Origin of the sequence: Rhodococcus sp. DN22 (assembly GCF_036669995.1) — a bacterium.
Lineage (GTDB): Bacteria > Actinomycetota > Actinomycetes > Mycobacteriales > Mycobacteriaceae > Rhodococcus_F > Rhodococcus_F erythropolis.
Genome location: NZ_CP133326.1, coordinates 3,653,381 through 3,768,723, shown reverse-complemented (window position 1 = coordinate 3,768,723; position 115,343 = coordinate 3,653,381). Strand labels below are relative to the sequence as shown.

General features: G+C 63.0%; 104 protein-coding genes and 1 pseudogene (2 of these 105 running past the window's edge). 65 read left to right on the top strand and 40 right to left on the bottom strand.

What is annotated here, in order from left to right:
- The 3 genes from RA302_RS17085 to RA302_RS17075 form a co-directional block, all read right to left on the bottom strand.
- Positions 1-344: the 5' portion of an alpha-(1->6)-mannopyranosyltransferase A gene (locus RA302_RS17085; protein WP_003941737.1), read on the bottom strand. Its footprint begins 1,234 nt before the window's first position; only the first 344 of its 1,578 coding nucleotides appear in the window; it begins with the start codon at positions 342-344; the stop codon falls past the left edge of the window.
- 98 nt (positions 345-442) lie between these two features.
- The gene (gene crtI, locus RA302_RS17080; protein WP_070160813.1) at positions 443-2,035 is read right to left on the bottom strand and encodes a phytoene desaturase family protein; all 1,593 of its coding nucleotides are present in this window, start codon (positions 2,033-2,035) and stop codon (positions 443-445) included.
- Between the two features lie 2 nt (positions 2,036-2,037).
- On the bottom strand, positions 2,038-3,177 hold the full coding sequence (locus RA302_RS17075) for a polyprenyl synthetase family protein (RefSeq protein WP_083291516.1): 1,140 nt from the start codon (positions 3,175-3,177) through the stop codon (positions 2,038-2,040).
- A 170-nt stretch (positions 3,178-3,347) separates the two neighbouring features.
- Here RA302_RS17075 and RA302_RS17070 point away from each other — a divergent pair, with 170 nt between their 5' ends.
- Entirely contained in the window at positions 3,348-4,337 is a 990-nt protein-coding gene (locus tag RA302_RS17070; protein ID WP_003941803.1) for a methylenetetrahydrofolate reductase, read from the top strand.
- Positions 4,338-4,385: 48 nt separating this feature from the next.
- Here the strand turns inward: RA302_RS17070 and RA302_RS17065 are convergent, their stop codons facing one another.
- The 3 genes from RA302_RS17065 to RA302_RS17055 form a co-directional block, all read right to left on the bottom strand.
- Entirely contained in the window at positions 4,386-5,180 is a 795-nt protein-coding gene (locus RA302_RS17065) for a hypothetical protein (RefSeq protein ID WP_063892119.1), read from the bottom strand.
- 70 nt (positions 5,181-5,250) lie between these two features.
- Entirely contained in the window at positions 5,251-6,849 is a 1,599-nt protein-coding gene (locus RA302_RS17060) for an NAD(P)/FAD-dependent oxidoreductase (RefSeq protein WP_003941731.1), read from the bottom strand.
- Entirely contained in the window at positions 6,846-7,451 is a 606-nt protein-coding gene (locus RA302_RS17055; RefSeq protein ID WP_054827542.1) for an N-acetyltransferase, read from the bottom strand. Before RA302_RS17055 ends, RA302_RS17060 begins: the two co-directional genes overlap by 4 nt.
- A gap of 147 nt (positions 7,452-7,598) precedes the next feature.
- On the opposite strand from RA302_RS17055, the gene RA302_RS17050 reads away from it, so the two are divergent.
- The 25 genes from RA302_RS17050 (at position 7,599) to RA302_RS16930 (ending at position 35,938) form a co-directional block, all read left to right on the top strand.
- Positions 7,599-8,150, top strand: coding sequence for an SAV_6107 family HEPN domain-containing protein (locus RA302_RS17050; RefSeq protein WP_256261698.1), 552 nt, complete (start codon positions 7,599-7,601; stop codon positions 8,148-8,150).
- Between the two features lie 237 nt (positions 8,151-8,387).
- Complete coding sequence (locus RA302_RS17045; protein WP_003941660.1) at positions 8,388-8,834, top strand: DUF3040 domain-containing protein; 447 nt, start codon at positions 8,388-8,390, stop codon at positions 8,832-8,834.
- Positions 8,835-9,428: 594 nt separating this feature from the next.
- The gene (mraZ, locus tag RA302_RS17040; RefSeq protein WP_003941779.1) at positions 9,429-9,860 is read left to right on the top strand and encodes a division/cell wall cluster transcriptional repressor MraZ; all 432 of its coding nucleotides are present in this window, start codon (positions 9,429-9,431) and stop codon (positions 9,858-9,860) included.
- Positions 9,861-10,050: 190 nt separating this feature from the next.
- Positions 10,051-11,064, top strand: a complete 1,014-nt coding sequence (gene rsmH / locus RA302_RS17035) for a 16S rRNA (cytosine(1402)-N(4))-methyltransferase RsmH (RefSeq protein WP_007730079.1) — start codon at positions 10,051-10,053, stop codon at positions 11,062-11,064.
- Positions 11,061-11,705 carry a hypothetical protein gene (locus tag RA302_RS17030; protein WP_003941715.1) on the top strand — a complete coding sequence of 215 codons (645 nt, stop codon included), beginning with the start codon at positions 11,061-11,063 and terminating at the stop codon, positions 11,703-11,705. The genes rsmH and RA302_RS17030 overlap by 4 nt, the downstream gene beginning before the upstream one ends.
- The gene (locus RA302_RS17025; protein WP_003941764.1) at positions 11,702-13,576 is read left to right on the top strand and encodes a penicillin-binding protein 2; all 1,875 of its coding nucleotides are present in this window, start codon (positions 11,702-11,704) and stop codon (positions 13,574-13,576) included. Before RA302_RS17030 ends, RA302_RS17025 begins: the two co-directional genes overlap by 4 nt.
- 183 nt (positions 13,577-13,759) lie before the next feature.
- Positions 13,760-15,394: a UDP-N-acetylmuramoyl-L-alanyl-D-glutamate--2,6-diaminopimelate ligase gene (locus RA302_RS17020; protein WP_042921840.1), complete on the top strand. Its 1,635-nt coding sequence runs from the start codon at positions 13,760-13,762 to the stop codon at positions 15,392-15,394.
- A complete protein-coding gene (gene murF, locus RA302_RS17015) occupies positions 15,391-16,959 on the top strand; it encodes a UDP-N-acetylmuramoyl-tripeptide--D-alanyl-D-alanine ligase (protein WP_054827537.1) in 1,569 nt (522 codons plus the stop codon). The genes RA302_RS17020 and murF overlap by 4 nt, the downstream gene beginning before the upstream one ends.
- Positions 16,956-18,038 carry a phospho-N-acetylmuramoyl-pentapeptide-transferase gene (gene mraY, locus RA302_RS17010; RefSeq protein ID WP_003941699.1) on the top strand — a complete coding sequence of 361 codons (1,083 nt, stop codon included), beginning with the start codon at positions 16,956-16,958 and terminating at the stop codon, positions 18,036-18,038. The genes murF and mraY overlap by 4 nt, the downstream gene beginning before the upstream one ends.
- A 5-nt stretch (positions 18,039-18,043) precedes the next feature.
- Positions 18,044-19,567 (top strand): UDP-N-acetylmuramoyl-L-alanine--D-glutamate ligase, encoded by a 1,524-nt coding sequence (gene murD, locus RA302_RS17005; RefSeq protein ID WP_030537034.1) that lies wholly within the window; start codon positions 18,044-18,046, stop codon positions 19,565-19,567.
- Entirely contained in the window at positions 19,564-21,042 is a 1,479-nt protein-coding gene (gene ftsW, locus RA302_RS17000) for a putative lipid II flippase FtsW (protein WP_338477327.1), read from the top strand. Before murD ends, ftsW begins: the two co-directional genes overlap by 4 nt.
- Positions 21,039-22,208: an undecaprenyldiphospho-muramoylpentapeptide beta-N-acetylglucosaminyltransferase gene (gene murG, locus RA302_RS16995; RefSeq protein ID WP_338477326.1), complete on the top strand. Its 1,170-nt coding sequence runs from the start codon at positions 21,039-21,041 to the stop codon at positions 22,206-22,208. The genes ftsW and murG overlap by 4 nt, the downstream gene beginning before the upstream one ends.
- Positions 22,205-23,713 (top strand): UDP-N-acetylmuramate--L-alanine ligase, encoded by a 1,509-nt coding sequence (gene murC / locus RA302_RS16990; protein WP_030537033.1) that lies wholly within the window; start codon positions 22,205-22,207, stop codon positions 23,711-23,713. The genes murG and murC overlap by 4 nt, the downstream gene beginning before the upstream one ends.
- Complete coding sequence (locus tag RA302_RS16985) at positions 23,710-24,516, top strand: FtsQ-type POTRA domain-containing protein (protein WP_003941781.1); 807 nt, start codon at positions 23,710-23,712, stop codon at positions 24,514-24,516. Before murC ends, RA302_RS16985 begins: the two co-directional genes overlap by 4 nt.
- Positions 24,517-24,755: 239 nt before the next feature.
- On the top strand, positions 24,756-25,943 hold the full coding sequence (ftsZ, locus tag RA302_RS16980; RefSeq protein ID WP_003941788.1) for a cell division protein FtsZ: 1,188 nt from the start codon (positions 24,756-24,758) through the stop codon (positions 25,941-25,943).
- Between the two features lie 108 nt (positions 25,944-26,051).
- Entirely contained in the window at positions 26,052-26,819 is a 768-nt protein-coding gene (gene pgeF / locus RA302_RS16975) for a peptidoglycan editing factor PgeF (RefSeq protein WP_007733207.1), read from the top strand.
- Positions 26,820-26,825: 6 nt separating this feature from the next.
- A complete protein-coding gene (locus tag RA302_RS16970; protein WP_007733204.1) occupies positions 26,826-27,575 on the top strand; it encodes a YggS family pyridoxal phosphate-dependent enzyme in 750 nt (249 codons plus the stop codon).
- A gap of 85 nt (positions 27,576-27,660) precedes the next feature.
- A complete protein-coding gene (locus tag RA302_RS16965; protein WP_003941752.1) occupies positions 27,661-28,311 on the top strand; it encodes a cell division protein SepF in 651 nt (216 codons plus the stop codon).
- Between the two features lie 189 nt (positions 28,312-28,500).
- Positions 28,501-28,779 (top strand): YggT family protein, encoded by a 279-nt coding sequence (locus tag RA302_RS16960; RefSeq protein WP_003941780.1) that lies wholly within the window; start codon positions 28,501-28,503, stop codon positions 28,777-28,779.
- 141 nt (positions 28,780-28,920) lie between these two features.
- Positions 28,921-29,748, top strand: coding sequence for a DivIVA domain-containing protein (locus RA302_RS16955; RefSeq protein ID WP_003941722.1), 828 nt, complete (start codon positions 28,921-28,923; stop codon positions 29,746-29,748).
- Between the two features lie 49 nt (positions 29,749-29,797).
- Positions 29,798-30,112 carry a hypothetical protein gene (locus tag RA302_RS16950; protein WP_007733197.1) on the top strand — a complete coding sequence of 105 codons (315 nt, stop codon included), beginning with the start codon at positions 29,798-29,800 and terminating at the stop codon, positions 30,110-30,112.
- Between the two features lie 281 nt (positions 30,113-30,393).
- A complete protein-coding gene (gene ileS / locus RA302_RS16945; protein ID WP_070160658.1) occupies positions 30,394-33,507 on the top strand; it encodes an isoleucine--tRNA ligase in 3,114 nt (1,037 codons plus the stop codon).
- A 68-nt stretch (positions 33,508-33,575) separates the two neighbouring features.
- A complete protein-coding gene (locus tag RA302_RS16940) occupies positions 33,576-33,914 on the top strand; it encodes a TfoX/Sxy family protein (protein WP_003941748.1) in 339 nt (112 codons plus the stop codon).
- 36 nt (positions 33,915-33,950) lie between these two features.
- Entirely contained in the window at positions 33,951-35,315 is a 1,365-nt protein-coding gene (locus RA302_RS16935; protein WP_042452844.1) for a DNA polymerase IV, read from the top strand.
- Positions 35,316-35,446: 131 nt separating this feature from the next.
- Positions 35,447-35,938, top strand: a complete 492-nt coding sequence (locus RA302_RS16930; RefSeq protein ID WP_256261690.1) for a hypothetical protein — start codon at positions 35,447-35,449, stop codon at positions 35,936-35,938.
- Positions 35,939-36,021: 83 nt separating this feature from the next.
- Here RA302_RS16930 and RA302_RS16925 read toward each other — a convergent pair whose 3' ends face one another.
- The 3 genes from RA302_RS16925 to RA302_RS16915 form a co-directional block, all read right to left on the bottom strand.
- Positions 36,022-37,413 carry a glutamate decarboxylase gene (locus RA302_RS16925; RefSeq protein ID WP_070160650.1) on the bottom strand — a complete coding sequence of 464 codons (1,392 nt, stop codon included), beginning with the start codon at positions 37,411-37,413 and terminating at the stop codon, positions 36,022-36,024.
- A gap of 142 nt (positions 37,414-37,555) precedes the next feature.
- On the bottom strand, positions 37,556-38,323 hold the full coding sequence (locus RA302_RS16920; protein WP_235808431.1) for a sensor domain-containing protein: 768 nt from the start codon (positions 38,321-38,323) through the stop codon (positions 37,556-37,558).
- Positions 38,320-39,246, bottom strand: a complete 927-nt coding sequence (locus RA302_RS16915; protein WP_058226941.1) for a hypothetical protein — start codon at positions 39,244-39,246, stop codon at positions 38,320-38,322. The genes RA302_RS16920 and RA302_RS16915 overlap by 4 nt, the downstream gene beginning before the upstream one ends.
- 167 nt (positions 39,247-39,413) lie before the next feature.
- Here RA302_RS16915 and lspA point away from each other — a divergent pair, with 167 nt between their 5' ends.
- The 5 genes from lspA to dnaE all read left to right on the top strand — a co-directional run bounded on the left by lspA (position 39,414) and on the right by dnaE (position 46,190).
- Positions 39,414-40,001, top strand: a complete 588-nt coding sequence (lspA, locus tag RA302_RS16910) for a signal peptidase II (RefSeq protein ID WP_228402286.1) — start codon at positions 39,414-39,416, stop codon at positions 39,999-40,001.
- Positions 39,998-40,924: an RluA family pseudouridine synthase gene (locus RA302_RS16905; RefSeq protein ID WP_007733161.1), complete on the top strand. Its 927-nt coding sequence runs from the start codon at positions 39,998-40,000 to the stop codon at positions 40,922-40,924. Before lspA ends, RA302_RS16905 begins: the two co-directional genes overlap by 4 nt.
- Entirely contained in the window at positions 40,921-41,604 is a 684-nt protein-coding gene (locus tag RA302_RS16900) for a hypothetical protein (protein ID WP_007733159.1), read from the top strand. Before RA302_RS16905 ends, RA302_RS16900 begins: the two co-directional genes overlap by 4 nt.
- Before the next feature lie 11 nt (positions 41,605-41,615).
- Positions 41,616-42,554 carry an EamA family transporter RarD gene (gene rarD, locus RA302_RS16895; protein WP_070160654.1) on the top strand — a complete coding sequence of 313 codons (939 nt, stop codon included), beginning with the start codon at positions 41,616-41,618 and terminating at the stop codon, positions 42,552-42,554.
- A 99-nt stretch (positions 42,555-42,653) separates the two neighbouring features.
- Positions 42,654-46,190: a DNA polymerase III subunit alpha gene (gene dnaE / locus RA302_RS16890; RefSeq protein ID WP_003941755.1), complete on the top strand. Its 3,537-nt coding sequence runs from the start codon at positions 42,654-42,656 to the stop codon at positions 46,188-46,190.
- 92 nt (positions 46,191-46,282) lie between these two features.
- On the opposite strand, the gene RA302_RS16885 is transcribed toward dnaE, so the two are convergent.
- The gene (locus RA302_RS16885; RefSeq protein WP_003941759.1) at positions 46,283-46,516 is read right to left on the bottom strand and encodes a hypothetical protein; all 234 of its coding nucleotides are present in this window, start codon (positions 46,514-46,516) and stop codon (positions 46,283-46,285) included.
- Positions 46,517-46,702: 186 nt separating this feature from the next.
- On the opposite strand from RA302_RS16885, the gene RA302_RS16880 reads away from it, so the two are divergent.
- The 3 genes from RA302_RS16880 (at position 46,703) to ilvA (ending at position 50,444) form a co-directional block, all read left to right on the top strand.
- Positions 46,703-47,137: a nitroreductase family deazaflavin-dependent oxidoreductase gene (locus tag RA302_RS16880; protein WP_003941666.1), complete on the top strand. Its 435-nt coding sequence runs from the start codon at positions 46,703-46,705 to the stop codon at positions 47,135-47,137.
- Positions 47,138-47,234: 97 nt separating this feature from the next.
- Entirely contained in the window at positions 47,235-49,010 is a 1,776-nt protein-coding gene (locus RA302_RS16875; RefSeq protein ID WP_030537021.1) for a pyruvate dehydrogenase, read from the top strand.
- 78 nt (positions 49,011-49,088) lie between these two features.
- A complete protein-coding gene (gene ilvA, locus RA302_RS16870) occupies positions 49,089-50,444 on the top strand; it encodes a threonine ammonia-lyase IlvA (RefSeq protein WP_007733150.1) in 1,356 nt (451 codons plus the stop codon).
- Between the two features lie 13 nt (positions 50,445-50,457).
- Here ilvA and RA302_RS16865 read toward each other — a convergent pair whose 3' ends face one another.
- Positions 50,458-50,979, bottom strand: a complete 522-nt coding sequence (locus RA302_RS16865; protein WP_003941685.1) for a TetR/AcrR family transcriptional regulator — start codon at positions 50,977-50,979, stop codon at positions 50,458-50,460.
- Positions 50,980-51,107: 128 nt separating this feature from the next.
- Here RA302_RS16865 and RA302_RS16860 point away from each other — a divergent pair, with 128 nt between their 5' ends.
- Positions 51,108-52,652, top strand: a complete 1,545-nt coding sequence (locus RA302_RS16860) for an MFS transporter (RefSeq protein WP_030537020.1) — start codon at positions 51,108-51,110, stop codon at positions 52,650-52,652.
- Positions 52,653-52,673: 21 nt separating this feature from the next.
- Here RA302_RS16860 and treZ read toward each other — a convergent pair whose 3' ends face one another.
- On the bottom strand, positions 52,674-54,395 hold the full coding sequence (gene treZ, locus RA302_RS16855; protein ID WP_030537019.1) for a malto-oligosyltrehalose trehalohydrolase: 1,722 nt from the start codon (positions 54,393-54,395) through the stop codon (positions 52,674-52,676).
- 69 nt (positions 54,396-54,464) lie between these two features.
- Complete coding sequence (locus RA302_RS16850; RefSeq protein ID WP_338477325.1) at positions 54,465-55,826, bottom strand: NAD(P)-binding domain-containing protein; 1,362 nt, start codon at positions 55,824-55,826, stop codon at positions 54,465-54,467.
- A gap of 96 nt (positions 55,827-55,922) precedes the next feature.
- Here RA302_RS16850 and RA302_RS16845 point away from each other — a divergent pair, with 96 nt between their 5' ends.
- From RA302_RS16845 to RA302_RS16830, 4 genes and pseudogenes are all read left to right on the top strand, one after another.
- The gene (locus RA302_RS16845) at positions 55,923-56,807 is read left to right on the top strand and encodes a metalloregulator ArsR/SmtB family transcription factor (protein WP_030537017.1); all 885 of its coding nucleotides are present in this window, start codon (positions 55,923-55,925) and stop codon (positions 56,805-56,807) included.
- Between the two features lie 64 nt (positions 56,808-56,871).
- Positions 56,872-57,258 (top strand): metalloregulator ArsR/SmtB family transcription factor, encoded by a 387-nt coding sequence (locus tag RA302_RS16840; protein ID WP_030537016.1) that lies wholly within the window; start codon positions 56,872-56,874, stop codon positions 57,256-57,258.
- The gene (arsB, locus tag RA302_RS16835; RefSeq protein ID WP_003941673.1) at positions 57,255-58,358 is read left to right on the top strand and encodes an ACR3 family arsenite efflux transporter; all 1,104 of its coding nucleotides are present in this window, start codon (positions 57,255-57,257) and stop codon (positions 58,356-58,358) included. Before RA302_RS16840 ends, arsB begins: the two co-directional genes overlap by 4 nt.
- Positions 58,355-58,744: pseudogene (locus RA302_RS16830) on the top strand (arsenate reductase ArsC); the annotation flags it as partial. The gene arsB and the pseudogene RA302_RS16830, both read left to right, overlap by 4 nt.
- Here the strand turns inward: RA302_RS16830 and RA302_RS16825 are convergent.
- The 4 genes from RA302_RS16825 to RA302_RS16810 form a co-directional block, all read right to left on the bottom strand.
- A complete protein-coding gene (locus RA302_RS16825; protein ID WP_230587617.1) occupies positions 58,743-59,069 on the bottom strand; it encodes a VOC family protein in 327 nt (108 codons plus the stop codon). The pseudogene RA302_RS16830 and the gene RA302_RS16825 overlap by 2 nt on opposite strands.
- Positions 59,070-59,192: 123 nt before the next feature.
- A complete protein-coding gene (locus RA302_RS16820) occupies positions 59,193-59,324 on the bottom strand; it encodes a hypothetical protein (RefSeq protein ID WP_256082667.1) in 132 nt (43 codons plus the stop codon).
- Positions 59,321-59,791, bottom strand: a complete 471-nt coding sequence (locus RA302_RS16815) for a TetR/AcrR family transcriptional regulator (protein ID WP_338477324.1) — start codon at positions 59,789-59,791, stop codon at positions 59,321-59,323. The genes RA302_RS16820 and RA302_RS16815 overlap by 4 nt, the downstream gene beginning before the upstream one ends.
- Positions 59,792-59,969: 178 nt before the next feature.
- Positions 59,970-61,982: an MFS transporter gene (locus RA302_RS16810; RefSeq protein WP_030537115.1), complete on the bottom strand. Its 2,013-nt coding sequence runs from the start codon at positions 61,980-61,982 to the stop codon at positions 59,970-59,972.
- Positions 61,983-62,161: 179 nt separating this feature from the next.
- Here RA302_RS16810 and RA302_RS16805 point away from each other — a divergent pair, with 179 nt between their 5' ends.
- From RA302_RS16805 to RA302_RS16795, 3 genes are read left to right on the top strand one after another with little or no spacing between them, the layout of a single operon-like run.
- A complete protein-coding gene (locus RA302_RS16805; protein WP_003941743.1) occupies positions 62,162-62,356 on the top strand; it encodes a DUF1918 domain-containing protein in 195 nt (64 codons plus the stop codon).
- A 57-nt stretch (positions 62,357-62,413) separates the two neighbouring features.
- Positions 62,414-63,037, top strand: a complete 624-nt coding sequence (locus RA302_RS16800; protein WP_030537114.1) for a TetR/AcrR family transcriptional regulator — start codon at positions 62,414-62,416, stop codon at positions 63,035-63,037.
- A gap of 57 nt (positions 63,038-63,094) precedes the next feature.
- On the top strand, positions 63,095-63,451 hold the full coding sequence (locus RA302_RS16795) for a PLD nuclease N-terminal domain-containing protein (RefSeq protein WP_003941757.1): 357 nt from the start codon (positions 63,095-63,097) through the stop codon (positions 63,449-63,451).
- Position 63,452: 1 nt separating this feature from the next.
- Here RA302_RS16795 and RA302_RS16790 read toward each other — a convergent pair whose 3' ends face one another.
- On the bottom strand, positions 63,453-64,343 hold the full coding sequence (locus tag RA302_RS16790) for a LysR family transcriptional regulator (RefSeq protein ID WP_030537113.1): 891 nt from the start codon (positions 64,341-64,343) through the stop codon (positions 63,453-63,455).
- Between the two features lie 83 nt (positions 64,344-64,426).
- Between RA302_RS16790 and RA302_RS16785 the strand changes: the two genes are divergently transcribed.
- On the top strand, positions 64,427-65,335 hold the full coding sequence (locus RA302_RS16785; protein ID WP_030537112.1) for an EamA family transporter: 909 nt from the start codon (positions 64,427-64,429) through the stop codon (positions 65,333-65,335).
- 34 nt (positions 65,336-65,369) lie between these two features.
- Here the strand turns inward: RA302_RS16785 and RA302_RS16780 are convergent, their stop codons facing one another.
- The gene (locus tag RA302_RS16780) at positions 65,370-65,963 is read right to left on the bottom strand and encodes a TetR/AcrR family transcriptional regulator (RefSeq protein ID WP_003941729.1); all 594 of its coding nucleotides are present in this window, start codon (positions 65,961-65,963) and stop codon (positions 65,370-65,372) included.
- 55 nt (positions 65,964-66,018) lie between these two features.
- On the opposite strand from RA302_RS16780, the gene RA302_RS16775 reads away from it, so the two are divergent.
- A complete protein-coding gene (locus RA302_RS16775) occupies positions 66,019-66,438 on the top strand; it encodes a PaaI family thioesterase (protein WP_230587613.1) in 420 nt (139 codons plus the stop codon).
- Between the two features lie 18 nt (positions 66,439-66,456).
- Here the strand turns inward: RA302_RS16775 and RA302_RS16770 are convergent, their stop codons facing one another.
- The 5 genes from RA302_RS16770 to RA302_RS16750 all read right to left on the bottom strand — a co-directional run bounded on the left by RA302_RS16770 (position 66,457) and on the right by RA302_RS16750 (position 74,429).
- Positions 66,457-67,386, bottom strand: a complete 930-nt coding sequence (locus tag RA302_RS16770; protein ID WP_338477323.1) for an NADP-dependent oxidoreductase — start codon at positions 67,384-67,386, stop codon at positions 66,457-66,459.
- Between the two features lie 66 nt (positions 67,387-67,452).
- Complete coding sequence (locus RA302_RS16765; RefSeq protein ID WP_007733124.1) at positions 67,453-68,265, bottom strand: mycofactocin-coupled SDR family oxidoreductase; 813 nt, start codon at positions 68,263-68,265, stop codon at positions 67,453-67,455.
- Between the two features lie 94 nt (positions 68,266-68,359).
- The gene (gene treY, locus RA302_RS16760) at positions 68,360-70,726 is read right to left on the bottom strand and encodes a malto-oligosyltrehalose synthase (protein ID WP_070160573.1); all 2,367 of its coding nucleotides are present in this window, start codon (positions 70,724-70,726) and stop codon (positions 68,360-68,362) included.
- Positions 70,727-70,739: 13 nt separating this feature from the next.
- Positions 70,740-73,079 (bottom strand): glycogen debranching protein GlgX, encoded by a 2,340-nt coding sequence (glgX, locus tag RA302_RS16755; protein ID WP_030537109.1) that lies wholly within the window; start codon positions 73,077-73,079, stop codon positions 70,740-70,742.
- 57 nt (positions 73,080-73,136) lie between these two features.
- Entirely contained in the window at positions 73,137-74,429 is a 1,293-nt protein-coding gene (locus tag RA302_RS16750; RefSeq protein WP_030537108.1) for an adenosylmethionine--8-amino-7-oxononanoate transaminase, read from the bottom strand.
- A 38-nt stretch (positions 74,430-74,467) separates the two neighbouring features.
- Between RA302_RS16750 and RA302_RS16745 the strand changes: the two genes are divergently transcribed.
- From RA302_RS16745 to RA302_RS16735, 3 genes are all read left to right on the top strand, one after another.
- Positions 74,468-75,613, top strand: coding sequence for an 8-amino-7-oxononanoate synthase (locus tag RA302_RS16745; RefSeq protein ID WP_007733119.1), 1,146 nt, complete (start codon positions 74,468-74,470; stop codon positions 75,611-75,613).
- A complete protein-coding gene (gene bioD / locus RA302_RS16740) occupies positions 75,610-76,293 on the top strand; it encodes a dethiobiotin synthase (RefSeq protein ID WP_030537106.1) in 684 nt (227 codons plus the stop codon). The genes RA302_RS16745 and bioD overlap by 4 nt, the downstream gene beginning before the upstream one ends.
- A gap of 187 nt (positions 76,294-76,480) precedes the next feature.
- Positions 76,481-77,893, top strand: coding sequence for a GGDEF domain-containing protein (locus RA302_RS16735; RefSeq protein WP_230587611.1), 1,413 nt, complete (start codon positions 76,481-76,483; stop codon positions 77,891-77,893).
- Between the two features lie 61 nt (positions 77,894-77,954).
- Here the strand turns inward: RA302_RS16735 and RA302_RS16730 are convergent, their stop codons facing one another.
- From RA302_RS16730 to RA302_RS16700, 7 genes are all read right to left on the bottom strand, one after another.
- Positions 77,955-79,337: a tripartite tricarboxylate transporter permease gene (locus RA302_RS16730; protein ID WP_003941745.1), complete on the bottom strand. Its 1,383-nt coding sequence runs from the start codon at positions 79,335-79,337 to the stop codon at positions 77,955-77,957.
- The gene (locus tag RA302_RS16725) at positions 79,334-79,825 is read right to left on the bottom strand and encodes a hypothetical protein (RefSeq protein WP_003941716.1); all 492 of its coding nucleotides are present in this window, start codon (positions 79,823-79,825) and stop codon (positions 79,334-79,336) included. Before RA302_RS16725 ends, RA302_RS16730 begins: the two co-directional genes overlap by 4 nt.
- 76 nt (positions 79,826-79,901) lie before the next feature.
- The gene (locus RA302_RS16720) at positions 79,902-80,870 is read right to left on the bottom strand and encodes a hydroxymethylglutaryl-CoA lyase (protein ID WP_338477322.1); all 969 of its coding nucleotides are present in this window, start codon (positions 80,868-80,870) and stop codon (positions 79,902-79,904) included.
- A gap of 5 nt (positions 80,871-80,875) precedes the next feature.
- A complete protein-coding gene (locus RA302_RS16715) occupies positions 80,876-82,159 on the bottom strand; it encodes a hydroxymethylglutaryl-CoA reductase, degradative (RefSeq protein ID WP_070160575.1) in 1,284 nt (427 codons plus the stop codon).
- Positions 82,160-82,271: 112 nt separating this feature from the next.
- On the bottom strand, positions 82,272-84,245 hold the full coding sequence (locus RA302_RS16710) for a helix-turn-helix domain-containing protein (RefSeq protein ID WP_070160586.1): 1,974 nt from the start codon (positions 84,243-84,245) through the stop codon (positions 82,272-82,274).
- A gap of 10 nt (positions 84,246-84,255) precedes the next feature.
- Positions 84,256-84,747 carry a tail fiber domain-containing protein gene (locus tag RA302_RS16705; protein WP_256261685.1) on the bottom strand — a complete coding sequence of 164 codons (492 nt, stop codon included), beginning with the start codon at positions 84,745-84,747 and terminating at the stop codon, positions 84,256-84,258.
- 7 nt (positions 84,748-84,754) lie between these two features.
- A complete protein-coding gene (locus RA302_RS16700; RefSeq protein ID WP_003941742.1) occupies positions 84,755-84,883 on the bottom strand; it encodes a hypothetical protein in 129 nt (42 codons plus the stop codon).
- A 288-nt stretch (positions 84,884-85,171) separates the two neighbouring features.
- Between RA302_RS16700 and RA302_RS16695 the strand changes: the two genes are divergently transcribed.
- A complete protein-coding gene (locus RA302_RS16695) occupies positions 85,172-85,336 on the top strand; it encodes a hypothetical protein (protein ID WP_003941708.1) in 165 nt (54 codons plus the stop codon).
- 5 nt (positions 85,337-85,341) lie between these two features.
- Here RA302_RS16695 and RA302_RS16690 read toward each other — a convergent pair whose 3' ends face one another.
- The 3 genes from RA302_RS16690 to RA302_RS16680 form a co-directional block, all read right to left on the bottom strand.
- On the bottom strand, positions 85,342-85,716 hold the full coding sequence (locus RA302_RS16690) for a VOC family protein (RefSeq protein ID WP_007733101.1): 375 nt from the start codon (positions 85,714-85,716) through the stop codon (positions 85,342-85,344).
- Positions 85,717-85,745: 29 nt separating this feature from the next.
- The gene (locus tag RA302_RS16685) at positions 85,746-86,159 is read right to left on the bottom strand and encodes a VOC family protein (RefSeq protein ID WP_030537099.1); all 414 of its coding nucleotides are present in this window, start codon (positions 86,157-86,159) and stop codon (positions 85,746-85,748) included.
- Positions 86,160-86,260: 101 nt separating this feature from the next.
- Positions 86,261-86,833 (bottom strand): XRE family transcriptional regulator, encoded by a 573-nt coding sequence (locus RA302_RS16680; RefSeq protein WP_047270126.1) that lies wholly within the window; start codon positions 86,831-86,833, stop codon positions 86,261-86,263.
- A 64-nt stretch (positions 86,834-86,897) separates the two neighbouring features.
- Here RA302_RS16680 and RA302_RS16675 point away from each other — a divergent pair, with 64 nt between their 5' ends.
- Entirely contained in the window at positions 86,898-87,611 is a 714-nt protein-coding gene (locus RA302_RS16675) for an AzlC family ABC transporter permease (RefSeq protein ID WP_070160588.1), read from the top strand.
- The gene (locus RA302_RS16670; RefSeq protein ID WP_007733089.1) at positions 87,608-87,928 is read left to right on the top strand and encodes an AzlD domain-containing protein; all 321 of its coding nucleotides are present in this window, start codon (positions 87,608-87,610) and stop codon (positions 87,926-87,928) included. The genes RA302_RS16675 and RA302_RS16670 overlap by 4 nt, the downstream gene beginning before the upstream one ends.
- On the opposite strand, the gene RA302_RS16665 is transcribed toward RA302_RS16670, so the two are convergent.
- Positions 87,914-88,570 carry a TetR/AcrR family transcriptional regulator C-terminal domain-containing protein gene (locus RA302_RS16665; RefSeq protein WP_007733086.1) on the bottom strand — a complete coding sequence of 219 codons (657 nt, stop codon included), beginning with the start codon at positions 88,568-88,570 and terminating at the stop codon, positions 87,914-87,916. The genes RA302_RS16670 and RA302_RS16665 overlap by 15 nt on opposite strands.
- Before the next feature lie 175 nt (positions 88,571-88,745).
- Between RA302_RS16665 and bioB the strand changes: the two genes are divergently transcribed.
- From bioB to RA302_RS16650, 3 genes are read left to right on the top strand one after another with little or no spacing between them, the layout of a single operon-like run.
- Complete coding sequence (gene bioB, locus RA302_RS16660; protein ID WP_024487821.1) at positions 88,746-89,759, top strand: biotin synthase BioB; 1,014 nt, start codon at positions 88,746-88,748, stop codon at positions 89,757-89,759.
- Positions 89,756-89,980, top strand: a complete 225-nt coding sequence (locus RA302_RS16655; protein WP_030537095.1) for a hypothetical protein — start codon at positions 89,756-89,758, stop codon at positions 89,978-89,980. The genes bioB and RA302_RS16655 overlap by 4 nt, the downstream gene beginning before the upstream one ends.
- 11 nt (positions 89,981-89,991) lie before the next feature.
- The gene (locus tag RA302_RS16650; RefSeq protein WP_007733080.1) at positions 89,992-90,582 is read left to right on the top strand and encodes a DUF2567 domain-containing protein; all 591 of its coding nucleotides are present in this window, start codon (positions 89,992-89,994) and stop codon (positions 90,580-90,582) included.
- Positions 90,583-90,593: 11 nt separating this feature from the next.
- On the opposite strand, the gene RA302_RS16645 is transcribed toward RA302_RS16650, so the two are convergent.
- On the bottom strand, positions 90,594-91,424 hold the full coding sequence (locus tag RA302_RS16645; RefSeq protein WP_037126834.1) for an SDR family oxidoreductase: 831 nt from the start codon (positions 91,422-91,424) through the stop codon (positions 90,594-90,596).
- Positions 91,425-91,507: 83 nt separating this feature from the next.
- Here RA302_RS16645 and RA302_RS16640 point away from each other — a divergent pair, with 83 nt between their 5' ends.
- Positions 91,508-92,110, top strand: coding sequence for a TetR/AcrR family transcriptional regulator (locus tag RA302_RS16640; RefSeq protein WP_007733070.1), 603 nt, complete (start codon positions 91,508-91,510; stop codon positions 92,108-92,110).
- 109 nt (positions 92,111-92,219) lie between these two features.
- On the top strand, positions 92,220-92,552 hold the full coding sequence (locus tag RA302_RS16635) for a short-chain dehydrogenase (protein ID WP_030537093.1): 333 nt from the start codon (positions 92,220-92,222) through the stop codon (positions 92,550-92,552).
- Positions 92,553-92,566: 14 nt separating this feature from the next.
- On the opposite strand, the gene RA302_RS16630 is transcribed toward RA302_RS16635, so the two are convergent.
- Entirely contained in the window at positions 92,567-93,295 is a 729-nt protein-coding gene (locus RA302_RS16630; protein ID WP_007733069.1) for an NUDIX domain-containing protein, read from the bottom strand.
- A gap of 102 nt (positions 93,296-93,397) precedes the next feature.
- Between RA302_RS16630 and nadA the strand changes: the two genes are divergently transcribed.
- Genes nadA through nadC form a run of 3 tightly spaced genes read left to right on the top strand, consistent with a single transcriptional unit; the run spans position 93,398 to position 96,875 of the window.
- A complete protein-coding gene (gene nadA, locus RA302_RS16625; protein WP_003941702.1) occupies positions 93,398-94,435 on the top strand; it encodes a quinolinate synthase NadA in 1,038 nt (345 codons plus the stop codon).
- The gene (locus RA302_RS16620) at positions 94,432-96,003 is read left to right on the top strand and encodes an L-aspartate oxidase (protein WP_338477321.1); all 1,572 of its coding nucleotides are present in this window, start codon (positions 94,432-94,434) and stop codon (positions 96,001-96,003) included. Before nadA ends, RA302_RS16620 begins: the two co-directional genes overlap by 4 nt.
- Complete coding sequence (gene nadC / locus RA302_RS16615; protein ID WP_003941805.1) at positions 96,003-96,875, top strand: carboxylating nicotinate-nucleotide diphosphorylase; 873 nt, start codon at positions 96,003-96,005, stop codon at positions 96,873-96,875. Before RA302_RS16620 ends, nadC begins: the two co-directional genes overlap by 1 nt.
- Before the next feature lie 6 nt (positions 96,876-96,881).
- Here the strand turns inward: nadC and RA302_RS16610 are convergent, their stop codons facing one another.
- Positions 96,882-97,790 carry a LysR substrate-binding domain-containing protein gene (locus RA302_RS16610; protein WP_070160579.1) on the bottom strand — a complete coding sequence of 303 codons (909 nt, stop codon included), beginning with the start codon at positions 97,788-97,790 and terminating at the stop codon, positions 96,882-96,884.
- Positions 97,791-97,861: 71 nt separating this feature from the next.
- On the opposite strand from RA302_RS16610, the gene RA302_RS16605 reads away from it, so the two are divergent.
- The 6 genes from RA302_RS16605 to RA302_RS16580 all read left to right on the top strand — a co-directional run bounded on the left by RA302_RS16605 (position 97,862) and on the right by RA302_RS16580 (position 104,685).
- Positions 97,862-98,755 (top strand): dihydrodipicolinate synthase family protein, encoded by an 894-nt coding sequence (locus RA302_RS16605; protein WP_070160581.1) that lies wholly within the window; start codon positions 97,862-97,864, stop codon positions 98,753-98,755.
- A gap of 48 nt (positions 98,756-98,803) precedes the next feature.
- On the top strand, positions 98,804-100,108 hold the full coding sequence (locus RA302_RS16600; RefSeq protein ID WP_338477320.1) for a DUF222 domain-containing protein: 1,305 nt from the start codon (positions 98,804-98,806) through the stop codon (positions 100,106-100,108).
- Positions 100,109-100,231: 123 nt separating this feature from the next.
- A complete protein-coding gene (locus tag RA302_RS16595) occupies positions 100,232-100,744 on the top strand; it encodes a GNAT family N-acetyltransferase (protein ID WP_047272184.1) in 513 nt (170 codons plus the stop codon).
- Between the two features lie 93 nt (positions 100,745-100,837).
- Positions 100,838-102,829: a glycosyltransferase family 39 protein gene (locus tag RA302_RS16590; protein ID WP_083291622.1), complete on the top strand. Its 1,992-nt coding sequence runs from the start codon at positions 100,838-100,840 to the stop codon at positions 102,827-102,829.
- Positions 102,830-102,863: 34 nt separating this feature from the next.
- Positions 102,864-104,120: a hypothetical protein gene (locus RA302_RS16585; RefSeq protein WP_065352561.1), complete on the top strand. Its 1,257-nt coding sequence runs from the start codon at positions 102,864-102,866 to the stop codon at positions 104,118-104,120.
- Positions 104,121-104,181: 61 nt separating this feature from the next.
- Complete coding sequence (locus RA302_RS16580; RefSeq protein ID WP_003942377.1) at positions 104,182-104,685, top strand: MarR family transcriptional regulator; 504 nt, start codon at positions 104,182-104,184, stop codon at positions 104,683-104,685.
- Between the two features lie 36 nt (positions 104,686-104,721).
- Here RA302_RS16580 and RA302_RS16575 read toward each other — a convergent pair whose 3' ends face one another.
- Positions 104,722-105,753, bottom strand: coding sequence for an iron-siderophore ABC transporter substrate-binding protein (locus tag RA302_RS16575; RefSeq protein WP_070161652.1), 1,032 nt, complete (start codon positions 105,751-105,753; stop codon positions 104,722-104,724).
- 182 nt (positions 105,754-105,935) lie between these two features.
- Positions 105,936-107,795: a DUF4012 domain-containing protein gene (locus tag RA302_RS16570; protein ID WP_070161654.1), complete on the bottom strand. Its 1,860-nt coding sequence runs from the start codon at positions 107,793-107,795 to the stop codon at positions 105,936-105,938.
- A gap of 192 nt (positions 107,796-107,987) precedes the next feature.
- Between RA302_RS16570 and RA302_RS16565 the strand changes: the two genes are divergently transcribed.
- On the top strand, positions 107,988-115,343 hold the 5' portion of the coding sequence (locus RA302_RS16565) for an amino acid adenylation domain-containing protein (RefSeq protein WP_338477319.1). The gene runs 8,856 nt beyond the window's last position; the window shows 7,356 of its 16,212 coding nt (coding positions 1-7,356); the start codon lies at positions 107,988-107,990; its stop codon lies off the right edge, out of view.

Here is a 115,343-nt window from a genome sequence, read left to right as displayed (position 1 = left end):
AGCGGAAACGTCCAGACCGGGACGACGTAGCGCAGGCCGCGCAACGAGACGTCACCGCGCAGAGTCGAGCGGCCCAGTCGAACCCAGGCGGCGATCATGCACAGGACACCGATCCAGACGATGGCCGCCGACAAAATCGATCCGTGTCCGAAACGGAGCCAGGACAGATGCATCGACTCGAGCAGCGGATCTTGGCGCCGGACGCTACCGGCACCGAATCCGCCGAAAGTGATCATGACTGCGCCGAAGAAACCGAGCAGTGCACTGTGACCTTCGGGAGTCCGAAGGAAATTGGCGGCCCTTAGGTGCCACGGTCTTTCAGTGGCTGCGGCAGAGGACGTCATCGGTGCAGGTTCCTCCCCCGAGGAGATCGGTGTCGATCGGCGCATGCAGCGCCCGAGTCGGTGAATCGTGGATGAATGGTCGGTTACGAGGGGCCAGTTTAGTTGCTCGCACGAGTGCCCACCGCGCTGGCTCGCTCGCGTGTACCGGTAATACGTTCGGCGGCGAGCCGTCCGGACAGCAGAACGGTCGGTACTCCCACCCCCGGAACGGTTCCCGATCCGGCGAGAACGACGTTGTCGAAGCCGCGGGCGAGGTTCTTGCGTCGGAACGGCCCCGTCTGGGTGAAGGTGTGTGACGCCGCGAACGGGCTACCCGCGGCCATGCCCTTTTCGAGCCAGGTCTGCGGGGTGTCGACGTGATCGATCTCGAACCCTTCGACCAGTCCCGTGTAGCCACGTTCTTGCAGCGTGAGGATGATTTCGCGCACGTAGGGCGGGCCGAGACTCGACCAGTCGAGCCTTGCACTGTCCAGATTCGGGCACGGCGCGAGGACTGACAGCGGTTCACGGATCCGGCCGTCTCGCGAGAAGGCCAGGCTCGGATCGGTCTGTGCCGGTCGGGTGACGAGCAGTGACGGATCACTCATCAGTCGCCCGCGGCCGCGGCGTGCCGTGATCTCGGCGAAGGTACGCTTCCACGCCTCGCCGAAGTCGATCATGTGGTGTCGCTGCGCGGGCCATTCGTCGGCGACCGCGGAGGAAACAGTGCCGTGAATCACGACAGCGGACGGCGATGTACGCACCGGGCGCGGACGCAATCGCGTATGTGGGCGCAAGAGCGAGTCCGTGACGGCCATGTCGGGAGTGAGGACGGCGGCGTCACAGTCGAAGCGCTCGCCGTCGCGTGTGTGAACGGTGTGCACGCGCCGTCCGCTCACCTCGAGGCGTTCGACAGTGCGGCCGAGATTCAGAATTCCGCCGGCCTCGGTGAAGGCGTCGGCCATCGACTCGGCGATCGTGCGCATCCCGCCCTCGGGGAAGTAGACGCCGAGTGAGGTGTCCATGTGAGCGATCGCCCCGTACACCGCGAGGGCCCGAGACGGAGCAACGCCCGCATACAGCGCTTGGAAGGTGAAGATCCGCCGGAGGCGAGGGTCGCGGATCTTGCGATCCACCTGCGCGCCCAGTCTCCCGAATCCTCCCAGTGCGACGAGCCGGCTCAGATCTTTGACTGCGTCACGCGAATTGACCAGTCCGAGGGGAGAATCGAAGTCGGCGTCCATGAAGCGGTCGAATTCCGCGTCGAAGATACGGTTCAGCCATCGCCGCAACGCACGGTATCGCTGCGCTTCTTCCGGCCCGCAGACACGGGAGACCTCGGCAGCCATGTCTTCTGGATCGGCGTGGACATCGAGAGCGGTGCCGTCTGCGAATCGCGCGTGGTACGTCGGATCGAGCTTGTGCACAACGAATTTGGGGTTTGTCGACGCTGGGTCGGCACCGACGGCGGCAAGCGCGTCTTCGACGAGTTCGGGCATCGTGAGCACCGTTGCGCCGTTGTCGATGCTGTAGTCACTGCCCTGGTAGACACCGACTCGCCCGCCGACCGAGCCGTTGCTCTCGAGGATCGTGACGTCGCGGCCGGCGCCACGCAGATACAACCCCGCAGACAGTCCGGCAAGTCCCGCGCCGACGATCACGACTCGATCGGTCGGCGAGCTGACGGTTCGAGTGCGGTGCACGTCTGCCACGGTCAGTAGCTTCGCTTCGTGGCCGCGATCGCCATATCGGTCAGGCGAGCCTTGGACTCTGCCGTTGCCGTGCTCGAGTCGAGGGCGTTCGCAGCTGCCTCGACGAGGGTGTCGATCTGCGTTTCGACGTCGGTGACGGCGCCAAGATCGGTGATCACCTGACGCAGAGTGTCGACTTCGTTGTCGGTCAACTGGGTGCCGATTCCGTTGCGGAGCAGTTCTGCTGCCGCCGGATCTGCGGCGTCGGCGCGGGCAAGCGCCATCGCGAACAGGACAGTCCGCTTACCGGCGATGAGATCGTCGCCCGACGGTTTGCCCGTGACGGACGGATCTCCGAAGACACCGAGCAGGTCGTCGCGAAGTTGGAAGGCGATACCGATGTCCGTGCCGAAGGTCCGGTAGGCATCGACCAACTCGGCGTCCGCACCGAACAGCGCGGCGCCGAGGTGCAGTGGGCGTTCGATCGTGTACGCGGCGGTCTTGTAGCGGTTGACCCGCATGGCTGCCTCGACGGTCTCGTCGCCTCGGGCTTCGTTGCTGATGTCGAGGAATTGGCCACCGAGCACCTCGGTGCGCATTGCCGACCAGACCGGGCTGACACGTGCGGCCGCCTCGGGGCTGATCCCGGATTCTCGGATCATGTCGTCCGCCCAGGCCAAGGCCAGGTCGCCGAGAAGAATGGCGACGGCCTCGCCGAAGTGCGCGGAATCGCCGCTCCACTCCTCGTCTCGGTGCTGGTTCTCGAATTCGACGTGAACGGTCGGGAAGCCGCGCCTGGTCGTGGATGCGTCGATGATGTCGTCGTGGACGAGCGCGCAGGCCTGCACCAGTTCGAGGGCGGCGCACGCACGAATCACCGCGTCTGCGTTCTTACCGTTCGGGTCGCCTCCGGCGCCGAGCCATCCCGTCCAGGCGAACGACGGTCGGACGCGCTTTCCTCCGCGCAGGACGAAGGCCTCGAGGGTGCTGACGGCCTCCTCGTATCCACCGCCGATGTTCGAGACGAGTTCGCGGCGTGAATCGAAGAAGTCGCGGAGCGCTGCTTCGAACAGACCCGGCAGTTCGAGTGAGGTCGGATGCGGTGCGGTGTTGGTCGAACTCTGTCCAACGCGCGCGGTTCCTGCGGACAGGGTGGCCTCCAAGATCGGTATGTTCTCGCGCCGGAGGGTTACACGGAAGCGAGCTTGGAGCCCAGCTTAGTGGGGGTTGGAATCAACGGCGGGTCGGGCCGTGAACTGCGCGATCCTGACATTCGGGATACGCAGTACTGGGCGATGAGCTTGTTTGCAGCTGGAAAACATATGCTTGACCGGTGACATTCGATCCAGTCAGGGGCCGCTCCAGCGAGGGATGGGCCACCCGAACACCGTCGATCGTCGATCGGATCGCTTCCTCGACAGGTAGCCGTATTCCGTTCTCGGTCGAGTTTTCGCCGCCGCGTGACGCGGACGCCGAAGCGCGCCTGTGGCGTGCGGTGCGTACCTTCGAGCGGCTCGGACCGGCATTCGTCTCGATGACCTACGGCGCAGGTGGCTCGACGCGCGATCGTACGGTGCGTGTCACCGGCGAACTTGCCGAAGAGACGACCCTGCTGCCGGTTGCTCACCTGACTGCTGTCTCACACAGCACCGAAGAGCTTCGCGCCATGGTCGGTGCCTACGCCGATCGTGGGATCAGCAACATCCTCGTATTGCGCGGCGATCCGCCCGGCGATCCGCTCGGCGAATGGAAGAAGCATCCCGAAGGCGTCGAGTACGCCGAGGAACTCGTGCGGATGGTCCGTGACCTGGGCGACTTCCACGTCGGCGTCGCGTCGTTCCCCGAGGGGCACTACCGCGCTCCGGACTTGGCATACGACACGAAGTACCTGGTGTCGAAGTTGCGTGCCGGCGCCGAGTACTCGATCACGCAGATGTTCTTCGACGTGGAGGACTACCTGCGTCTTCGTGACCGGGTGAGTGCGTACGACGCAGAACAGGGCGCCAAGCCGATCATCCCGGAGATCATGCCGGTGACGTCGCTGCGCTCGGTGCGGCGCATGCTCGAGCTCTCGGGCTCGTCGTTGCCCCCCGCTCTCGAGCGTCGATTCGACGCCGCGGCCGGAAGCGGTCCGGACGAGAACCGTGCAGCGGTCCGCGAACTCGGCATCGATCTGGCCACCGAGATGGGTGAGCGGTTGATCGCCGAAGGCGCTCCGTGCCTGCACTTCATCACTTTGAACTTTGCGCGCGCCACCAGTGAGGTCCTCGAGCGACTCGGTCTCACCCCCGACACCTCTGTCGGGACAGCGCAAGCCGTCTGATCCCGGTTGCCCCGCTCGACACCAATCGAGTGGGGCAATCGCCAGGCGCTACTTCGTGGTGTTTTTCGGATTCCTGTTGTCAGCTTGCTTGCTGGCAGGTGATTTCGTGACAGGCGTCTTCATGACCGGTGCTTTCGCGGCGGGCGCGCGCTTGATCGGTGCTCGATTGCGCGCCATCCAGGCCATCGCACCGACGACAATCGCGACACCGAGCGCCAGCCCGGCCATGATTCCTGCCCACCCGGCGAAGCTTCGGGTGCTTGGGTCCGCGTAGTTGACCTCGGCGCGCATTGTCGACACCTCGCCGGCGGGCAAGGTCCACGACACCCGGGAATCGCCGTCTCGTGTTCCGTTGGTCGTGCCGACCCGTGCCGGGAAGGCGATGCTGACCTGGACGTCGGCGCCCTGAGTTGGAACCGTCTTCAGGTCTGCCTTGCCGTCGAGCGTGACGGTGTCCCCGGATCGCTTGAGGGTGATCTGGAACGACCCGGACCCCTCGGCGTACATGGAGCCCAGTTGGGCGACGTCACCGAAGGACAAGTCGCTGAAGAACGCCTGGCTGCCGACGTACCCGTCCTTCTTGTACTCCTGAACCCGTATCTTGTCCTCCAGCGACGAAGGTGGGGTCAGCTGCGGACCCTTGTCCGCCTCGTTCGCCGGAATAGCGGCAGCTACCACCTGTCCGGTCACACGATCGTTCGCGGACACTCCCATCGACACCTGCACGCGGATGCACCCGGCAAGCAAGGGAACAAGCATGAGGGCGAGCGCGGCAACCGTCAGGAAACGTTTCCGACTGGTCGGCTTGGCGGCGGGATCGGTGGACTGTTGCACAGTGGTCATCGTGCCAGCCGTGGCGTAGCCAGTCATCGAGGCGGGGGCGTGTCGGCGGGTGAAGTTCGGCGGGTGACCTTCACGACCTGCTCGAACGACGCATCCAACGACGAGTCGCGCCCCGGCGGCTGTCCGACAGTGCGATTCGAGCCGCACTGCGACCACTGGCTCCGGACACACCGCCACCGGGATGAGTCGATGCTCCGGTCAGATACAACCCGTCTGCTCCCGGAACGCGATGGCCGGACAGTTCCGGAAGCGGTCGCCACAACATCATCTGATCGAGTGACATCTCGACGTGCATGACATTTCCGCCGATCATCCCCAATTCCGACTCGATGTCCCGGGGGGTCTGAATGAACCGGTCGAGGACGGAATCGGCGAACCCGGGTGCGAAAGCCTCCATCTCGCCGACGATCCGGTCGGCCTCCGCCTCGGCGACCGATGCCCAATCGCGATGTCCGCTGAGGCGATACGGTTGCCACTGCGACCACAGTGTCACCTGATGCCGACCGGCCGGGGCGATCGTGGGATCGATTCCGCTGAAACTCATTCCGAGAACCGCAGGGCGAGGAGGAAGTTCCCCCGCCAGTGCTGCGCCGTGTGCAGTGCGCAAGTGTGCGCGATCGGAGACGAGTAATTGCAATCCCGAGGTACTTTCCCGTGTCGTGGCGTCGCCGCGGTACGACGGAAGCGCGGATGTCGCCAGTCGAAGTACCGCGCCGATGCCGGGGCCGACCCTGATTTTCCGCCGCCAGTGATCGAGCGTGGTTCGGTCGAAGCCCCCTCGGCCCAGGAGGTCGAGCGTGGTCAGGATGTGGCACCCGGCGATTACCTTGCGAGCGTGAACTTCTCGACCGCTCTCGGTTGTGGCGGTCCAGTGACTCGAGTTTCGGCGGATCGACGTCACGCCGTCACCGAGCGCGACCGTGGCGCCGTCGACGGCCATCCGGGAGGCCAACGCAGCACTCAGTGCGCCGCTTCCACCGACTGCTCGCCCTGGCGGCAAGATGTGCATGAGGGCCGCGAAGCCGACCATCGGAGCGGTTCCCGGTTCCGACATCGCAGGCCCGGACTGGGCGCCGAACCACGCAAGCGCTGCTTTGAGTGCCTCACTGTCGAAATACTCGTCGAGCAGTGCGTCGCCAGGCGCGAGGAACTGCCGAGACAGTTCGCTGTTGCCGCGTGCGGTGGCGAGACCTCCGAACGCACCGATCAGGTTCGATCCGGTGGGCGGTGCGGAAAACGCTTTCATGACATGTCGACTGCGCTCCGACCAGACCGCGACGAATCGCCGGTAGGAGTCGGCGTCCTTTGTCCCGCATGCTCGTTCGATGGACCAGCAGGTTGCGTCGAGGTCGCGGTGAAACACGATGCCCGGCCCGTCGGTGCCCGGGGCGGGCGGCGCGAACGCCCACGGGTCACAGTCGATGTAGCGCAGTCCGTGCGCGCCGAGTCCGAGTTCCTCGATGATGCCGCTGTGTCGGATCATGAGGTGTGCCGACGACCCCCGGTCCACCTTGTATCCGGGAAATCGCTCGACGGTCGAGACTGCGCCGCCGAGAACCGTGTCCTTCTCCAGAACCTCGACCGACCAACCCTCGCGTGCGAGGTAGGCGGCCGATACGAGCGCGTTGTGTCCGGAGCCGACGACGACGGCGTCGAGAAGTGCGCTCACAGCGGGAGTCCACGGCCGAGGACTGCGAACGGCCGGTTGTCGCCGGCAAAACGAAATCTGCGGAGCACGTCACGAAAGCCGAGGCGACGGTACAGCCGCCAGGCTCGGTTGTCCTCGTCGTACACCTCGGGTGTCGACAACAGAACACTGCGTTCGGGTCGATCGACGAGGAGGTGACGCAAGAGCGATTCGCCCAACCGGTGACCTTGTCCGTTCGGATGCACGTGGAGTTCGGTGAGTTCGAAGTAGTCGCTCAGAATCGCGTCGATCTCGCTCTGGGGACGACCCGAGCGCCGAAGCCCGTGCAGTACCTGTTGATGCCACCACTGGTCCGGGCTCCCGCGATACCCGTAAGCGATCCCCACCAGCGGCAGATTTTCGTGTGACGGTTGCTGAGGAACCGCCAAAGCGCCGACTGCCTTCCAGCCAGGCCGGTTCGCGTGCTCCTGCCACATCGGTGCGCGATGGAACTCGGTTCCTCGCGGATAGTCCATCGCGGTGACGTACACGGCCAGTGCCTCGTGGAGTCGACTCACGAATTCTGCGCGATCGAGGTCGACCGTATGTGGTGTCCAGGCGATCTGCGGGTCGACCGGTCTCACCTCTTCTCTTGACGGCGTGTCGGTGGGTGCAGTTATATTGAATAGGTCGAACAGATGTTCGATGTGGGTGATCCGGAGATGCCCGAAGGGAAGCGGGCATCTCCGGCCCACCTGGTCTTGGATCCTCACGGTGCAGGAGGTGCCCCGATGTCCGAGCGTGTGAAGCCTGAACGTGTGAAGTGCCAACGAACTCTTCCTGCCGAGTTGTCGAGTCCGTCGGATGCCGCAATTTCTCGATTGCCGATGTCGGCGAGGCGGTCCTTCGGCGCGAGGGACGTCAGCGACCGCACTGCTCGAGTGGGAAAGTCCGGTGTGGCGTGGGGGCTGCTCCGGAAGGCGGATGCGCTTCTCGAGGAAGCGATTGGGGCGGGCGATCCTGCCGACCGGTTCCGGTGTGCCTACCTGGCGGCCCTACGTGGTGCCGGGGCAGTGTTGGCCGCAGCTCCTGCCGGTGCCGGCTCGAAGCGCAAGCGAAGCGGAAACGCGTGGGTTCTGATGGACGCCGCAGCGCCCGCGTTCGGAGCGTGGTCGAAGTTCTTCGCAGGGTGGTCCTCTACGCGTGCGGCCGTGGAAACCGGCGTGTCGATCGTGATCACGGACTCCGATTCCGACGCATTCTTCGCCGAGGTCGGCCGTTTTCTCACGGCGGTCGAAGATTTCATCGGTCAGGACGCGTCCGAGCATTTGCGAGCGTCGTGAACAAATGGTCCGTGTCGGCAGTTGTTTCCGGGGAATTTCCTGGTCCGCACAGGCAAATGGAGCCGAATCGGGGCCCTTCGGCACGAATACGTACGCTTGTGGCGGAACTCGTACCCGGAGTTGGTGGTCCGAGACCTAAACTGCTCGTATTATGAAAACAGGTAATCGTCCAACTTGATTACCCGCCGCCTCACACCGTGGGGTGGTTGCCAAACTTCCAGTGCCGGGGGAGGTACCGTGCCACTCTCCGAGCACGAGCAGCGCATGCTCGATCAGATCGAGAGCGCTCTCTATGCCGAAGACCCCAAGTTCGCCTCCAATGTGAGGGGCGGCCGTATGCGGGCGCCATCGAGTAGACGGCGGTTCCAAGCAGCGGCTCTATTCGTGCTGGGTCTGGTCCTGCTGATCGCGGGGGTTGCACTCCCGCTCAAGCCGGGCGGTTTTCCGATCATCAGCCTGTTCGGTTTCTTGTTCATGTTCGGCGCAGGGGTGTTGTTCCTCTGGGGTGGTGGACGTAAGTCTGCGCCGGCCGCCGACTCCGCTTCCGAAGGTGGCAATCATCCCTCCGGTCCGCCGGGTAGGGGTAGTGCCGGCGGATCCGGGCGGGGACGCGGCCGGAAGTCCGGCGGCGGATTCTCGTCGCGGATGGAAGATCGATTCAAACGCAGGTTCGAGCAGGACTAGCTCTCCCGCCCTTCTTCGGGCGTACTTCGAGAGTGATGCAGTTCGGACGTGACGCCCTCTTCAGGGCACGGACGACCACACGTGTGGCGGTCGGCAACCAAGGTTGCCGACCGCCACACGCCGTTGCTGTGGGTGTTGTGCGTGTGCGCCGGCAATCCATCGAGTGAATCAGTGACGTGCGAGCGAATCACTCGCCACTCCTGCTGCCTCAGGGCATGCCCGCGGGCTTCCTCCACTTCGCTCCACTCGGCCCTCCACTTTCCTCCACCCTGGTCGAACTGCAGCGCACGACCAGACCTCGTCCCGCTCACGTCTATTCGAAAACCGCGCTTGTACTGCGATTTTGTGTGGGGGAGCAACAGATCGTGGCGTAAAGGGTCGATCTGACGGCGGTGTGGGCCGGGACACGGTTACAAATTTCCCCCACGTCTCCCCACCTGCGCTGACCTGCTATTTATCAGCAAATGATGCTGAATAGGGACCATGTGCTCCTTGTTTGTGGGGGAAAGTGGGGTACTGTGGGTTCGGGCGGAGAGCTGAAGCACGATCCGCTCGATAGGGAGGGTTTCAGCGCAAGCTCGCAGGAGGTGTCGAGTGTTCCTCGGTACCTTCACGCCGAAGCTCGACGACAAAGGTCGGCTCACGTTGCCGGCAAAGTTCCGAGACGAACTGGCAGGAGGATTGATGATCACCAAGAGTCAGGATCACAGCCTCGCCATCTACCCCCGGGACGAGTTCGTCAAGCTTGCTCGAAAGGCAGCGGCAGCTCCACGCAATGATCCGGCAGCTCGGGCGTATGTCCGTGCCCTGGCCGCCGGCACAGATGAACAGCACGCCGATGCCCAGGGGCGAATCACCCTCTCGGCTGATCATCGGCGTTACGCAAACCTGTCCAAGGAATGCGTAGTGACCGGCTCCGTCGATTACCTCGAGATCTGGGATCTAGCAGCCTGGGAGAGGTATCTCGGAGACAACGAAGAGGACTATTCGCAGGCAACAGGCGAATCTCTCAGCGAGATCGTCTAGGCGAAGAGCCCCCGGCGAATGCCGCGAGGCCTCTGCCCGGAAAGACCCTGACGCACTTCCCCAGCGCCAGGTTCTCCTTCGGGCAGGGACCTCGAAGCATTCGCCTTCTCGAACAGTCATCGCCTTCTCGGAAAGTCAGCACCTTTTCGAAAAGTCATCGGAAATCATGAAAGTAGGAGCCGGAGCAATCATGGTGGATCACGAGGTGAACGAACCCTCGGATGCCGATGGCTTCGCGCACGTCCCTGTACTTCTTCACCGCGCCGACGATCTTCTCGGCCCTGCCATCACCGCCGTCGGTGACGGTGGAGCGGGCGCATACATGATCGATGCGACGTTGGGGCTCGGTGGCCACTCCGAATTCTTCCTGGGCAAGTACCCGGGCCTTCACCTCATCGGTCTCGATCGCGACACCAACGCACTCCGGATCGCTTCCGAGCGTCTGGCGCCATTCGCGGACCGAACGACGTTCGTGCACACCACGTACGACGGGATCGAGGACGCGCTCGAACAGGCAGGTCTGCCGTCGACGGAGTCGGTTCACGCGATCCTTTTCGATCTGGGTGTGTCGTCGATGCAGTTGGACGAAGCCGACCGAGGTTTTGCGTACTCGATCGACGCTCCTCTCGACATGCGGATGGATCAGACGGTCGGGCTGACCGCGGCAGAGGTCCTGAACACCTACAGTCACGGCGACCTTGCTCGCATTCTGAGCACGTACGGCGAAGAACGGTTCGCGGGAAAGATTGCGTCCGAGATCCTTCGGCAGCGTGAGCGTGAACCCTTCACCACCAGTGCAGCTCTGGTCGAATTGCTGTACCGAACAATCCCGGCAGCCACGCGGCGTACGGGGGGACACCCGGCCAAGCGCACCTTCCAAGCGCTGCGGATCGAAGTCAATGCCGAGTTGGATTCGCTTCGTGCAGCCGTTCCTGCCGGGCTCGACGCACTGGCAGTCGGTGGGCGAGTGGTGTTCATGTCCTACCAGTCGCTCGAGGATCGAGTTGTGAAGGCGGAGTTGGTTCCCCGCTCGAAGTCCACCAGTCCTGAAGGACTACCGGTCGAGTTGCCGGGTATGGGACCGGAGTTCCGCATTCTCACCCGTGGCGCAGAACGTGCGTCAGAGCAGGAAATCGAAGAGAACCCACGATCAGCTCCGGTGCGTTTGCGTGCCGCAGAACGCATTTCCAGGAGGCGGGCATGAGTCGTCAGGGCAAATCCGGTGCAGCGCAACGTGCATACGACAAGCGCACCGCACGGGCGGCAGGCCGGACCGGAACTGTCGCTGCTGCCGGCCCGTCTATCTCTCCTCGGGCGATGCTCAAGGGGAGAGTGCCGTTCGTGGCCTCCGTCATCGGACTTCTGTCCATCGGTCTCGCGGTGACTCTGCTGCTGACCACTCGCGCTGCCGAGGATTCGTACCAACTCAGTGATGCACGTGCATACAACCAGTCTTTGGTCGAGCAGAAAGCAGCGCTCGAACGTGACTTCCAGTCGCGTAACTCGGCTCCGGAGTTGGCAAATCAGGCAAGCGCTCTCGGCATGGTCCCCGCCAAGGACCCAGCACGACTGGTAGTTCATCCGGACGGTTCGGTCGAGGTCGTCGGAACGCCGACTCCCGCGACTGCCGGAGCTATGCCGCCGCTCGATGCGCCCACATCGGTGCCCGCACCGACTGCGACACCCCCGCGCACCACAACGCCGGTTGCTCCCGGAGCCACGCCGAGCGTTCCGAATAACACGCGAAACCTCGCGCAGAGTGAACAATTGGTTCCTGTGATCCCCACGACGACAGCACCCGCCACCACGACGGCGGTGCCTGCTCCGCCTGAGGAACGTCGGTGAGTCAGAACTCCCGTAACAACCCCGGTCGGCGTCCGCGCCGCTCGGCCACCGCCTCATTTCCGTTTCGTCAGCGAGTCGGTCGTATCACCATGTGTGGTGCGCTCGCCGTTGCGGCATTGCAGCTCTTGTGGATTCAGGGAATCGACGCGCCGAGTCTGGCTGCGGAATCTGCCAATCAACGAACCACGACCCAGGTCGATCCGGCTGTACGTGGCTCGATAACCGATCGCAACGGAAACCCCCTCGCCTTCACCATGGAAGCCAAGGCGCTGACTTTCCAGCCGGTGCGGGTACGCAAGGAACTCGAGGAAGCGCGCGCCAAGAGCATCGAGCAGGGAGCCGAGGGTGACAAGCAGGCGCCGGAAGTGAGCGATCGCCTCGCCGAGATCGCCGCCGGAATCCACGCCAAGCTCGGCGATACCGTTCCGGAAAAAGATCTGCTTCAGAAGATGAACAGCAACGAGACTTTCACGTACCTCGCGCGCAGTGTGGATCCGGCGGTTGCTGCCGAGATCTCGGACAAGTTCCGGGAGGTCGGCCTCGAGCGTCAGGACATCCGCGAGTACCCCGGTGGCTCTCTGGCCGCGAATCTCGTCGGCGCGACCGGCTGGGACGGGCACGGTTTGCTCGGTCTCGAAGATTCGATGGACTCCACGCTCGCCGGAACCGATGGATCCGAAACGTACGACCGCGGTTCCGACGGCGCTGTGATCCCCGGTAGCTGGCGTGACAAGCAACCGGCAGTCAACGGTTCGGGTGTCGAGCTGACCATCGATTCGGACCTCCAGTTCTACGTTCAGCAGCAGGTCCAGATCGCCAAGGACAAGTCGGGCGCAAAGAACGCTTCGGTTGTGGTCATGGACTCCAAGACGGGACAGGTGTTGGCCATGTCCAACGACAGCACCTTCAACCCCGCAATCGGCATTGACAAGAACGCGCCGACAGCCGAAATGGGCAATCCGTCGGTCAGTACGCCGTTCGAGCCCGGATCGGTGAACAAGATCGTCACCGCAGCAGCGGCCATCGAGGACGGTAAGACAACTCCGGACGAAGTTCTGCAGGTCCCGGGCAGCATCACGATGTCCGGTGCCACAGTCAAGGACGCGTGGGATCACGGTGTGGCCCCGTACACCTCTACCGGTGTGTTCGGAAAGTCCTCGAACGTCGGCACCTTGATGCTCGCTCAGCGAGTGGGCGAGGATCGCTACGCAGACATGCTGAACAGGTTCGGCCTCGGACAACGCACCGACGTCGGACTTCCCGGCGAGAGCGCGGGCAGCGTTCCGAGTCGCGACCAGTGGTCGGGCGGAACCTTCGCGAACCTGCCGATCGGGCAGGGTCTCTCGATGACAACCCTGCAGATGACCGGGATGTACCAGGCCATTGCCAACGACGGCGTGCGAATTCCTCCGCGGATCGTGAAGTCGACTGTCGATTCTTCCGGCACGCGGACCGAGACGCCGCAGCCCGAGGGCGTCGAGGTGGTCAGCGCCCAGACAGCGGCGACCGTTCGGGACATGTTCCGGTCGGTCACTCAGGAAGACACCGGCAACCAACGAGGAACCGGTGTTGCCGCGGGTGTGGAGGGATACCAGGTCAGTGGAAAGACCGGGACCGCGCAGCAGGTGGATCCCGCGTGCAAGTGCTACTCCAACTCCAACTACTGGATCACCTTCGCGGGAATCGCGCCTGCGGACAATCCTCGATTCGTGATCGGAATCATGCTCGACGCACCGGTTCGCGGCGTGGACGGCGGCGGCGGTCAGTCGGCGGCACCGTTGTTCCACAACATCGCGTCGTGGATGCTCCAGCGTGACAGTGTCCCGATGTCGCCGGACCCCGGTCGCAAGTTGGTGTTGCAGGCGGACTGATTGCGGTGTGTCGGTTTCGACACGGTCTTCGGGTGAATCCCGGACACGGTAATCTCAAACGTCGCAGTAACCTCATTCATCGCAGTGCGCCGAACTTTGCTTGCGTTGCGACCGCCATAGACAACGACCGCCATAGACAACGACCGCGATAGAACAACGACAATTGCCAGGAGTCGAGTGACAGTGCCGAATCGTTTGCAATCGTCGAACTCGGACGGCGCTCCCGGGACGCGTCCGACACAACCGGTTGCTACCGCGATCACGGCGCTCTCCGAACTGTCCGGGGCTCGCCTCGAATGGGTGGGGCAACCGGGATCACAGTCCTCGGAGGTCGTCGTCAAGGGCGTCGACCTGCGTGCGCAGGGAATCGTGACCGATGACCTCTTCGCCGCTCTGCCCGGTGCACGGACCCATGGCGCTCAGTTCGCCGTCGACGCTCTGGGGCGCGGTGCGACCGCGATCTTGACCGACGAGGCCGGCCTCGAACTGATCGAGGCCGCGGACAAGGCGCCTGACCGGTCCGTCCCAGTTCTCGTTCATCCGAACCCGCGGGATGTGCTCGGTGAGATCTCCGCGGAAATCTACGGCCGGCCCTCGGAGAAGATGCAGGTCGTCGGCATTACCGGTACATCGGGCAAGACCACGACGTCGTACTTGCTCGAAGCTGCGATTGCCGGAGCCGGCCGCAAGCCCGGCCTGGTCGGGACCATCGAGACTCGAATCGACGGCCGCCGGGTGCCCAGCGCTCTGACCACGCCGGAAGCTCCGCAACTGCATGCTCTGTTCGCCGTGATGGCAGAGCAGGGGATCGATACCGTCGTCATGGAGGTCTCCAGTCACGCTCTCGCTCTCGGACGCGTCGACGGCATCCGCTTCGACATCGGCGCGTTCACCAATCTTTCGCAGGACCACCTGGATTTCCATCGGGACTTCGAGGAGTACTTCCAGGCCAAGGCTCGGTTGTTCGATCCTGAGTCGACGGTGCGAGCCGAGCATGCCGTCGTCTGCGTCGACGACGTGTGGGGTCGACGGATGGCCGAGTTGGCCGCGACCGACGAGAGCGACGCGGTGACCACGGTCTCGACCTCGACGGCCGAGGCCGAGTGGACGGTCGGCGCAGTCGAGGTTGCAGAGGACGGCTCGCAGACCTTCGAGTTGGTCGGGCCGGACGGACAGTCGTGGCCAGTCTCACTTCGTCTCCCCGGGCGATACAACGTGGCCAACGCTGCGCTGGCGTTGACCGTCAGTTTTGCTGCGGGCCTCGACCCGGACGCGGCTGTTCGAGCGCTCGGGACCGTGGACGTCCCGGGGCGAGTTCAGCGGATCGACCGGGGGCAGAGCTTTCTCGCCGTGGTCGACTACGCGCACAAACCGGCAGCGCTCGAAGCTGTGATCGCCACGCTGCGCAACCAGGTTCCCGGTCGCGTTGCCGTGGTGGTCGGCGCAGGCGGGGATCGCGACGCCGGCAAACGGGCACTGATGGGTGAAGCGGGTGCGCGTGGCGCAGACCTGCTGATCGTCACCGACGACAACCCACGCACCGAGGATCCGGCGAAGATTCGCGCTTCGGTGATGCAAGGCGCCATGGACGTGCCCGAATCCGAACGCGGCGAGGTTCGCGAAGTGGGGGACCGGGCCGCCGCGATCGAGCAAGCAGTCCGGTGGGCACAGCCAGGAGATGTCGTCCTGGTGGCAGGCAAAGGCCACGAAGTAGGTCAAGAAATCGACGGGGTCAAACACCCGTTCGACGACCGCGAGGTGTTGGGCGAAATGATCGGCCGATTCGCGATCAACACAGCACATGGAGGCAAGCAATGATCCCGATGACGCTCTCTCGGATCGCCGAGATCGTCGGAGGAACCCTGCACGACGTCGACGATTCGTCGACGCAGGTGACTGGAACCGTCGAATTCGATTCGCGCAAAGTAGCTCCAGGTGGGCTCTTCCTCGCCCTACCCGGAGCGCGTGTCGACGGTCATGATCACGCGGAAGCGGCGGTGGCAGCGGGCGCTGTGGCGGTGCTCGCGGCGCGGCCGGTCGGAGTTCCGGCAATCGTCGTTCCATCGGTGCCGAACGACGGTCCCAGTGCAGTGATGCTGCTCGAACACGACACCGACGGGTCCGGAGCCGCGGTCCTGCATGCCCTCGGCCTTCTGGCCCGAGCAGTCGTCGACGAACTGGCAACTGATGGCACACCGGCCGATGGTGGACTGACGCTGGTCGGTGTCACTGGTTCTGCCGGCAAGACCTCGACCAAGGATCTGATAGCAGCGCTGCTGCGCGAGTGCGGCGAGGTGGTTGCGCCCCCCGGGTCGTTCAACAACGAATTGGGTCTGCCGTGGACAGTGCTCCGCGCCGACGAGAAGACCCGCTTCCTCGTTCTCGAGATGTCGGCCCGTGGGGTCGGTCATGTCGGCGAACTGACGAAGATCGCGCCGCCGAAGATCGGCGTAGTTCTCAATGTGGGCACTGCCCATCTCGGTGAGTTCGGTTCGCGTGAAGCGATCGCGGTCGCCAAAGGTGAACTGGTGGAAGCACTCCCGTCGGCAGCCGACGGTGGAGTTGCGGTCCTCAACGCCGACGACCGCATGGTCGCCGCAATGGCGAGTCGAACCAAGGCCCGGATCGTATTCGTCGGCCAGTCGGAAGACTGCGACGTTCGGGCGACCGACGTGGTTGTCGACGACCAGGCCAGGGCTTCCTTCACACTGAACTGTTCACAGGGTTCTGCACGTATTCGCCTGGCCGTTCACGGCGAACACCACGTGAGCAACGCCCTGGCCGCGGCGGCCGTCGCACTCGAGAACGGCCTCGCGGTTACAGACATCGCACGTGTCCTCGAGGGCACGAAGGCAGCGTCCGCGAGGCGGATGGAAGTCACCGAGCGCGCCGACGGCGTCACCGTCGTCAACGACAGTTACAACGCCAATCCCGATTCCATGCGCGCTGCGCTCAAAGCGTTGGTGTCCATGGCGCGATCGGATCGGCACTTCGGTCGCCGTAGCTGGGCTGTGCTCGGAGAGATGGGTGAGCTCGGACCGGAATCAGTTGTCGAGCACGACGCGATCGGTCGCCTGGCCGTCAGACTCGATGTCAGCAAGTTGATCGTCGTCGGGACGGGCCGCACCTCGCGTGCAATGCATCAAGGAGCAGTGATGGAGGGGTCGTGGGGTGACGAGTCCGTCGTCGTGCCCGACGCAGCTGCGGCAATCGCCATTCTCGAAGCGGAACTCGAACCGGGCGATCTCGTCCTGGTGAAGGCGTCCAAGTCGGTGGAACTGTGGACGGTCGCCGAAGCGATACTGGCTGCAACGCCCAACACCGACAGCGAGAACACCGACAGCGAGAACACCGATGGCGAGAACGGCGGGGATTCGCAGTGATCCAGATTCTTCTCGCCGCAGGCATCGCGCTGGCGGTCTCCATCATGCTCACGCCGATCCTGATCAAGGCGTTCTCGAAACAAGGTTTCGGGCAGGAGATCCGAACCGAAGGTCCAGCCAGTCACCAGGCCAAGCGCGGCACTCCCACGATGGGCGGCGTCGCGATCCTGACCGGAATCTGGGCCGGCTATCTCGGCTCACACCTCATCGGTCTCGGCATGGACAACGCGGAGGGACCGTCGGCGTCCGGCCTACTCGTTCTCGGTCTGACCACCGCGCTCGGTGGAGTCGGTTTCCTCGACGACTTCATCAAGATCCGCAAGCAGCGCAATCTGGGACTGAACAAGACAGCGAAGCTGGTCGGCCAGTTCGTCGCTGCCATTGCCTTCGGAATTTTGGCCCTTCAGTTCCGCGGTGACGACGGGCTGACTCCGGGCAGTGTTCATCTGTCGTACGTCCGCGACATCGCCACCGTCTCACTCGGTTCCGTGGTCTTCATCGCCTTCTGCTACCTACTGGTCAGCGCCTGGTCCAATGCCGTCAACCTGACCGACGGCCTCGACGGATTGGCCGCCGGAGCGATGAGTTTCGTTCTCGGCGCCTACGTCATCATCACGTTCTGGCAGTTCCGCTACTCGTGCGAGACGAATCCCGGTAAGGGTTGCTACGACGTCCGAGACCCGCTCGACCTCGCGGTGCTCTGCGCGGCCGGCGCCGGCGCGTGCATCGGTTTCCTCTGGTGGAATGCCGCACCCGCCAAGATCTTCATGGGCGACACCGGTTCTCTTGCCCTCGGCGGCATGCTCGCCGGATTGTCGATCACCACCAGCACGGAACTGTTGATGGTGGTCATCGGTGCACTGTTCGTCGCGGAGGCCGCGTCGGTGGTGATCCAGGTAGCGGTGTTCCGGTCCAGCCGACGGCGGGTCTTCCGAATGGCGCCGTTCCATCACCACTTCGAACTCGCCGGGTGGGCTGAAACCACGGTCATCATCAGATTCTGGTTGCTGGCGGCTATTGCGTCGGCTATCGGATTGGCACTCTTCTACAGCGAATACCTCGCAGCGCTCGGAGGCTGAAAACCATGACCAGCTCAGCGGATTCCGAGAACGACCTGTCCTGGCTCCGCGGTACGCGAGTGCTGGTCGCCGGTGGGCGGGTGTCCGGTCAAGCGACCATCGAACCTCTCGTCGCCCTCGGTGCTGTCGTGACGGTTGCCGATTCGACCTTGGACTTCGCGGAGCGCTGCGCGGAGCTCGGCGCGGGCATGGTGACCACCACCTCGATCGAGGATGCTCCGGATTCGATCACCGAGTACGGGCTCGTAGTCACCAGTCCCGGCTTTCGGCCGGATGCACCGATCCTTGCAGCCGCCGCCGGTCACGGGATTCCCATCTGGGGAGACGTCGAGTTCTCCTGGCGCGTCGACCACAGCGGGCACTTCGGCACACCCCGTAAATGGCTCGTCGTGACGGGGACGAACGGAAAGACCACGACGACGTCGATGCTGGCCTCGATTCTCGACGCCGCCGGAGTTGTCGGCCGAGCCTGCGGAAACATCGGGCTGCCGATACTCGACGCACTCGCCGAGACGTCGCCGCGCGTGGAGTACCTCGCTGTCGAACTGTCGTCCTTCCAATTGCACTGGGCGCCTTCGGTGCGTCCGGATGCCGGCGTGGTCCTCAACGTCGCCGAGGATCACCTCGACTGGCACGGCGGAATGAGCGCGTACGCCGAGGCCAAGTCGCGGGCGCTGAGCGGAAAGGTCGCGGTGGTCGGCCTCGATGACGCGATCGCTTCCGAACTGGGAACTCGCGCAACTGCAGACATTGTCACCGGGTTCAGATTGGGTGAACCGGGCGAAGGAGAACTGGGTGTCGAAGCGGGACACCTCGTGGACAACGCATTCGGCGATCACGTCCGCTTGGCCGAAGCAGCGTCGATAGATCCCGCCGGCCCGGCAGGCGTCATGGACGCGCTGGCCGCCGCCGCGTTGGCGCGGGCACTCGGATTCGAGGCAGACGTCGTCGAACGCGGTCTGGCCGCACACAAGGTCGGCCCACACCGAGGGGCGCTGGTCGGCCGTGTCGGGTCCGTTGTGTACATCGACGACTCCAAGGCCACCAATCCGCACGCAGCCCGACCGTCGATACTCGCGCACGATCGCGTCGTCTGGGTTGCAGGCGGTCTGCTCAAGGGAGCCAGCGTCGACCAATTGGTGAGCGAAGTCGGCCCTCGACTCTCCGGCGCTGTCCTTCTCGGGCGTGACGCTGGTGTGATCGAGGACGCGCTCGCGCGACACGCGCCCGATGTTCCCGTGGTGCACGTGATGTCGGGGGACGATGCAGTGGTGAGCGAAAACAGCAGCAACTCGACTCTCACCATCCGGCTGCCGTCGGGTGCCGACGCGGATGCCGTCATGGCCGCAGTGGTAGTCGAAGCTGCCGAGTTGGCGTCCCCCGGTGATGCAGTTGTACTCGCCCCGGCCGCCGCGTCCTTGGACATGTTCGCCAGCTACGGACATCGTGGTGACAGCTTCGCCGCCGCCGTCGCCGCATTACCCGATCCGTTCACGGATTCGCCTGGCCAAGCCGGGAACTTGCTATGACCAAGGGTCCCAAGACCCGAATCGGTGCCTGGTTGGCGCGGCCGTTGGCGTCGTTCCACCTGGTGGTGACGATTGCCACGATGTTGACTGTCTTGGGGCTCGTGATGGTTCTGTCGGCGTCGAGCGTCGAGCAGTACGTGTCCGGTGGCTCGGCGTATTCGTTGTTCACCCAGCAGTTGATCTTCGCGATTCTCGGAGCTGTGCTCTTCTACGTCGCGCTGCGGATCCCGGCGAGAGTGCTCCGGCAGTATTCGTTTCCGCTGTTCGTCGTCGTGCTGATCATGCTGGTACTCGTCCTGATTCCGGGAATCGGCACAGAAGCGCAGGGCGCGCGTCGCTGGTTCAACGTCGGCGGGTTCTCGGTGCAGCCCTCGGAAATCATGAAGGTCGCGTTGGCGATCTGGGGCGCCCATCTGTTGGCTTCGCGGCGGCCGGACGACCGATCCGTGAAGTCGATCCTGATTCCGCTCGTGCCCGCAGCAATGCTGGTCTTCGCGCTGGTCGTCGCGCAACCGAACCTCAGTACGACCATCGCATTGGGAATCATCGTCGGGGCCCTGCTGTGGTTCGGTGGGCTGCCACTGAAGCTCTTCGGCTCGATCGCGGTGACGGGCGTCGTCGTGGCGGGCGTGCTGGCGATGACGGCCGGTTATCGTTCCGATCGAGTTCAAGCCTTCTTCAACAAGAGCGACGACCTGCAGGGCAACAACTATCAGGCCAAGCAGGCTTTGTATTCGCTCGCCGACGGGGGCCTTTTCGGACGCGGACTCGGTCAGAGCGTCGCCAAGTGGAACTACCTACCCAACGCGCACAACGACTTCATCTTCGCGATCATCGGCGAAGAGTTGGGATTTGTCGGCTGCGCAGTGGTGATCGGTTTGTTCGCTGTATTCGTCTACACGGGATTGCGGATCGCAGCCCGCAGCATCGATCCGTTCTGGCGGCTCCTGTCGGCCACTGCAACTACCTGGATCGTCGGCCAGGCAATGATCAACATCGGTTACGTCATCGGACTGCTGCCGGTGACCGGACTCCAGTTGCCCTTGGTCTCCGCCGGCGGTTCGTCCTTGGCGATCACATTGTTCATGTTCGGTGTCATCGCCAATGCAGCGCGCCACGAGCCCGAAGCAGTTGCCGCTCTGAACTCCGGGCAGGACGGCAAGATCTCGAAGTTGCTCAGACTGCCGAAGCCCGTGCTGTACCACCCGCCGTCAGGGGGCCGGCCGATCCGTCGACAGAAGCCCGCACGGCAGATCGAACCGGCACGCGGACGCGACGGCCGGCGCGCGATCGAGATGGGCGATCGACGCAAGCGGGCAGATCAAGGTGCTCGCCCTTCCTCGGATTCCAACCGAGGTGCGGCCGCTGGGTCACGGAAGCGCACCGCGGGAGGGCAGAATGGTCAGCGTCGGCAGGCGCCGACACGTAGGGCACAAGATCCACGAGAAGTTCGAGAGCGAGGAATTCGTAGGTGAGCGGCAACAAATCGGCTCTGTCGGTAGTGGTGGCAGGGGGAGGCACGGCTGGTCACATCGAACCCGCACTTGCTGTCGCGGACGCGGTCAAGGCCGCTGCGCCCGACACCAGAATCACTGCGCTCGGGACGGCGCGTGGTCTCGAAACCACCTTGGTGCCGGCTCGCGGGTACACGCTCGAGCTCATTCCCCCGGTTCCGCTTCCTCGTAAGCCCGCGATGGATCTCGTCAAACTGCCGACACGCATCCTCGCCTCGGTGCGCAAGACCCGTGAGGTACTCGATTCCGTCGACGCCGACGTGATCGTCGGTTTCGGTGGTTACGTCGCGCTTCCGGCGTATCTTGCCGCACGTGGCGGTGTTCTTCGGCGCCGCCGCAAGATTCCGATCGTCATCCACGAGGCGAACGCCAGTGCCGGCATCGCGAACAAGATCGGTGCTCGCCTGGCGACGCGGGTGCTTGCCGCGGTTCCGGGGTCAGGTGTGAAGAACCGCGGCGATCAGGACGCCGAGATCGTCGGCATCCCGGTTCGCGCGTCGATCGCCAATTTCGATCGAGCGGGACTCCGCTCGCAAGCTCGCGAGTACTTCGGACTACCTCAGGACGGTCCCGTTCTGCTCGTCTTCGGCGGATCGCAAGGCGCGAAGTCGCTCAACGACGCGGTGTCCGGAGCAGCGGAAGAACTGGCGAAGGCCGGGATCTCGGTCCTTCACGCACACGGACCCAAGAACTCTCTCGAAGTCACGCAGTACTCGGAGACGGCACCGTATGTGGCTGTTCCCTATCTTTCGCGGATGGATCTCGCGTATGCCGCAGCCGACGCGACTATCTGTCGTTCGGGCGCGATGACGGTCGCCGAGGTCTCGGCGGTCGGGCTTCCGGCCGTCTACGTTCCGTTGCCGCACGGCAATGGTGAGCAGGAACTCAACGCGAAACCCGTTGTCGCAGCGGGCGGTGCGATCATCGTCTCCGACAACGAGCTCACGCCGACGTTCGTCGCCGGTACCGTCGTCCCGATGCTGAGCGACAGCGCGCGCCTCGACAAGATGAGCAGTGGTGCTGCCAACGTCGGGCACCGCACCGCGGCAACCGAGATCGCACGGATCGTGCTCGACATCGCGGCAAAGGAAAACGCCGTCCAGGAAAACGCAAGGGGAAACCGATGACCGCGCTGCCCGCCCACCTCGAGCGAGTACACATGGTCGGAATCGGCGGTGCCGGTATGTCCGGCATCGCGCGAATTCTGCTTTCCCGCGGGGGCCTTGTCTCGGGTTCGGACGCAAAGGAGAGCCGAGGAGTCCTGGCGCTTCGTGCACGCGGGGCGCAGGTCCGGATCGGCCACGACGCCGATGCTCTCGACCTGCTGCCGGGTGGTCCGACCGTCGTCGTCACGACGCACGCGGCTATCCCGAAGGACAACCCGGAACTCGTCGAGGCCGCTCGCCGCGGAATCCCGGTGATTCTTCGGCCGGCTGTCCTTGCATCACTGATGCAGGGCAATCGCACGTTCCTGGTTTCGGGTACACACGGCAAGACGTCGACGACCTCGATGCTCGTGGTCGCCCTGCAGCACTGTGGTTTCGACCCTTCGTTTGCCGTTGGCGGCGAACTCAACGAAGCGGGAACGAATGCCCATCACGGCAGCGGTGACGTCTTTGTCGCCGAGGCGGACGAGAGCGACGGGTCGCTGCTCCAGTACGACCCCAACGTGATCGTCGTGACCAACATCGAGGCCGATCACCTCGACTATTTCGGCAGCGTCGAAGCGTATGTGAAGGTGTTCGACGATTTTGTCGACAAGTTGCGTCCGGGTGGGCTCTTGATTGCTTGCCTCGACGACCCGGGATCGGCGGATCTCGCGAAGCGAATCGTGGCCTCGGGCCGTTCGGACATCCGGGTACTCGGTTACGGATCGGCAGACGCGCAGGAGGTGGAGGCGGGCACCGCCTTCGAGCCTGTCGACGGTGTCGAGGTCGGAGTCCGACTACTGGGCTTCCATGCGCACGACGTCGGGGGAGTCCTGCAGTTCCACCTGGCGGGCGAGAGCGCCGCGCGAACCGTGCGGATGGCAGTGCCGGGTCGTCACATGGCGCTCAACGCACTTGCGGCTCTACTGGCTGCCCGTGACGCCGGCGCCGAGACGGAGGAGATCGTCGAGGGGCTCGCCGGATTCGGTGGCGTACACCGCCGGTTCCAGTTCACCGGCCGCGAGCGTGGTGTCCGGGTGTTCGACGACTACGCCCACCATCCGACCGAAGTTCGTGCGGTTCTCGGCGCGGCGGCGGATCTGGTTCGACCGGAGGACGATTCGTCGTCGACCAATTCGGCAGCCGGACGCGTGATCGTGGTCTTCCAACCTCATCTCTATTCACGCACCGCCGCGTTTGCCGAGGAGTTCGCGCAGGCGCTGGACTTGGCCGACGAGGTTGTCGTTCTCGATGTCTACGGCGCTCGCGAAGAGCCGATGCCGGGCGTCAGTGGTGCGCTGGTCGCTCAGTCGGTCACGAAACCTGTTCACTATCAACCGGATCTGTCACAGGCGCCGAAGCAGGTGGCGGCGTTGGCTCACCCCGGCGACATCGTCATCACGATGGGTGCCGGTGACGTGACCATGCTCGGCAAACAGATCCTCGATGCTTTGCGTTCGGCGCCGCATCCCGCGCCGCGATGACACCCGACGCACGAAGTCGGCGCGGGCGTCGAGATCCTCGAGCCAGACAAGCCACCAGTACGCGTCGGCGCAGTACTCGCACCGAATCGCGATACTCGACGCGGTCGACGGAGCCGGCTCCCGAACCCACACCGACTCGTAAGTGGTTCAAGCGACCGCTGATCGTGGCACCGCTGGCAATCGTGCTCGTGGTGGGAATTGCGTTGACGGCTTGGTTGTCTCCGGTGCTCTCGGTCCGGGGCACCGAAGTTCTCGGTGCGACGACCGTCAGTGAGGAACAGATCCTTTCGCTCCTGGCCGTACCGACCGGTCAGCCGTTGATGCGGGTAGACACCGGCGCCGCCGCCGCACGTGTGGCGACGATTCCGAAGGTGGCCTCGGCTCGTGTGCAGCGGATGTATCCGTCGACTATCCGCGTCACCGTCACCGAACGGGTACCGGTCGTCTTCGTCGACTCACCTGAGGGTGCACACCTGCTGGACGAGAAGGGCGTCGACTTCGAGATGGGCGTCCCGCCGCCCGGGGTTCCGCGTCTGGTGACACCGACGCCCGGGTGGAACGACGAGCCGACGCTTGCCGCGCTCGAGGTGTTGTCGGTGTTGCCGCCGGATCTGAGATTTCAGGTGGGAGAGGTTGCCGCTCGGTCGATTTCGAGTGTCACGCTGACTCTGCTCGACGGTCGGGTCGTAAACTGGGGCGGTGTCGAGCACTCGGATCGTAAGGCTGCTGTGACGCTTCCGCTGTTGACCCAACCGGGGCAGACGTACGACGTGTCCAGTCCTGATCTGCCGACGGTCCGATAGCGCACGGTGCAGCCGTGCGTCAGTGCGCAGCAAATACTTCGGTGTGTCTCGGCGCGCCTAATGGCGGAACGCGACGACGGTGCATAGCGTTTCGTTTCAGATCGAATACTTGACATAAATCTAACCCTGTGGTTGAGGTTTAGGGTTGTTCACGAAAAGCATGAAGCTACAAAAACAGCAGTAACAAAGACAGCAGCACTGACAAGCAGCGTGAAACACGACACGGAAGGCGAGAGCCGATGACGCCCCCGCACAACTACCTCGCCGTAATCAAGGTCGTCGGCATCGGCGGCGGCGGCGTGAACGCAGTCAACCGCATGATCGAACAGGGACTCAAGGGAGTCGAGTTCATCGCGGTCAACACGGACGCGCAAGCCCTTCTGATGAGTGACGCCGACGTCAAGCTCGACGTCGGTCGTGAATTGACCCGTGGCCTCGGCGCCGGTGCCGACCCGGAAGTGGGTCGCAAGGCAGCCGAAGATCACAAGGACGAGATCGAAGAGGTCATCAAGGGCGCCGACATGGTGTTCGTGACGGCAGGCGAGGGTGGTGGCACCGGAACCGGTGGTGCCCCTGTCGTGGCAAGCATCGCCCGGAAGCTGGGCGCACTCACCGTCGGTGTCGTGACGCGACCGTTCTCTTTCGAGGGCAAGCGTCGTGGGGGACAGGCGGATACCGGAATCCAGGCGCTCCGCGAGTCCTGCGACACGCTGATCGTCATTCCCAACGATCGCCTGCTCCAGCTGGGTGACGCGGCCGTCAGCCTGATGGACGCGTTCCGCAGCGCGGACGAGGTTCTCCTCAACGGCGTCCAGGGCATCACCGACCTCATCACCACTCCGGGTCTGATCAACGTCGACTTCGCGGACGTCAAGGGTGTCATGTCCGGTGCCGGTAGTGCGTTGATGGGAATCGGTTCCTCGCGGGGTGAGGGACGCGCGATCAAGGCGGCGGAATCCGCGATCAATTCCCCGCTCCTCGAAGCTTCGATGGAAGGCGCCCGCGGCGTGCTCCTGTCGATCGCCGGCGGTAGCGATCTGGGTCTGTTCGAGATCAACGAGGCGGCTTCGCTGGTGCAGGAAGCTGCCCACATCGACGCCAACATCATCTTCGGAACGGTCATCGACGATTCACTCGGTGACGAGGTTCGTGTGACGGTCATCGCTGCGGGATTCGACGGAGGAGCTCCGGCTCGTCGTCCCGTGGAGTCGACCGCGCAGGGACGTGGAGCTATCGGCGCCGGGCGCGCGGGTGAGGTCGGCCGGTCGCCGGTGGCCGCCGAACCTGCTGGCGAGCAGCCGATTTCCGCAGCGCGCGAGACCACCGGTTCGGGCAGCTTGCCTCCGATCGGTGGCCCCCGCCATGCGCCGGTCCAGGAAGACGAGGGCGACGACGACGTCGACGTGCCGGTCTTCATGCGTCGCTGACGTAGGGCTACAAACAGTTTCGAGAACAGGGTGCCCGGAATTTCTGGGTACCCTGTTCTTGACTGGATGTCCGGTCACGTCTGAGCCGGACGACAACTTTCGACGTTTGTGAGCACACTTATCTTGAGTACCGAGAAGTCGACCACCCGCACCCGCATTCGCCGCGTCGTGACCAGCCGAGCCGGTGGTGTTTCCGCGTCACCGTACGAGTCGTTCAATCTGGGCGATCACGTCGGAGACGATCCGGCAGCCGTCGATGCGAATCGCCGACGTCTGGCACGCGAAATAGGCGTCGAGCCTGACCATCTCGTGTGGATGGAACAAATCCATTCGCGCAACGTCACTGTCGTGACGGAACCGACCGACGAAGTGATTCCGGTGACGGATGCTCTGGTCACCACTGTTCCCGGCCTGGCGCTCGCCACCCTCAGTGCAGATTGTGTTCCCGTTCTGCTCTCCGACGAGGAGGCCGGTGTGATCGCGGCCGTTCATGCCGGACGGATCGGTGCCCGCATCGGTATCGTCCCGCGCGTCCTCGCGGAGATGGTGCGTCAGGGCGCGGACGTTTCGCGTATCGGCGCCTTCCTCGGTCCGGCTGCGAGCGGACGCCAGTACGAGGTTCCCGCTGCGATGCGCGCGGACGTGGAAAAGCACTTGCCGGGCAGTGCAACTCGCACCGAGAAGGGCACGCCGGGGCTCGATCTGCGTGCGGGACTGCGTAAGCAGTTGCTCGCCGCGGGTGTGTCCGGTGTCGCCGAGGACCCGCGGTGCACGATCGAGGATCGCGCGTTGTTCAGTCATCGCCGAGAATCTCTGACCGGGCGTCAAGCTGCAGTGATCTGGATGGAAGCGCCCGCAGCGCAGGAAACCGTCTAGGCAGAAATGCGCGAGACGGAAATGCGGCTGACAGAAATATCGACGGCACTCGACTCGGTGAGGGCGCGATTGGCGGCCGCCTGCCTTGCCGCCGGTCGCGAGGTTTCCGACGTAGCACTGCTGCCGGTGACCAAATTCTTTCCGGCGTCCGACGCTCGAATTCTGTACGAACTGGGTTGCCGTGAATTCGGTGAGTCTCGTGAGCAGGAAGCAGTGGAGAAGGTCGCGGACTTCGACGGCGCTGCACAGACGGGCGCGATCGATGATCCGGTTCGCTGGCACATGATCGGACAGTTGCAGCGCAACAAAGCTCGGTCGGTAGCGAAGTGGGCCTATGCAATTCACTCGGTGGACAGTGCGCGACTGGTCGATGCACTCGATCGGGCTGCGCTGAGTGCTTTGTCGGACGGTGAGCGCACGGAGCCGCTCCGGGCGCTCATCCAGGTAAGTCTCGACGGAGACCCCGCGCGTGGCGGAGTTCCGACGGGCGAGCTAACGCCTCTCGCCGAGCGGATCGAATCAGCCGAAGGTCTCGAATTCGCGGGACTGATGGCCGTCCCGCCGCTTGGATCAGATCCGGACGAGCAGTTCGAAATCCTCCGCAGGGCACATCTTTTGATCCTCGAATCGCATCCCCGGGCAACCGAACTCTCGGCCGGTATGACCGGCGATCTGGAGGCTGCAGTGCGCCACGGATCAACCTGCGTGCGTGTCGGAACCGCACTGCTCGGCTCACGACCAGTAATCTCGAGGTGATCGCTCAGGTGATCGCCCAACCCGTCCACACCGCTGCGACCGGTCGCAGTCGGATTGATTCCGCCGCGCCAAGGAAGGTCGATCAATGAGCAACCTGCATAAGTTCAAGGCTTACTTCGGCATGGTTCCCCTCGATGACTACGAGGACGAATACGTGGAGGAGCCCGATCAGGCTCGCCGCGCACCCCGTCGTAGTCACGACGGCTATGCCGAGCGCGACGACCGCGAGTTCGTCGAACCTGCCTTCTCGAAGGCGAGCTATGCGCCCAGTCGTCGTGACGAAGAGGACGCGGAGTTCGATCGCTACGACTCCCGGCCCCGCGTCGACACCGTTCCCAGCCGCAGCAGCCGCCCGGCGATGGCGCCGCGCCCGGCAAGCCGTGGCAACCTCGCGGTCGACGCGCGCGCAGAGCGACCCGAAGCGCGACGTGCGCCGGTTGTCGACGACGGCGGCCCGCTCGCCAAGATCACGACACTGCGTCCGCAGAGCTACGCAGAGGCCCGCACCATCGGTGAGCGGTTCCGGGACGGCACTCCCGTCATCATGGATCTGGTCGACATGAGCAACGCCGACGCGAAGCGTCTGGTCGATTTCGCGGCCGGCCTGGCATTCGCATTGCGTGGTTCTTTCGACAAGGTAGCCACCAAAGTGTTTCTTCTCTCACCGGCCGACATCGACGTTTCCGCCGAGGAGCGCCGTCGGATCGCCGAGACGGGTTTCTACAGCCAGAAATGATGGTCTCGACCGCAGTCCGGCCTCTGAGCAGGGGTGACGTGAGCACATTCGAGCGGCGGCCCGTCTCGGCGGACGCCGCATTCGGACCCATCGCCGGCCGTTACAAGACGGACTCGATGCGGACCGGTTCCGGAATTGCTGCGGTGTGTCTGTTTTGGACACACCGCAGAAGTCAGGCAGAGTGAGGGTGTGGACGCGCTTCTCTCTGTGATCTATCTGGTGCTGGTTGTCTTCTGGCTGTTGCTGATCGGCAGAGTGATCGTCGAGTTCGTTCGTTCGTTTGCCAGAGATTGGCGACCGACCGGATTGGTCGCAGTCATTCTCGAAACCATTTTTACGATCACCGATCCTCCGGTGAAACTGCTCCGCAGGTTGATCCCCCCGATCAACCTCGGTGGAGTTCGCTTGGATCTATCCATCATGGTCTTGCTTTTCATCGTCATCATCCTGATGTCGGTTGTTCGCTGAGCGCAGTCCGAGTGAGTGGTGTGCCAGAATGGATGCCATAACTCATCCAGTGGTTCGCCACTACGTAGTTCGCCACTACGTAGACTGTGTTGCAACTGAATGCTTGCTAGACCGCCAAATGACGCGTGAAGGGATCCTTCCATGCCGCAACTGACTCCAGCTGACGTGCACAACGTTGCGTTCAGCAAGCCGCCTATCGGCAAGCGTGGCTACAACGAGGACGAGGTCGACGCATTCCTCGACCTCGTCGAGCAGGCGCTGTCGCAGCTCATCGAAGAGAATGCGGACCTGCGCCAGCGCGTAGGTGAGCTGGATCAGGAGCTCGCGGCTGCCAAGAAGTCGCCGGCACCTGCTCAGCAGGCAGCACCCGTCGCAGCGCAGCCCAAGCCGGAGCCCGCTCGGGTCGTCGAACCGCCCAAGCCTGCACCTGTTGCAGCGCCGGTTCCCGCCGCCGCTGCCGTTGCAGCGCCGCAGAGTGGCGACACCCACATGCAGGCCGCAAAGGTCCTCGGACTGGCTCAGGAGATGGCGGATCGCCTCACCAACGATGCCAAGACCGAGTCCGAGCAGCTGCTCGGCAGTGCCCGCACCAACTCCGAGCAGCTCATGAGCGAGGCTCGCAGCAAGGCTGACGGCATGATCGCGGATGCGCGCAACAAGTCGGAGGCAATGCTCACCGACGCTCAGACTCGCTCCGAGACCCAGCTTCGCCAGGCTCAGGAGAAGGCAGACGCTCTCAAGGCGGACGCCGAGAAGAAGCACACCGAAATCATGGCGACCATCAACCAGCAGCGTTCGGTCCTCGAGGGCCGTATCGAGCAGCTCAAGACGTTCGAACGCGAGTACCGGGTGCGCCTGAAGTCCTACCTGGAATCGCAGCTCGAAGAGCTCGAACAGCGCGGCTCGGCCGTTCCGGTCGACGGTGGACAGGATTCCTACAGCCCGTCCTTCGCCAAGGGAAACAGCTGACCGAGAGCGCCCCGTCGGCTCAGCTATCGGACCGGACAAAGGTTGATACGTGCTGGTCGTGACGTTGGTTCTCGCGGGAGTTGGTTTCGCTCTCCTGATCGTCGCCCTGACCACAGGGTCGCTGATCTGGGCGTGGGCATGTATCGCGATTTGTGTAGCAGGTGCCGTCCTCCTGCTGGTCAGTGCGCTGACCAGCAGGAAGGCGGTTCCTTCGTTGGATGACCCGGCATCGGGCAGCGGAATGTCGTCGCCTTACGGTCGAGTCGAGAGTTCCTCGAATTCGTCGATCGACGATGCAGCCACCGCCAACGATGACAATCAGAGAAATCATGGCGAGTCGCCGGGTGGCCCCGACAAGTCCTAGGGCGAGTTCCGACAAGGTCCAGGACGAGTATTAGACTGTCCAACACGAATACCAGGCTGTGATCCGGCAATCACCGGGGAGCTTTCGGAAGAACGGTTCTTGTCGCTTCAGGCGCCCAGAACTCAGTAGAACCGAACGGGTGAGCCCGTCACAGCTCGATCGAGTGGCACCTCGGGATCCAAGCGCGGATCTACGGGGTGCAAACGGGGTGGTACCGCGGTGTCGGCGCACAAGCGCCACGTCGTCCCCGTGCCGAGTCCGACTGGCACGAGGAGATCGCCATGGCGAGTAACGGGTATCCCAGAGTCGACTACGGTGTCCCCGCCGACACCGGAGTCAAGTTCCCCGAACTGGAACAGAAAGTCCTGAAACAGTGGGACGACGACGACACCTTCCGTGCGTCGGTTTCCAATCGGGACGGCAGCGAAGAGTTCGTTTTCTACGACGGACCGCCTTTCGCAAACGGCTTGCCGCATTACGGTCACCTGCTGACGGGGTACGTCAAGGACCTGGTGCCGCGCTTCCAGACCATGCGTGGACGCAAGGTCGAGCGACGCTTCGGCTGGGACTGCCATGGCCTGCCCGCAGAACTCGAAGCGGAGAAGCAACTCGGCATCAAGGACAAGGCCGAGATCGAAGTCATGGGTCTGGCCAAGTTCAACGAGTACTGCAAGGCCTCGGTGCTCAAGTACACCGACGAGTGGCGCGACTACGTCACCCGCCAGGCACGTTGGGTCGACTTCGACAACGACTACAAGACCCTGGACGTCGACTTCATGGAGTCCGTCATGTGGGCCTTCAAGGAGCTGCACGACAAGGGCCTGATCTATCAGGGCTTCCGCGTGCTGCCCTACAGCTGGTACGAGCAGACTCCGCTGTCCAATCAGGAGACTCGTCTCGACGACGCGTACAAGATGCGTCAGGATCCTGCAGTCACGGTCGACATGCCGCTGGTCGCTCCGGGTTCACCATTGGACGGCGCAAACGCGATCATCTGGACCACGACTCCGTGGACACTGCCGTCCAACTTGGCCACTGCGGTTCATCCCGAGGTCGACTACGTCCAGGTGCTCGGCGAGGACGGAAAGCGGTACGTGCTCGCGGAAGCACGGGTAGCTCATTACGCACGTGAGCTGGGGGAGGACCCCGAGGTCGTTTCCCGCCACAAGGGCGCCGAGTTGGTCGGACTGTCGTACACACCGCCGTTCGACTTCTTCCTCGGACATCCGAACGCGCACGTCGTGCTTTCGGCCGACTACGTGACAACCGATTCCGGAACCGGAATCGTCCACCTCGCACCGGCTTTCGGTGAGGAGGATATGGATGTCGCCACGGCCAACGGTATCGAGGTCGTGCAGCCGCTCGATGCGGGTGGAAAGTTCACCTCGATGGTTCCGCCGTACGAGGGCTTGATGGTCTTCGACGCCAACCCGGTCATCATCAAGGACCTCAAGGCCGCTGGAAAGCTGCTGCGGCACGAGACGATCGAGCACTCGTACCCGCACAGTTGGCGCAGTGGGCAGCCGCTCATCTACATGGCGGTTCCCTCGTGGTTCGTCGCGGTCACCAAGTTCCGCGATCGCATGGTCGAGCTGAACAAGGACATCACGTGGGTGCCCGAGCACATCCGTGACGGCCAGTTCGGCAAGTGGCTCGAAGGTGCACGCGACTGGAACATCAGCCGAAACCGCTACTGGGGCAGCCCGATCCCGGTGTGGGTGTCGGACGATCCGCAGTACCCGCGTACGGACGTCTACGGATCGCTCGATCAGTTGGAGGCAGACTTCGGTGTGCGTCCGACCGATCTGCATCGCCCGATGATCGACGACCTGGTCCGCCCGAACCCCGACGACCCGACCGGGAAGTCGATGATGCGCCGCGTTCCCGAGGTGCTCGACTGCTGGTTCGAATCCGGTTCGATGCCGTACGCGCAGGTGCACTACCCATTCGAGAACCGTGAATGGTTCGAGGGTCATTTCCCGGGCGATTTCATCGTCGAGTACAACGGGCAGACTCGCGGCTGGTTCTACACGCTGCACGTGCTGGCCACCGCACTCTTCGATCGTCCGGCCTTCAAAACCGTTGCTGCGCACGGCATCGTGCTCGGCGACGACGGACTCAAGATGAGCAAGTCCAAGGGCAACTACCCGGACGTGAAGGAGGTGTTCAACCGCGACGGCAGCGATGCGATGCGATGGTTCCTGATGTCTTCGCCGATCTTGCGCGGCGGAAACCTCATCGTGACCGAGCAGGGCATCCGCGAAGGTGTGCGTCAGGCATTGCTCCCGCTGTGGAACGCCTGGAGCTTCCTGCAGTTGTACGCCCCGGAATCCGGTGTGTGGCGTACCGATTCGGAGAATATCCTCGATCAGTACATCCTGGCCAAGCTCGCTACCACCCGCGACGTGATCACCGAGGCCCTCGAGGTCAACGACATCGCCGGTGCGTGCGACGAGCTTCGGTTGTTCTGTGACGCACTCACCAACTGGTATGTGCGACGGTCTCGTTCGCGGTTCTGGGACGAGGATCGCGACGCGATCGACACCCTGCACACCGTGCTCGAGGTCGTGACGCGTCTCGCTGCGCCGCTGTTGCCGTTGGTGTCCGAGGTGATCTGGCGCGGGCTGACCGGGGAGCGCTCGGTTCACCTGGCTGATTGGCCCGAGGCGTCGGAGCTCCCCGCGAACCCCGACCTGGTAGCGGCGATGGACGACGTCCGGACCGTGTGCTCCACGGTGCTGAGCCTGCGCAAGGCGCAGAATCTGCGTGTTCGTCTTCCGCTGCCCGAGGTCACGGTTGCGGCGCCGGATGCCGAGCGTCTGCGTCCGTTCCTCGGACTGATCGCCGACGAGGTCAACGTCAAGAAGGTCGATCTGACCGATGACGTCGACGTGCACGGGCGCTTCGAGATCGCGGTCAATGCGCGTGCTGCAGGACCGCGTCTGGGCAAGTCCGTTCAGACTGTCATCAAGGCGGTCAAGGCGGGCGACTGGACCGAGAACGCGGACGGCGTCGTGGTTGCGGCGGGCATCGAACTGCTGCCCGAGGAGTACACGCAGAAACTGGTTGCGGCCGAGCCGGATTCGACGGCTGCTCTGCCGGACGGTGCGGGACTGGTCGTACTCGATTCCGCTGTGACGGAGGAACTCGAAGCCGAGGGATGGGCTAAGGACCGTATCCGTCAGTTGCAGGATGCGCGCCGTGCTGCCGGTTTCGACGTCTCGGACCGGATCAACGTCGTGCTCGAGGTTCCGCAGGACTGCAAGGAGTGGGCGGAGCGTCATCGCGAATTGATCGCCGGTGAGGTTCTGGCCACCTCCTTCTCTGTGGGTGAAGCGGGAGACGACGCCGTCGATCTCGGTGACGGTATCCGCGCCGCGATCACGAAGGTCTAATACCGCCATAGCTACTCCGGCTCCCCGATGAATGTCTGTATGTCGGGGTGCCGGAGTAGTTTGCTCTCATGAGCACGAGCAAGGAAACCGTGGCGCGCATTCTCGAGCAGTTGGAACCGCTCGACGTGCGGGCAAGGGCGATGTTCGGCGAGTACGGACTGTATTGCGACGAGAAGATCGTGGGCTTGATCTGCGGAGACGTCCTGTTCGTCAAACCCACCGAGGTCAGTACGGAGTTCGGATCAGAGGCCGATCTGGCTCCGCCGTACCCGGGAGCGAAGGATTATTACCGGGTGACGGAGGAACGGTTGCAGGACCTCGATCACCTGCACGCCTTCATTCAACGGACTGCCGACGTATTGCCCCTGCCGAAGAAGAAGTCGCCGAAGAAGAAGGCGCGGACGTAAATTCTGCACCTACTTTTGAGAGAACCGTAACGCCCGATGAATCAAGGTGATCCCACACGAAGTCGTAGGTGGGTGCTGCATCTCGACATGGATGCGTTTTTCGCTTCCGCCGAGCAGTTGACGCGTCCCACTCTGCGAGGTCGCCCGGTGCTGGTCGGCGGCTTGGGCGGGCGCGGGGTGGTGGCCGGGGCAAGTTACGAAGCGAGAGTTTTCGGTGCGCGATCGGCAATGCCGATGCATCAAGCACGCCGGATGGTCGGTGGTGGAGCGGTGGTATTGCCGCCACGGATGTCCCTGTACTCGGTTCTCAGTAAACGCACGTTCGACGCGTTGCGCCTTCGTATGCCGATCCTCGAGCAACTGTCGGTGGACGAGGCTTTCGGGGAACCGGTGGAGTTGGCCGGTGTCGGAGCTGACGAGGTCCGCGCGTTTTGCGAGGACCTGCGGGCGTTGATCAAAGCCGAGACCGGGTTGGTCGCTTCGATCGGTGCCGGCGCAGGTAAGCAGGTGGCCAAGATCGCGTCGGGACTGGCAAAACCCGACGGCGTCGCAGTGATTCCTCCCGGGATGCAGCACGAGTTGCTCGATCCGCTTCCGGTGCGAAAGCTGTGGGGGATCGGTCCCGTCGCCGAGGAAAAACTCAAGCGTCTCGGGATCGAAACCATCGGTGGGTTTGCCCGCACACCCATAGCGGAGGTGGCGTCGATACTGGGAACCACTGTCGGTCCGGGGTTGCATCGGCTTGCGCAGGGGATCGACGATCGGCCGGTCGCCGAGCGTGCCGAATCCAAGCAGATCAGCGCGGAATCCACGTTCGCCGCAGACATCGTCACCATGGCGCAACTGCGCGCCGCCGTCGAAAGTAGTGGTCGTGCAGCATTTTCCAGGCTGGAGAAGGACGGAAGAGCTGCTCGCACCGTCGTACTGAAGCTCAAGAAGTCCGATATGAGTATCTTGACTCGATCCGTGACGCTGCCGTTTGCCACCATCGACCGCCAAATCCTCATCGCGACTGCGCAGAAACAGGTCATCGATCCACAGGAATTGGGGCCGATTCGCCTGGTCGGTGTGGGATTCGCCGGTTTGTCCACCGTTCGGCAAGGATCACTTTTTCCCGAGTTGGATCAGGACGTTCCCGGCTATCCGGTCGAGACTCTCACGGGCGCCCTCGATGAGGCCGAACTCGACGTTCCGGTGGCAGCACGTGTCCCTCAGCGCTACTGGCACCCCGGTTTGGACGTGAAGCATCCAGAATACGGACACGGTTGGGTGCAGGGCGCCGGGCACGGTGTGGTGACGGTTCGCTTCGAAACCCGTTCCAGCGGAACGGGAATCGCCAAAACCTTTGCCGAATCCGATGAGGTGCTCGAGGTAGCAGATGCGGTCGACAGCCTTCTCTGAGGATGTCCTTAGACTTTTTCCGCTTACCGTTGGGTAATGTTGTCGACGATCCTCGAGCAAGCACGATGTTCGACTGACGCTCGAATGTGAACACCCGAATGGATAGGACTGAGAAGTTGAAGCTTCAGAAGATGACCGTTGCAGCAGTGGCGATCGCAGCAGCCCTCACGATGACCGCTTGTAGCTCGGGTGAAAAGGAAGCATCACCCACCACGTCATCGAAGACCACGACGGCTACCACCACGCCCTCCGGCGATCCCGCTCCCGAGCTCCCGACCTCTGCTGAGCTCAACGGCAAGGTCGCCCAGGCACTCGACGAGAGCGTTCCGGCCGCAGACAAGGTCAACCTCGTCCAGGGCGCCGAGGCTGATCCCGAGCTCATCAACCAGGTCGCCGCTGCCGCCAAGGCTGCCGGCGCGCAGGTCGAGATCCTCGACCCGGTCACCGACACAGGCAGCGAGACGGCAGCAGCTTCGCTGAACATCGTCGTCAACGGCCAGCCGCTGCAGCAGGGCCTGCAGGCTTCGTTCGTCTACGAAGACGGCGTCTGGAAGCTCTCGAAGACCACCGCTTGCCAGATCGTCGGCGTTGCAGGTCTGACCTCGCCGGCTTGCGCTGCTTGATCTCTCGGTAACACCTGAAACACCAGAGCGGCCGCCGACTCCCGAAGGGGAGTGGGCGGCCGCTCTTCACGCGGTAAGCGACGTCAGTGATGGAATCCCTCGGTGACGCGCGGCCGCGGCATCGGGCTGTCCAGTTCGTCGAGGAACGCGGTTTCCTCTTCGATGATGCGCAGCAGATTGGCCGCCAGGTCCATGCTCAGTCCGTTACGAACCACGATGCGCTGCACTGTCAGATCCGCGAGATCGTCCGGCATGGGGTAGGCCGGCACCAACCAGCCCTTGCCTCGCAACCGGTCCGAGAGGTCGTACAACGTCCAGTTGGACGTGTGCCCCTCGGCGAGGCGCCACGCGAAGACCGGGATGTCGGAACCGTCGTTCCACAGTTCGAACGCGTCGAGTTTCCCGATCCCTTCGGCGAGAAATTTCGCCACGTCCTGGGAGGACTGCTGGATCGCGCGATAGCCGTCGTGGCCGAGACGCAGGAACAAGTAGAACTGCAGGATCACCTGAGCGCCGGGACGCGAGAAGTTCAGTGCGAAGGTCGGCATACTGCCGCCGAGGTAGCTCACCTTGAAGACGAGGTCGTCGGGAAGTAGATCCTGCGATCGCCAGACCACCCAGCCGAGGCCGGGGTAGACGAGCCCGTACTTGTGCGCCGAGGTGTTGATGGAGTGGACGCGCGGGAGCCGGAAATCCCATTCGAGTTCGGGCTGAAGGAACGGTGCGATCATCGCACCGGAAGCGCCGTCGACGTGGATGGGGACGTCGAGTCCCGTCTTCGTCTGGATCGCATCGAGTGCCTTCGAGATTTCCAGGACCGGCTCGTACATCCCGGTGTACGTGACGCCCATGATCGCGACGACGCCGATGGTGTTCTCGTCGACGTACTTGTCCAGATCGTGACCGTCGAGGGTGCGGTGTTCCTCGCTGATCGGCACGTAACGCGCTTCGACGTCCCAGTAGTTGCAGAACTTCTCCCAGCACACCTGGACCGCGGAACTCATGATGAGATTTGGCTTTTCGGTGGACTTGCCCGCGGCTTTTCGTGCGTGCTGCCAGCGTCGTTTCATCGCCAGGCCGCCGAGCATGCAGGCTTCGGACGAACCGATCGTCGAGGTGCCGATTGCGTCCTTGGGGGAGGGTGAGTGCCAGAGGTCGGCAAGGATGCGCCAGCAATAGGTTTCGATCGCGGCGGTCTGCGGATACTCGTCCTTGTCGATCATGTTCTTGTCGAACGACTCGGCATACAGTTTGGTGGCGTGATCGTCCATCCACGTGCTGACGAACGTCGCGAGATTGAGCCGCGCATTGCCGTCGAGCATCGTTTCGTCGTGGACGATCTGATACGCGGTCTCGGGAAGCATGCCGTCGGGTTCGAGTGTGTACTTCGATGCAACCGAATCCTCGCCAGGCCTCGAGAAGATCGGATTGACGGCTACGTAATCGGTGTGATCTGACCTTCTGGGTTCCGGCATGAACTCTGGCTCCTCACATCAGTGTGTCGCGTTGGTCTGTTTCGTACCTACTCTCACCGTTCAGTGTGGACGGGCAGTTGTCAAAGGGTCTGTGGTCCCGAATCATTCGCGAAAGGCCGAGACAGGACGAATCCGCTCGTAGTCAGGGCGTTTGTGCGCGCAGGCGATCTGCGGCGGCCGATGCCATCGAGTGGAGAACATCGGGGGCGATCGGACTCGGCGCCGTCGCGGACAGCTGAGTCAACGTCGTCCCGACTGCGGCCACGATCGCGTCGGCAACCAAGGTGAAACCGCCACTCTCCGTGATGATTCGGAAAGCGAAAGACGCGTCGCCGATGTTCGGGTCCGACGCTCCGCCGACGCGATAGGTGATGGTCGTTCCGTCGGCATCGGTTCCCGAATACTCCGCACACCCGGCCAGCGTGGTCTGAAGTTTCTCGAAAGCTGCTGCTGCCGCGGTGCCGTCGGCGTACGAAGCAGAGTCCTGATCGATGCTCGTGAAATCGGGGCCGGTGAACATGTCGGAGAGGTCGGCGACCGATCCGGGAGCCTGGGTGGCTATCGGCGCCAGAACCTGGGCGCAGACGGCGGGGTCGGTGCTCGACTTGTCCGCCTCCGAATTTTCCGGCGCCGGTGCGAGGCCGAGGTCGTCGACCGGGTCGGGAACTACGTCGAAGTCGGCAGGTAGCTCGGACAGGGTGAGCGCGGCTCGTTGCAGGCCGTCACGGTCGAGAGGCGCCCCGCTCAGCGGTGCGGCCGGAGCAGCCGTGAACGGCGCCAAGCCGACCTGTGGGGCGGAAACCTGCGTAGTCGTGTCGGCACCAGGCGAGTCGTCCGAGCCGCAACCGGTCACGACGAACAGTGCCGCCGTTGCGGTCAGACCAAGTGCGAGAAGCGACCGGCGTGTCACGATTCCCACCGAATGCTGTTGGAGATGGTCTGCCGGATCACCGAGGAGCTGTCCGGGTCGCCGTATGCCTGGTCGCCGCCGACGGTCATCTGTCCGTCGATCGGCAAGGGGAGTGAGAGGTCGACGGTGAGGTTTCCGGAACCGGCCATGACGTACTGATCGATGTTCAGCGTTCCGGCGTCACCGGCCAGGTTCCAGACCGGGCTCTGCGGGGTCTGCGATACGTCCACCGCGAGCGAAAGCCGATTGCCCTCGCGCGCGGTGAGCGTGACGGTGGTTGTCTGATCGAGCAGGATTTCGCTGCTGACTTGCTGCCGAACCACCCAACGTGCGCCGACACCGACCGGAGCGTCGGGGAGTGCAACGGTCCGGTAGACCGCTTGGCCCAGCGCTTGTTCGATTGCAGCGCGGGCAGCATTGGCCGAGTTGGCGGAGGGCTTCAACCGTAGGGCGGTGATGGCGCCCGAATCCGTGACCGACAATCCGGCCGCAGACCCGTCGGCCCCGCTCAGCGCAGCCTGCAGCGTTGCATCGGGCGAGGTCATCGACGACAGCGTGAGGTCAACGACTGCGGTGGGATCGTCAGCGGTCACGTTTGCCGAGAGCGGGATCGTGATCTCCGGCGAAGAGAAATCCTGCGCCGGTTGTTGATCGATCTGCTGACTCACGACGGCCTGGGTGACGAGCGTCGCCGTCTGCGTGGTGCCGACAGGCAAGTTCGTACGCAAAACCTCGCGCGGCTCGCTTCCCGCCTCGAGAACTTCGACCGTCGCGGCGGTCACCGGAACAGTCACCTCACTCGGCGAGGAGGTCGGGGTGTTCGGAGGTTGATCCGACTCGCCGCAAGCGGTGAGAACGGTGGTGAGAGCGAGGGCAGCGAGGGCGAACGGAACGCGTCGGCCGGTCGTGGACAGCAGTGGCACGCGCTCCAGGCTAGCCGCAGTTGCAGAGTGCGTGACCCGGTGCGGTGAACATGAGGGATGATGGTTGCGTGAGTACAGACCACCCAGACCGAGATGTCAACGCGGAGGATCAGCCGATTACCGAAATCTCGAAGGCCGACGAGCCCGAAACCGTGAAACCGGAAGCCGTGAAATCGGAAGACGGTGACCTGGCGGTTGCGCCGGTCGAAAAGCCCCGCCGGCTGACCATGCTCATTGCCATCGCCGCTGTCATCCTGCTCTCGGACATTCTCACGAAGGTGTGGGCAGTCGCCGCGGTCAAACCGGGGCAGCCGATCGAAATCATCGGTGACGTGGTCACATTCACGATGGTGCGCAATCCGGGGGCAGCGTTCTCGATGGCGACGTCGATGACGTGGATCCTCACTCTCGTCGCAATCGGTGTGGTCATCGGTGTGATCAAGATCGGTCGCACGCTCCGATCACCGTGGTGGGCGCTCGGTCTCGGCCTCGTTCTCGGCGGCGCGCTGGGTAACCTCGTCGACCGATTCTTCCGCTCTCCCGGAATCATGCGCGGACATGTGGTGGATTTCGTCTCCGTCGGCTGGTGGCCGGTGTTCAACATCGCGGATTCCGCGATCGTCTGTGGCGCGATTCTGCTCGTCGTCCTGACACTGTTCGGCTTCGAACCCAACGGTGAACGCCTGCGTGATCACAAGGCGGACGACAAGAAGCTCACCGAATCGAAGGCTGCAGCCGAGGGAGAAACCAAGTGAGGGAATCCCGTTCGATGCCAGTGCCCGACGGTCTCGATGCCATGCGCGTCGATGCCGGCCTCGCGCGCCTTCTCGGACTCTCGCGCACCGTGGTCGCGACACTCGCGGAAGAAGGCTCGGTACTCGTCGACGGTGTGGCCGTCGGCAAGTCCGATCGTCTGACCGCAGGGTCGTGGCTCGAGGTAGTCCTGCCCGAACCGCCGCGGCCCCTGACCATCGAAGCGACACCGGTCGAGGGAATGGAGATCCTCTACGCCGACGACGACGTCGTGGCAGTCGACAAGCCCGTCGGAGTTGCCGCGCACGCCAGCGTCGGGTGGACGGGACCGACCGTCATCGGCGGACTTGCCGCGGCCGGTTTCCGCATCTCGACGTCCGGTGCCCACGAGCGTCAGGGCATCGTCCACCGTCTGGACGTCGGAACGTCGGGTGTCATGGTGGTTGCCACATCCGAGCGCGCGTACACGTTGCTCAAGCGCGCTTTCAAGCAGCGGACCATCGACAAGCGCTACCACGCTCTCGTGCAGGGACATCCCGACCCGAGCAGCGGAACGATCGACGCGCCCATCGGACGCCATCACGGGAACGACTGGCGATTCACGGTCACGGCCGACGGCAAGCCCAGCGTCACGCACTACGACACCATCGAGGCGTTCCAGGCAGCGAGTCTGCTGGACGTGCACCTCGAAACCGGTCGCACACACCAGATCCGTGTCCACTTTTCGGCGTTGCGCCATCCGTGCTGCGGCGACCTGACTTACGGCGCGGACCCTCGACTTGCCGAAAGGCTCGGCCTCGAGCGCCAGTGGCTGCACGCCGTGTCTCTTGGATTCGCACATCCGGCGGACGGTCGCTGGGTCGAGATCAAGAGCAAGTACCCGAAGGATCTCGAACACGCACTCGAAGTTCTCCGGTCCTCATGACACCGCGCGGGCTTACCCCCGCGCCGGCCGTCGTCGCGGTGGTGGTCGGTGTGGCGGCGGTGGTGGGCGTGGGGTTCGCGAATCCCGTGCCGACCCCGCCGATCCGGACGGACACTCTGGGTCCGGACAGTGGGGAAGCTGTCCCGGACTACCTCGACCGAGCGCGAGATTCTGTTGCGTCGGTCGACGGGCCGGTGTGGGCGTTGGTCTCGTTCACGAAGGCACTCACCGTCGACGAGGTCATCACGTCGACCAGCAGTGTTCAGGTGCCGGGCGCTGAGGTCTCGGGCGTTCGCGTGTCCAGGGTCATGTTCCGAGTTCCGATCGAGCGCGTCCAGACGCCGCTCATGTCGGTGCCCGTTCCCGACAACGACGAAGCAGTGCGCAGATCGCCCGGTGTTGCAGCCACGCGACTGGTCTCGCTCGGCGGCGACACCGATCGCCAGCAACAGGTGGCGCTCGCGTCGGCGAAGCAATTGTCCGCCGGGTGCGCCTGCGCGGTGGGCGTGCTGGTGCGAGCTACTCCCGAAGGACTCGAAGCGATCGAACATGACTCGAACGTCCGTGCAGTGGAAGCGTTGCCGTCCGACGCCTCGCCGTGGTTGGCAGCCGTCCGTCCCTTGCTGCCGGAGTACGTGGACGTCGTTGCTCCCGGCCCCGACGATGGTCCGGTCCCGTGAACTCCGGTTCTTTGAACAAGGACGAACGCGCCGAGTCCCGTTCGTCCTCGGGGATCTTCTACGGTGTGGCGGCTTTCCTGTTGTGGGGAACGTTCCCGGCCTTCTTCGGATTACTCGACTTCGCCGATCCGGTCGAGATCCTGGCGCACCGGGTGGTGTGGACCCTTCTGTTGATGCTGATCGTGTTGGCCTTTGCCGGCCGCCTCGGATCGCTTCGCGGAATCAGCGCACGCACCTGGCTGCTGGTGACCGCGGCGTCAGCGGCGATCGCCGTGAACTGGGGCACGTACATCTATGCCGTGGTGTCAGGCCGCGTCGTGGAGGCGGCTCTCGGGTACTTCATCAACCCGCTGGTCACCGTTCTGCTCGGCGTCGTGATCTTCCGCGAACGATTGCGCCGCGCTCAGATCGCCGCGCTCGTTCTCGCTGCCACGGCAGTTGTCGTGATCACGGTCGACTTCGGGAAACCCCCGATCGTCGCTTTGCTGCTCGCCGGCTCGTTTGCCACCTATGGGTTGGTCAAGAAGGTGGTTCCGCTCGATCCTCGAACCAGTTTGACTGCCGAGGGCGTCGTTGCCGCGCCGTTCGCGGTCGGCTACCTCGTGTTTCTCGGCCTGACCGGGGCCGGTGCATTCATCAGCAGCGGTACCGGGCACAGCCTGTTGCTGCTTGCCGCCGGCCCGGTCACCGCGCTGCCGCTGCTCCTGTTCGGCGTCGCCGCTCAGAGAGTTCCGTTGGCGACGATGGGCATGCTGCAGTACCTCACCCCGGCGCTCCAGATGGCGTGGGGTGTGGCCGTCATGCACGAGGACATGCCGGCCTCACGCTGGATCGGCTTCGTTCTGATCTGGGCTGCACTGGTGATCTTCACGACAGACACCTTCGTCGCCGGTCGACGTTCGCGGCGTTCGGTGAGGTCGAGCGCCGAACCCGAGGTTCCGGTCACGTGACCGGAGGCGGCGCACGGCGACTCCGCTACGTCGGTCGCCGGTCGTGTCGGCAGCGCGGCATACACTCGATCTCGCTCCCAGACCTTCAGAGAGGCGCACGTGGCTGACTCGTTCGTACATCTTCACAATCACACCGAGTACTCGATGCTCGACGGTGCGGCCAAGGTCGGCGCCATGTTCGAGGAGGCCGCTCGTCTCGAAATGACCGCTGTCGGCATGACCGACCACGGAAACATGTACGGCGCCAGCCAGTTCTACAACGAGGCAAAGAGCGCCGGCATCAAGCCGATCATCGGCATCGAGGCGTACATCGCACCCGAGTCTCGCTTCAACACCAAGCGAGTTCTCTGGGGAGATCGCAGCCAGAAGTCCGACGACGTCTCCGGTAGCGGTGCGTACACCCACATGACGATGGTGGCCGAGAACGCGACCGGACTCCGCAATCTCTTCAAGCTGTCGTCGCTCGCGTCCATCGAGGGCCAGCTCGGTAAATGGCCACGGATGGACGAGGAGCTCATCGCCGCGCACGCCGAGGGCATCATCGCGACCACGGGTTGCCCGTCCGGTGAGATCCAGACCCGCCTTCGTCTCGGTCACGATCGCGAGGCTCTCGAAGCTGCCGCGAAGTGGCAGGAGATCTGGGGCCCGGACAACTTCTTCCTCGAACTGATGGATCACGGTCTCTCGATCGAGCGCCGTGTGCGAGAGGGTCTGCTCGACATCGGCAAGCAACTCGGTATTCCGCCACTTGCCACCAACGACTGCCATTACGTCACCAAGGACGCCGCCGAGAATCACGAGGCGCTGCTCTGCATTCAGACCGGCAAGACGCTCTCCGACCCCACTCGCTTCAAGTTCGACGGCGACGGCTACTACCTCAAGTCCGCTGCCGAGATGCGCGCCATCTGGGACAACGAGGTACCGGGGGCATGCGACAACACCGTTGCCATCGGCGAGCGTGTGCAGTCGTACGAGGACGTGTGGGCGTTCCACGACCGCATGCCGATCTTCCCGGTCCCGGAGGGACACACGCAGCAGACCTTCCTGCGCGCCGAGGTGATGCGCGGACTCGATCGCCGCTTCCCGAGCGGACCGCCGCAGGAGTACCTCGCCCGCGCCGACTACGAGATCGGCGTCATCAACGAAATGGGCTTCCCGGCCTACTTCCTCGTGGTCGGCGACCTGATCAACCACGCCAAGGACGTCGGGATCCGTGTCGGGCCCGGCCGTGGATCGGCTGCCGGTTCGTTGGTGGCCTACGCGATGGGTATCACCAACATCGACCCCATCCCGTACGGGTTGCTGTTCGAGCGATTCCTCAACCCCGAGCGTGTGTCCATGCCCGATATCGATATCGACTTCGATGATCGCCGTCGCGGCGAGATGGTTCGCTACGCGACGGACAAGTGGGGCAACGACAAGGTCGCCCAGGTCATCACCTTCGGCACCATCAAGACCAAGGCTGCCATCAAGGACTCGGCTCGCGTCCAGTTCGGCAAGCCGGGCTTTGCCATCGCCGATCAGATCACCAAGGCGCTCCCGCCGCCCATCATGGCCAAGGACATCTCGGTTTCCGGTATCACCGACCCGAAGCACGAGCGGTACAAGGAGGCAGTCGAGGTTCGAGCGCTCATCGACTCCAGCCCGGACGTCGCGAAGATCTACAAGACCGCGGTGGGTCTGGAAGGGCTGATCCGCAACGCCGGTGTGCACGCCTGCGCGGTCATCATGTCGTCCGAACCGCTCACCGACGCAATCCCGGTCTGGAAGCGCGCCCAGGACGGCGCCATCATCACCGGGTGGGACTACCCCTCGTGTGAAGCCATCGGCCTGCTCAAGATGGACTTCCTCGGTCTGCGAAACCTCACGGTTATCGGCGACACGCTCGAGAACATCAAAGCCAACCGCGGCATCGACCTCGACCTCGACACGTTGCCGATGGACGATGCGGCAACATACGAACTGCTCGCCCGCGGTGACACTCTCGGTGTGTTCCAGCTCGACGGCGGCGGTATGCGCGAGTTGCTGAAACTGATGCAGCCCACCGGATTCGGCGACATCGTCGCCGCCTTGGCGCTGTATCGACCGGGACCGATGGGTGTGGACGCCCACATCTCGTACGCCAAGCGCAAGAACGCCTTGGAAGACGTCAAGCCGATTCACCCCGAACTGGAGGAGCCGCTCGCGGAGATCCTCTCCGAGACCTACGGCCTGATCATCTACCAGGAGCAGATCATGCAACTGGCGCAGAAGGTGGCCGGGTACACCCTGGGTCAGGCCGACTTGCTGCGTCGCGCCATGGGTAAGAAGAAGCTGTCCGAGCTGGAAAAGGCCTACGCCGGCTTCCGGCAGGGCATGTTGGACAACAACTTCAGCGAAGCCGCCATCAAGGCGCTGTGGGACACGGTCCTTCCCTTCGCCGGCTACGCGTTCAACAAGTCGCACTCCGCCGGCTACGGACTCGTGTCGTACTGGACTGCGTACCTCAAGGCGAACTACCCGGCCGAGTACATGGCGGGTCTGCTGACCTCCGTCGGTGACGACAAGGACAAGTCCGCGATCTACCTCGCCGACTGCCGCAAGTTGGGCATCACCGTTCTCCCGCCGGACGTCAACGAGTCACGCGTCGACTTCGCGACCGTCGGCGACGACATCCGTTTCGGTATGGGGTCGGTGCGCAACGTCGGCGCCAACGTCGTCGCCTCGATCATCAAGGCGCGCACCGAGAAGTCGAAGTTCACAGATTTCTCCGACTATCTCGGCAAGATCGACGCGATGGCTTGCAACAAGAAGGTCACCGAATCGCTCATCAAGGCCGGTGCTTTCGACTCGTTGGGTCATCCGCGCAAGGGCCTGATGTTGGTCCATGCCGACGCCATCGACTCCGTGATGAGCACCAAGAAGGCGGAGGCGATCGGACAGTTCGACCTCTTCGGCGGTGCCGAGGCGGACGAGTCGATCACCTCGGTGTTCGACGTCAAGATTCCTGACGAAGAGTGGGATTCCAAGCATCGCCTGGCGCTCGAACGAGAGATGCTGGGGCTGTATGTCTCCGGTCACCCGCTCAACGGCGTCGAGCACATTCTTCGCCAGCAGTCCGACACGTCCATCGCCGCGATTTTGGAAGGCGGCGTCCAGGACGGTGCCCAGGTAACTCTCGGCGGCATCATCGCCTCGGTGGACCGCCGGGTCAACAAGAACGGTCTGACCTGGTGCATCGTGCAGCTCGAAGATCTCGTGGGTGGAATCGAGGTGCTGTTCTTCCCGCAGGCGTACGCCGTGTACGGAATGGACATCGCCGAGGATGCCATCGTGTTGGTCAAGGCTCGCGTTTCGATCCGAGACGATCGGATGTCACTGATCGGCAACGACCTTGCGGTACCTGATATTTCGGCGATCGGGGTTGCGCGTCCGCTGTCGGTCTCGCTGCCGCTTCGGCAATGCACCAAGGACAAGCTCAGTGCTCTCAAGCAGGTGTTGACCAGGCATCCGGGGACGTCCGATGTCCATGTCCGACTGATCGGCGGAACCGAAATCAGCTTGTGGAAGGTCGACGACGTCCTTCGGGTCGAACCGTCCTCGGCACTGATGGGCGACCTGAAGGCATTGCTCGGACCGAGTTGCCTGACGGTCTGACCGCCGAGCGGACCTGAACCGAACGAAGGGACCTTGCTGCTGATGCAGCAAGGTCCCTTCGTGGTTCGCGGGAGTTCGGGGGAGTGCGGTGATCAGGTGGTGCGTGAGTAGTGCACGCGCCGTACCCACCACGTGACTACAGCGGCCGTTGCGGCAGTCAGTACGGCCACCTGCATCGACTGCGTGACGGCACCGGCGACGACGAACAGCACGAACCCGACCACGAGAGCTTCGATCTTGTACAGCGGCCACCGAGTTCCGGCCAGATCGACGCAATAGTCGGGGGAGGGGCGTGATTCGCGAGTGGAGATATCGGCGGTGGTCATCTCGTCCCTTTCTGATACGGCTGTTCGAAGCTGTGGTTTCAGAGTAGCCAGAGATGAGAGTTCGGGCAAGCGAACTTTATTGATCGGCAGCTCACTTAATCGATCAACCAGGGGAGTGCGCGGGCGACAGGCCTGGTCGGCGTGGTTCGGTGGCCAAGGTGCTCGAGTGGGTGTTCACTGGTACACATGCCAATCACAGGTGAGTACGAACCCAGTCCAGCGTCGTGGGCCGCCGATCAGGTCGCACGCATCGAGAACTCCGGTGGCACCGAGGGAAACGACATGAACGGCATGCCCGTCGTCGTTCTCACGACCATCGGGGCAAAGTCCGGCAAGGTCAGGAAGACGCCGCTGATGCGGGTCGAGCACGACGGTTCGTATGCCGTTGTGGCTTCGCTCGGTGGCGCCCCGAAGAATCCGGTCTGGTACTACAACGTCAAAGCCGACCCGCACGTCACGCTGCGTGACGCGACGCAGGTCTTCGACCTGGTTGCTCGGGAAGTCACCGGCGACGAGAAGGCGGTCTGGTGGGAGCGCGCTGTCGCTGCGTACCCCGACTACGCCGATTATCAGACGAAGACCGATCGTGAGATTCCGGTGTTCGTGCTCGAACCCAAGTAACCCCGCATTCCACAAGAAGCGCTGCATCAATCACAAGTAAATCGTCACTCCCGGGGGTCGGCGATCCCGACTCCCGTGAGTGTGTCATGGAGGTCTGATGAGTCCGAAAACCGTTGCAGATCAATTGGTTCAGCAGCTCGTTGACGCGGGTGTCAGTCGGATCTACGGCATTGTCGGTGACAGTCTCAATCCCATCGTCGATGCGGTTCGTCGCACCGGTGGTTCCGAGAAGGGCGGAATCGATTGGATACACGTCCGGCATGAGGAAGCAGCCGCCTTTGCGGCCGCAGCGGATGCCCAGATCACCGGAAAACTCGCAGTGTGTGCCGGATCCTGCGGTCCCGGAAACCTTCACCTGATCAACGGCCTGTACGACGCTCATCGTTCGGGCGCGCCGGTCCTCGCGATCGCCTCGCACATCCCCAGCGCCCAGATCGGAATGGGTTACTTTCAGGAAACGCATCCCGAGCGGATCTTCATCGAATGTTCGAGTTACACCGAACTCGTCAGCACGGCAGTCCAATCACCACGCGTGGTGCAGTCGGCGATTCAGCATTCGGTGGCTCGAAACGGCGTCTCGGTGATCGTGCTTCCCGGGGACATCGCCGATTGTCCGGCAGAAGGCACCCCGCCGACACTCGTCGAAACCCGAAGGCCGACAGTCGTTCCGGATGCCGGTGACGTGTTGGCGTTGGCAGACGTGATCAACGGCGCACGCAAAGTTGCGATCTTCGCCGGCGCGGGCGTGCGAGATGCGCGCGCGGAGGTTCTGGCGTTGGCCGAAACCGTCGGCGCTCCCATCGGGCATTCACTGCGTGGCAAGGAATGGATCCAGTACGACAATCCATACGACGTCGGGATGACCGGATTGCTCGGTTACGGTGCGGCGCACGACGGTATCCACGGCGCCGATCTCCTGCTCCTGATCGGTACGGACTTTCCCTACGATCAGTTCTTGCCCGACGACGTTCGTACCGCTCAGATCGACATCGCGGCCGAGCGGTTGGGGCGTCGAACCAGCCTGGACCTGGCTGTGCACGGCGACGTCGCGAGCACCTTGAGCGCACTGATTCCGCAGCTCGATCGAAAGACCGACCGCGGGTTCCTGGAGGACACGCTCGCCAAGCACAACACTCTGATGACCAAAGTGGTTGGTGCATACACGGATCCGGTCAAGCAGCGCACGCCGATTCACCCCGAGTATGCGGCCTCGATCTTGGACGATCTGGCAGCCGACGACGCAATCTTCACCGCCGACACCGGGATGTGCAACGTGTGGACGGCGCGCTATCTCAATCCGAACGGATCGAGACGCTTCATCTCCTCGGCGCTGCACGGATCGATGTCCAATGCGCTCCCACATGCGATGGGTGCTGCATGGTCGAGTCCGGGGCGTCAGGTCATCTCGGTGTCGGGCGACGGTGGATTGTCGATGCTGCTCGGTGAGTTGGTCACCGTCGCGATGTACAAGTTGCCGGTCAAGATCGTGGTGTTCAACAACTCGACGCTCGGAATGGTCAAGCTCGAGATGCTGGTCGACGGCCTTCCGGATTTCGGGGTCGACGTGCCCGCGGTCGACTACGCGGCGGTTGCTGCTGCGCTCGGTATCTTCTCGCGCCGAATCGAGAATCCTGCGGACATCGAAGCGGGCCTACGCGCCGCGCTCGATCATGACGGTCCGGCCTTGGTGGATCTGGTGACCGATCCGTTGGCATTGTCGTTGCCGCCCACCATCACCGGTGGTCAGATGAAGGGCTTCGCTTTGGCGATGTCGAAGATGGTGATGAACGGCGGCGTCGGCGAGGCAGTACAGATGGCCAAGTCGAATCTGCGGAACGTGCCACGTCCCTCACAGTTGGATCCGCGCGGCTGACCTACCGCCACCCTGCCTCGCAGACCATGCGGGGCGGGGTGGTGGGAAGGTTGATCTCCGACGTGCGAAAATGGCGGGGTGTCTAACTCGCCCGATGTCGTAGTAACGAAGTCCACCGTCCCCGCGCTCGACGCGCAGGAGATCGACGCGGCCATCGAGCGAATTCAGCACGTCATTGCGGCGACGCCCCTGCAGTACAGCGATCGTCTTTCGGCGTTGACCGGGGCACACGTGTATCTCAAGCGTGAGGACCTCCAGGGCGTTCGTTCGTACAAGATTCGTGGAGCGTACAACCTGATCGCTCAGCTCAACGAGGCCGAACGCGGTGCCGGCGTAGTGACTGCCAGTGCCGGTAACCATGCGCAGGGTGTTGCTTTCGCGTGCCGAACGATGCAGATCAAGGGTCGGATCTACGTTCCGGCCAATACCCCCAAGCAGAAGCGTGATCGCATCCGCGCCCACGGCGGAGCGTTTGTCGAACTGTTCATGATCGGTGAGACCTATGACGCCGCCGCTGCTGCGGCCGCGGAGGACGTAGCCGAAACTGGCGCAACCATGGTTCCGCCGTTCGACGACGTGCGCACCGCTGCGGGGCAAGGAACCATTGCAGCGGAGATTCTGACGCAATTGGACGCCCCTCTCGACACGATCGTCGTGCCGGTCGGCGGTGGCGGTTGCATTGCGGGCATCGCCACCTACCTGCACGAGCGGTCGCCGAAGACGTCGATCGTCGGGATCGAGCCGTCCGGCGCGGCGTCCATGACGGCCGCTCTTGTTGCCGGGGGCCCGGTGACTCTTCCCGACGTCGATCCATTTGTCGACGGAGCAGCGGTCAAGAGGATCGGCGATGTTCCCTACGAGGTCGTTTCACGTCTGGGTGCCGCCGTCGTGTCGCACGCGTCGTTGCCGCTCGTTGCTCGTCAACTTCAGACGCGGTCCGGTTCGGGATCGTTTGTCGTCAATCAGATCGACGAGGGCGCTATCTGCACGGCGATGCTCGAGCTGTATCAGAGCGAGGGCATCATCGCCGAACCTGCGGGTGCGCTTTCCGTTGCGGCACTTCAGAATTTGACGTTCGAGCCGGGTTCGACCGTCGTGTGCCTGATCTCCGGTGGCAACAACGACGTCTCCCGTTACGGCGAAATTCTCGAGCGTTCGCTCGTTCACCTCGGGCTCAAGCACTACTTCCTGGTGGACTTTCCGCAGGAACCGGGAGCGTTGCGTCGCTTCCTTTCGGACGTGCTGGGGCCGGACGACGACATCGCGCTGTTCGAGTATGTCAAGCGAAACAATCGCGAGACGGGTGCCGCGTTGGTGGGTATCGAACTCGGTTCCGCCGACGGTTTGGCGGCGTTACTCGAGCGGATGGAGCGCGCGCCGATGCAGTCCGAGAGGCTCGAGCCGGGAAGCCCGGCGTACCGCTATCTGACGTAAGGGACGCCCCCGGTCAGGGCCGCAGTCGCTCGACCACCTGTCGATGCAGTTCGGGATCCGGCTGGGGGAGCCCGAGCATGGCCGCCAGATACAGGCCGTCGCCGACGAGTCGGATGATCTCGGCCTGCACAGGGTCGGCGATCTCGGTCTGAAGGCCCTTGTCCCAGCTCCGCATCACATGTGTGACGGCTTTCTGGATTTCGTCGTGTTGTCCGTCGACTGTTCTCAGTGCCGCGATGATCGACCGGAAGAGTGAGAGTTCTTCGCTTTCGTTCGCATCGGGGATCTGCAGATAGAACTCGGTGACCGTCGTACCGCCGGCTACGGCGTCGTCGAGTTGCTGATCCGAGCGTTCCCCGAGTCTGCGGACCATCGCCGCGAGGAGGGCTTCCTTGCTGGGGAAGTGATAGAGAAGTCCGCCCTTGGAAACCCCGGCTTCGGCGGCAACGCCTTCGAGCGTGACTTGGGCGACGCCGCTGACCAGCAGCAGCTTCTCCAGTGCGTCGAGAATTCGATCGCGAGTGTCGGCAGCCATGTGATGTGACCCTACCCGGAAATAACTTTACCGCTCGGACGGTTCACTGTTACCGTAGACCTACTGTACCGGCTGGACGGTGCAGTGAAGTCTTTTCGAAAGAACTCAGAGAAAGTCGCAGGGGAGCAATGTCAGTGTCGGCAGATCACACGTCTGCAATCAATCCCGACGAGGTTCGGGCGACAAAGCGTGACTGGGCGGGCTTGATAGTCCTTGCCTTTGCTGTGTTGCTCATCGCAGTCGACGGCACGGTGCTCGATCTTGCGCTTCCGTTCATCAGCGCCGACCTCGAACCGAGCAGCACGCAGTTGCTGTGGATCATCGACGTCTATTCGTTCGTGCTCGCCGGTCTGCTCATCACCATGGGTACGCTCGGCGACCGGATCGGTAGGCGAAAACTGCTCCTGATCGGCGCAGTCGGCTTCGGTCTCGCCTCGATCATCGCCGCTCTCGCTGTCAGTCCCGAGATGCTCATTGGCGCCCGCGTGCTGCAGGGTATTTCCGGTGCAACGCTGATGCCGGCCACCCTCGGTCTGATCCGCACGATCTTCGTCAACCCGCGTCAGCGCACCGAGGCGATCGGTGTCTGGGGCGCGATGGCCGGTGGCGGTACCGCGGCCGGCCCGTTGGTCGGTGGTTGGTTGCTCGAGCACTTCTGGTGGGGTTCGGTCTTCTTGATCAACATTCCGGTCATGATCGCGCTGGTTGTACTCGGCCCGATCCTGATCCCGGAGTCGAAGGACCCCAATCCGGGTCGATTCGACCTCATCAGCGCTGGTCTGTCGATGGCGACCATGTTGCCGCTGGTGTACGCGGTCAAGGAATCCGTGGTGCACGGCGTCAGCATCACGTTGCTGGTGATCGGCCTCGTTGGTCTCGCGGCGGGTTACGTGTTCGTGCGTCGTCAGCGGATGCTGAAGGATCCGATGTTGGATCTGAAGCTGTTTGCCAACGCGTCGTTCTCCACCGCCGTCATCACCAACCTGCTCTCGATCTTCGCGCTGGCAGGTGTCCTGTTCTTCGGCTCGCAGTACCTGCAGTTGGTGCTGGGTAACTCGGCGCTCGACGCCGGCCTGCTGATGCTCCCGGGTATGTTGCTCAGCGCATTCACCGCGGTTGCGGCGGCCTGGTTGATTCGCCGGTGGTCGGTGTCTCACGTGCTCAGCGCGGGCCTCGCGGTTGCCGGTATCGGTGCTGCGATGCTGCTCGCGCTCGGCGTCGACAGCGGCCCGTTGATGTTCGTGATCGGCTTCGGTCTGGCCGGTGCTGGTGTCGGTGTCGCGTTGACGTTGACATCGGATCTCGTGGTCAGCTCGGTGGAACCCGAACGCGCCGGCGCTGCGTCCGCTGTGTCGGAGACCGCGTACGAACTCGGCATCGCGCTCGGCGTGGCGATCCTGGGCAGCGTGGTGATGGCGATCTTCCGCAAGGGAATCGACACCTCGATGCTCGAAGCAGATCAGGCGCACGCTGCACAGGGCACGCTCGGCGGTGCCCTGCAGGAAGCAACGTACCTACCTGGTGAACTCGGTTCGGTGCTTGCCGATTCCGCGAAGTCGGCGTTTGTCGACGGTATGCACGTTGCTGCCGGTGCAACAGCTTTGGTTCTGTTCGTCAGTGCCGCATTGGTGTTGCGGATGCTGCGGAGTACACCAGAGAACGCGAAGCGTTAATACCGGAATCTCGAGAGTTAGTCAGCTTTCGAGTACGACGAACGAGTGCCCCGGCACCACTGTTGCGGACGCGGTCTCGTCCTGTGTCGGCGGATCCCACCAGAGGATGGGGGTTCCGCCGGCCGGGACCGAGGCCGCGTCCGTTCCCAGATTGCACACGATCTGTAATGCGCCGCGGCGCAGGGTGATCCACTGGTCGTCCTCGTTGTAGTCGACGTGCAGGTGCCCCAGCCAAGGGTCGGTGATCTCGATTCGCTTCCTGCGCAGGGCAAGTAGATCGCGATAGCAGGCCAGGACGCGAGCGCGTGTCTCGTCGTCTCGCTCGTCCCAGTCCAGTTTCGATCGCAGAAATGTCTGTGGGTCTTGCGGATCCGGAATGTCGTCACTGTTCCAGCCGTGCGCCGCGAACTCCGCTTTGCGGCCTTTGGCAGTGGCCTCGCCGAGTTCCGGTTCCGGATGCGAGGTGAAGAACTGGAACGGAGTGGTCGCTCCCCATTCCTCGCCCATGAACAGCATCGGCGTGTACGGCGAGAGCAGGACCAGCGCCGCCTTGATCGCCAATTGTCCTGGCGTCAGATAGGCGCTCGGGCGGTCCCCGATCGCGCGGTTGCCGATCTGATCGTGGGTGCACGTGTATGCGAGCAGGGCGCTGGCGGGCTGATGCGTGATGTCGATCGGCCGGCCGTGAACCCGTCCACGGAACGAGGAATACGTTCCGGCGTGGAAGAAACCGCGCCGCAATGTATTTGCAAGGGATTCCAAGGATCCGAAGTCGGCGTAATAACCCTGGCGTTCGCCGGACACGGCCGTGTGAATGGTGTGGTGGATGTCGTCGTCCCACTGCGCGTCCAAGCCGAACCCGCCGGCCGCTCGTGGCGTGATCAGAGTGGCGTCGTTGAGATCGCTTTCGGCGATCAACGTGAGCGGTCGACCCAGATGAGCCGACAGTGTTTCCGTTCGGACGGCGAGTTCCTCGAGGATGTGCGTTGCGGTGTGATCGACCAACGCGTGGACGGCGTCGAGGCGTAGACCGTCGATGTGGAAATCGCGCATCCATCGCAGGGCATTGCCGATGATGTACTCGCGAACCTCGCCCGACTGCGGGCCTCCGATGTTGATCGTTCGGCCCCAGGTGTTCGCTCCATCGGCAATGTAGGGGCCGAACTTTTCGAGGTAGTTGCCCGACGGGCCCAGGTGGTTGTAGACCACGTCAAGGATCACGCCGAGTCCGCGTTCGTGGGCCGCATTCACCAAGCGTTGCAATCCGTCCGGGCCACCGTAGATCTCGTGGACCGTGTACCAGAGCACACCGTCGTAGCCCCAGTTGTGAGTTCCGTTGAAGCCGTTGACCGGCATGATTTCCACGAAGCCGACGCCGAGGTCTACCAGGTGATCGAGACGTTCGATCGCGGCGTCGAATGTTCCTTCGGGGGTGAACGTTCCGATGTGCAGTTCGTAGACCGATGATCCTGGGAGTTGTCGTCCGGTCCACTGAGAGTCGGTCCAGGACGCCTCGTCGAGTTGGTGCAGTTGGGAGCGGAGATGCACGCCTTCGGGCTGGCGTGGTGAACGCGGATCCGGGAGTGTTTCACCGTCGACGACAAAGCCGTAGCGAGCGCGGTTGTCGCAGTCGACCTCGGCGCGCCACCACCCGTCGTCGGTCCGGTCCATCTCGTGCGTGATGCCGTCGACTTCGACCCGGACCGATTCCGGTGTGGGCGCCCAGACCTCGAATGTATGCACACGATCAGCATGCCTTGTTCGGCCGGATGTGGCAGCCCGGCGGGCTGGTTCCGTCGTCAAGGACTGTTTCTATCCGCAGGTGTTGCCGGACGGTGCAGACAGCGTGATCAGTTTCGGAGCGGGGGCGCTGCAGCATCCGCCCTCGGCTTTCCCTGTGTCGGTTTCTGCTGTGTCAGGTTCGTCGAAAATGCCTGCGCCGCCGCAGACTCCGGTCTCCGGAAGGATCAACTCGACACGGGCCGCTGCCTCGTGATCGCCGGCGAGCTCGGCTGCGATGCTGCGAACCTGCTCGTAGCCGGTCATCGCCAGGAAGGTGGGTGCTCGGCCGTAGCTTTTCATTCCTGCCAAGTACACCCCCGGCTCCGGATGGCGAAGCTCCTTCGCGCCATGCGGGTAAACGGTGCCGCACGAGTGGACGTTCGGGTCGATCAGCGGAGCAAGCTCGACCGGTGCTTGTAAGACCGCGTCGAGGCCGAGTCGAATTTCCGAGAGCCAGGACAGATCGGGGCGGAAGCCGGTCAGCGTTATGACGTTGTCCACGTTCTCGATGCGATCACCCGCATCGGAGGCAAGTATGAGTTGTCCCGAAGGGGTAGTTGTCACCTCTGCGGTGCGGAAGCCGCTGACGACGCTCAACAGGCCATCCTCGACGGCCTTCTTTGCGCGCAATCCCAGGGCGCCGCGCGCGGGCAGTTCGTCAGCGTCGCCGCCTCCGAATGCAGAGCCGATGTTTCCTCGGCGGACCGCCCAGGTGATGCGGGTGCTCGGAGCCTGCTCTGCCAACCCTGACAGCGCAACGATCGCCGTCAGCGCGGAGTGGCCACTACCTGCGATGACGGTGTGCGTTCCGGCGAACTGTGCCCGCACAGCCGGATCGTCGAGATCAGGAACCCGGTACCGGATCGCAGTACCCACAGCGCCTTCGCCGAGTGCAGGAAGACCTTCACCACCGAGCGGGTTGGGGGTGCCCCAGGTGCCGGACGCATCCACAACGGCCTGGGCGAACATCCGATCCTCGGTTCCGTCCCGGCGCCGCAGGTGAATCGAGAGGGGTTCGCTGTCGCGTCCGGCGTCGACGACCAGGTCACGTCCGCGTCGAGCTACGCCGATCACCTCGGTGTCGAACTGGACCAGGTCGGCGAGGGCCGAGGCGAGTGGTTCGAGGTAGAGCTCGCGCCATTGCCGGCCGGTCGGATAGGTCTGCCCGTCGGGTGAGCTCCATCCATTCTGGTCGAGGAGTCGCCGCGCGGCGGGGGAGACGAGTTCGGACCACCGGGAGAACAGTCGAACGTGATTCCACTCGGAGATCGCAGCACCGGCTGTGGTTCCGCGCTCGAATACAAAGGGTGTGAGTCCGCGCTCGCGCAGTTCTGCTGCGGCTGCCAGGCCGATCGGGCCGGCCCCGATCACGACAACGGGTAGGGGGTTCATTTTCGTGCCTTTCATCGACGATTATCGATCTACGGGGAACTGTATCGACGATCATCAATGTAGGCAACCATCGACAGCTGTCGATATAGTGGAGAGATGACTTCGCTGCAGACTCCGACGGTGCGAGTCGGAGATTCGGACCCGGATCAGATCCGTTCTTCCGTCCTCGCGCAGGGCGATGCCGATACCTACGCGCAGTGGTTCGCCTGCCTTGCCGAGCCGATGCGCGTCCGATTGCTTCACCGGGTAGCGAGCGCGGTCGGTGGTATTACCGTCGGAGCGCTCGCCGAGGCGTTGGGGATCGGGCAGCCGACGGTGTCGCATCACCTGCGCAAGCTCGCCGATGTGGGTTTTGTGACCATGCGTAGGGAAGGGACGAGCACGGTCGTCGCGATGAGTCCGACGTGTTGCGTTGCCTTGCCGCAGGCGGCGGATGTGGTGATGGGAGTCCTTGCTCCGCGTCCGTGCTGCCCGAGTGATCTGCCCGGCGATGTCTCTGTCCGGGCCATGGTCGACGACGACTGGGATGCGGTTCGACGTATTTACCGAGAGGGTATCGCTACCCGAAATGCCACCTTTGCCGCTGAGGTCCCCTCGCGTGAGCATCTCCACGAACGGTGGCTGCCGCAGCATCGATGGGTGGCGACTATCGGGGGTGTTGTTGTCGGATGGGCTGCGTTGAGTCCGGTTTCCGAGCGTGACTGCTACCGCGGGGTTGCCGAGAACTCCGTGTACGTTGCGGACGGCATGCGTGGTCGTGGCGTCGGAAAGGCGTTGTTGCGCAAGCAAGTCATGGCCGCCGACGCCGACGGACTCTGGACTCTGCAGACGTCGATGTTCCCGGAGAACCGTGCCTCCATCTCGCTCCATCATTCGGCCGGGTTTCGAACGGTCGGCCTTCGCGAGAAGATCGCCGAACTCGACGGCGTGTGGCGCGACACTGTTCTGCTCGAGCGTCGAACGGCGATCGCCGAGGGATGAGTCCGGGATCCGGCTGACCGGATGCCCGATTGCGCGTTGATTCGATATCTGTCAATATCGAAGAATGTCGAATCAAGAGCTGCCGGACTCCGAGGCTTGCTGCACCCCGCTCGTTCGTGAACCGTTGACCGAGGATTGGGCCGGCGACTTGTCTCGGATGTTCAAGGCCCTCGGCGATCCGGTTCGTCTCCGCTTGCTCAGCTTGGTGGCAAGTCACGAGGGTGGTGAAGCCTGCGTCTGCGACATCTCCGACTCGTTCGATCTGTCTCAGCCGACTATCTCGCATCACCTCAAGGTGTTGCGCCAGGCCGGGTTACTCGATTGTGAACGACGCGGGACCTGGGTGTACTACTGGGTTATTCCGGCTGCGCTGCAACAGCTTTCCGCCGTTCTACTGGTTGAAGGTACGAGCGTGAGTGTCGCGGACGCGTGCGTAGAGGTCACCGCATGAGCAACACCGCTGCCACCACCGAACACCCCGAAGTCGTCGGAAAACTCTCCACCCTCGACCGCTATCTGGCGGTCTGGATCGGCGTGGCCATGGTCGTCGGCCTGCTGGTTGGACGCTGGATCCCCGGTGTGAACACTGCCCTGGACAAGGTGCAGATCGACGGCATCTCGCTACCGATCGCCCTCGGTCTGCTGATCATGATGTACCCGGTCCTGGCGAAGGTCCGCTACGACCGCCTCGACACAGTCACCGGGGACAAGAAACTCCTCGCCGGCTCCCTGTTCCTGAACTGGGTTCTCGGCCCGGCGCTGATGTTCGCCCTCGCCTGGCTGTTTCTGCCTGACCTGCCGGAATACCGAACCGGTTTGATCATCGTCGGTCTCGCTCGCTGCATCGCGATGGTGATCATCTGGAACGACCTGGCCTGCGGAGACCGCGAAGCCGCCGCGGTGCTGGTCGCCATCAATTCGGTGTTCCAGGTGATCATGTTCGCCGTGCTCGGTTGGTTCTACCTCTCGGTCCTGCCCGGGTGGCTCGGCCTCGAACAGACCACCATCGACACCTCGCCCTGGCAGATTGCGAAATCGGTCCTGATCTTCCTCGGTATCCCGCTGCTGGCAGGTTTTCTGTCCCGCTTCTTCGGCGAACGCGCCAAAGGCCGCGACTGGTACGACAACAAGTTCATCCCCAAGATCAGCCCCTGGGCGCTCTACGGTCTGCTGTTCACCATCGTCGTGCTCTTCTCGATGCAGGGCGAACAGATCACCTCCCAGCCTTGGGATGTCGTCCGGATCGCGCTGCCCTTGCTCGCGTACTTCGCGCTCATGTGGGGCGGAGGCTACATCCTCGGCGCCGCAATCGGATTGGGCTATGAACGCACCACGACCCTGGCGTTCACCGCCGCGGGCAACAACTTCGAACTCGCGATCGCGGTAGCCATCGCCACCTACGGCGCCACCTCGGGGCAAGCTCTTGCCGGTGTCGTCGGCCCGCTGATCGAGGTACCGGTGCTCGTCGGGCTGGTCTATGTCTCCCTTGCTCTACGCAAACGCTTTGCAGTCGAAGAGGTTTCATCCAGTCGAGAAAGAGCGAGGTCATGAGCAAACCATCGGTGTTGTTCGTCTGCGTCCACAATGCCGGTCGATCTCAGATGGCCGCGGGATTCCTGAGCCATCTCGCAGGCGACGCCATCGAGGTCCGTTCCGCCGGATCCGCACCCGCCGAGACCGTCAATTCGGCAGCGGTCGAGGCGATGGCAGAGCGCGGTATCGACATCTCAGCGCAGTCTCCGAAGATCCTCACTGTCGACGCCGTCCAGGATTCGGATGTCGTCATCACCATGGGCTGCGGCGACACGTGCCCGATCTTCCCCGGCAAGAGTTACCGAGACTGGGTTCTCGACGACCCGGCCGGACAGGGCCTTGAAGCAGTTCGCCCGATCCGTGACGAAATCGAGCGGCGCGTTCAAGCTCTGATCGACGAACTCACGCAGATTCGCCAGGCATTGACCACGGCGACAGATTCGGACCCGCCAGACACAAACAGAACGGATGACCAGCGGGATCGAGTAGAACCCGGCAACGCTCCGGCGCGTTCTGCCGGCTACCGATTTGAGCACCGAGGCTGACAGCTTGCTCCTGTGCGATGTCCAGATCATCGACCACTAAATCCAGATGAATCTGCTTCGGTATTGCAGCCAACGGCCACGTGCTCGGGCGGTGTTCGTCGATGCGGATTGCGGTGATCTGGCCACCGCCTGTGCTGACGGTCGCAAACTTCTCAGTGTTGTACGTGATTTCGCCGCCCAGCATATTTCGCCAGAATTCCGCAAGGCGTTGTGGATCACTGCAATCGAGGGTGATCGATCCCAAGCAAGCTACAGGCATGGTCTCGACGCTACAGAATTCCTTGCTTCGGCTTCCTTTGCGGAGGCGTCATTCGTCGGTGGGCTCGATGTGTTCGGCACCGAGGACGGAGAGTCGGTATTCCTGTGCGTCCTGCTCGGTTTCGAAATCTTTCTCTTCGAGGAGATTCCGGTCGGCGTCGAGGTATCGGTAAGTAGTCATTCCTCCACCGTGTCACTGATGAACGATTCGTGCTCGGATACCGGTTCGATTTCGTCGACGGCTATTTGAATCAGCCTTCCGTAGCGCCGGATCAGATCCTCCGACGACAGTGAATCCTCACCGAGGAGTTCGAGCGTCCGCATGCCGGTGGCCAGTCCGAGCAGCAGTGAGACGACGATCTGGCTGCGTACCAAACCGGGCTCCGTGTCGCCGATGCGGCGCGCGATCCCGTGAACGTATCGTTGCTTGATCTCGGCCCGAGCGGCGGCCGGATCTGGCGCCTCGTGAACGTGTACTGCGAGCATTGCCCACGGATCGGTTTCATCGGATTCTCTACGAGCGACAAGTTTCTCGACCAGTTGACAGCCGATGTCTCCGGTGGCGTCGGCATTCGGATCCTCGTCCATCGGAGGTGCGGACGGGATCGCAGCCGAGTACAGCCGAGCTTTGCTGCCGTAGATCTTCATGACCAGGGCAGGGGAGTAGCCGGCTGCGACCGCGATGTCCTTGATGGTCGTCGATGCCTAACCGCGTTCCGCGAACAAGGCTTTCGCTGCTGTGAGGATGCTGGCTTCGCCGCTGCTCATGTCGCTCGCCTCCGCCTCGATACCCGATCGCCATGCGTTCGGTTGCTCATACTGGCGTTCATACTGTCGTCAACGGCTCGGCATCGACGGGTACGTCGAAGTCGACGACGGTGGACTGCGCGATGACCGCTATCTGACGAGCCAATGTGCCGTGTCCGCTCTCGGTCAGCGCGGTCAGGATGTACCGGCCGGATGTGGGAAGTGCGATTCCGTAGTGCCCGGTTCCGTCGGTGACCGTGGATGCGACGAATTCGCCGGTCGGTTTCGTGAGTGTGACGACGGTTCCCGAGGTTGTTCGGCCGCCGACTCCGACCTTGCCGGAGATGGTGAGGCGGTCACCGAGTTCGACGGTGTGCGTCGATTGCGCGCTGTCGAAAGCGATCACCTGCGACCTAGGGGACCAGCCGTCGGCACTCGTCACTACCAAATACCGTCCGGGCCGGGGTAGGGCGAGGGAAAAGTTGCCCTCGTTGTCGGCGCGACTCCAGTCGATCGGTCGACCCTCCATGTCCATCACGGTGACAACGGCCTGCCGGATCGGTCGGCTGTCGGCCCGGATCACACGACCGGCAACCACAATTTCCGTTTCGGACACGGCGGCGTCGGGAAGCTCGAACCCTTCCGGGGTCACCGGGCGAAGTGCCGCTTCCGGTTTTGCGCCGCGGCGAGGAATGAACGCAGCGGCAGCGGCAGCAGCCACGGCGGCGAGGGCGGCCAGCCAGAAGATGTTCTTGAAGGCGTCGATCGACGGAAGGCCCTCGCCCGGCCCGGACGGGATGACCATCGAAGTGAGCATGGCGGCAACCACCGCGCTGGACGTGGAAGTACCGACTGAGCGGAGCAGCGAATTGAGGCCGTTTGCCGACGCGGTTTCGGTAATCGGAACCGATCGCATGATCAGCATCGGCATCGCGGAGTAGGCGATTGCGGTTCCGATGCTGACCACCGCCGCGCTGATGATGATCAGTGCTATCGAACCGGTCAGGAACACTCGCGCGATGTAGGCGAGCGCGAGCACCGTGCCGCCGACGATCAGGGTGATCTTGGCTCCGAATCGCTTCGTGATGTTCGCGGAGACGGGCGCGAAGAAGACCATCGCGAGGCCTGCCGGAATCATGCACAGTCCGGCCGCCATCACGCCCAGTTCGAAGCCGTAGCCGGAGATCTTCGGCATCTGAAGTTGTTGGGTGGTGGAGAGGTTGTTCGCGTACATCGAGAAGCCGACGAGGATCGAGGCGACGTTGGTCAGCAGAACAGGCCGCTTGGCCGACGTTCGTAGATCGACCATCGGCTGGGTGACGCGGAGTTCGTAAGGGAACCACAATGCGAGAGTCACGATTCCGATGACGAACATCAGCAATGTCAGTTCGCTCGTCCATCCCCAACGGGCGCCCTTGGAGATGGCGAGGAGGATCGCCGTGAGTGCTGTCGAGAGCATGACCGCGCCCAGGAAGTCGAATTTGCCGCGGGTACGAACACTTGATTCCGGGACGACGACGGCTACCGCGATGATCAGCAGGACGCCCACGATCGCCGAGAGCCAGAAGATGGCGGGCCAGCCCAGATGCTCGAAGATCAACCCGGACAGCGGGAGCCCGAGTGCGCTGCCGATTCCGAGAGTGGCACTCATCAACGCTGTTGCCGACGCCACCTTCTCCTTGGGCAGTTCGTCGCGCATGATGCTGATTCCGACGGGGATCATCGAGATCGCGAAGCCCTGGAGACCACGTCCGATCAGCAGGGCGACAAAGTTGCCGCCGATCGCCGCGACCAGTGATCCGACCACGATCATCGTCATCGAGATCAGCATCATGCGTCGTTTTCCGAACATGTCTGCCAGGCGGGAGACGATCGGAGTGGCGACGGCACTCGTGAGGAGCGTGACGGTGACGAGCCAGGAGGCGTCGTCAGCGCTGACGCCGAGGATCTTCGGGAAATCGGGCAACAACGGAATGACCATCGTTTGTTGCAGCGCGACCACGGTGCCGGAAAGACAGAGAATTGCGGTAATGAGCCGACTTGAACGGCGAGTGGTCGGAGACGAGTGCAATGCCAAGAGACGGTCCTTCACGCGGCGATGGTGAACGGGAATTCACCCATGAGTGAACCACTGTTCACCCGTCGGTGTCACCTTCGGTGAATATGCGATTTCTCACGACGGCAACTCGCCCCAGGGTTTCCGAGTCGGCATGGCGGGAACAACGTCAGTGGTTGGTCTGCGCCTGCGCGAGCGGGCAGCGAGGAGGAGTGATGCATGCCGAAGTGGGTGACCGTCTCCACGTCCAGGGGCGCGTGGTGGGGCAGGCGGAGGTAACTGCCGAGGTTCTCGAGGTGCACGGCGAGGACGGCGGTCCTCCCTATCTGGTCAGGTACGACAACGGCCACGAGGCGTTGGTGTTTCCCGGTAGCGATGGCTGGATAGACCACCCCGGAAAAGGCTCCTGAGCTGCACGATTCTTTCCATGCATGGTCGTTGCATCGAATGCGGCTAAAGTGTGCGCAATGGAGGGCAGACGCCAGTACCACTCCCGCGTGCGTGAAGCTTCCGCGCAGCGAACGCGTGAACTCATTCGTGATGCGGCGACGGCCTTGTTTGTTCGAGACGGGTATGTCAGTGCCACCGTCAAGCAGATTGCCGCCTCGGCCGGCGTCGCCGATCGGACGGTGTTCACAGCCTTCCCCGGCGGGAAACTCGAGATCTTCGAAGCGGCCCTCGCTGCGGCGCTCGATGCCGAAGAGGTTCCACTCGGCGCGCCGAACCTGGCCTCGGACCCCGATGACGTTCGCCGGATCGTCTCCCAGATCGTGGCTCAGGGCATCGGACTGCTCGAACGTGCCGGCGCTCTGATGATGGTCGCGGTCGAATCCTCGGGTGCGGATGCCGACATGCGTCGACTATCCGAGGAGTCGTCGGATCAGTCGGCCGTCAATGCGATGTCGATAGCCGAGGGTCTCTCCGAGCATGGCTTGTTGAGGCCTGAGATTTCGCTCGAGAAAGCTGCGGGCATACTTGCCGCTTTCGTCTCGCCTCAGCTTCATCAGCAATTGCGTCGGGTCAGTGGATGGGACGTCGATGCGTACCGAGGATGGCTCGAGTTCAACATTCGCCAGAATCTAATGTACTAATTGGTCTGTTTTCGTTAGCATGGCGAGGGTTTTTTATTCTCGGGAGGAATCGCCAGCGTGCCCTATGCCTTGTTCGGCCTCATCACGATGTTGCTGTGGATTTTCTGCATCGTCGACGCCATCACGAGAGATGACGCCTACATCCAGTACCTACCCAAGGTCGTCTGGATTCTGATCATCATCTTCCTTCCTACTTTGGGATCGGTTCTGTGGCTGGTGGTCGGGCGCGGACAGAACGCGCCCCGCGGTTACGTCGGCCCAACCGGATACGGCGAATACGAGCGCCCGGGACGTGCCGTTGCGCAGGATCCGGCGGCGGACGAAGCCTTCTTGCGTCAGTGCCGCGAGCGGGCGGAAGAGCAGCGTCGAATTGCCAAGCAGCAGCGCCGCGACGGCGACGCTGATCGGATGTGAGTTATCGGTAGGCCGTGAGTCGGTCCAACACGAGCCGAAGCGGCGGCCACGACGATCGGCCGCGACGCGTCACCGCATAGGCAGTGAGGATGACGGGCGGATCGACGAGTGGTTCGACGCGCACGCCTTCGCGAGTCTTGCGTTCGAGCGGCATCAGCCCCACGCCGTAACTACTGAGGATCAAGAGTTCGACCAAGTCGAGACTGTCGATCTGGTGAGTGATCCGAGGGGTGAACCCGGCCAGCGACGCGAGGGTTCGCACAGCGCGCTCGTCTGCCGTGTTGCGTGAGTTCACTATCCATGACGTGTCGGCGAAGGCGCGGAGATCGATTCCGGATTCTGTGGACTTGTCGGGAGCTTTGGCGTCGTCGGGAACACACAGTCCCCAGGGCGTCGACCAGAGCGGAATTGCTTCGAGTAGTGGGCTCGGCGACGCGGGGGCAAGGTTGTAGTCGTACGTCAGTGCGAGGTCTAGATCGTCGCGTTCGAGGAGTGCAAAAGCCTCGACGGGTTCGTATTCGTAGATCATCACGTCCACCTGCGGGTGACTGCGTTGCAGGCTTCGAGCGACGGGGAGCATCGCGGTTCTGATCGCAGTTGCGAATCCGCCGACTCGCAGGGTCCCCACCGGTTCCGCGTCCGGATCGAGGTCCAGGCGAGCTGCATCGACGGCTGCCAGGATGGTGACGGCATGATCGGCCAGTCGTTGACCGGCCGGCGTCAGCCGCACCCGGCGACCGTCGGGCTCGATCAGTGCGGTACCGGTCTCCGCGGTCAAGGCCGCGAGTTGTTGGGACACTGTCGACGTCGTGAGGTTGTGCGCTTCGGCGACTGCACGCATCGAACCCAAGCGGGAGAGTTCGAGGAGGAGATGGAGTCGACGGGTTTCCATCCTTCGATCATTCACTAATCGTGAACATAATGTAGGTCAAAATCGCGTGGACACGAACGGTTGGCCTCCCGTTCAATTCAGCTATGGATACGAAAGCGCGGGCCGGAGTGGGCCTGGCTGTTTTGGCGATGTTGTGCGTGCAGCTCGGGCTCGCCGTGTCGGTGGGCCTGATCGATCAGCTCGGCGCAGACGGAGCGGCGTGGCTACGACTCGCCTGGGCAGGCATCATTCTTCTGATCATCGTCAGGCCCCGCCCTTCGGCGTTCACTCGCAAGGCGTTTCTGGCTTGCGTGGTTCTGGGTGTGGTCACCGCAGGCATGACGCTCCTGTTCATGGCAGCGGTGGAGCGCCTTCCGCTGGGAACAGCAAGCGCATTGGAATTCTTGGGTCCGCTGACGGTTGCTTTGCTCCGGGGGCGTGGCCGCGTTCTGTGGCCGGTTCTGGCAGGCGTGGGCGTCGTGCTTCTCACCGAACCGTGGGCCGGGACAGTCGATCTGGTCGGTGTGGCGTACGCACTCGGTGCGGCGCTCTGCTGGGCGATGTACATTTTGCTCACCCAGCGCGTCGGCGACGAGGTTGCCGGTATCAACGGGCTGGCGGTGTCGATGGCGGTAGCCGGGTTGGCCGCGACAATTGCCGTAGGCCACTCGGCTATCGGGCGGCTGACTCCGCATCTGATTCTCGTGGGCCTCGGACTCGCGATCTTGCTGCCCGTCGTGCCGTTCGTTCTGGAGATGGTCTCGTTGCGAAGGCTGTCCACGGCGGCGTTCGGCACGCTGATGAGTCTCGAGCCTGCTTTCGCGCAGCTTATCGGTCTGGTTGTGCTGCAACAGGTTCCGAGTGTTCTGGCCGTGGCAGGTATCGCGTGCGTCGTCGTCGCAGGGATCGGCGCGGCCCGCGGTGGTGCTCGGGATGGTGCTCGGGATGGCGCCCGGAAGCCGACTGAGCCACCCTCCGATTCCGAGCGAACGTACCTTTCGGCGCCTTCATGAGACCGAGAGTGCCGTTCGCTCAGGTCGCGTTCGCTCAGTGCGAGTGCGCCGCGGCGATTGCTCCGTCGAACACGTCGGCGACCTCGCCGAGGGAATCGAGAATCGGCTGACCGGATCGTTCGACGCGAGCCCGCACCAGCGAGCCCTCGAGCGCGGACACTGCCAGGACGGCAAGCCGTTCCGCTCGCGCACGTCCGACCCCGGACGCGATCAGTGTGTCGCGCAGTAGCGAAGTCCACTGTCGATACACCGCCTGTCCGGCGGCTGTCACGCTCTCCGAATCGGGGGCAAGTTCCAACAACACCGTCGTGATCGGCGAGCCTTCGTGGAAATCCGAATCGCTCACCCATCCGGCGAGCAACCGCGCGTACTCGCGCAGCAGCGACCCGGCGTCCGATTGGCTGTCGGCGAGTTCGGTCAGGGTGTCGGTGACCAACTGCCCGCCGACGCGGACGACCTCTTCGCCGATCTGCTCTTTGCCGCCGGGAAAGTAGTGGTAGAGCGAACCTTTCGGCGCCCCGCTCGACTTGAGGATCTCGTTGAGGCCCGTTGCCGCATACCCCTGGCGGCGAAACAGATCGGCCGCAGCTCGTACGAGTGCTTCGCGGTGTTTCGGGGGAGTCGCCACGAGTTGGAGCTTAAACACCCCAGCGATCCACCACAATCTATGTAGACTGGTCTACATGGGAAATTCTGAAATGCTCGAACAGTTGCGCGCGGTCAACGCCTCGGCGGCCTTCAACCGGTGGGCCGGATTCGAAGTCACGGAGGCCGAACCGGGTCGCGTTTGTCTGCGGCTCGAATGGCGTGAGGATCTGGGCCAGTACTCGGGACACCTGCACGCTGCGCTCGTGGCGGGACTCGTCGACACCGCGTGCGGATTTGCTGCTTTCACCCAGGTAGGTGTCGTGGCGGCGTCCAACTGCGCGGTCAATTTCGTGAGTCCGGGCGTCGGAACCGCATTTGTCGCTACGGCGCGCTCGGTCAAGGCCGGGCGCAAGCAGGTGTTCGTCACTGCCGAGGTACATGCCGAACGCGAAGGCGAATCGGTGCTCGTCGCGTTCGGCACCACCCTGTTGGTTCCACTCGCCCCTAAGGCCTAGGCAAGACAGAGCTGAAGGTCACGGAACGAGGATGAACTTTCCCGCGGGGTGCGAACTCTGCAACTCGGTGTGAGCGAGTGCCACGTCCGCTAGCGGGAAGGTCTTGGCGATCTTCACGATGAGGTGTCCGGAACCGGCTTGTTCGACAAGTTCGGATCGTGCCTTCAAATGCGCTTCCGCACTTGCCGGATTGCCTCCGCCGACGGACGCGAAGCCGTCGGTCTGGGCGCGTCCGAACGCGACGATGGTGACGATGCGACTCTTGTCGGTGACCAAAGCCAGAGATGCATCGACGGCTTCGTCCGTTCCGGCGGTGTCGAACGCCGCATCGACGCCGTTCGGCGCGAGTTCACGGACACGCGCTTCGAGGCCGTGGCCGTAGAGCACAGGCGTGGCGCCGAGCGAGCGCACGTAATCCTGATTCGAGGCTCCCGCAGTGCCGATCACCGTAGCTCCGCGACCAACTGCCAGCTGAACAGCGATCGCGCCGACGCCGCCGGACGCGCCGTGGATGAGAACGGTGTCGCCGGAACCGACCCGAATGGTGTCGAGGGCGTCGACTGCAGTTCCGCCGACCAGAAGGAGGCCGGCTGCCTGTTCCCAGCTGATGCCTGCGGGCTTCGCGGTGACAGAGGAGACCGGCACGACTACTTGTTCGGAGTAGAGGCCGTTGCCGGGGCTGACGATCACTTCGTCGCCGACGGTCACATTTGTGACGCCGTCGCCGACAGCCGAGACGACGCCCGCTGCCTCGCCGCCGAGGTGGATGGGAAGTTTCTCGGGGTCGGTGCCGAAAGCGCCGCTGTAGAGCTTGAAGTCGAAGGGATTGACGCCGATCGCCTTCACGTCGACCAGGACTTCACCTGATTTCGGCGCCGGTAAATCGACGTCCACCAGCTTCAGGACCTCGGGCGTGCCGTACGTCTGCGCTACAACAGTTTTGGTCATGTCTCGCGCAACCGTCCTCGGGGAAGCGATATTCCCCGAGGACGGGAAAAACTCGAGAAGATTCGATCAGCGGATCAGGGTGCCCAGATCGAGCGGCATCGCGATGCCGGTGATGTGATGGGCCTCGTCGGAACCGAGGAACGCGACGGCGGCGGCGATGTCCTCCGGCTGGCTGACCGGGTCGGGCAAGGTCTGCATGAAGATCGGACCGAGTGTGTGGGCGTTGGCGTCGATGAGCGGCCGCATGTCCGTCATCTGCATTCCGGTTTCCACGCCGTGTGGGTGGATGGTGTTGACCCGAATGTTGTACTGCCCCAACTCCGAGGCCATCGTCTTGGCCAGACCGGTGATGCCGTGTTTGCTCGCGACGTAATGGCCGAGGAAGGGGAGGCCGCGCAGGCCGGCGACGGAGCTGGTGAAGATGATCGAGCCACCGGTGCCTTGCTTGATCAGGTGCGGGATCGCTGCCTTGGCGGTGTGGAAGACGCCGGTCAGGTTGACGTCGAGCGTTTCCTGCCACTGCTCGGGCGTGATTTCCCAGGACATGTTGGCAGAACAGATTCCGGCGTTCGCGACGACGACGTCAAGTCGCCCCAATTCGTCGATGCCGGCCGCGAGCGCCGCGGACAGTGCAGAGAAGTCGCGAACGTCGGTCTTGGTAGCGACAATTCGACGGTCCAGGGCCTTGACCAGTTCGACTGTCTCGGCCAGGTCGTCGTCGGTGGCGCCGGCATACGAGGTGGATTCGAATTGAACACACGCGTCGACGGCGATGATGTCTGCGCCCTCTTCTGCCAGCCGGACAGCTTCGGCGCGCCCCTGACCACGGGCGGCTCCGGTGATGAAGGCAACTTTTCCGGTGAATCGACTGGCGGCCATGCTCAAACCTCCGACTAGTGGTGATGATCTGCTCTTCGGAAGTTAGCGCGACGAAGTTCTTTTCGGGGGTGAATGCCCAGTCAGCGGAAACCGCTCAGCGCACCCTGTTCAACAGGGCACATGGCCCGGCAGCGAAGATGTCCCGCGCATCCGAAGACAAGACGGGTTGTCCGCTCAGTGCGTCGACCCATTCGCCATCTGGCAGGTCCACTCGCGTATCTCTCCAACCGTGCGACGAGAGTCTGAGCGAATGTCGCGTCGCCAGAGCAACGACCATAGGCGGATCACCTGCCGGGCCGCGCGAGAAGCCGACCAGATGACCGGATCCGGAACCTGAAGCGAAGACCGGCCGGTACTCACCGTGATCGAACCACGAGGGGTTCTCCCGCCGCAGTGTCAGTGCCGTGCGAACGAGGTGCAACTTTGCGGTTCCTGTTGCGTCGATCGGCGCGGCGCCGGAATCGAGCAGTGATCGCCTCGTTCCGTAGTCGACAAGCCGCCGGTTGTCCGGATCGACCAACGAGTCCTCCCACAGCTCAGTGCCCTGGTAGACGTCGGGAACGCCGGGCCCGAGAAGTTGGAGCAGCTTTTGGCCGAGAGAGTCCGACCAGCCGTGACGCGCGATCCGGCCGACGAATTCGCTGACCGAATCACCGACCGGGCCGTCGATCACCTCGTCGATCCAGCGGTGCACTGCCGACTCGAAGTCGACGTCCGGATCGTTCCACGAAGTCCTGGCGCCGGACTCGCGGACGGCTTTCTCCGCATAGGCGTGCAAACGCTCGCGCAGCTCTGGAACCGAGGCTGCCGAGCGGCCGTCCGTCGGCCACACACCGATGATGTTCTGCCACAAGAACAATCCGGTAAGCGGATCAGGGCTGGGGCACACGTCTTCCCACTCGCGAATCAGCCGGGCCCACAGGGTCGGCACTTGAGACACAACACCGATCCGTGCCCGCACGTCCTCGCCGCGTTTGGTGTCGTGAGTGGACAGACTCGTCATCGCGCGCGGCCACCGCTTCGCTCGGTCCGCGTTGTGGAGATGGAATTCGGCGACGGAGACGGCAAGCGATGCAGGGTTGCCGCCGACTTCCTGACGTGAGACCAGGCGCGCCGTCCGATAGAAGAGTCGATCTTCGACGGACTTGGCCATGACAGCGCCACACACCTGCTGGAAGCGAACTGAGGCCTCACCGCTGTTCACCAGGGATTGCGCCAACACGTTGAACGATGGTTCATGTCCGGGAGCCAATTCGTGCATGTCACCGACGATCCGAGCGGCCAAACCGGCGAGGGGACTGTAGTCGGATCGGTACACCGGCATCCGAGCGATCGCGACGACAACTGCGTCGTTCAGTTCGGTTTCACTGCAACGACTTCCGGTTTCGCGTCGGATTGCACGCACGAGCCTGCGAACCTCCGGTGCAAGGTCACCGCGCCCGGTGTCGCGTTTGAACTGACGTTCGGTGTGATGCAACCATGCACTGTCCCCGTCGTCGCCGGTCAGATCTGCCGAGAGTTCGGTCAATTCGAGTTCGGCGGCGGGATCGACGAAAACGCCGCCCAGCTGATTGAGGGCGTCGTATCCGGTGGTGCCGTCGATCGGGAGCATCGGATCGAGTGGTTCCGTATGGCCGAGGATCTTTTCGATCACGAGCCACTGATCTGGTCCGATCAGTTCTCGCAGGCGCCCGAGATATTCCGCCGGATTCGCGAGTCCGTCCGGGTGATCGATGCGAACGCCGTCGATCAGTCCTTCGTCGACCCACGACTTCACTTGCCGATGGCAGAGTTCGAAGACTTGGGGGTCCTCCTGGCGCAGCGCAGCGAGTTCGTTGACGGCGAAGAACCGTCGGTAATTGACGATCCCTGCGTTCCACGGTACGAGTCGGTACGACTGCCTGGAGTGCACCTCCTGTGGAGATCCGAATTCAGTACCGGCAGCGATGGGGAAGCGGTGCTCGTAGAACGCGAGAAGTGTTTCCTCGCCATCTTTCTCGACAGTCAGTGCGTCGAGATCGTCCGGGCTGCCCAGTACCGGGAGTGAGAGTTTGCCGTCGGCGCCGTTGGCTCCGTTGTCCTCGGCCCAATCGATGTCGAAGAAATGCGCGTACTCCGACGACTGCCCGTGCGTGAGAACGTCCCACCACCAAGCATTTTCGCGAGGTTTGGCGACACCGACATGGTTGGGGACCAGATCGACGATCAGGCCCATCCCACGTGATCGAATGGCGCGCGAGAGCTCCACCAGGGCCTCGCGGCCACCAAGTCCTTCGGACACGGTTGTCGGATCGGTGACGTCGTAGCCGTGCGTCGATCCGGACGTTGCCGTGAGGATGGGGGAGAGATAGAGATGTGAGACCCCCAATGCCTCGAAGTAGTCCACCTGTGCGGCCGCATCACGAAGAGTGAATGCATCCGGTCGCAACTGCAGTCGGTAGGTGCTGGTTATCGGGGCCATGTGCACGTCTCCCTCAAGCGGTTCTGCGAAGTACCGTCAATGCTCGCGCTTTTACATCCAATGTTGTTCCGGCTTTGATCACGGTATCGCTCTCACCGGTGGGGACCGAGGTGTCGAGTACGACGGTCCACTCCGACGCGTAGTCCGCGTTGGGGGTGGAGAATTCGAGATCTTCGTAGTGGGCGTTGAAGCAGAGAAGGAACGAATCTCCGGTGACGCGCTCGCCACGGTAGTTCGGTTCCGGGATCGCGTCACCGTTGAGAAAGACAGCCAACGACTTGCCGAAACCGCTGTCCCAGTCGGCCGGAGTCATCTCTTCGCCAGACGGCGTGAGCCAGGCGATGTCGCGACTCTGATCGCCGCTTCGAATAGGTCGCCCCTCGAAGAATCGACGACGCCGGAAGACCGGGTTCTTGGCGCGCAAGGCAATTGCGCGCTTGGTGAACTCGACGAGGTCGGCGTTGGTTTCCGCGAGAGTCCAATCCATCCATGACAGTTCCGAATCCTGGCAGTAAACGTTGTTGTTACCCTGCTGAGTTCGGCCCATCTCGTCGCCGTGAGCAAGCATCGGGGTGCCCTGGCTGAGCATCAGCGTAGCCAGTATGTTCCGGCTCTGACGGCCACGCAGTTCGAGGATTTCCGGGTCGTCGGTGGGGCCTTCGACCCCGCAGTTCCAAGATCGGTTGTGCGATTCGCCGTCGTTGTTGTTCTCGCCGTTGGCTTCGTTGTGCTTCTCGTTGTACGAGACTAGGTCGTGGAGGGTGAAACCGTCGTGAGCGATGACGAAGTTGATGCTCGCGCCAGGGCGACGTCCGGTGGCCTCGTAGAGATCAGAGGATCCGGTGAGACGGGAGGCGAACTCCCCCAGCGTTGCCGGCTCACCACGCCAGTAGTCGCGGACGGTGTCGCGGTATTTGCCGTTCCATTCGGTCCACAGGCCGGGGAAGTTGCCGACCTGGTAACCGCCTTCGCCGACGTCCCACGGTTCGGCGATCAGCTTCACCTGACTGACGATCGGATCCTGTTGCACGAGATCGAAGAAGGCCGAAAGGCGGTCCACGTCGTGCAGTTCACGGGCGAGTGTCGAGGCGAGGTCGAAGCGGAAACCGTCGACGTGCATCTCCGTGACCCAGTACCGCAGAGAGTCCATGATCAATTGCAGCGTATGCGGATGACGGGCGTTGAGGCTGTTGCCCGTTCCGGTGTAGTCCATGTAGTGCTCTTCGTCGCCGTCGACCAGGCGGTAGTAGGCGGCATTGTCGATTCCGCGGAAGCTGATGGTCGGCCCCATGTGATTGCCCTCGGCGGTGTGGTTGTAGACCACGTCGAGGATCACTTCGATACCCGCCTGGTGGAAGCTGCGCACCATGGCTTTGAATTCCGCTACGGCCGCATCGGGTTTCGTGGCCGAGGAGTAGTCGGTGTGCGGAGCGAGAAAGCCGAAGGTGTTGTAACCCCAGTAGTTTCGCAGACCTTGGTCGAGAAGCACCTGATCGTGCATGAACTGGTGGACCGGCATCAGTTCGATCGCCGTGACACCCAGATCGGTGAGGTGCTCGATGATCACCGGATGAGCGAGCCCCGCGTACGTGCCGCGCAATTCCTCCGGAACTCCGGGATGCGTCGCGGTCATACCCTTGACGTGCGCTTCGTAGATGACCGTCTCGTGATACGGACGCTTCGGCGAGTGGTCGGACGCCCAATCGAAGAACGGGTTGATGACGACGGTCGACATCGTATGGCCGAGCGAATCATGTTGGGGGAAAGGGATGGTGGCGGGTTCGTCGACGAGTGGTTCCGGCTCGAAGGGTTCGGGCTCGAGGATCTCGTCCGATTCCTGATCGCCCGTGGGCGAGTCGTCTTCGAGGCCCACCTCGTCCGATTCGGCTTCCGAACTCGTTTCGTCGGTAGCCTCTTGCGGCCCCACGGCGGGAGATTCGTCGTCTCCTGAAGGTTCGGGGTCCGCCGCCGATTCGACGTCGTACGAGAACAGCGAACGGTCTCCGTCGAAGTCTCCGTCGAACGCTTTTCCGTACGGGTCCAGCAGGAGTTTGCTCGGATCGCATCGCAGACCTGCAGCCGGATCGTACGGCCCGTGTACGCGGTAGCCGTATCGCTGGCCGGGGGATACCGACGGAAGGTACGCATGCCAGACGTAACCGTCGACCTCGTCCATCCGAATGCGGGTTTCGGTTCCGTCCTTGGCGATCAGGCACAGCTCGACGGCCTCGGCGACCTCGGAGAAGAGCGAGAAATTGGTCCCAGCGCCGTCGTAGGTGGCACCGAGTGGGTACGCACTGCCAGGCCATACCGGGATGGGAGTGGCTGAGGTCTCGCTCGGCGGTTGATCCATGAATCAGACCCTATCGGGTGCAGCCGATCGAATCTCGTCGACTGTCTACGGTGCCGATCACCGTTTCGCCTGGCTGCGGGCGGTTGCAAGCATTCCGGCTGTGATCTGTTCCACCTCTGCCTCCGAACACAGGTACGGAGGCATCGCGTATACGAGGTTGCGGAACGGCCGGAGCCAGACGCCGGCGTCGACGGCTGCATCGGTCGCGCTCTGCATGTCGACCGGCTGTTCGAGTTCGATCACTCCGATTCCGCCTTTGACGCGGACGTCGACGACCCCGGGAATTGTGACGGCTTCGGCGAGGCCTCGAGCGAGGCCACGTTCGAGGGTTGCGACGTCACGCCGCCAGTCCATCGCAAGCAGAAGTTCGGTCGACGCCACCGCGACGGCGCACGCGAGTGGATTGCCCATGAAGGTGGGGCCGTGCATCAGCCCGCCGCCCTCACCGGCAGTGATGGTCTCCGCGATCTCCGTGGTGCACAGCGTTGCCGCCAGACTCATGTACCCGCCGGTCAGTGCCTTGCCGACGCACATGACGTCGGGACTGACGCCGGCGTGATCGGCGGCGAACAATTCTCCGGTGCGTCCGAATCCGGTCGCGATCTCGTCGAAGACCAGGAGGACTTGGTACTTGTCGCAGAGGTTACGCAGGTCGATCAGGTACGCGGGATCGTGGAAACGCATTCCGCCGGCGCCTTGGACCACCGGTTCCACGATCACCGCTGCGAGGTCCTCGTGATGCTCGGCCAAGAGCGATTCCAACTCCTGCACGTATTCGGGGAGATAGCCCGCCGGGGGAGCCTGCGCGAAGACCTGAGGGCGCAGGACGTCGGTCCAGAGAGAATGCATGCCGCCGTCGGGATCGCAGACGCTCATGGGGGTGAAGGTGTCACCGTGGTATCCGCCGCGCCAGGTCATCAAACGATTCTTCGACGGCTTTCCGAGGCTCCGCCAGTACTGCAGGCACATCTTCACTGCGACTTCGACGGCCACCGAACCGGAGTCGGAGAGGAACACCTTGTCGAGGTGAGGTGGTGTGATGTCGACGAGCAGTCGCCCGAGGCGAGCGGCGGGTTCGTGCGTCAGTCCGCCGAACATGACATGGCTCATTTTGCCGAGCTGCCGTGCGGCGGCGGTGTCGAGCACGGGATTGCGGTAGCCGTGAATGGCGGCCCACCACGAGCTCATCCCGTCGACCAATCGGCGGCCGTCGGAGAGCGTCAGGGTAGCCCCCTGCGCAGAGTCGACGATCAGCGGACGAGTCGACGCGGGAAACGATCCGTACGGATGCCAGAGGACATCGGCATCGATGGCGGAGACGTCATGGGGATCAAGTCCGGTTGTGAGCACGGATGCACCCTAACCATTGAGTTGAACGGTGTTCAAGTATGGTCGGGAAAGTGAACACCTCGCTGAATTGGCTGACGGCCGTCGAAGCGGACCGCAGGGCCGCTGGACTGCGTCGCGAACTCCGTCCTCGCACGGTCGACTCCCCGTTGATCGACCTGGCGTCGAACGATTACCTCGGACTCGTGCGGCACCCCGATGTGATCGAGGGTGCCGCGGCGGCTCTGCGCCGTTGGGGCGCGGGCGCCACGGGCTCTCGTCTGGTCACCGGCACCACCACCGAACACGAACTGCTCGAAGTCGAACTGGCCGAGTTCGTCGGGGCGGACTCCGGACTTGTCTTCTCCTCCGGTTACACAGCCAATCTCGGCGCGGTGACGGCGCTCTCGGGTCCAGGGTCGTTGATCGTCTCCGATGCGGGATCGCATGCCTCGCTGGTGGATGCCTGCCGCCTGTCACGTGCTCGGGTCGCCGTTGCTCCGCATTCGGACGTGGGCTTTCTCGCCGACACGTTGCGCAGCAGAGTGGAAGAGCGAGCGCTGGTCGTCACCGATTCGGTCTTCAGTGCCGACGGAGACCTCGCGCCACTGCGGCAGATGCATCAGGTGTGCCGCGAGTACGGGGCGATCCTGTTGGTCGACGAGGCGCATGGCATCGGTGTGCGCGGTGCCGGTGGACGTGGACTCGTCCACGAGTCGGGCCTGGCCGGTGAACCCGACGTCGTCGTGACGGCAACACTGTCCAAGTCGCTCGCCAGCCAGGGCGGAGTTGTGCTCGGTGACAACAAGATCCGCGCGCATCTCATCGACGCGGCAAGAACGTTCATCTTCGACACCGGTCTCGCACCGGCCGCCGTAGGCGCGGCCAGGGCTGCACTCGCCGTACTCCAGCGTGAGCCGACGCGAGCGCTCGACGTCCTGGCCCGGGCATCCGAGTTGGCGGACGTCACCGGTGCTCCGTCGCCTGAATCTGCTGTCGTCTCAGTCGTTCTCGGTGATCCGCAGCGGGCGTTCGATGCCGCGTCGGCGTGCCGGGATCAGGGGTTGCATGTCGGTTGCTTCCGCCCGCCGTCGGTTCCGGAAGGAACGTCACGGCTGCGTCTGACCGCACGAGCGACGCTGTCCGCATCCGAGATGGAGCAGATCGCTCTCGTACTGCGCGAAGTATTGGCCGGAGCCCGAGCATGAGCATTTTCCTGGTGACCGGAACGTCGACCGACGTCGGAAAAACAGTGGTGACAGCCGCATTGGCATCGGTGGCCTTGCAGTCGGGAAAGTCGGTTGCAGTGCTCAAACCGGCCCAGACCGGCGTCGACGTGGACGGTGCGGGTGATCTGGCCGAGATCGAGCGTCTGACCGGCGGCGGTGCGACGCTGGTCGAGTTGGCGCGGTACCCCGAACCTTTGGCGCCGGATACTGCTGCACGTCGAAGTGGTCTCCCGTTGTTGGCGCTCGACGACGTGGTTCGGGTCGCCTCCGACCTGGACACCACCCACGACTTGACCCTGATCGAAGGCGCCGGCGGCTTGCTGGTCCGCTTGGGCGTCGACGGGTTCACCGCTCGCGATCTTGCCGCGGCTCTGGCAGCGCCAGTGGTGCTGGTGGTTGCGTCCGGCCTGGGCACGCTCAATCACACGGCACTGACCGTGGAAGCCCTACGTGCATCCGGCGTGGACTGCGCCGGGTTGGTGATCGGTTCGTGGCCGCAGGAACCGGACCTCGCCGAGAGATGCAATCGCGAGGATCTGGTCTCGGTCAGCGGTGTTCCCCTTCTCGGGGTAATGCCTGCCGGAAGTGGGGGCGCGAGTGTCCGAGAGTTTGCTCGCACCGCTTCGATCACGCTCGGTGAACTTCATTTGACCAACTGACGACGTAACATCCGATTTGTCCGCATCGATAGCCAAGGCACAGTGGGGCGCCTTGGGTTTCGACGTCCCTCGCGTACGATTCCGGTCGGTATATTTCGACGGGTGTCTTGCGGCGACCCTGCATCCGGGGCGCCTTGGTCACCGACAGTGGTTGTCGAATTGTGAGTAGGTCAGTCGAATGTAGGTGGTGAGCACGGTCGAAAAGTCGTTGTCGTCATCGGCCGTACGTCGCGCACTGCTTATCGGCGTAGTCGTCTTCGTCTCGTGCCTGGTCGGAATTCTGAGCCGTCTGCCGGGCACGCTTGCAGTCTTCTGGCCGGCCAACGCGCTGCTACTCGGGATCCTCTTTCGGTCGCCGCGTTCCGCCACACTGCTCACCTGGATCTGCGTCGTAGTCGGTTATGTCGGAGCCGACCTGATCACCGGTGGGGCATGGGAGTCCACGGTGTGGCTCAACGCGGCCAACATCGTCGGGGTTGCGAGCGGCTTCTACGGCTTTCGCTGGGTCGACAGTGAGGACCGTCGACTGACCAGTATTCAGTCCGTCGGCTATCTCGTGTCGATGACTGTCGCCGCCGCGTCGATGGCGGCGCTCGTGGGCGGTATCGCGAACCGCGTGCTGTTCGGCGGGCAGTGGTGGGACGGCTGGTTGCTCTGGTTCTCGAGTGAGTTCGTCAACTACATGACCATCGTCCCCTTGGTGCTGACATTCCCTTCGCTTCGACGAGTGGATCGAGAACCGAAAGCTGTTGCCACGCTTGTGCGTCGATCATTTGTTCCGACGGCGCTGCTGGCCGTCTGCATCATCTTGGAGTGGGTGATAGGCGGTGCCGGAGCGATCGCGTTTGCCATGCCGGCGCTGGTGACTGCAGCCTTGCTTACCAATGTATTTGTCACGTCGGTGCTCACCGCTGTGTCAACTGCCTGGACGTTGGTACTGACGGCCGACGGCCATCTCGGATTGTCCAGCGAGGGCGTCTCGCCGGTCAGCGCGTCGGTCCAGATCGGATTGTCGCTGCTGGCGGTGGCGCCGATCGCGGTGGCCTGTGTGATCCTCGAGCGTCGCCGCGCGCTCGAGGCACTCACCCAGGCCGTCACCCACGACGATCTCACCGGTGCGTTGCGCCGGGACGAATTCTTGCGGCGAGGCGGCAGCGTGACGGGTGCGACCGATCCGCGTCGCCACTCTGGACGTCCGGTCAGCGTCCTGATGATGGATCTGGATCACTTCAAGATGGTGAACGACAACCTCGGTCATCGTGCCGGCGATACAGCGTTGGTGAGTTTTGCCGATCAGGTGCGGCGGCACCTCGATGACAAGCACCTCTTCGCCCGATTGGGCGGCGAGGAGTTCGTCGTACTGATGGCCGGTGTCGATCTCGAGGGCGCGACCGAAACAGCCGAGATGATTCGACGCGCGCAAGCGGAGAATTCGTCGGCAGTATTGGGCGACTTCGGGCCGACGGTCAGCATCGGTGTCGCTTGTTCACCCCACGGCGACGCAGACCTGACGCAATTGGTCGATTGCGCTGACGAGGCGTTGTATCGAGCGAAGAAGTTGGACCGCAATCGAACCGTGGCGCTCACGGTCGGTAGCTGAAGAAATACGTGCGGACCCGCAGTTTGTTGCGGGTCCGCACGTGGTGGTGGAGTCGACCGATTCAGAACAGATTTATCAGGGCAGGAACACTGAACAGCGCTACGTAGTAACCCATGAACAGAACTCCGCCGTGAATCTTGAACAGGCGCCCGAGAAGACCACCGACCAGGCCGACCGTCACGGTGATCAGAAGCCCGAGGATGCCGCCCTCCCAGATGCTGATGACCACGACCAGTCCCGTGAACACCGCGATCACAGCTTCGTGACTGATGTGCTTGACCACCGCTGACGCAGCGCGGTACGCGTAGTTCATGGCAAAGGGGTATGCGATGACCGTTGCCGTGACCACTGCGAGCAGTCCGTAGAGCAGGAACTCCCACTGCGTCAGATACGTGGAGAGATTGTTGATCACTCCGGTTTCCTGATTGGTCTCGAACACCGGTGGAGCGTTGAACAGAGGGGCTGCGGGGCCTGCCGCGAGCGGGCTGAGCGGAAGGCCGAAAGCGACGAGTGGGATGAGGGTTTCCGCGATGTAGGTGGATTCCGTCGTACCGTTCTTCGCCGAGACCATTGTGGTCAGTCGGTGATAGCCGTTCTTGATCCGCGCACCTACCAGCTCACCCATCAGAACAGTCATGGCGACCGGGCTGAAGACGAAGGTTGCGCTCGACACCGTGGAAGCGGCGGCGGTGTAACCGATCTGCTTGCGATCGAGGACCTTCAGAGGATTGGGGAAGTATCCCTTCCATCCTTTGATGTCCGGGGCCAATGCAACGGTTTTGGGTTCACTGCGTTCCATGTCCTTACGGCTCGACGGGCCCAAGGTCAATGCGAGGTCCGCGATCAGCGGCCCGACTGCGATCGCAAGGAAGTAGCTGATGTTCAGCGACACATCGTAATTCGACGTCAACGCGCGAGCGCCGAGGATCAAGATGACGAAGGGAACGAGGGCGACAACCCCGGCCCAGCGGCCTGGTGAGGCGTAGGCGATGCCGATGGCGGCGACCAGGAACAGCCACGGTGCTATCGACTGAACGGTGTCCGCGAACGGCGCGAGGATGGTCGCGAACAAAACGGCAACCGGCACAGCGACGAACGCCGAGATCACTGCTCCCGAGATCGCCTTGCGGAGTGCGATGTGCGGGATGCCGAGTGAGCGCATCATCTGCGCTTCCGGCAAGAGTGGAATCGCCATCGTGTCGCCGGGAATGCCCAGCAGCATCGTCGGCACCGCGTGCGTCATGTGTTTGGCGATCGCACCCGAGAGGAAGAACGTGAAGACCGCCGCCGGGGGAGCGCCGAGCAGAATCACGAGCAGAGTCAGTGGTGCGATCGTGGCGGTCTCGTCCGTGCCGGAGATCAATCCGATGAACGTGAATGCGACCGCGCCGATGATGCCGAAGAGAACGGCAATCAGAATTTCGTTGGTCAGAACCGAACTCATGCGCGCCCACCGTCCTTCGGTGTGTTCGAGACCCGTGCGTGCTCGGCCTCGGCAGCGGCGAAGTGGTCGTACAGACCCAGCTCGCGAAGTTCCTGTCGGCTCTGCTCCGGAATGTCGGCGAGAGTGCCCAGACCCTGGCGCTGTTCACTCATCGTCGTGATGACACCGTCGATCGACTCCGCGTCGGCGGCGGCCAAGGCGACTATCCGCTTCGGCTTGATGAAGATTCCGCAGACCACCCCGGCGAGCAGGCAGGCCGCGATGCCGACCAGAAGGCTGTACGCCTGGGCCAACGACGGTTCGCTGACGACCCGTTCGAACAGTGCCTGGGCCGCGAGAAGGGCCGAGGCGCCGACGACACTGCCGACTGCAACGGAGATCGCGAGGTGTCGACCGTTGACGGTGTCACCCCAGACTTCGAGGTATGTCTGCTGCTCGGTCGGCTCGGTTGTGGTGGTCGGCGTCGTTGCCGGCTGCGGTGGTGACATCAGTCTTCTCCAGTGTCATGCATGGCGGGGTCGTACAGGGAGGGGCTTGCGAGATGAGGGGCTTGCGTTGCGGGTGTCAGGTGCGTGCTGCGCGGAGGGCGGTGACAACTCGGGACGGGCTCGAGTGGCCGATCTGTTCGGCCATCCAGCTGCTTGTATCGGTGAGCGAATCCAGGTCGATGCCGGTGTCGATCCCGAGGCCGTGGAGCATCCACACCAGATCCTCGGTGGCGAGATTTCCGGTCGCGCCCTTGGCATACGGGCACCGTCCGAGACCACCTGCGGAACTGTCGAATTCGGATACCCCAGCGGTCAACGACGCATAGACGTTCGACAGCGCCTGGCCGTAGGTGTCGTGAAAGTGCATGGCGATCTGCGATGTGGGGATGCCACGTTCTCGGAGGGCGCCGAGCAAAGCGAGCACATGGCCAGGTGTGCCGACGCCGATGGTGTCGCCGAGTGAGAGTGACGTGACACCGCTGTCGATCAGGGTCTTTGCGATGTCGGCGACACGCTCGACGGGCACGGAGCCTTCCCAGGGGTCGCCGAAGCACATGGAGATGTAGCCGCGGACGGGAAGTCCCAGGGCTCGGGCGGCCGTAGTGACCTCGGCAGCCGCGGCGATCGCGCCGTCCACCGTGGAATTGAGGTTGCGTTTCGCGAATTCCTTTGTGGCGCTGACGAATACTGCAACCTCGCTCGCTCCGGCGGCGACGGCCCGCTCGAGACCCTTGCGGTTCGGGACAAGAACGACCGTACGTACCGAGTCCGGCAGGTGCAGCCGACCCATCAATTCTTCCGCGCCCGCAAGTTGCGGGATCCATCGAGGTGAGACGAAACTCGTCAATTCGACAGTGCGGGAGCCGGCCGCGACCAGGCGTTCGATGAACTGGGCTTTCGTCTCGGTCGGGATCACCGCTGTTTCCGCTTGAAGTCCGTCGCGTGGCCCGACTTCGTAGATCCGGACCGAGGTCGGCAGCCCCGGCGCCGGCACTCGATGAGGCGCCGGCTTCCACACCGGTGATCCTGCAACTGTTTCGGTCATTGTCGTCAGTTTCCGCCGCGGATCTCGGCGAGAACCTTCTCGGCATGCTCGACGCGAATGCTCTTGTCCGCGATCAGGCGTGCCACCACGGCGTCGATCTCTTTCTTCTGCGCTCCGGCGGTGGCAGCGATGTTGCGGGCGTGCAGCCCCATGTGTCCGCGCTGGACACCCTCACTGGCCAGAACGCGGACCGCAGCCAGGTTCTGCGCCAGGCCGACTGCCAGGATGATGCCGGCGAGTTCCTCGGCGCTCTCGACGCCGAGCATCTTGATTGCGGCCTGCGCTACGGGGTGCACTTTGGTGGCCCCGCCGACGAGGCCGACCGGCATGGGCAGTTCGAGGGTGCCGACGATGTTTCCGTCGGCATTCTTCTCGAAATGCGAGAGCGACGAGTAGATTCCGTCGGCGTTGACTGCATGGGAGTGGCACCCGGCTTCGACTGCGCGCGTGTCATTTCCGGTCGCCAGCACCACGGCGCTGATGCCGTTCATGATGCCCTTGTTGTGCGTCGCGGCGCGGTAGGGATCCAGCTCCGCCAAGCGTGCGGCATGGATCAGGTTGTCCACAACCTCTGCGCCGCCGATCAATTCGGCGTCGAACACGGCGCGAACGCGTGTCAGCCGCAGATCGGCCTTGTTGGTGAGGATGCGCAGGACGACGTGTCCGCCGCCGATCTCGGCGACTCGATCCGCGATTGCCTCGGCCATCGTGTTGACGGCGTTGGCGCCCATGGCATCTCGTACGTCGACGTGAAGGTGAAGGACGACGTAGGTGGCCTTGTCCGAAGAAACGATGCGTACCGAAACGTCCTTCACGCCACCGCCGACGCTGACCAGTTTCGGGTCCTGTTCGTTGGCGAGTGCAATGATTTCTTCACGTGCCTCGAGGAGTCGGATACGGGCGGCTGCCGGATCCACGACGTCGACGAGTTGTATCTGGGCCTGCATGATCGGCGGGGTACTCGAGACGTGAAAGCCGCCGAGTCCGCGTGCGATGCGAGCAGCGTTGCTTGCGGCTGCGACTACCGACGGCTCCTCGGTGGCGAGCGGGATCAGGTAGTCCGTGCCGTTGACCGTGAAGTTGGTGGCCACGCCGACCGGGATGCCGATGACGCCGAGGACGTTCTCGACCATGCGATCGGCCTGGTCGATGGTAAGGCCGTCGGCGGCGTCGTAGACCGCGATGTCTGCTTCGGTCAGGTCGGTCTGGCGGACGATCTCGGCGCGTCGTGCGGCGACGTCGTAGGACCGGAAATCGGCGATGCGGCTGTTGATGGACCGGTTGTTCATAGACACGTGGGGTCGTCCTCCTGAAGTGGTTCTGTGCTCCGCTTCACAGTAGGGAGGTTGATGCCTGCCAGGCCACGTGCTCACGACACATCGATCGGTCGAAATTGTAGTGTCATGCACCATCGGTGCTGTCGGTGATGCCGCTTCCGGCCTCTTCGGTTCCCACGTCCCGAAGTTCGTCGAGCCTCGTCGCCATGGACACCCGGAAAAAGTTCTCGTCTTCGCGCCACGATTGACCGAGGAGCGTACGGATGCGGTCGAGACGCTGAACGACGGTGTTGGGGTGATAGTTGAGTGCGCGGGCAGCCTTGGTCGGGCTCCCTTCGTTGCGTACCAGGGCACGAAGGGTCGCGGTGAGATCGGTGTCCTTGTCGCGGTCGTACGCGCGTACCGGGCCGATTACTTCGTCGATGAACTGATGAAGTGATTCCGGATTTTCGCCGAACAGAACGGTGTACGGCAGATATGACGCCGTCGTGACCGCGCCGTCGGTCTTGCCCAATGCCGTGAGTAGGCGGGCCGTGCGCAGCGCCGAGGTGAAGCGCGCCGGGAGCTCTTCGGGGCGTTCCGCCGTCGTCGGCGCAATGACTACTGCGTGCGGTCCTACCGAACCGGTGATCTGACGGTGAATGACCGTCGCCGCGGCTGCCGGGTTTCCCGAGCGCGAGACCACCGCGATCAATCCGGCATGCTGCGCCGCCAACCCCGCTACCGGCAGAGACTGCCCGATTGCGCGGAGCGCGGCGGTGCGGAGTTCCGGAGCGACCGACACCACGAGGACGGTGTCCAGTTCGCCGAGGGAGATGCCGAGGTTTCGGGTCCTACGTTCGAGATCGCGCCTGCGCTCGGGCGCAGTGCTCAGCAAGTCGGCGACCAGTTCGTCACGTGCACGCCGGTCCGCTGCTGCTGCCGCCGAGTGTTGCAACACGAGGATGGCAGTGACCTGAGCTGCCCGTTCCACGGTCCGGAGTTCGACGGGGCCGATCGGCGCGTCCGAACGATTCAGCAAGATGGCCCCGAGGAACGATTCTCCGGCGGTGACGGCGCTGACGAGTTGGATCGCGGTCTCACTGTCATCGGCGACAAACGTGCATCGGCCGCTTCGGCGACTCTGGTCGATGGCCTCGGACACGGCGGGAGGAAGAGACAACGGCACCGTCGTGATCTGCTCGCCAGAGGATTTCACGAGAGGGCGTAGCTCACTGTCGACGACGACGGTGCTGCGCTCGAGCGAGCTGCTGAGAGTTCGTGCAACCTGGGCGTAGCCACCGCCGCGGAGAACGGCGTGGATCAGATCCTGGTGGACGATGTTCGATTTGTCCCGCGCGGACACGTGCTCGCGCAGCTCGTCGAGTGCTCGCCCGGTCTCGGCGGCGGATTCCTCGGCGCGGTCCAGCGCCCGTGCGGTTTGCAGGACTACCGAGGCGTGATCAGCCAGCGCAGAGAGCAGGGCGATCTGATCTGCGGTAAATCGTCGTTCCCGGCGGTCGGCGGCAAACAGGACTCCGAGGATCTGGCCGTCGGAGAGCATCGGCACGCCGAGAATCGCCACCAGACCCTCGGCGACGATCGCGGCATCGACCACTTCGTCATGGCGCGACTGCGTGTAGTCGCTGTAGTTCTGAACCCATTGGGCTGCTCGAGATTCGGCAATCGCGCTGACCAGTCCCGCGCCGGCAGGAACTTGCAGATGCTGGAGTTCCGGCGAGACCGCGCCGGCCGTCTTTCGAACATTCAGGTCACGAGTGATCACGTCGAACTCGGACAGGTACGTGACGTCGGTGCCCATGATGTCGTGTGCGCGGTTGACCAGCCTCTGCAGCAGTGTGTCCACGTCGCGAACCTGCGCGAGCTCACGTGCACTCGAATAGAGAACCGCCAATTCGTTCTCGCGACGGCGAAGTCGCCGAAATTCCGACCGACTGGCCCGGATGAGGGCCGCGGTCTCCGCGACCTCCGTTGCGCCAAAGCCGAATTCGGCAAGTACCTGTTCGACATGTTCGTCGCCGACTGAATCGGACGTCACGTCGAACAGCGCGGCAATCACGTTGGGCGCTGAGTCGGAGTCTGAATCAGGGGCGGTCACACCGAACAAACTACAGACCGGTGGATCCACCGAATTCGTCGAGCGGTGTGGATATGTGATTGTTGTTTGTTTCCAATGCATTCCGAGTCGTGCTCGTGTCTCCGGTTTCCCGTCTCAGTCTGTTCACGTCCTTCTCGAGCGCGCTGACTTCTGTCTCGAGGGCACTGATTTTGCGGTTCAACGCTTGGATGCTCGCCATGCAGACGCCGTTCGCGTCGACGGCGGAGATCCGGCGGGCGTTGGATCCCAAGCCGAAAATCGCCGCAAAGTCTTGCGCCATCGGACCCAGGTGACGGACCGACTTGTGGTCGAATCCGTAACTCCACGTACTTATTCGGAGTGCCGTCAACCGGTCGAGCACGTCCTGCGCGCTCGTCGGAACATCTACGCCGGTATGCACGCCACGTCGATGCGCGGCCCGTGCGAACACCCACTGCGCGGGGTGTCGCATCGCGGCGTTCACCCGAATACCGACCCGAGTGCCCAAAAATTCAGTGCGCACGCCCTCGTCAGGCGGTGAGTTCACGTCGTGCGGTTTTGACGGTCTTGTCGCTCAGCAGAATTCCCGCTCCTGCGCCGAGCAGTCCGAGGCCGATTCCGACAGCGGCGCTGCCGAGGCCCAAAGCAATTCCCAACATGATTCCTCCAAAAATTGTGCGGTGAATTGAGGGGCCAGGTGTCCGACGAAAGTGCTGCCGACCTGCTCCGCGCTCATCTTTCACATTGCTCCGCCGTGCGGGCGATGACAACCCGTCTGGACCGAATTTCTCGTGGAAAACACAGGCGTGCAACACTGGGTGAAGAACTGCTGAGTCATCGGCGTCTTGTCGGCGCCGTACGGGCGGCAGTAATTGAGTAGCCATCGACCGATCTCTAACGCAGGTTTATCTGCGCGCGGTAACGATGACCAGGCAAAAGGGTGGCATGTGAACGAATCGAGCAGTGGCTTGTTTTCCGACCTCAGCGCGTCGGAGCCCGTTGTCGACGCAAAAAGCGCCGAGCAACTGGCTGCCGAGCGTGAAACTGCGGCAGCAGAACGCTCCAACACCGACACCGCTGAACAGCGGCAGTCGCAGCTGTTCAGCGGTTAAGCGCGTCAGGACTCCTTGATCACCGACAGAACATTGCCGGCGGGATCGGTGAACCACGCGATGTCGGGGCCGTTGCCACGCATGATGCCTCGCTCATCCTGGGGGAATCCGTCGTATTTGAGAAACTCCACGCCACGTGCGGTCAGTTGGTCGACGGTTGTGTCGATGTCGTCGACGACGAAGTTGAGAATCGTGTAGGTCGCCGCTTCGTGATTCGGCTTCGGATAAACGAGGATCTCGGTTCCGCCGGCAAGATGTAGGCGAATCAGTCCCATGTCTCCGTCGGTTACCTTCAACCCGAGTGTTTCGCCGTAGAACTTCTTTGCAGAGTCGATGTCTGTCACCGAAAATCCGCTGAATGCTTTCGTGTCTGTAAGCATGACTATCTCCGTTCCCAGCGGTTGCCGGACTAGGTGGTTTGGGAATCCGTCATTCCGGATTCCATCTCGGCCCTGGCTTCCTCGCTGAACTCGATGATCTGAACGTAGTTTCCGTCGGGGTCGATCGCAGTGGCGAACAAACTGCCCCCGCGGTCTTCGAGTGGAGCGTGCCATTTTCCGCCGAGCGCATCGATGCGCTGTGCGATCGACCGGGCGTCGTCGGTTTCGACGTTGAGGAACATGCGACCCGGCTGGGGGTTGGTCTCGCCGACGTCGTCGCGTCTGTCGAGCATCACGTAGAAACCGTTGAAGTCGAGCACGTCGTAGCCGGGTTCGCCGGGAGTCCGGTCGACCTTCGGGGCGAACGCCTCGGCGTACCAGTCGCGCAAGCGTTCGGGGTCGGTGCTCGAGAGCAAAATGCTGCTGATGCTGGATCCGGACATGGGTCCTCCTGCTGTCGGTCGTTACTGTCGTCGGCAATCGAGGCTCTGGCCACATCACCTCCCAGATACAGACTTCCCGCAGCGGCGAAACTCATCGCGGCTCAGGTGTGTTCCGACACCAAGATCGCTGTCGTCCCGGGCTCGAGCGCCCGAAAGATGTGCTCCTCGTCGCCGGGATAAGCAAGATAGTCGCCCGGTCCGAGTTCGATCGGATTTGCAGTGGGCCCGACCTGCGCCCGTCCGGTGCCGATCACGACGTGTTCGGTGGTGCCGCGTGCATGCGGAGTCGAAATACGCGGCTCGCCCGGTTCGGCGACTATCCGATACAGATCGCGTCGTGCGTTCGGTGGGCTCGGCGCCAAGAGTGTCGCGATGTATGACGCGTTTGCCGACGCAATCGCGGGACCTTCTCCGGCTCGAATCAACTGAACGGTCTGTGCCTGAGAGTCGACGAGTTGTGAGAACGGCACACCCAATGCGTTTCCGAGTGCCCACAGAGTTTCGAGGCTCGGATTTCCGAGTCCGGATTCGAGTTGGGAGAGTGTGGACTTGGCGATATCGGCGCGCCGGGCGACCTCCGAAAGGCTCAAGCCTGCTCGGGCACGTTCGCGTTTGAGTGCGACGGCGACCAGTTTCTGAGGAGTCTCCGCTGTATCCGTTTCATTACTGGGCATCGTTCGATTCTCCGATCGATCGTTCTACTTGACGAACGGTGTCACTTCGTTCAACATAGAATACATGCGTTCTTTATGGCGAACAGTTGATCGAGACACGGTTCGGGTGAGCGTGCTGATCTGTCTCTCCGTGGCCATCGTCGGTGTGTCCTACGGTGTGACGGCAGGATCGGCTGGATTCTCGTTGTGGCAGCTTTCGGCGTTGGCTGTACTCGTTCTGGGAGCGTCTTCGGAGTTCTTGTTCATCGGAATCATCGCGGCCGGAGGCGGCGCCGTCGCTGCAGTTGTAGCCGGCTTGCTGATCAACTCCCGAAACTTCGCCTACGGATTGGCAGCGGGATCTTTTCTCGGCGAGGCTCGCCACACGGATTCAGGCTGGCGCAGGTGCTCGGGCTGGCGCAAGTTGGTCGGCGCGCACCTGGTCAACGACGAAAGCGTCGCGGTTGCCATGGCGCAGGGCTCGGTGAAGCAGAAGCGTGCGGCCTTCTGGTTCTGTGGGATCGGGATCGCGGTGTCGTGGCCGATCGGAGCTCTCCTGGGCGGGCTGCTCGGCAGAGTCGTCCGAGACCCCGGCGCGTTGGGATTGGATGCCGCGTTTCCGGTTGTCATTCTGGCCCTTGTCTTGCCTGCGCTGAAGGAAAAGGTGACGCTGCTTGCCGCCCTGATCGGTGCAGCAGTCGCGGTGGCCACGTCGCCGTTCCTGCCGTCGGGTACCGCTCCGCTCGTTGCGCTGCTGAGTATCGCGGTGACGATACCGTTCCGGGAGAAGGTTCGATGAATACCGCGTCGGTCTGGATCGGTATCGTCGTGTTCGCTTGCGGTTCTTACGCTTTGCGGGCAAGTGGCGTTCTGCTCCGCGCTCGGGTGAAGCTCTCCGGCTTCGCCGAGAAAACCCTCGATCGTGCTGTCGTGGTGCTGCTGCTCGCAGTGGTTGTGACATCGACGGTCTTCACCGGGCATGACGTTGCGGGGCCGGCGCGGATGCTCGGCGTGGTGGCCGGAGGCATCTGCGCCTGGTTCAAGGCGCCGTTGGTGGTCGTGGTGATTGTCGCGGCCGGCACTACTGCAGTACTCCGACTGTCAGGAGTGTCGTAGAGCCGATTCGATGGGCGTTGAATCGGGGATCGAATTCAGGCGAGTGCGAATGCCGTCGATGAACAGGTCCAGGCCGAACTGGAAGCGCACTGTCGGATCGCCGTCGAGGAGGTCCTCGTCGGAACCGCCGCCGATCACCTCGGGGGAGTCGGGGGAAATGGGTGCTCTGGTCAGTGCCCCCATTTCTTCCATCTGCGCTCGGGACTGCTCGTCCACGGTATGGCCGAGTACGTAATACAGCAGGGCGTACGCCGCGAGTTGGGCGTGCTCGCGTGAGAGACCGGATTCTTGCCCGGCTTGTACGAAATGCTCGCGCACCTTGCTGTTCGTCATCCGCGAGGCGAAGGTGGCGCTGACCAACTCGGCGCCGTCGCGGTGCGCCAGTAGGGCAGACCGAAGTCTGTGTGCCAGTTCGGAATACGCTTCTTGCCACGTGTCTGCGTCGACGGGGGCGTCGAGGTCTTCGAGGATCTTGTCGACGACCGCGCCCAGCAAGGTCTGTTTGTTCGGGAAGTGCCAGTAGAGAGCGCCGGGTTGGACACCCAGTGACGTTGCGAGCCTGCGCATCGTGAGGTCGGCAAGTCCGAACTCGTCGAGTATCGCCATGGCGCCGTCCAGCACGTCGCCGCGTCGCAACTGCACTTGTTGTTCCCCTCGTTTCGTCCCGCTGTGGACCGCTCGCGATCGGATGTCGATCGGATGTCGATCGGACCCGCCTTTGACAGTATTCCACCACGTCTCTAACGTGAACACCGTTCAACTTGTACGGTGTTCAATTTTGCTGGTTTCGAAGGAGACGTCTGTGACCCCGCCCCCGATTAGCACGGCCCCTGCGACGGTCGACATCCTCGACCAGGCGCGCGAGCAAGTTCTCGAAAGAGGAGTTGGCCTGACCGAAAGCCAGGTGCTCGACGTACTCCGACTCGACGACGACAGGCTCGAAGACCTGCTGGCTCTCGCCCACGATGTGCGTATGAAGTGGTGTGGACCGGAGGTCGAGGTCGAGGGCATCATCAGCCTGAAGACGGGCGGCTGCCCTGAGGACTGCCATTTCTGCTCGCAGTCCGGACTCTTCCAGTCGCCGGTTCGCGCGGCGTGGTTGGACATCCCGAGCTTGGTGGAAGCTGCCAAGCAGACTGCGAAGTCGGGCGCTACCGAGTTCTGCATCGTGGCCGCCGTCCGCGGACCCGACGCCCGGTTGCTCGCTCAGGTTGCCGCAGGCATCGAGGCGATCCGCAACGAGGTCGACATCCAGATCGCCTGCTCGCTCGGCATGCTCACCCAGGAGCAGGTCGACCAACTGGCCGCCATGGGTGTGCACCGGTACAACCACAACTTGGAAACTTCGAAGTCGCATTTCCCGAACGTCGTGACCACGCACTCGTGGGAAGAGCGGTGGAACACGCTTCGGATGGTTCGCGAAGCAGGCATGGAAGTGTGCTGCGGCGGAATCCTCGGCATGGGCGAATCGCTGGAGCAGCGCGCAGAATTCGCGGCCAACCTGGCTGAACTGGAGCCGGACGAGGTCCCGCTCAACTTCCTCAACCCGCGTCCGGGTACCCCGTTCGGTGATCTGGACGTGTTGCCCGCCAGCGAGGCGCTCAAGTCCGTGGCGGCATTCCGTCTCGCGCTGCCTCGCACGATCCTGCGCTTCGCGGGTGGACGCGAGATCACTCTCGGCGACCTGGGTGCCAAGCAGGGCATCCTCGGCGGAATCAACGCCGTGATCGTCGGCAACTATCTGACGACCCTCGGACGTCCCGCCGAGAAGGATCTGGATTTGTTGGTGGATCTGCAGATGCCGATCAAAGCACTGAACGACACTCTGTGAGCACTCCGGTGACCGAGGAGCGGTACAACCCGTTCACCGGGCGTCGGATCGTCGACGGCGTCGACGATCCGACGCCGCCTGCGGCGTCGATGGGGCTCGAGCCTCCTCGCTTCTGCGAGCAGTGCGGGCGCCGCATGATCGTTCAGGTCAGCCCTGACGGATGGTGGGCGAAATGCTCCCGACACGGTGTCGTCGACTCGATCGACGTCGCCCGCAGGTAGCGTCACTCTGTGTGATCTCTCTTCGGCAGATTCGTCTGCGCACCGCGATCGTGATCGCCGCAACCATTGCGGGCGTGAGCGTGCTCGTCGGTGTGCTGTGGGCGTTCTTGGCTCCGGCCGAGCACCTGTTGGTGGTGTCCGAGGGGCGCGGCGTCGCGTTGACGGGTGAGAGCCTTCATCAGTTCGACGCGAGCGCCGTGTTCATCTGGCTGGCACTGATCGTCGGTGTGCTGTCGGCGGTGGCGGCCTGGTTGGCACGCCTGAGTCGAGGTCCTTATGCCCTGGGCGGGTTGATAGTCGGTTCAGTGGCAGGTACCGGACTGATGGCACTCGTGGGTTCGGGCGTGACAAAACTGCGTTTCCCCACGGCCGACAATCCGGCGGTCGGGGAGATCATTGCGCGGGCCCCGAACGTCGGAACTTTGCTCGTGCTTCTGTTTCAGCCGCTCGCGGCGTGCGTCGTGACATTGGTTCTTGCAGTGCTCAATCCGTACGACGACCTCGGGGTGGGGGACCACCCGGAATCCGGGGATCCGGAATCTGGGGATCCGGCCACCGACACCGAACAGGCCGAAGTCGAAAGCCAGCCGAAACTTCCGTAACTGTTGCGTCGCTACGCCGGCGAGGTCGACGAACGCTTGGTTTCGGCTTTCATTCGCACGTCACCCAACAGTCGCCCGGAAATCAGCGCGCCCAACCGGCGGGTTGCGAAGCGAGTGCTGATCGAGGACACCCAGTTCGGCAGTCCCGATACGACGGTCGGCGGCGCGTAGCGTCGATCCAGTGCTCGGAAAGCGGTGTCCACCACCTGAGTTGCCGTCTGCATTCGCCCGACCGCCGCGTCTTCGGAGCCGACTACGTCGAAGAACTCGGTGCGCGTCGGACCGGGGCACACCGCCAATACAGTCAATCCGCTGCCGCGAGCTTCGGCCCAGAGTGCTTCGGTGAAGTTGAGTACAAACGCCTTGGACGCGCCGTAGACGGCCATGCCCGGTGTCGGCTGGAACGACGCTGTGCTGGCGACGTTGACCAGTGCTCCGCGGCCGGTGAGAAGGTCGGGCAGGAATGTGTGTGTCAGCTCGACCAGCGTGGCGATGTTGAGCTGAATCTCGGACGTGACGCGCTCGAGATCTTCGTCCACGAATGCCCCGTGTGTTCCGAATCCGGCGTTGTTGATCAGCGAGTCGACGGTGATGCCACGGTTTGTCAGCTCCTGGTGCAGCGATGCACCGACGCCGGGTGCGGCCAGGTCGGCGGGCAGGACTGTCACGATGATGCCGTGGGCGCCACGGAGTTCGGTGGCGAGTGCCTCGAGGCGGTCGGCCCGCCTGGCGACCAGAACCAGGTTTGCGCCGCGAGCGGCAAAGCGATGAGCGAATTCCACTCCGAGCCCAGCGCTGGCTCCGGTGATGAGGACGGTGGTTCCGGCTACGTCGATGGCCATGGTGGCTCCTTCGGTTCGGGTGATCCCAAATGTAGGCACTGACACCATAGTTGTCAATGACAACATTTTGATATGGTGCCACCATGCCCGCCCACGAACAGCCGTATCATCACGGCAGCCTGCGACAGGAACTCCTGGCGTCGGCCGAAGCAACACTCGAACGAGATGGCGTCGACAAGTTGTCGCTGAGGCAACTCGCGCGTGAGGCGGGCGTGAGCCACGCGGCTCCGGGCAAGCACTTTCGTGATCGCCAGGCTTTGCTCGATGCCTTGGCCGAAAGTGGATTCCATCGGATGACCGGTGCGCTCGAGCGGGCAGTCGCGGATGCTCCACCGACCGCGAGGGCCCGGTTCTCCTCGCTCGCCAATGCCTACGTGGATTTTGCGCTGGAGCATCCGGGCCTGCTCTCTCTGATGTACAGCAACAAGCATGCGCCGGGCGCCGCCGAAACTGTCGTCAACGCGGGGCACGCGACGATGGACCTGACCGTCCGGCTCGTTTCGGAAGCTCAGGCCGCAGGTGACATTGCCGCCGGTGATCCGGAAAGTATTGCGCTGGTTGCCTTTGCGACGTTCCACGGCGTCGCGACGCTTGCTGCGGGCGGAATGTTGGGCGACGTGCCGGTGGGCGAGGTGGTGAACGCGGCCTCGACGGTCTTCTGGGCGGGCCTTTCCAGGGCTGTCTGAGGTGGGGCGCGCAATTCCCCAGAGTTCTCACAGAACCAGCACAAGGGAAGCACAAGATTGCGGACTTACATAGGAGTCAAGAAGATTGATTCCGAGTGGAGGTTCGGCAATGAGTGTTTCAGAGAACGCCGCCAACAGGGGAGTTGTACTTGTCACGGACATCGGATTCGAGCACGGTGCGCGCACGGCCGCCGAGTTTCTCGACGCTGGTTGGAGCGTGGCAGTCACGGCGCGGACGGTCACCGAATTGGTTCGCGTCATGGCGGGAAAACCTGCCCATCGCTTCTTTGCGATTGTCGCCGATCCGACGGATCGTTGGCAGGCCGATCGGATTCTCGATCGGGTGACGACTCGGTTCGGTGTAATCAACCGGGTCATCGATCCGGCCGGCGCCGTGACCTCGGTGTGGTTGCAGCGCGGAAGTCTCGAAGCTGTTGCCTGACAGTGCGATCGGTGTCAGCTTGGCGGCCGTAGTGCGGCGAATTCGTCGGTGACCCGCAAGGTGGAGTCGGTGAAACGGTACAGGGCGGGTGGACGTCCACCCGACTTGCCGGACGGTGCGGTGTTGCCGGTGGGAGTCAGAACGCCTCGACGCCCCAGCACGCGTTGCAAATTGGTGGCATCGACCTGGTAACCGAGGGCAGCGCAGTAGATTTCGCGCAGTGTCGACATCGCGAATTCTTCCGGGGCCAGCCCGAATGCGATGTTGGTGTACGAGAGTTTCGCGGCAAGTCGATTGCGCGCGTGCCGTACGACGGTTCCGTGGTCGAACGACATCTCCGGCAACTTCGAAACGGGGTGCCAGGCCGTGTCCGGTGGCAGTTGTGGGTCGGCGCTGAGGGGAACGAGTCCGAGGAAGGTCGACGCGATGCGGCGCGGACCCGGCACGCGCTGTGGATCACTGAAGACGGAGAGCTGTTCGAGGTGGGCGACCTTTCGTAGGTCGACCTTCTCGGCGAGGAGTCGTCGAGCGGAGGTCGTCAGGTCCTCGTCGTCGCGCAGAGTGCCCCCGGGCAGGGACCACGTGCCCTTCTGTGGGTTGAGTGCACGCTGCCACAGCAGCACGGCCAACTCTTCACGACCTTGCGGGCAGTGATCGCCGTCACCTGCGGCGATGCTTGCGGGGAAGGTGCGAACTTGGAACACCGCTGCAAGCACTTCGTGGGTGGTGTTACTATTGGGCACGTTTTCGATCCTAAGTCGAAAACCTCGAATACGGAAATCCGGGCCAGCCCGTCCGGATTTGAACTGGGTGACGAGCCCGGGTTCACGGTGAAGGAGAACGCCATGACGACCACGACGTTATGGGAGGGATCGGCCTCGCAGATTCACGACGGCCCCGGCGGATACAACGGAGTCGAAGCGACCCCCGAGTGGGCCGCTGAGATCAAACGTCTGGCTCGCGAACGCGGCGCGACGATTCTTGCGCACAACTACCAGCTGCCTGCGATTCAGGACGTCGCCGATCATGTCGGTGACTCCCTGGCGCTGTCGCGAATCGCTGCCGAGGCGCCCGAGGACACGATTGTCTTCTGCGGTGTGCACTTCATGGCCGAGACCGCGAAGATCCTGTCGCCGTCCAAGACCGTGCTGATCCCGGACGAGCGAGCCGGCTGCTCTCTGGCCGACTCGATCAATGCCGAGCAGCTTCGTGAGTGGAAGGCCGACAACCCGAACGCCCTGGTGGTGTCGTACGTGAACACAACCGCAGAGGTGAAGGGTCTCACCGACATCTGCTGCACCTCGTCCAATGCGGTCGACGTGGTCAACTCGATCGATCCCGACCGCGAGGTTCTGTTCCTGCCGGACCAGTTCCTGGGAGCTCACGTCAAGCGCGTGACGGGCCGTACCAACATGCAGATCTGGGCTGGTGAGTGCCACGTGCACGCCGGCATCAACGGTGACGAGCTGACGGCCAAGTCCAAGTCGCACCCGGACGCCGAGCTGTTCGTGCACCCTGAATGTGGTTGCGCTACTTCGGCTCTGTACCTAGCAGGTGAAGGCGCGGTCCCCGCGGACAAGGTCAAGATTCTCTCCACCGGCGGAATGCTCGACGCTGCCCGCGTCACCAAGAGCAAGCAGGTTCTGGTCGCGACCGAGATCGGGATGCTGCACCAGTTGCGCAAGGCAGCGCCCGACGTCGATTTCCAGGCCGTCAACGACCGCGCGTCGTGCCCGTACATGAAGATGATCACGCCTGCCGCGTTGCTTCGCTGCCTTCTCGAGGGCAAGGACGAGGTCCACGTCGATCTCGAGATGGCCAAGCGTGCACAGAAGTCGGTGCAGCGCATGATCGAGATCGGTAATCCGGGCGGCGGCGAGTGACCAGCCCTGCCGGGCGTTTCGCCTGGGAGGCTCATGCCGACCTGGTCGTCGTGGGAGGCGGTGTCGCGGGCCTCACCGCTGCGCGCACCGCTTCTCTGCGGGGATTGAAAGTACTCACGGTCAGCAAGGGCGGTCCGACGGACACCGCGACTCAGTACGCGCAGGGCGGCATCGCGGTCGTCGACGATCTGAATACCGATTCCGTCGAGTCGCACGTTTCGGATACGTGTGAGGCCGGCGTCGGTTTGTGCGACGAGGAAGCCGTCTATTCCATCGTCGAAGCTGGTCACGACGCTGTTGCTGCGCTGGCCGCGTTGGGAGCGGTCTTCGATCGCGGGCGAGACGGCGAGGTGTCGCGCACCCGCGAGGGTGGGCACAGCACGCGTCGGATCATCCATGCCGGCGGCGACGCCACTGGCGCGGAAGTGCAGCGGGCTCTCAATGCTGCCGGGCTCCCCGTTCTGTTCGGTGCAGCGGCAGTCCAGGTGGTGACCAACCGGCGTGGGGTGTGCGGACTCATCGTCTCCTCGCCGGAAGGCCTCGGAGTGATCCATGCGCCCGCGGTGCTGCTCGCTACCGGCGGACTCGGTCAGCTGTATGCCTGCAGCACAAATCCGCCCGGAGCGACTGCCGACGGAATCGCGTTGGCACTCGAAGCCGGTGCGGCGATTGCGGACCTGGAGTTCGTTCAGTTCCATCCGACGGTGCTCTTCACTCCGGGCGGGGTAGGCCGCCGACCCCTGATCAGTGAGGCGGTCCGCGGCGAGGGCGCGATTCTTGTCGACACCAACGGTGATTCGGTCACCGCAGGTGTTCATCCGCTGGGTGATCTCGCCCCGCGTGACGTGGTCTCGAGGGCAATCGCAGCACGCCTACGCGATCTCGGCACTGATCACGTCTATCTCGACGCTCGCAAGCTCGACGGTTTCGATTCGAGATTCCCGACCATCACGGCGTCCTGCCTCGAAGCGGGCATCGATCCACGCACCCAATTAATTCCGGTCGCCCCGGCCGCGCACTATTCGTGCGGCGGAGTCGCCACCGACGTCCATGGACGAACGGGAGTGCCTGGTCTCTACGCAGCAGGCGAAGTGGCTCGCACGGGATTGCACGGCGCGAATCGTCTTGCGTCCAACAGCCTTCTCGAGGGTTTGGTAGTCGGGGAGCGTGCAGGAATCGCAGCTGCCGAGCGTCGCGAGGTTCATGCCGAAGTGGTCAACGTGGTGCGCAAGCCGATGCCGATCCTGCCGCGAGAGACCGTGCAGTCCGTCATGACGGCACACGCGTCAGTGGTTCGCGACGGAGGCAGTCTCCAGATTGCGCGAGCCGCGCTTGCCGACGCCGAACAGACAGTGGCGGTGGCTGCTCCGGACCTCGAAGACGCGGCGCTCACGTTGACCGCGACTGCATTGGTCGACGTGGCCGTGGCGCGAACCGAGAGCCGTGGCTGCCATACCCGCACCGACTATCCTGAAACAGATCCGAATCAGCGTCGCAGCACTCGGATCAAGATGGGTGCCGACGGAGCGCTCGAAATACCCGACATGTTGTTGACAGGAGTTCATTGATGACCGAGCAGAAGATCCTGCCCGCGCCGCTCGACCGTGACGAGCTGCTCACATTGGTCAGGCTCGCTCTGGACGAGGATCTGCGCTATGGACCCGACATCACTTCTACCGCAACGGTTCCCGCCGATGCGGTCGCGAAGGCGTCGGTCGTCTCACGCTCCTCGGGTACTGTCGCCGGCATCGACGTCGGACTGCTTGTTCTCGACGAGGTGATCGGCGCGGGTAACTACGAGGTCGTTGATCGGGTGGCCGACGGAACTCGGGTTGCGCCAGGTCAATCGGTGCTCACCGTTGTCGCGCCCACCCGCGGACTTCTCACGGCAGAGCGCACGATGCTCAACCTCGTCTGCCATCTCTCGGGAATCGCCACGGCGACATCACAGTGGGTCGACGCCATCGCCGGCACTCATGCCAAAGTGCGGGACAGCCGAAAGACGCTGCCCGGACTGCGTTCTCTGCAGAAATATGCAGTCCACGTGGGCGGAGGCGTCAACCACCGTATGGGATTGGGCGACGCGGCGTTGATCAAGGACAACCATGTTGCTGCTGCCGGTTCGGTGGTCGCAGCACTTCGTGCGGTCCGTGAGCTCGCCCCGGACATCGAGTGCGAAGTTGAGGTCGACAACCTCACTCAGCTCGATCAGGTGCTGGCGGAGAATGTGGAACTTGTTCTGCTGGACAACTTCCCGCTGTGGCAGACGCAGATCGCGGTCCAGCGCCGAGACGCTGTTGCTCCAGAAACCAAACTCGAGTCATCCGGTGGTCTCACCATCGACGTTGCCGCAGAGTACGCCCGAACCGGCGTCGACTACCTCGCTGTCGGTGCCTTGACGCACTCGGTGACGGTCCTCGACCTCGGGCTCGACATGTAGGTGTCGCTATTGCTCGGCGTCGAGCAGTTGCGGGACGGCCGAGCGAAGCGCGTTTGTCACGGTTGCGACCGCCGGGTGAGCGTCGGAGCCCGCTCGGTGTGCAATCTTCGTCCTTCGTCGAATGTGCATCGGCGTCAGGCGCACACCTAGCGGCGGATGGATTGCTCCGAGTTCAGGAACCAGCGAAACACCCTGTCCCGCAGCGACGAGGGCGAGAACGGTGGCGAATTCGTCGATGTGGTGTCGCACTTTCGGGGTGAATCCAGCTGCCTGGCATGCGCGAATAGTCATTGCATGACAAGCAGTTCCGGGAATTGCGGTAATCCAGGGACGTTCTACGCAGTCGGTCAGTGATGCGACAGCGTCGTGGGGATCTGACTCGATGTCACTCGAAGCGAGGTACACGGCTTCGCTGCACAGCGGCAATGTCGTCAGGCCCGGTTCGGTGGGGCGAGGGACGAAGTCGTAGTCGTGAATCAACGCCAAGTCCAGAGTCCCAGCTCGTAGGTCGTCGGCGACGTCCGCCGGGTCGATCTCCGAAACCATCGGTTCCAACCCGGGATGCTCGCGAGACAGGGCGATCAATGCCGCCGGGAGGATCGCCCGTGCCGCGGTCGGGAACGTTCCAATGCGCAGCGGCCCCGCCAGTCCACGACGTGCGTCGACCAATTCACCTGACGCCTGCTCCAGGCGTTGCAGGATGGCTTCGGCATGACGTGCGAGGTTCTCACCGGCGGGTGTGAGTCGGACGCGACGGCCTGTTCGTTCCAGCAGCGGCACGCCGGCTTCACGTTCGAGGACGGCCAACTGCTGCGACACCGCGGAGGGACTGAACGACAGCGCCTCGGCAACGGCAACGATGGTTCCGCGCAGCGCTAGTTCGCGCAAGAGCTTCAGTCGGCGAACATCGAGCATCAGCTCAGCTTACGCTCGACGATGGAAATGCGAACTAGACCTACAAGGTTTGTTCGGTGAGGCTGAGTTCTATGACTACGACTCGAGTTGACCTGGCCGGAATCCATGTTCCACTGATCACGCCCTTCGAGAGCGACGGTCGTATTGCAACCGATGCACTCGAACAGCTTGCGCACCAGGTCCTCTCCGAGGGTGCGGTCGGACTCGTTGCGCTGGGGACTACAGCGGAAGCCGCAACACTCATCGAGCAGGAGAGAGTGACCGTTCTGGATATCTGTGCGAATGTGTGCCGTGCGAGAGGCGCGACGTTGATCGTCGGCGCGGGCAGTAACGACACGGTGGCCAGTGCGCAGGCGCTCGGGAGGCTGGCTCGGTGGCCTGAGGTCTCGGCGGCGTTGGTGCCGGTTCCCTCCTTCACGAGGCCTTCGAAAGCCGGTGTGGTGGCGCATTTCGCGCATCTGCAGTCGTCGAGCCCAGTGCCGCTGATCGTCTATCACGTGCCGTACCGGACTGCGTGCGATCTGGACAGCGGCACTTTACAGGAGGTGGGTACTTTGCCCGGGGTTGTTGGTGTGAAGTATGCCGCGGGCGGTATCGACGCAGCTGCCGTCGAACTCTTCGCGGATCTTCCGGGCGACTTCGCCGTACTGGCGGGGGATGATCTATTTCTCGCGCCTCTTCTGGCCTTGGGTGCGGCCGGTGGCATCTTGGCGTCCGCTCATGTGTCGACCGCTGAGTTCGTCCGCTTGGTAAAAGCTTGGGACAGTGGCGATGTGGACGGCGCCCGTGACCTCGGGCGGAGTTTGTCGAAGCTGTCCGGAGCTCTGTTTTCCGAACCGAACCCGACTGTGATCAAGGGCGTATTGCATGCGTTGGGACAGATTCCGACTCCCCATGTGCGACTGCCGTTGCTACCTGCGGGTGACGAATCGGTAGCGCGGGCGCTCGAGGTCTACCACTCTTGACTCGAACGGGTGTTCGAGTATGATTTGAGGAGGGGATCGGGGGATTCAATGACTGTCTTGTTGTCGGATGTGGTGTCAGGTTCTGCGGTGGGGTTGCGCGGACGGTTGTGGCAGTTGACTGCTGCCGAGTTGCGTGCTGCTGCTGTCGAGGCGAGTGCGGAGATTCTGCGCCTGGAAGCCGTTCGTGTGGCGGTGGTCGACGAACTTTCGTTGCGTTCCGATGATCAGGTGATTGCCAGCCGCGGTGTGGGTGCGTGGTTGGCGGCGAACACGATGCTGCAGGTTCGGGACGGGAAGAAGATCGCCGTGTTGGGTGCGGCGTTGCGGCCGTTTCCTGCGGTGGCGGCTCGGTTCGATGGCGGGGATTGTTCGTTCGAGCATGCGGTGTTGATCGTGGCGTTCTGTGAGTCACCGCCGAAGGGGATGCCGGAGGAGGCGCTCCCGAAGTGCATCGATTTGTTGTTGGCTGCTGCGTCGGGTGTGGAGGCGACGACGACGAAGGTGCGGAACGTAATCGCGACCTTGGAGCGGTTGTTCGAATCGGATGAGATCCCGCCCGCCGAGGATGTCGATCTCAATGAGTTGCGGATCGCGTCGACCTTGAACGGCCGGGTGGTGGTGCGTGGTGATTTCGGCGCTCTCACCGGTGAAATGCTGCTGTCGGCCCTGTCGAATCTGACGATGCCGACCCCGGCACCGGACGGGACTCCCGATGCTCGGTCGGCGGCGAAGCGGACCGCGGACGGGTTCACCGAACTGATCCGGCGTTACCTGGACTGCGCGAGGACTGGCACCGATGGTGGTCAGCGTCCGCATGTGAATGTGCACATCAATGCTCGGGATCTGGCTGAGCATCGGGACTGCGCCGCAACACCCTCCATGGCTGGTGGTGGAGTGGCTGTGTCTGATCTTGATGTCGGGCACATGCCGTGGCTCGGACCACTGTCCGTGTCACAGACCAGACTCCTCGGCTGCGACTGCTTCCTCTCCACCGTCCTGCTCGACGATCACGGCGCACCGCTCGATGCGAAACCCGGAAAACGATTGGTCACCCCCGAACAGCGAGTGGCGTTGATCGCCCGAGACAAGGGCTGCGCGTTCCCGGGCTGCACATGTGTACCGGCGTGGACCGATGCGCACCATATCCGGCACTGGGCGAACGGTGGGCCGACGGTGATGAACAACCTGGTCCTGCTGTGCCGTTCACATCACCGGCTGATGCACCGGAAATCAGGGTTCGTCGGGAAATGGGATATCCGGATCGGTGTCGACAACAAACCCTGGTTCATCCCGCCACCCTCGATCGACCCCGGGCAGCACCCACGGCCGGCCAACACCACATTCAAAACCTGACTGAGTGGTGACACCCGTTCAGGCGCACAACTTCACGCCGATAGGCTTCAACTCGTAGATACACCCGGGTTGGGGCCTGGAGGCCGTGTTGTTGTGAACGGCTGCAGATATGGGGGAGGTCATATGGTTGTGGACGTTGTGCAAGCGGTCGAGACCGATGGGCCGGAGATTCTGGCGCTGCGGCACGCGGCAGAAGACTGGTTGGCAGAACGCGGAATCATCCAGTGGCGCCCGCGTGAAGTGTCTGTCGAGCAGGTCGAGCAGCAGATTTCGAGAGGGGAGTTCTTTGTTGCGCGAGACCGGGAGCAGTCGAGGATTGTCGGTGCCCTGCGGTTGATCTGGTCGGACCCTGTGGTCTGGCCCGATTCGAACGAGCCTGCCGGCTACGTGCACGGATTGGTTATCGATCGAGAATTCTCGGGAACCTCGATGGGCGAACGCTTACTCGTCTGGGCCCATCGACGGTCCGCGGACGAGAACGCGCAGTACCTGCGGCTCGATTGTGTAGAAACCAACGTGCGGTTGCGCCGCTACTACTTGGACGCCGGTTTTACCGAGGTAGGGCGTCGTGACTTCGGAGACGATGCCGACACCGGTTGGTTCAGCGTCGTGCTGTTCGAGCGCTCCCTGACCTGAGCCATTCACAGCAACTTTCCAGCCGGCTCCCAGTGCCGCCAGGGTTGGAGACGCGATCGTTGGCAGGACAGTAACTCGTGAAGGGACTTCCTGATGACCGCCGTTCTGCATTCGGCCCCGCCTCGGCGGCCGGCACCAACTGCCCATCGCGCGGAGCCCTCGCCGTCGTGGTTCCGCACGCGCAGTGCAGGATTGGCGCTGACGATCCTGTTGGCGGCAACGGCAGTCCTGTATTTGTGGAATCTGACCGCGAGTGGCTACGCCAACACCTTCTACGCTGCGGCGGCGCAGGCCGGCTCCCAGAATTGGAAAGCGTGGTTCTTCGGTTCCCTCGATACCTCGAATTTCATCACGGTCGACAAACCGCCCGCTTCATTGTGGGTCATGGGTGTGTCCGGACGAATCTTCGGATTCTCGAGTGCCAGTCTTCTAGTTCCGCAGGCGTTGATGGGCGTCGGATCAGTTGCGCTCGTGTATGCGGCCGTCAAACGAGTGGCGTCGCCCGCTGCGGGTTTGGTGGCGGGAGCTGTGTTGGCAGCTACGCCCGCTGCCGCCCTGATGTTCAAGTTCGACAATCCTGATGCACTGTTGGTTCTGCTCATGACTCTTGCCGGCTACTTCGTGATTCGGGCTATGGGCACGGCGATCGGTCGTCGAGCCGCGATGTGGGTGGCGCTCGCAGGAGTAGCGCTGGGCTTTGCCTTTCTCACCAAGATGCTGCAAGGGCTGATGGTGTTGCCTGCATTCGGTGCCGCGTATTTGATCGCCGGACAGGTGCGCTTGCGGACTCGCCTGGTCCACCTGGTGATCGGTGCTGCGTCCGTTGTCATATCGGCTGGGTGGTGGGTGTTGGCAGTGTGGCTGTGGCCCGCTGATTCTCGCCCGTACATCGGCGGATCGACCAACAACAGCGTCATGGACTTGGTAGTGGGATACAACGGATTGGGTCGACTTTTCGGGAGCACCGGTGGCGGTGGCGGAATGGCCGGTGGCAGTGCAGGTTCGAGCTTCGGGGGAAGTGCCGGACTCGAACGGCTGTTCGGCAGCGAGATGGGTATCCAGATTTCCTGGCTTATTCCTGCGGCTTTGATTGCGCTGGTGTTCGGCCTGCTCGCCTGTGGGCGCGCACCGCGCACAGATCTTGTCCGTGCGTCGTTGATCCTTTGGGGTGGCTGGTTTCTCGTTACCGGCCTGATCTTCAGCTACATGTCCGGCACGATCCACCCCTACTACACAGTTGCGCTGGCGCCCGCCGTCGCGGGGATGATCGGGACCGGTGGATACGCTCTGTGGTTGGTCCGTGCCCGTTGGATCGGACGTTGCGGGTTGGCTGCGACGATGCTGGCCGCAGGAATCTGGAGCTGGGTGTTGTTGCACCGCAATGCCGACTGGCTGCCGATGCTGAAGTGGATTCTGTTGGCGGGCACTGTCGTCGGCGCGATCCTGGTTCTCGTGGGAGCTAAGGATCGATTTCGCAAGCTCGCTGTCGCTGGATTGATTCTTGGATCGTTGGCAGGGATAACCGGTTCTGCGTCTTACGCGATTGCCACTGCCGCAACAGCGCACGGTGGGTCCATCCCGACGGCCGGACCGACCGGCGCCGTGTCCGACTCCGGAATCGGCGGGGGAGGAGGCATGGGTGGGGGCCCAGAGCTGCAAAACGGTGACGCTCCGCCGAATTCTTCTGACGCGACTGTAAATCCGGCGTCGAACGGGCAAGAACTGAGTAGCGGCAGCGAAAGTGCTTCCGAGTTGACGGCAATGCTGGTCAATGCGGGCACCACGTGGTCGGCCGCGACCAACGGTTCGCAAAGCGCAGCGACCTACGAGTTGGCCAGCAATACCGCGGTGATGGCGATCGGCGGTTGGAGTTCCGATCCCGCACCGACATTGGATCAATTCATCCAGTACGTGGCAGACGGAAAAATTCACTACTACATTGCGGGTAGCCAGGGCGGAAGCCAGAGAGAGGGCCAAAGCGGGGACAGCACGTCGAGTGCCATCCAGGAATGGGTCGAAGCCAATTTCGCATCGACGACCGTGGGAAATTCCACGGTTTACGACCTCACTGGGTATGTCGGATAGTGACGTAGTTGTTGCCGTAGGCAATGATCGAGAAATGTCTGGGCGCACCGCACACGAGTCGAACCGTCGCCGCGAGCAATGGACCTGGCGTGACGGGCTGGTGATCGTCTCGATCGTCGCCTTGGGAACTGTTGTCGCGGCGGTGACGAACGAGGACACGGGCACGTCGATTCCCGGCTGCGATTCGGTGGCATCGCCGGGTCCGCCGGTGCGTATCAACTACGGTTTTGCCGGTGAGCCCGGTTATGACGACCCGGACTATCCATGGTTCTCGGGACCGAAGGCCACCGCCATGAGCGACGCACTACTCGAATCGCTGCCTTCCGATGTCGACGTTGCATTTGCGAGTCCATCGAAATCGCTCGAGTTTGCGCCGATCCAGAATTACCGGGGTGCCTCGTTTCCTGACGGGGTCGACCCGATCGAGTTCAGCGGTTCTACGTCGGCGAAGGGAACCTTGACTCGCGTCGGGCGGACTGCGGATATCTCGGTTCAGGTGCGTGCATGGGATCAGCCGGTGCCGCCGTGCTTGGAGGGTCTGGTGGATCGGCGGGAGCATCTCGAAAACGGAACAGTGCTCGACATCGCCGATTTCGAGGACAGAGCCGATTTCGAAGACAAAGACGGTTCGGAAGTCGGGGGCGAGCGCGGAGTCGTCGCGTATCTCGGTGATGGATCCCGGGTTGTTGCCAGCGTCGACACGTCGACCGGAACTTCGTCGGATGCTTCCCCGCTCTTGACGATGGACGAACTGATCGCGTTAGCGACCGCGCCGGGGCTTGCGGTGACTGCGCCGGTTCCAGACTCGACGCCGCCGCCGATGGCATCCTGCTACACCGATTCTGTGAATGCCGGTCCACCTGCGTCGCGCATGGATATCGACCGACTGAATCAGTTGCTCGATGCACGTTGGAAGGATCTCGGCGCGGCAGGCGTCACTTTGGAGCGCCCGCTCGGTTCGTTGGTTCCAGATGATTACGGACAGGGAGGAGTGTGCGAGCGGATCGTCGCCTCGACAGCGGACGGCAGCAGCGATGTCGAAATATCAGTTGGTAACGCTGTGCCGGAACCGGGTGACACACTGACGTTGCCAGGCTCCACCACCGTGACTCGCCTGGTCGATCCCGATGGCTCGGGCGATGACACGGTCCGGGTTGTTCACCCCTCCGGCGAAACAGTAGTGGTGACCCAGTTCGTGACATCGGCTGGCTCCACATCGGCGTCGCCTTTGACAATCGAACAGCTCGAGTTCATCGCAACCACTCCAGGGCTGGTGATTTCGGCTCGGTGACGGTGTTGCTGGCACAATAGTGGCGAATTGTTCGTACCCAGAGACGTCGGAGGCTCAACGAATGGGCGATGCCAGCCCTGCTCGCGGTGACGACTTCTCCACGTGGTTTATCGATCAGTTCTCCGTGTACTGGCAGTCCGGCGGTGGGGCCCGCATCGAAGGACGTATTGCGGGCTATCTGCTGATCAGCGAGTCGCCAGGGGTCAGCGCCGAAGAGTTGGCGCAGGCACTCGGAGCAAGTCGCGGATCGGTGTCCACCTACATTCGTCGGTTGATCGACCGGGGGTTCGTCAAGCTCACGCGCAAGCCTCGGGATCGGACTCACTACTACGTCATGGATTCCGACGTGTGGGGCGGATTCCTCGAAACAGAGCACGTGTATCTCGAGAATCAACGCAAGCTTGCGACCGAGGCCCTGCAGTACGCAAATCCCAACGGTCCCGCGTACATTCGTGTGCTCAACATGCGCGATTACATGGGGTGGATCATCGACAATCGCATGCTGAGCAGTGAGTGGATGCGATTCAAAGCTGAACGCGACGGCAAGAAACCCGCGTCCGAATAGGACGCGGATTTCTCGATCGCACGATGCTGATCTACATCACTTGTTCAGCTTCGCGATTGCCTCGTCGATCATCGGCACGTAGCGCTCGAGCGACCAGGGCACGGTCAGAGGGTTGATCATCGAGGAACCGGTGACGAAGGGCTGTTCGGTCGGAGCGATGACAGTTCCCCGAGCCACAGCGGGGATTGCCTGGTAAGCGGGCTGCGCTTCGATCTCGGCCCGATTGGCCGGGTCCGAGTAGAAGGTGAAGAGCAGGTCGGACTTGTCGAGGAGGTTTGCGTTCTCGAGGCCGATGACGGCGGAGTCTGTTCCTTCAGATTCCGTCAAGGTGTAGACGACGGGATCCACCTGCAGGCCAAGTGCGCGGACCATGGCCACACGCTGCTCTTCGGCGAAAAAGACGCCGAGGGTTCCTGGGCCTGTGTTGTAGATGAAGGAGAAGCTGACGTCGGAGTAGTTCGGATGTGCTGCAGTCGATTCCGCGAACTGCGACTTGATCTTGTCGATTTCGGCTGTCGCCTTCTCGGATTCACCCATGGCTTTGCCGATGACGTTGATCTGGTCTTCCCACGTGATGGTCCAGGGGCTCTCGGCGTAGGCGACGGTCGGCGCGAACGCGTTGAGTGAGTCGAACTGCTGCTGTGTGATGCCGGACCACGGGGCGAGGATCAGGTCGGGTTCGAGAGCGATGATCGCCTCGATGTTGAGATCGGTTCCGCCGGTGAACTGCTCTGGCAGTTCGCCACCTTGCTTCGTGACCGCTTCGTGGACCCACGGCAGATACCCGGTGTCGTCGCTGCCCCATGCGTACTTTTCGACGCCGACGGGGATCGTGCCGAGCGCGATTACGGTCTCCGCCGACCCCATGCCGAGAGTCACGATTCGCTCGGGCTTTTCGGTGATGACGGCGTTTCCGAGCGCACTTTCGATGGTGACGGTTTTGAAGTCGCTGCTGCTCGATTCGGTTGCGGTGTCCTTGTTACTGCATCCGCCGATTACCAGGGCGGCAATGACCAATCCACTCAGCGCCACAGTTCGGCGAAGTGAGCGCACACGGGCGTATCGCATGGGGAACCTTCCGTTGTCGATGCGCCGAGGAGTGAGACTCCGACGGATCGCAGCCGACGGCCGGTTCCAGGCGCTCCAGGAAGCATAGGCTAGCCTTCGCCAAAGTTTCAAATCTGCTGAAAGTTCACGAGCCCGACAAACGGCGACATGCCAGGGGCCTCGTCGACGTTTGCCGGTCAAGCTCAGCAGGTAGGCACGTCGACGGTAATCTTCGGGTCGTCGACCAGCGGCTGGACCGGTACGCGAGCTTCGCCCTCGGCTGTGGGCTCGGTCAGATCGAACTTCAGCTCAACCGTCTGGCCTCGCGGAATGACGGCCCTGGTCATGTAGGCCGGGTGACCCTGTTCAGTTCCGTTGACGGCAAACGAAATCTGTCCACCCACGGAGACGGCATCGAGTTTGGCGCCGGCTGTCGCAAGCAGAGTGACTGCAGCCACATTGGTGCCATTGGGCAGTCGTCCGGGGTTGTCGACGATCCCGCTGACATATTCGGTCAGGTCGGCGTCGGGCGCGTTGTTGGTCAGTCGAACGGTGACCGTTGTCTTTCGGGTGTCGCCGGTGCACGTCTGGGCTGTGTAGTCGATTTCTCGTGTGAGGTAGTAGTCGAGCTTGTTGCCGGCTTGGTTGTTGATCACCACACCGGCATACGGAACCGCATCATCGGGAATGGTGTGCCCGAGGACGGTGTCGGCAAGAACCGATTGTTCGTCGGGGTGAGAGCTCCACACGGCGATTCTGCCCTCGCTGACGCTCTTGCCCAGAGCTTCCAGCAGTGCGCTCGGCGACTTGATGTTCCCGGTCATCTTCTCCACGACACGAGCTGCGATTGTCTGCAGATACTGCTTTCGTGCCTTGTTGTCGGAAGGGAAGCGAGCGTACGCAGTCGACTCGGTCAGTTCCACGACGTTGTCGGCGGTGACCGACTCTCCGTCGGGCATCTTGATCGGTCCTACCGCTTCGAGGATGTAACTCAGGGCGATCGGATCGGTCGCTATCGCACCGTCGACCATCTCACCCCCGGACTCCTGTGACCACAGGGACTGCCAGATCTGCGCTGCGTAGGGAAAGTGCGAGCTGAGGTTGCTGTTGCGAGAATCGGTGGTCGGGCGACTGTTTCCGTACAGCTGGTTGAAGTCAGGACCAAGGTCTATCGGTTGATTGTCCAGTGTTAGTTCGGAGTTGGGGGAGAGTGTGTCCACCCGAGCGGCGCCGTTGTCGACTCGGACGATGCCGTATCCACCCAACAGGCCGCCGGTTCCTCGCGCTTCCGCATTGGTCTGGAAACCGATGAAGTAGTTGCGCGGTCCGTCGGTGCCGAGCATCGCCGGTGCGATGCGCGCCGCGGTGGCGGTGTTCGTCAGGAGGGTAGCCAGTTCGCTTGTCTGCGACTGTAATTCTGCTCTGGCATCGTTAACTCGGCCCAGGTACTTCGATTCGGGAACTTCCTGTGCCTGCGACGACAGCAATTCCGCGGCGATAGCTGTTTCGGCCAGTTTCGGTTCCGCTTCGCGTAACGGTGCGAGTGCCAAGCGCCCACCGGGCTGCACCAATTCCGTTGGTGCGAGTGAAGTTCCGGTAGTCACGGCAGGGCCGAGAACGTCACGCGTAAGCCCCTGAACGACCTCGGTCATCTGGCGCGTCGACTCGAATGGCGACCCGATGACGGGAATTGCGGCGGTGATGTTCCAGGGGAGTGAATGGGTGTTGTCGTATGCGGCCGATGCTGCGCGATCGGCTTCCGCCGCGGCAGACTCTGCGACTCCCGTATCTCCGGCCAGGAGAGCGCTCTTCGCCGACTGTGCGTGGTCGCGAGCCGCCTCCAGGTTGTCTTTCGCCTCGTATGCCGTGTACCCGAGCCATGCCACGAAACCGCCCACTACCAGCGTCGTTGCGGTGATCGCGACTGCCGTTCTACGGCTTCGGAGAAAAGCGGCCGCCCCCTTGGTTTCGCGCTCCGGGCCCCTCGGTGGGATGGTGTTGGAGCCGATCGGTTCAGCCCCGGAATCGTCGTCGGACTTTGGTCCCACCGTGTCGTTGTTCATCCGCTGAAGCTCCTGACGTTTGAGTGCGTGAAAGCTGCGTCGACATGTCTAGCAGTGTTGGCCCAGTGGTGAAAACTTAGACGAGACAGTAGGGTTCGGTTCGGCCGTTCGTGGTGTTCGCTCCCATGGATTCACGTGATCAGCCACCGAACGTTCGTGAAAAACAAGGCTGGTGAAATGTGAGGTGACGGGTTGAGTGCTTTTCCGTTGTCTCGGGCTCAGCTCGCGCTGTGGTTCGCGCAGCAATTGAGTCCGTCAACTCCGTTCGTGGTGGCTCAGTACGTGGAACTACGCGGACCGGTTGACGTCGACGCGCTGATCGAGGCAACGAATACGGCATGTCATGAATTGGAGTCGCCGTTCGTTCGCCTCGTCGCTACCGATGCCGAGCCGGCACAGGTCGTCGATCATTCGATCGTCGACGATCTCGCATACCTCGACTTACGCAGCGACCGCGACCCGGTTCAGCGCGCGAACGAGTGGATGACAGCGGAATACTCACGGCCACTTGACGTGATGTCTGACCGCCTGATCTCGGCGACCTTGCTTCACCTGGCAGATGAGCACTACTACTGGTACTCGCACGCCCATCACCTCGTGCTCGACGGACATGCGGCGATGACACTCACCGCTCGGGTGGCCGAGCGCTATTCGCATCTGGTTCATGGCAAGACGCTGACTCCTTTCGGTGGTTTCGGGGTACGTGCACTGCATGACCTCGACGTCGACTACCGATCCTCGTCGCGGTATCGATCGGACGAGCAGTACTGGACGGAGATGTCCGAAGGCCTGCCCCGCCCGGTTCGCCTCGCCGACGGCGCCGGGCTGACGTCCATGCCGCAGCGCATGATGGTTCGGACACTGAATCCAACTCTTGCAAAACAGCTTTCGGATGTCGCGACCGAGTGGACTACGTCCGAGGTGGCGGTCCTCGTCGGTGCATTCGCGTCCTATCTCGGTCGCATGACTGATTCCGATGACGTAGTCCTCAGCTTGCCGGTGTCCGGCCGCACCACGGCGACGTCGAGACGTTCAGGTGGGATGCTGTCCAACATCGTGCCTGTTCGTGCGCAACTCGAACGGGATCTGTCGCCACGAGAACTGGTGCGTCAGATCTCGGTTCAGATGACCGGTGCACTACGCCACCAGCGATTCCGCTACGAGGACATGGGCTTCCAGGAGGGGCAGGGCGGATCCCGTGAGGCGGCGGGCCCGGCCGTGAACGTCATGATGTTTCACGAAGCGATTCGGCTCGGTGACGTCGTCGGCGAATTTCACGTCCTCACATCCGGACCCACCGAAGACCTGTTCTTCAGCATCTATCCGTCGATCGCGGGGGAGAACGTTCGCCTGTCCTTCGAAGCCAATCCGCACCTCTACGGCGAACGTGACCTGGCGATGCATCATCGTCAGTTCGTTCGGCTACTCGAAGGGTTCCTCGACTCGGCTACCCGTGCGCTCGGTGACCTCCGCATCCTCTCGACGGATGAAGTGAAGGATCTGGTCCCCGCGCTGGGTCCGCGGACGGACGGATTCGCGACGCTCGATTCGGTCATCAGAGGCGGCGCAGGGCAGGGGAGTGCTGTCGCGATCCGCGAGCAAGGTGTGGACGTCACTTACGACCAGCTCGGCGCTCGCGCGGAATCACTCTGCGCCTTGCTCGTGGAGAACGGAGTCGGACGAGGCGACGTCGTCGGGATCCTCACCGAGCGCTCGACCGATTCCGTAGTTGCATTCCACGCGGTAGTGCGGGCTGGTGCTGTCCTTCTTTTCGTGGATCCTCAAACACCCTCCGAGCGTGTCGCTTTCATTCTCGACGACGCCGACGTGTCGGTTGTGGTCGGTGGCGAACTCGTGGACGTGCCGGCTTGGGTGTGCGTCGTTGATCCCAGTGGCGACGAGACCGTCGAAGGGCCGGTGGATCGACGCGTGGGGGCGGGTTCATCTATCGCCGACCTGTCTCTGGACGACACCGCCTACGTGGTCTACACCTCTGGTTCTACCGGGCGACCGAAGGGTGTCGCGGTCACGCACCGAGGCATTGTGCCGTTGCTGCGTTCTCACGCACGGCGTCTGAACATCGATAGTTCCTCCCGTGTCGCGCTCCTTGCAAACACATCGTTCGACGTGGCGATCCTCGAGATTCTGCTTGCGCACGGCTGCGGCGCGACCGCAGTGATCGTTCCTCCCGGATTGATCGGCGGAGTGGACCTCGAAGACTATTTGCGGCTCGAAGGTGTCACGCACCTGAACTCGACGCCATCGGTTCCGTTGACGATGGATCCTCGGGCTTTGCCGGAACTTCGAGTCTTGAACGTCGGCGGCGAGCGACCGCCGGGAGCGCTCGTGGATGCGTGGTCGAGTCACGTCGACATCGTGAATTCGTACGGGCCCAGTGAAGCGACCGTCGCGGCATTCATGAGCGAGCCACTCGAGCCTGGTGGTGATACTCCGATCGGGCGTCCGATCGACGGCGTTTCCGCTGTGGTGTTGGATTCGTGGTTGCGTCCGACTCCGGTCGGCGCCGTGGGTGAGCTGTACGTGATGGGACACGGACTGGCGCGAGGGTACCTTTCTCCGATGCTCACCGCGGAGCGTTTCGTAGCTGCGCCCTTCGGTGCTGCCGGCGCTGGTGAGCGCATGTACCGCACCGGGGATGTCGTGCGATGGAACGATGCCGGTCAACTCGAGTTCTTGGGTCGCTCTGATCAACAAGTCAAGATCCGTGGAGTACGCGTCGAACTGGGCGAGATCGAGGCTGTGCTCCTGTCGACTCCCGGCGTTGCGCAAGCAGCGGTGGTCGAGCGATCCGGGTCGCTTGCGGCGTATGTGACCGTGGCCGAAGGTGCAGCTCATCCGTTGAGCCAGACGATGGTGCTCGATCATCTGGCTTCCCGACTTCCTCGTTCCATGCTGCCGAGTTCGGTGACTATTTTGGCAGCATTGCCCGTCACGAGCCATGGAAAGACTGACCGTTCAGCGCTCCCCGAACCGGCGTCGTCCGCGCCGGCCGAGCAGCGCGCGGCGGTCAACCGTCCGATCGAGTACGACGAGGAATTGATTGCCTCGGTGATGGCCGAGGTCCTCGGCGTCGGAGTTCTCGGACCGCACTCCGACTTGTTCGCCTGGGGCGGTAGTTCACTCGACGCCGTGTATGTTGCCGCGCGAGTGAGTTCCGCCCTCGGAAGACGGGTTGGCGTGAGGGACGTGTTCGGTGCCCCGACGCCGGCGCGCCTGGCCCGGGTGATCCGTGCGGGGCGGGCGGAGTGGGTGGAGGAACCCCAGCGCATTTCGGACGACCTCGTCGTGGAAATCGCACCGGCGCAACAACGCCTATGGTTACTCAATCGTCTGGATCCCCAGTCGTCGGCGTACAACATTGCGTTCGAAGTCGCGTTCAGTGGTGCTCTGGATATCGAGGCGATGAGGGTGGCGGTAGGTGACCTGACCGATCGCCATCTCGTCTTGCGTACTGTTTTCTCGTTCGACCAGAATCACGACGCGTGGCCGATCCAGGTTGCGACCGCGACTCCGGTGACTCTGATCGAGGTTGCGTCCGAGGATTACGAGGCTGCGTCAGCGGATTTGGTTGCGGCGGGTTTCGACCTGGCGACCGATACGCCTCTTCGCTTGATCCTCGCCTCCGGCAGCGATGCCGACCACCGCATGACCGTGGTTGCCCATCACATCGCCCTGGACGGCCTTTCGTTCGCGACGATCGTCTCGGACCTCATCGCGGCGTACGACGCTCGCGCCGACGGACGGTCGCCGATCTGGCCTTCGCCCGCTCTCGACTACCGCGACTATTCCGCTTGGCACAGAACCATTCTCGGTGATCCCGCGGATCCACAGAGCTTGGCAGGACGCCAGCTGGAATTCTGGTCCGACACACTCGCCGGTGTTGATCCGACTCTGGCGCTTCCCGTGGACAGATCCCGCCGGCCGGACCAACCGTCGTCGGCTCGGGACGTGACGTTCGAGTTGCCCTCACCTATCCATGCGGCGCTGAACGAGATCGCTCGCGCGCACGACTGCACAACCTTCATGGTGTTGCACGCTTGCCTTGCGATCGCACTGAGCAAGATCACCGGTGCGTCCGATGTGGTCATCGGGACCCCGACCTCCGGACGAACGCATCCTTCGTTCGACGGTGTCGTCGGTATGTTCGTCGGGACCGTCGCGCTGCGAACGCTCCTTCGCGGCGGAGACACGTTCGGTGAGTTCTTGACTCGGGTGCGCGAGGTTGATGTGGCGGCCCTGTCCAATGCCGACGTCCCGTTCGACTGGGTGGTCGACCGTGCGGTCGGTGGGGCCGTGGGCGAGAAGAATTCTTTCCTCCGAGTTGTTCTCGCTGTCGATCCGGTAGCGCCCGACTCCGAGATCGCGATGGGAACTCTGACGGCGCACGGCACTCCGCTACCCCCCGTGCACCCTCGCTTCGACCTCGAAGTGACTGTGCGCGAGGATCGTACGATTGACGGAGACGCGAGCGGTATTCGCGGTACATTCCGATATGCCGACGATTTGTTCGATGCAGGCACCGTGCAGAGCTGGGTCGAGCGGCTTCGTCGAGTGTGTGGCTCGATTACCGAGAACTCGTCAATCATGTTGCGTGACATCGATGTTCTCAGTGTTGCGGAACGCGAAGAATTGTCGGCTCGGGTGCCGGCGCCGTCGATTGTCGCGCAGTCGCCTCCTGACCTCTTCGGGGCCGTCGCAGCCCGGCATCCGAATGCAATCGCGGTGTCGAGTGGCGATACTCGTTTCACCTATGAAGAGGTGCGAGTTCGTTCGGAGGGCCTTGCCGCTGTCTTGATCGATCGAGGAATTCGAGTCGGTGATCGCGTGGCGGTCGCCCTGCCTCGATCGGTCGACCTCGTCGTAGCCATCATCGCTGTCGTTCGCGCGGGCGCGACGTACGTACCGATCGACTTGCAGTATCCCGACGCTCGTATCCACTACGTACTTGCCGATGCAGGCCCGAAAGCGATTCTGTCGACGGACGAATCTGCTGGGCGGTTCGTTGGGTACGAGCAACTGGTCATCTTCGTGGACGAGACGACTGACGCTACGGCCGACTGGCCCGTTGCACGGTCGGAGTCCGCCGCCTACGTGATCTACACTTCCGGATCAACTGGAGCTCCCAAAGGCGTAGTGGTGTCTCAGGACAACGTGTTGGCGCTGCTCGCCTCGACCCGAGAGATCTTCGACTTCAACGCCGAAGATGTGTGGACGATGTTTCATTCGTACGCATTCGACTTCTCGGTCTGGGAGATGTGGGGTTCGTTGACCACTGGCGGATCCCTCGTGATCGTGGACGGTGATGTCGCGCGCTCACCCGAAAGATTCGCGGATCTGATTGTGCGGGAACGAGTGACCGTTCTCAATCAGACCCCGGCCGCCTTCTATGCGTTGGCGGAAGTCACGCAGGAAATGCTGCTTCCGCTCCGGACGATTGTTTTCGGCGGTGATCGCCTCGACGCCGGGCGCGTGGAGGCTTGGTTCGATCGGCACCCGGACGTGCGGGGCGTCAACATGTTCGGAATCACCGAAACCACAGTCCATGTCACCAGTTTCGACCTTGTCCCCGGTGACGAGACTGTCTCGCCGATCGGGTCCCCACTACCAGGGTTGCGCAGCTACGTACTGGACGCGTCGTTGAAGCCCGTCCCTCCGGGATCTGTCGGCGAACTGTATGTTGCGGGTCCGCAGGTGGCCGAAGGCTACTTGGGTCGACCCGCGATGACGTCTTCGCGATTCGTGCCTGAACCCGGATTCGATGGATCACGGATGTACCGCAGCGGCGATCTGGTCCGTTGGCGAGCCGGCCGACTCGAATATGTTCGCCGCGCCGACGGTCAGATGGCACTGCGCGGTTACCGCATCGAACCGGGCGAGGTCGAATCCGCGCTGTTGGCTCACACGTCGGTGGAGCAGGCCGCGGTAGTGGTGAGAGAACTCGACAGCGGGCCGACTTTGGTCGGTTACATCACCCCGGGGAGCGGACACGACCTCGACGGCGTCTTGCGGACTGCTCGTTCGTTGCTGCCCGCGCACATGGTTCCGTCGGCTTTGATGGCGCTCGCGTCATTACCGGTCACGATCAACGGCAAAATCGACCGAGCATCGTTGCCGACCCCGGTGTCTCTCACGCAGCCGACTCGGCAGTCGCGAGACTTCTTCGAGCAGACAGTCGCAGCTATTCTGAGCGATTTGATGGAAGTTCCGCATGTCGATCCGGTCCGGAACCTCTTCGATCAAGGCGCCAATTCCTTGATCGCCACTCGTCTTTCGTCGCGTCTGAACTCCGCCCTGGGCTGCAACCTCGACGTCCGCGATGTGTTCGAGCACCCATCCGTCGATCAGCTCGCAGACATCGCTGCTGCGCGGATAGGTGTAGGGCGAACCGGCGCGGAGCACGCGTCTGACGTGTCCTTGGGGCCTCGTTCGGACAACACGGAAGTGCACCTGTCAGCTTCCCAGCATCGAATGTGGATTCTGAATCAGTTGGATACAGACTCCGCCGGATACAACATCCCGATCGTGCTGCGCTTGGCAGGCGAGCTGGACGTGGTTGCGGCCGAACTGGCAATTCGTGACGTGATCAATCGCCATCGCACCCTGCGGACCGTGTACCCGGTTGTCGGCGGCGGCCCGGTTCAGACGGTGCTCGACGCCGAGGATGCGCTTCCGGCCTTTCAGCTCGAGGCACTCGACGGCGGCGACGCCGAGAATTGTGTAGCAGAACTGGTGGGTTCGGGCTTCGATGTCACCGTTGATCCGCCCGTACGTGCGGCACTTCTCCAGGTTTCACCTGTCGAGCACATCCTGGCTGTCGTCGTCCATCACATTGCCGCCGACGCTCGATCACTCGAATTGTTGGTCCGCGACTTCACTGCGGCGTACATCGCCCGCTCGGCGCAGCACGCTCCGCAGTGGTCGCCGCTCGCGCTCGAATACTCCGATTACAGTGCATGGCAAAGGGAATCGGGGATTCCCGAGACGGTACGCAGCTACTGGATGCAGGCTCTCGAAGGACTTCCCGAGCAGGTGACGCTTCCCCTCGATCGTCCACGTTCGACGTTCGCCCGTGCGTCGAGCTGTCGGGTGGAGATCTCAGGTTCGGTACGAACGGGCCTTCAGACACTCGCACGATCGAACAACGCGACCATGTTCATGGTTGTACACGCCGCTCTCGCGGCGCTGTTGGCGAGGTACAACGGTAGCAATGACGTAGCTGTCGGCACTGTTGTGTCCGGACGCGTCACACCTGAACTCGACGAGCTGGTCGGCATGTTTGCCGGCACGATTGTTCTTCGAACCGAAGTCGATCCGTCGAACTCGTTCGGCCGGTTGGTCGAGCAGGTTCGTCAGCGTGACGTAGCGGCGTTCGCGCACGCAGAGATGCCCTTCGAATCGCTGGTCGATCTGATCGACCCACCGCGATCGCGTTCGCGACATCCGTTGTTCCAGGTGGCGCTCTCGTTCCGAACTGCTGAGACCGCCGCGTGGTCGATACCAGGGCTGGACATCACACAGATTGCTCCT

Coding starts and splice junctions, on each gene's coding strand:
- RA302_RS17065 (WP_063892119.1), bottom strand. CDS start 5,180: ATGACCACTGTGCAACAGTCCACCGATCCCGCCGCCAAGCCGACCAGT.
- RA302_RS17050 (WP_256261698.1), top strand. CDS start 7,599: ATGTCCGAGCGTGTGAAGCCTGAACGTGTGAAGTGCCAACGAACTCTT.
- rsmH (WP_007730079.1), top strand. CDS start 10,051: ATGGTGGATCACGAGGTGAACGAACCCTCGGATGCCGATGGCTTCGCG.
- RA302_RS17030 (WP_003941715.1), top strand. CDS start 11,061: ATGAGTCGTCAGGGCAAATCCGGTGCAGCGCAACGTGCATACGACAAG.
- murF (WP_054827537.1), top strand. CDS start 15,391: ATGATCCCGATGACGCTCTCTCGGATCGCCGAGATCGTCGGAGGAACC.
- murD (WP_030537034.1), top strand. CDS start 18,044: ATGACCAGCTCAGCGGATTCCGAGAACGACCTGTCCTGGCTCCGCGGT.
- ftsW (WP_338477327.1), top strand. CDS start 19,564: ATGACCAAGGGTCCCAAGACCCGAATCGGTGCCTGGTTGGCGCGGCCG.
- murC (WP_030537033.1), top strand. CDS start 22,205: ATGACCGCGCTGCCCGCCCACCTCGAGCGAGTACACATGGTCGGAATC.
- RA302_RS16985 (WP_003941781.1), top strand. CDS start 23,710: ATGACACCCGACGCACGAAGTCGGCGCGGGCGTCGAGATCCTCGAGCC.
- ftsZ (WP_003941788.1), top strand. CDS start 24,756: ATGACGCCCCCGCACAACTACCTCGCCGTAATCAAGGTCGTCGGCATC.
- RA302_RS16970 (WP_007733204.1), top strand. CDS start 26,826: ATGCGCGAGACGGAAATGCGGCTGACAGAAATATCGACGGCACTCGAC.
- RA302_RS16965 (WP_003941752.1), top strand. CDS start 27,661: ATGAGCAACCTGCATAAGTTCAAGGCTTACTTCGGCATGGTTCCCCTC.
- RA302_RS16955 (WP_003941722.1), top strand. CDS start 28,921: ATGCCGCAACTGACTCCAGCTGACGTGCACAACGTTGCGTTCAGCAAG.
- ileS (WP_070160658.1), top strand. CDS start 30,394: ATGGCGAGTAACGGGTATCCCAGAGTCGACTACGGTGTCCCCGCCGAC.
- RA302_RS16940 (WP_003941748.1), top strand. CDS start 33,576: ATGAGCACGAGCAAGGAAACCGTGGCGCGCATTCTCGAGCAGTTGGAA.
- RA302_RS16935 (WP_042452844.1), top strand. CDS start 33,951: ATGAATCAAGGTGATCCCACACGAAGTCGTAGGTGGGTGCTGCATCTC.
- RA302_RS16930 (WP_256261690.1), top strand. CDS start 35,447: ATGACCGTTGCAGCAGTGGCGATCGCAGCAGCCCTCACGATGACCGCT.
- RA302_RS16925 (WP_070160650.1), bottom strand. CDS start 37,413: ATGCCGGAACCCAGAAGGTCAGATCACACCGATTACGTAGCCGTCAAT.
- RA302_RS16900 (WP_007733159.1), top strand. CDS start 40,921: ATGACACCGCGCGGGCTTACCCCCGCGCCGGCCGTCGTCGCGGTGGTG.
- RA302_RS16885 (WP_003941759.1), bottom strand. CDS start 46,516: ATGACCACCGCCGATATCTCCACTCGCGAATCACGCCCCTCCCCCGAC.
- RA302_RS16880 (WP_003941666.1), top strand. CDS start 46,703: ATGCCAATCACAGGTGAGTACGAACCCAGTCCAGCGTCGTGGGCCGCC.
- RA302_RS16875 (WP_030537021.1), top strand. CDS start 47,235: ATGAGTCCGAAAACCGTTGCAGATCAATTGGTTCAGCAGCTCGTTGAC.
- RA302_RS16865 (WP_003941685.1), bottom strand. CDS start 50,979: ATGGCTGCCGACACTCGCGATCGAATTCTCGACGCACTGGAGAAGCTG.
- RA302_RS16860 (WP_030537020.1), top strand. CDS start 51,108: ATGTCAGTGTCGGCAGATCACACGTCTGCAATCAATCCCGACGAGGTT.
- RA302_RS16850 (WP_338477325.1), bottom strand. CDS start 55,826: ATGAACCCCCTACCCGTTGTCGTGATCGGGGCCGGCCCGATCGGCCTG.
- RA302_RS16845 (WP_030537017.1), top strand. CDS start 55,923: ATGACTTCGCTGCAGACTCCGACGGTGCGAGTCGGAGATTCGGACCCG.
- RA302_RS16840 (WP_030537016.1), top strand. CDS start 56,872: ATGTCGAATCAAGAGCTGCCGGACTCCGAGGCTTGCTGCACCCCGCTC.
- arsB (WP_003941673.1), top strand. CDS start 57,255: ATGAGCAACACCGCTGCCACCACCGAACACCCCGAAGTCGTCGGAAAA.
- RA302_RS16825 (WP_230587617.1), bottom strand. CDS start 59,069: ATGCTGGGCGGCGAAATCACGTACAACACTGAGAAGTTTGCGACCGTC.
- RA302_RS16820 (WP_256082667.1), bottom strand. CDS start 59,324: ATGACTACTTACCGATACCTCGACGCCGACCGGAATCTCCTCGAAGAG.
- RA302_RS16815 (WP_338477324.1), bottom strand. CDS start 59,791: ATGAAGATCTACGGCAGCAAAGCTCGGCTGTACTCGGCTGCGATCCCG.
- RA302_RS16805 (WP_003941743.1), top strand. CDS start 62,162: ATGCATGCCGAAGTGGGTGACCGTCTCCACGTCCAGGGGCGCGTGGTG.
- RA302_RS16800 (WP_030537114.1), top strand. CDS start 62,414: ATGGAGGGCAGACGCCAGTACCACTCCCGCGTGCGTGAAGCTTCCGCG.
- RA302_RS16790 (WP_030537113.1), bottom strand. CDS start 64,343: ATGGAAACCCGTCGACTCCATCTCCTCCTCGAACTCTCCCGCTTGGGT.
- RA302_RS16785 (WP_030537112.1), top strand. CDS start 64,427: ATGGATACGAAAGCGCGGGCCGGAGTGGGCCTGGCTGTTTTGGCGATG.
- RA302_RS16775 (WP_230587613.1), top strand. CDS start 66,019: ATGGGAAATTCTGAAATGCTCGAACAGTTGCGCGCGGTCAACGCCTCG.
- RA302_RS16770 (WP_338477323.1), bottom strand. CDS start 67,386: ATGACCAAAACTGTTGTAGCGCAGACGTACGGCACGCCCGAGGTCCTG.
- RA302_RS16765 (WP_007733124.1), bottom strand. CDS start 68,265: ATGGCCGCCAGTCGATTCACCGGAAAAGTTGCCTTCATCACCGGAGCC.
- treY (WP_070160573.1), bottom strand. CDS start 70,726: ATGGCCCCGATAACCAGCACCTACCGACTGCAGTTGCGACCGGATGCA.
- glgX (WP_030537109.1), bottom strand. CDS start 73,079: ATGGATCAACCGCCGAGCGAGACCTCAGCCACTCCCATCCCGGTATGG.
- RA302_RS16745 (WP_007733119.1), top strand. CDS start 74,468: ATGGTCGGGAAAGTGAACACCTCGCTGAATTGGCTGACGGCCGTCGAA.
- bioD (WP_030537106.1), top strand. CDS start 75,610: ATGAGCATTTTCCTGGTGACCGGAACGTCGACCGACGTCGGAAAAACA.
- RA302_RS16730 (WP_003941745.1), bottom strand. CDS start 79,337: ATGAGTTCGGTTCTGACCAACGAAATTCTGATTGCCGTTCTCTTCGGC.
- RA302_RS16725 (WP_003941716.1), bottom strand. CDS start 79,825: ATGTCACCACCGCAGCCGGCAACGACGCCGACCACCACAACCGAGCCG.
- RA302_RS16720 (WP_338477322.1), bottom strand. CDS start 80,870: ATGACCGAAACAGTTGCAGGATCACCGGTGTGGAAGCCGGCGCCTCAT.
- RA302_RS16715 (WP_070160575.1), bottom strand. CDS start 82,159: ATGAACAACCGGTCCATCAACAGCCGCATCGCCGATTTCCGGTCCTAC.
- RA302_RS16700 (WP_003941742.1), bottom strand. CDS start 84,883: ATGTTGGGAATTGCTTTGGGCCTCGGCAGCGCCGCTGTCGGAATCGGC.
- RA302_RS16690 (WP_007733101.1), bottom strand. CDS start 85,716: ATGCTTACAGACACGAAAGCATTCAGCGGATTTTCGGTGACAGACATC.
- RA302_RS16685 (WP_030537099.1), bottom strand. CDS start 86,159: ATGTCCGGATCCAGCATCAGCAGCATTTTGCTCTCGAGCACCGACCCC.
- RA302_RS16680 (WP_047270126.1), bottom strand. CDS start 86,833: ATGCCCAGTAATGAAACGGATACAGCGGAGACTCCTCAGAAACTGGTC.
- RA302_RS16675 (WP_070160588.1), top strand. CDS start 86,898: ATGCGTTCTTTATGGCGAACAGTTGATCGAGACACGGTTCGGGTGAGC.
- RA302_RS16670 (WP_007733089.1), top strand. CDS start 87,608: ATGAATACCGCGTCGGTCTGGATCGGTATCGTCGTGTTCGCTTGCGGT.
- RA302_RS16645 (WP_037126834.1), bottom strand. CDS start 91,424: ATGGCCATCGACGTAGCCGGAACCACCGTCCTCATCACCGGAGCCAGC.
- RA302_RS16640 (WP_007733070.1), top strand. CDS start 91,508: ATGCCCGCCCACGAACAGCCGTATCATCACGGCAGCCTGCGACAGGAA.
- RA302_RS16635 (WP_030537093.1), top strand. CDS start 92,220: ATGAGTGTTTCAGAGAACGCCGCCAACAGGGGAGTTGTACTTGTCACG.
- nadA (WP_003941702.1), top strand. CDS start 93,398: ATGACGACCACGACGTTATGGGAGGGATCGGCCTCGCAGATTCACGAC.
- nadC (WP_003941805.1), top strand. CDS start 96,003: ATGACCGAGCAGAAGATCCTGCCCGCGCCGCTCGACCGTGACGAGCTG.
- RA302_RS16610 (WP_070160579.1), bottom strand. CDS start 97,790: ATGCTCGATGTTCGCCGACTGAAGCTCTTGCGCGAACTAGCGCTGCGC.
- RA302_RS16605 (WP_070160581.1), top strand. CDS start 97,862: ATGACTACGACTCGAGTTGACCTGGCCGGAATCCATGTTCCACTGATC.
- RA302_RS16600 (WP_338477320.1), top strand. CDS start 98,804: ATGACTGTCTTGTTGTCGGATGTGGTGTCAGGTTCTGCGGTGGGGTTG.
- RA302_RS16595 (WP_047272184.1), top strand. CDS start 100,232: ATGGTTGTGGACGTTGTGCAAGCGGTCGAGACCGATGGGCCGGAGATT.
- RA302_RS16590 (WP_083291622.1), top strand. CDS start 100,838: ATGACCGCCGTTCTGCATTCGGCCCCGCCTCGGCGGCCGGCACCAACT.
- RA302_RS16585 (WP_065352561.1), top strand. CDS start 102,864: ATGTCTGGGCGCACCGCACACGAGTCGAACCGTCGCCGCGAGCAATGG.
- RA302_RS16580 (WP_003942377.1), top strand. CDS start 104,182: ATGGGCGATGCCAGCCCTGCTCGCGGTGACGACTTCTCCACGTGGTTT.
- RA302_RS16575 (WP_070161652.1), bottom strand. CDS start 105,753: ATGCGATACGCCCGTGTGCGCTCACTTCGCCGAACTGTGGCGCTGAGT.
- RA302_RS16570 (WP_070161654.1), bottom strand. CDS start 107,795: ATGAACAACGACACGGTGGGACCAAAGTCCGACGACGATTCCGGGGCT.